The following is a 115,343-nucleotide window of genomic DNA, read 5'->3' as shown; positions in this document are numbered from 1 at the left end:
GCGGTGGGCAGGACTATATCGTGTACCATGCCATGCCGGTCAAGGGAGGCGGCTGGGATAGCCGAAAGGTGAGGATTCAGCCTTTTTCGTGGAAGGGAGGCCGACCCGATTTTGGTTCGCCAGAGTCAAATGATGTAGACGTTTTAGTGAAATACTGAGCCTGAGTTGGAGGACACCGGGGCATTTTTTTCCAATATCGAATACCGAGGGCGGGTGAAAAATATGCCCCACTCTGCACTAGACTAGTATTTGGTATTTATGTTGTTAGTTTTAATAGCTCCTCCTCAATAATGTCCAGCCCCTGATTCAGCTGCTCTTGGGAAATAACAAGTGGACTGAGTACACGCACTACATTTTTGTTGGTGCCGGCGGTTAACAGAATCAGGCCTCTTTTCAGGCATGCTTTGGTAAGGTCTGCTGCGGTGTCGGCATCGGGCTGGTTAGGGTCGCCGTTCTCCACAAACTCAATCGCCTGCATGGCACCAAGTCCTCTGACATCTCCAATAGCCGGGCACTTTTCCTTTAGCTTCAGGAAGCGATTATTTACGATCTCAGCCACCTGCAGGGCCTTCTCGTTCAAATTGATCTCTTCCATGTACTTGATCGTGGCGATAGCTGCGGCACAACAAACTGGATTGCCCAGATAGGTACCTCCGATTGTTCCTACGGCGGCAGCGTCCATCACTTCCTGTTTACCAATCACTGCTCCGATGGGCATGCCTGACCCCATTGACTTTGCCCAGGTGGAAATGTCAGGTGTAACGCCGTAGTGCTCATAAGCGCCCCATTTCCCGGTTCTTCCAAATCCACTCTGCACTTCGTCGAATATGAGCATGATGCCATATTCATCACAGAATGCACGTAAGCCCTCTACATAGGCTTTCGGAGCTATATTAAAGCCTCCTTCGCCCTGTACAAGCTCGATAATAATAGCGGCCACGCTGTTAGGGTCGACAAGTGTGTGCGTGGAATCGTAAAGCTTCTGAAGTTCCTGCTCCGCAAAATCATCTTCGTTGAGCCCCTGCCCATCGTGGTAGAAATTAGGGAAGGGCAAGCGGTACACTTCTGGAGCAAAGGGGCCGCAATCAGTTTTATAGTTAATTTTGGAAGTGAGCGTCATGGCCATCATCGTGCGGCCATGAAATGCTTCGCTGAAACACAACACTGCAGGTCGTTTGGTGGCCTGACGGGCAATTTTGATGGCATTTTCCACCGACTCAGCACCGGTGTTGGTCAGCATCACTTTCGTGCTGTCGCCGTGCGGGAAAAGCGAAGCCAATTTTTCGCTTAGTTCGAGGTAGGGCTCGTACGTGGAAATGTTAAAGCAAGCATGGATCAGCTTTTCTGCCTGCTGCTGAATCGCCTTCACTACTGGCGGCGGGCAATGGCCGGCGTTGGTTACGCCGATTCCACCTGCAAAATCAATCAACTCATTTCCGTTGGCATCAACAATGGTGGCCCCATGGGCTTCCATGGCGGAGGAAGGCACGAAAACGCTTACGCCGTTGGCTACCACTTTTTTTCTACGGGCAAGCAATTCTTCCGTCTTTGGAAAGCTTAGAGGGTGGTTACTGGTACCTGGTTGCATGGGCATGGTCTGCTTCGGTTTTGATATCAAACGACAAATTATTCAATCATCAGAAGCTTTCAAGATCATCGATTTGTATTTTTAAGTGCAAGAACGATAATGATGGATTAAACCAGCAAATGCCATCATTTGCAGAGAGCGGAAATGTTATTAGTGAATGCTAAAAATGCGTTGTTGTTGTATCGTAGAATCAATTACAGAGAGTCGGTAGTTACTGACTACATTAGTCATTAAATTGAGATGAATGGAATTCAAGAGCATTGACCCTTATAACGGACAGGTAATAGGAACTTATGAAGAGCAAACCACGCCACAAGTCGACTTGATGATTGAAAAGGCTCAGAGTGCTTTCGATAAATGGAGAAAAGTACCTGTGGCTGAACGTGCCCGTTTGATGGCAAAGGCGGGCGCTGTGCTGCGGGATAATGTGGAGGAGTATGCAAAAATGATCACACTGGAAATGGGTAAACCAATTTCTGAGTCAAGAGGAGAGGTGAACAAATGTGCATGGGTTTGCGATTACTACGCTGAGAATGCGGCTGACTTCCTCGCTAATGAAGTGATAAAGACGGAGGCGCAAAAAAGCTTCGTGCGACACGATCCCATGGGATGTATCCTTTCCATCATGCCGTGGAATTTCCCTTTCTGGCAGGTGTTTCGGTTCGCTGCACCTTCACTTTCGGCTGGCAATGTCGCCTTGCTCAAACATGCGCCTAATGTATTCGGCTGCGCTGAACAAATAGCTGGAGTATTTAAAAAGGCGGGTTTTCCTGAGGGAGTGTTCCAAAACCTAATTATTCATCACACGAAAATAGAAGCCGTTATCGCTCATGATACTGTAAAGGCAGTAACGCTCACTGGCAGCGAAGGAGCAGGTAAGTCGGTGGCTCAAACAGCTGGAAAGTATTTGAAGAAGGCAGTACTTGAGCTGGGAGGAAGCAACGCCTTTATTGTACTGGAGGATGCCGACATGGAAAAAACCATTCAGACGGCGCTCACGGCAAGAATGATGAATTGCGGTCAGAGCTGCATTGCCGCCAAGCGCTTTATCATCGTCGAAGGTGTTTTCGATGAGTTTGTGACAAAGTATGTTGAGGCAGTTGGGAAGCTGATAGCTGGCGATACCATGGACGACGCCACTCAGATAGGCACGTTGGCTCGAAAGGATTTGGCAGATCAGCTTCAGCGGCAGGTGCAGGAGTCGATCAAGGCCGGGGCGAAGCTCTTGCTCGGCGGAAAGCAAAACGAATGCTTTCACGAGCCTACCATTTTAACGAATGTTACCCCAGGCATGCCCGCCTTTGACGAAGAGACGTTTGGGCCGCTGGCACCAATGATCAAAGCCAAAGATGAAAAGCATGCCTTTGCTTTGGCGGAGCAGTCAAAATTCGGCTTGGGTACCACGGTTTGTACGACCGACATTGAAAAGGCCCTTAGTCATGCGGAGAACATCAGCGATGGCGCTTATTTTGTCAACGAGCTGGTGAAGTCGGATCCACGATTGCCCTTCGGCGGCACTAAAAGTTCGGGCTATGGCCGTGAACTGGCCAAAAATGGCATAATGGAGTTCGTGAATGTGAAAACGGTGTATGTAAAGTAGACACTGTAGAGACCAATGCACAAAGACAGAAAAACTAAAGATCAGAAGGAAGGTTTCGAAAAATGCCCACGTGAACTATAGAATAGCATGATACAATACCGCTTGCAAGACAGACGTAGCTGTTGATCAGAGAAAACTAACCCACACGGTAGAGTTCACGTAACTCTTGTGAAAACTGACCCGATATGATACGTAAACTGACCCATTTCCAAAAGATCAAGATTGTTGCGGCGTTGCTTGTGGTGTTTTTGCTTGTGCTGGCCACAAACATCATGGACAATAATCATTTTGCCATTGTGCAGCGTTCGCTGGAAACCGTTTACGACGACCGGCTTGTTGCCAAGGACTATATTTATAAAATTTCCCGCCAGTTGCAGTATAAGAATAAGTCGCTTTATACCGACGACTTGGAGGGAATAGCTAAGGCCAACCAAAGTGCCAACGACTCAATACAAAGCCTTATTGGGAAATACAACACTACCGAGCTTACCCCGAAAGAGGCGCAGTACTTTGAGTCGCTTCAGGCCAACCTGGAAAGGCTATTGAAGGCCGAAAAGCAATTGTTTGGCAAGTCTCCCTCCGAACAAAAGGGATATATTGAGAATATACAAGCTCAGTTTGATAGGGTAAGCAACGATTTGGACGTGCTATCGGAGATACAGCTAGCCGAGGGGATCAGGCAAATTCACTACTCAAACCGGGCAATAAAGAATAGCGATATGATCGCCAAGCTGGAAATTGCTGTGCTTATCGTGATCGGGGTGATCATTCAAATTTTCATTTTCTTTAAGCCTTCGGAGTAGCCCTAAAACCTTCGGAACATGGAAGTTGATTTTTTGAGATGATTTACCACTTAGATTTAACTGGCAAGGGTATAGCTTTAGGGTGCAATAAATTGGGAGCTTTCGATCAAGCCAACCAATTGTTGATTGGATAAATCTGTTATAAATTTATCTCAGGAATCAGAAACTGGGCATAGGTTAAAAACACCAAAACGAAGTACGTTAAATTTCTTCGTATAGACCATCGTTCCATAGCCCTTTAGAGACTCGATATTTGTAGAATTCGAAAGGAGATGGATGTTGTTCCGTACCCCCACGTATCACAAGCATCCCGTTTTTTATCGAATCTATCAACTTTGATCAGAGCGATTTCAATTTTTGCCGCTCAACGGATCAATTTTCGCTGTTTTGGCGGTGATGTCCCTGATGATTTCATCCAGCTCCCTGGCCGACAAATCGATGTACTGTAGCAATTTGGTTTTATCCTCGTTTGTGGAAGAATCCGAACTAACCAAATCAACCAAACCCATTATTCTTGCTACCGGGGCACGCACCACGTGTGATTGCATCCAGGCGATATCTCTTAGTCTTTGGTTTTGTTCTTCGATGGCGTTTAGATGGATCGTTCGTTCGGTAACATCTTTCACAAAGCATGCCACGCCCGTGCAAAGTCCATTTTCTATGAAAGGGTTGAAGGAAACCAGTGAGTAATAGGTTTGACCGCCCACGGCATCCTCTTCAGTCACTGTGAATTGCTCGCCTGTCAGCGCCCTGGCCAGATGCTTCTTCCATTTGTCCATTGCCTCTCTGCCGACTGAGGCAAGTGTAATCGGGTACCCCTCTTTTATTTCTGCGTTGAAGCCAGCTTTCAGGCGATCCCGGAATGCCCTGTTTGCAGATATCAGGCGCATGTTGGCATCGATGGAGAATATCAAGTCGTTGGTACTGTTGATGGTGGTGTCCAGGTTTTTCTTGATCTTAAGAATTTGCTGCTGCTGTTCAGTTTCTTTCGTAATGTCTTTGAAATATACTGATAGGCCGCCGAATTTGGGAAATAACGAAATTTCGAACCAGCGCTTTCGTGATTTAAATTCTTCTACAGCAACAAAAGGTTGCTGTTTTTCAAGCACATGATGCGCCTGTTGGTAAAATCTTGATTTCTTAAGAGCGGGCACCTCCGCCCATAATTCCTGGCCCACAATTTCTTCTGACTTTGCCACGCCAAGCATCTGGGAAGCTGCCGTATTCCAGAAGATCACCTTCCATGTTTTGTCAACTGCAAAAAGACCATCCGTGATACTTTCCAATATTTCCTTGCGTTCTTCTTCGGCTACTTTTCTGGCGTGGATGTCCTGAAAGCTTCCTACAAGTCTCACACACTTGTTGTTGATAAGTTCGGGTTTGCCTATTGCTCTGACCCACCTTTCATTGCCTTTGGCAGTGACAACCTGGAGTTCAACATCAAAAGCTATTCCGCTCTCTATGGCCATATTTACACACCTGGTAATAGTATCCCTGCTCTTTCCGGCCTTGTAAAAATCAATGGCCCTATCCAAATGGGGTGTGAAATCGTAGGCCACTTCATGAATTTCTTTTGTGATCGACGACCAAAATAGATTTTGCTCCACTAAATCAAGCTCCCAGGCACCCACTTTTGCCAGCTGCCCAATTTCCCGATAGAGAAGCTCCAATTTTTTCCTTTCGGTAATATCCTGCGCCACTCCATCCATTTTTTGTGGCTGCCCGTTTTCGTCGTTATAAACAGTGATAATTTCGGAAATCCATTTGGTTTCTCCCGAGGGAGTTTCAATCCGGTACTCTTTGCTATTTCTTCGAAGACCTTCCAGTTTGGTCAAATTAAGCCCAAGTAGCTTTTTTTGATCCTCATGATGTACAGTCTGTTTCAGGTTGTTGAACGTAGGTTTCCATTTAGCAGGATCCTGCTCCCAGATCATAAACATTTCCTCTGCCCACTTTGGCTCGTTGGTTTTGAAATCATGTGTCCAGTAGCCGAGTTTGGCAATTTGTTGCGCCGTTTTGAGTTGATAAAGAGATTCTCGCAAGGCCTTTTCGGTCTTCTTTTTTTCAGTAATGTCCTTGCCCACTGCGTACATAAGATTTTGCTCTGGAAGAGGAGTTGACGACCATGAAAGCCAAATTTCCTTATTGTCTTTGGTCGTATACCGGATTTCGAAATTGTGAGTTGGCATGCCCGATTCGAGAATCGTCAGTTCAGAAATGGTTTTTTTTCTGTCTTCCGGATGGATAAGATTCAGATAAGGTATCGTCAAAATTTCTTCCTGAGAGTAGCCAAGTATTCTTGAAAAGGCGGGATTTACTTTTTTGTAGAAACCGTCCGTACCTGCTATTGCCAAAATGTCTGTCGATAGTTCGAAAAAGCTATTGAGCTCTTCTTCCAACTTCTTTCTTTGAATATCGGGGCCCAGCTGGGTTCCGATAGTCGATAGCACGTTGGACAGATCGGTAAAACTATGGTGCTCACCCCGGTCAAAAAATATAAAAACACCAATTACTTTTTGACCATAAAGAATAGGTGTTCCGTAGGCAATAGTAAGCCCGGCTTCTGTGGCTTCTTTTCGTCGCTGAAAGTCATCGTTCGAGGTCAGGTTTCTCCAAACTGAAATGCTTCTGCTGGCCCATACTTTACCGGGAAGACCCTCATCCTGCCCAAAAGAGTAATTTTGATAGGCTGATGGGTACAGCGCTTCGGATTTCCTTGATCGCCCAAAATGAGCCACCAGATTTAGCCTTGTGTCATCGACTGCGGTCAACCATAATTCGCCCACCTCAAGGCCAGAGAAGTCGGTAACGAGCTTAAGGAGATTGATGGCAGCTTGCTTAAATGGGCCGGGGGTGCCAATTTCTCTTCTTAGAAAGGCGACAAGTTCCTTTTGCGCCAACTGGTTTTTTTGCTCGGTTACATCCCTGAGGGCACCAACCAGTCGGCTCGCCTTACCGGTTTTGTCCCTGACAATATAGCCTTTATCATACACCCATGCGAAGCTTCCATCGGCTTTTTGAAAACGATATTCATGCTCACAATAGCTTTCGGTGACTGTGTTGAGAGCCGCTTGAAGCTTTTCGTAGGCAACCTCTTTGTCTTCAGGGTGCACATGCTGTTCCCAGAATTTGGGGTCAGATTGCAGGTCGTCTTGTGCATAACCAAACAACCTGTTGATGCCATCACCCATTCTGGTTACTTGGTTATTATCCAGCTTCCAATCGTAAATAATATCCTTGGTGGCCAGCGATGCCAGGCGATACCTTTCATTGCTTAGCCTGAGCGCTTCTTCCCGTTCTATCTTATCTGTGATATCCCTGGAGTTCACGATGATGCCCTTGATCGCTGCCTCTTCTAAGGTGTTGGTAGCGATAGTTTCGATCCAACGCCAATCACCCTTATTATTTTTGAAACGAAAAGGTCCAATCAGTACCCGTTTATTTGCGGTTAGCGCACTGAATTTTTGGCGGACAAAGGCTTCGTCGTCGGGGTGGATAAAATCAAATGCATTTTTTCCAACAAAAACTTCTGGCTTTATCCCCAAAATTCTTTCGGACGACTTGCTGACAAACAGGTAGTTGGCTTCAATATCGAGTACACCGATGAGGTCGGATCCTTCCTGAACAAGTGCTGCAAAACGCTTTTCACTTGCTTCCAGGCGGCTCAACGCCTCCTGCTTGTCCATCTTGTGTTTTTTTTCACGCATCGCCCGGAGCACTGCGGCAGGCAAATGGCCAAGATTTTTTTTGAGGATAAAATCAGTTACCCCCTGACGTATGGCTTCCACAGCGTTTTCTTCAGTGAGGGTGCCTGTCACAAAGATAAATGGCGTCAAGTTGTCATGTTCCCGTAATTGAGAAAGTGCTGCCAATCCATTAAATCCGGGTAGATTGAAATCCGACAGGACAATGTCAGGTTTGAAAAGGTTAATTTGTGTTGAAAAACTATTTTTGGATGAGCATACCTCGAAGTGGCATAGGTAGTCGAAATCAGTCAGGCTTAGCTTGACTAATTCCGCATCGCTGCTGACGTCCTCGAGAATGAGTACTTTTAGTTCCTTTTTTGAGTTTTCCTTTGGCATATACTACCCAGCCTTCCTTATTCATTGTTAGCATTTTTCTTAAAAAATTCTATGCCGAAAACTGGTTGATGAGTGCCCAGTAATACCCAATTTCCTTTACGCATTGAGTGAACTGATCAAAATCGACAGGTTTCACGATAAAGCTATTGACCCCAAGCTCATAGCTTCTTATAATATCTTTGTCTTCTTTCGAAGAGGTAAGTACAACGACGGGAATCTTTCTGGTATTTTCATGTGCCCTGATTTCTTTCAATACCTCCAAACCGTCTACTTTGGGCATTTTCAGATCAAGAAGAATTACCTTTGGGTGATGATTGATATCTCTGCCTATGTACTGTCCCTTACCAAACAGGAAGTCTAAAGCTTCCTTTCCATCTTTCAGCCAAACTACGTTGTTGAACAGTTTGGCGTCTTTAAGGGCCAACATGGTCAGCTCAGCGTCGTGCTTGTTGTCTTCAACGAGCAGGATTTCAACAATATTATCCTTTGTCATTTTGCTTCTCATTTTTTTTCAGTGAAAAATAAAAAATGGCTCCTTTTCCTTCCTCAGATTGGGCCCACACCTTTCCTCCGTGCCGGTGAATGATGCGCTGCACGATGGCAAGCCCTACGCCGGTACCTTCAAATTCATCTTCGCTGTGAAGGCGCTGGAAGATACCAAACAGTTTTTTAGCATAGGTCATATCGAAACCTACGCCATTGTCCTTCACAAAGTATACAAGGTCTTCTTGATCAGACAGGTAACCGACCTCGATCAATGGTTCTTCCCGGGTTCCGCTGAATTTGATAGCGTTGCCCAATAGATTGGCGAACACATGCTTCATCATGTCCCTGTCTGCAAACATAGGAGGAAGGTGTTTGTCCAGTTTTAGCGCAGTTTTCCCCCCGGTTTCTATCTGCATAAGATCGTTGAAAACTTCGCTGACAAGCTGATTTGTGTCGAAAGTAACCTCTCTTTTTTCCCGCCGACTCATTCTTGAAAATGCCAGCAGGTCGTCGATCAGGTTTCCCATTTTCCCTACATTTTCAATGATGACTTCAAGGTAGTGAAGTTGATCGGGCTCAAGTTTTCCATCGAGTTTGGATACCAGCACTTTAGAAAAACCGTCTATGGCCCTAAGCGGTGCCCGGAGGTCGTGCGATACGGTATAGCTGAAACTCTCAAGTTCTTCGTTGGTTTGCTGAAGGTCAGTAGTCCTTTGTTTTACTTTTTGTTCCAGAGAGGCATTTAATTTTTTGACTTCCTCTTCCGCTTTTTTGGCATTGGTAATGTCAGCTATAGAGCCAGCCATGCGGTAGGCTTTTCCTTCTTCGTCCCGAAGCACTTTGCCTCTTGCAAGGAACCAGCGGTATCCACGTTTTTTTGTCTTAAGGCGATAAATTACGTCATAGGGGTCGTCATTCTCCAGCGTAGCATTTATTTTTTCAAAAACATATTTTTTGTCTCTCGGATGAAGGGCATTTGCAAAGGAGTCAAATTGATTGACAAACTCATGCTCTTCGTAGTCCAGCTGGGCTTTGAACCGGGGTGCGTAAAACACTTCATTGGTGCGGATGTCCCAATCCCAAATACCTGCACTGGAGCCTTCAATGGCAAGCCGGAACCGCTCTTGTATCGATTGCAGCTCTTCAAGTGCAGCCTGGGTTTTTGCTTTTTCTTCCAATACCCGATTGTTCTTGGCTCTCATGTAAGCCGCAGCAATCGACGACATGGTATAGTCCAAGAATTTGTCTAGCCCGTTCAAAATCAACAATAGCTGCTGTATATTTTTGCCGTAGTCATTGATCAGGTAAGGTTGCAGGCATTCTCTGAAGAGTTTTACAACGCTGTACCAATCGTTGAATTCAAGGCCCATTTGGCCATAAGCTGCTCCCTGCATCATGAGGTGGCGGGTATAGGGTTCCCACTCACCTTTCATGATGGCAGCTTTCTGCAGGTCGTTGGACAGTTGCTCTTCTTTTAGCTGGGTTTCAAGATCCTGCTGCTTAAGAATGGGTTCAAAGATGGGGTGCTGCAACAAAATCCTTCGGAGATTTTCGGATACCTGCTCCTGGTATTTTTGATAAAAAACATAATACCCCTGAACCGACTTCATGTCATCAGACGAAAAATCGGGTCTAAGGTTCGTAAGCAATTCTGTATAACTCATAATTTCTTACAGATGGATGCCAGGATTCAAAAAGTGCCAGTAACCAATTAAGTAACGAAATTGTTCTAACATTTCCACAAAGTATGTGAAAAATAAGGAAAAATACTTAAGGAAAAATTAGGTGTTTCGTAGGTTCTTTTTTTTCATTCTGCCGCTTTTAGAGCATATCGGCGCAGTTCCTTAGCGTCCTTCAGTCTTAGTTTGCTAATCAGATTCCGTTTGTGTGTTTCAACTGTTCTCGGGCTAATAAAAAGCTCATGAGCGATCTCCTTGTTGCTAAAGTCTCGTGAAACATACTTCAGGACTTTTTTTTCCTGGCGAGTGAGATTTTTCAGCAACTCATCGTTCGGGGAGAAGTGTAAATGTCCCCTGATAATTTCAACCAGGTCTTTTTGTGCTTCTTCGCAAAAGTAAACTTCACCCCGGTGCACTTTGCGAATAGCTTCTCCAATTTGATCTTTGTCGGCAGTTTTAAGGAGGTAGCCATTGGCCCCGGCACGAATCATACCCTGCAAGTATTCGAGTTTGTGATTGGAGATGAGCCCTACTACTTTTTCTGATCTCCCATGGCTCAAAATCTCCCTTGTTATTTCAATGCCGTCAAGTTGAGGCAGAGCGATGTCAATGAGAATAACGTCGACCTGGTGCGTCTCGCAAAAAATGAGTGCTTCTTTTCCACTGGACAAAGTAGCGAGACAGTTAAAATCCGGATGGGATTGGAGGATTTCCCTGAGCCCGTACCTGGCTAGTTCGAAGCTATCGACAACAAGCACTTTTATTTCGGCCATCTTACAGCTTTTTGAGAGTTTCATTTCCTTCAAATAATCAGAAACTTGATCAATACTGAAATATTAAACTCTAGGTCAGTAGTGACGCATAACATTCGCCGGCGTGTGACGTTAACAAATTTGTAGTCACTAAGTTTCTACATATCGTTTGTCAAAGGAACACTCCCAACGATCAAATATTCCCTTATTACCCTCAATCAACCAGCGCCTGGTAGGCCAGTACTTTAAATGTGTTGCCGGTAGTGTTGGTATGAGAACCCCACATTTGCTGATAGAAAAGGATCACCATTTTTTCTTTGGGGTCAACCCAATAGCTGGTAGAGAATGCACCACCCCAACTGTAGGTGCCTTCATTGGAGGGAAATTTGCCACTTCCTGTAGCTGAAACGACCTCGAATCCTAATCCGAATTTGTTCACCCCAAATGTCAGGTCACCAATTTGGTTCATGGTCATCATCCGTACGGTGTTACGTGACAGCAGGCGCACTCCATCATACTCTCCGCCATTCAGTAGCATCTGTAGAAAAATAGCGTAATCGTAAATGGTGGACGACAATCCACCGCCACCGGAGAAATAGCTTTTTTTCCGAAGGGGGAAGTTCATATCGCCACCCAGGGCTTGTTCACTTTTTTTCAAACCGGTGGAGTCCTCCAAAAAGAAATTCACCAAACGGTCAGCCTTCACTTCAGGGATATTGAAATAGGTGTCTTCCATCCCCAGTGGTTTGAAAATGCGGGCGTAGAAGAATTCCTCCAAAGTCATCCCGGACCAGATCTCCACTAGGCGGCCTGCCAAGTCAGTATTGAGCCCATATGTCCATCGTTCGCCGGGTTGATGTGTGAGAGGCAGGCTTCCCAACCTGACCATTGCATCGTCCAGGGTACCCTCATACACGTCCAATCCAGCTGTAATATTGTTCTTAGCATAAATTGCCTGCGCCTCCTGGCTGCCTATTTGTGCATAGTCTATGCCGGAGGTGTGAGTAAGGAGATCTCGTATGGTAATCGCCCTGTTCGCCGGAACGGTGGTGTAAGTGGTGTCTTCCGGGTTGAACGTGTCCAAAACCTGAGCGTTTTTGAAGGAGGATATATAATTGGCCACCGGGTCGTCCAGTAGAAATTTTCCTTCCTCGTACAGCATCATGGCAGCCACACTTGTGATAGCTTTCGTTTGCGAGGCAATTCTGAAAATTCCTTCTCTTTCTAGTGCCTCCTTAGTTTCGAGATCGTCGTAGCCAACGCCCTTATAGTAAACAATTTTGCCATTTCGTGCGATCAAGCCAACGGCACCATTTATCCAGCCTTTGTTTACCCAGTCCTGTAGAGAGGCGTCGATTCTGGCCAATCGGGTGGGAGAGAACCCGGCAGCCTTCGGGGTGCCAATAGTAAGCGCAGAGGAAGCCGGATCCTGGAGGGGCTGGCAGGTGAGGAGAGTTCCTGCCAGGAAAATGAGGAGTAATCGTTTCATAGGTATAGGTTTACTCTCTCAATTTAACTGAATATTTGGGAATACGCTATGGTGATGTCTGATGGTTTAGGGCGTCTATTTGAGGCACATCAGAATCAAAGAATTGGTAGCGACGTTTACTCATCGTTTTCGTCAAAAGGCCCAATTCCGGGAGGATTAAACAAGCCCCATTGGTCGACGATATAGTTATTTGTGTCAAATCCTGCCACCCAATCGATGAAGAGCAGCCGATACTCTTCTATCAGATCCCGTACCAGTTGGTAGTATCGCACTTCTTTAAACCCGTGCATGTCGAGACTGTGGTTTTGCACCATTAAGTCTCTGGCTGCTTTTCGGATAATGGCCGCAGCTTCCATTCTGATGTCGTAAAGGTCGCCGGCTTCTGCGCCAGCTACTTTTACTGTGAGCAATGCAGCATCCGACAGCATATGGCCCTCGATATCTTGTAACATCTCGTCATCCTCAGGAATCAGATTTCCAATAAGCCGGACGGTTTCGAGTATTTCTTGTCCTTTTTTGAAGATAGGTAGCGTTCGGGGATCAGTTTCGTCCATGTCTTTATTTGTCTTGTCCTGAATTTCTTTTTTTGGCTAAACATCGATGTCGCCAAATGAACGGCGGACACTAAATGTACATCTAATTGACTAGAAAGCCATTATGCCTCTGATGCACGATGGGACGCAAATGTATATGACAAGTAGGTTTCGATCATTCTGGAAATATGTAACCGAATTTGACTTGATACCCGCTCTGGTGCACGAACGGATGGCGCTCGGTTTATCTATGTGGTTTTTGGTCCAGCAATCAACGCATTCATAGATCAGAAATACCGACCCGAAAGGTCATGTCTTTTGCCAAGCTTGAGGTCGGCAGAGACAATCACTTCATGTGTTCCATATCCCACGGTAGCCAGTTCATTGAACGGAAATTGGAAGGAGTAGCCAAAGTGAAACATATTGTTTTCTGTGAATAGGATATTCACTCCGCCAGCACCAAAGTTTCTGATGGAGGCACCCAGCCATATCTTTTCGTCGATAAGCACCTGACCGTTCAAATCTACCAGGAGGTCGTTGTGAGAATAGCTAACGAGAAAGGAAGGTTTAATTTTTAAGGTTCGGACAGTGGTGATGATGAACCCGCCGGTTACGTTATAACTTTGATACAGGTTCCGTGTTTGGACGCCGTTGGTTTGCAGATTAGAGTTAGTTACCTGAGGAACAGCCACGCCCAGATAGAAGAAGTCTGACTTGTACATGGCACCAAAGCCAAAACTCGGCGTAAACTCCGACTGCTTGCCCGTGCCTACCGACGGGTCGTCAAAGACGTCGACATCCAACTTCGAGTAATTAATGGTGGAGGAAAGAAAGCCACCCTGAAGACCAAACGAGAGGTTATGGTCATCGTCGAAATTGATATGATAGGCATAGTTGGCAATCACTTCAGTGTCGGTGTTAATACCATAACTATCACTCATCAGCCGCAAGCCGGCGGCACTATGCATGGAAATGGTGCTCGATCCCATTAACGTGGTGGTAAGGGGAGACCCATCGATGCCCAGCCATTGTTTCCTCGATATCGCTGTGACATTGGCCAGGCTGTTCACGCCAATATAAGCAGGGTTCAGAGTTGACTGATTCATCAGGTACAGGCTGTACGGTACTACATTCTGTCCAAAACAACGCCCAGCTACAAGTAAAACTAACAATAAGTAGAGGTGTCTGTTCATATTTAGTCTCTTAGTAGCTGAATGAATCCGGATTCATTTTTCCCACGCTCTAGCTTGATCAGGTAATAATAAGTGCCGGCATCCAGAGCCTGATTGCTGCCAACATTCCCATTGCCTTCAAATTTGATATCTATGTTGTCATACCGGTCAGCTTGATACACCAGTTTGCCTGCCTTGGTGAAAATGGAAACCGAATTATTTGCGTATTCGGTAATGCGCTCAATCTTCAGAAAATCATGTTTTCCATCGCCATTGGGGGTAAGCACGTTAAAGACATGAATGGTCTTGTTTCTGGGCCCAACCTCACCCGACACGTCAAAAACAAAATCGGCGAAGTTACTTTTGATCGTCACGGTACCCGAGAAGCTCCCCTCGGCTGTTGCCCGAAGCACTACCTCAAGCAGGCCTGTTTCGCCAATTTCAACGGTTTCTGGTACCTGCGCCACCTCAAATTCGTCACCTGTGATTTCAACGGAATGAATTATCAAGATTTCATTTTCTGACGGGTTGGCGATAAAAAATACTTTGGAAATAGGGTCTCCAAACTGAGTGGTGCCCAGGTTGACTGTCGTGTTGGAAGTGATCAGCTTGTTGTTGCTTTCCTCTATTACTTGCATCTCTTCAAATTCAACTTTTCCACTGACCGAAAAGTCAAAATCTGCTTCATCGTCGTCATTGCTGGCAATGGAAATAGTTGCAGTGAAATCTCCCCCCGCCGAGGCGTCCATCACTACTGTAAACTGCCCGGTTGTTCCCGGCAGTAAGCTTGTTATTGACGACAGAATACTGAATACTTCGCTTGAAGAGGTGATGCCTGAGATTTCGAGCGCAGCATTTCCCGTGTTTTTGATTGTGAAGACCGCTTCCAGGTCGGCACCCTGTTCGGTGGTACCCATTTCAATGGCGGTGGATTGTCCATCAGTTATACTTGTGCCGGTGTCGCTGCTTCCCACAAATATTTCTATTTCAGGTACCAGAGGCACTCCAGATAATATTTCGCCGGTTATGGGGAATGTAAATGAGCTTTCATCCAGGTCGTCGCTAATGATAGCAACGGTGGCATTGAACATGCCTGCATTGGCACCAGATAGAGTTACTGTAAACATTTCGGTGTTTCCGGGTGAGATACTGGCGATAGTACTGCTGACACTGAAGGCTGTTCCGTCGACAGTAATGGCGCTGATGTTGAGGTTGCTGGTGCCGGTATTTTCAATGGCAAAACCCTGAGAAATCTCGCTTCCCTCTGCTGCGCTTCCAAAGTCTACAGGTGCCGGCTGACCGTTGAGAATAGCAGGAGCCGTGTTTTCTGTCCCGGCAAAAACACTGATTTCAGTAAAGGTGATAGTGCCAGATACAGGAAACGTGAACGGGCTTTCATCTGCATCATCGCTTGTAATCGTTACGATCTCATCAAAAGTGCCGGTATCAGTGCCCGAAAGGGTAAGGGTGAACGTTTGGGTAGCCCCAGCGGCAATAGCAGTAATAGCATTGGTCACGCTGTAACCAGTACCTGAAACGGTGACCTCGCTGATGGTTAGTGTGCTCGTACCTGTATTTTCAATAGCGAATGTTCTTACGATATTACTTCCCTGAACAGCACTTCCGAAGCTAATCGGAGTGGCTTGTTCATCAGATATTGCTTCTCCCGAATTGTCCTCTCCGGCAAACACTGCAATGTTGGGATAGGTGATGGAGCCAGTAATAGGGAAGGTAAATGAGTTGTCGCCACTGTTGTCGCTGCCGATGGTCACATCGGCGCTAAAGTTACCGGTGTTGTCCCCCGACAGTGTGACGGTGAATGTTTCCGTAGCGCCAGCGGCAATACTGGTAATGGCACTGGAAACGCTGAAATCAGTACCGGACAAGGTTATACCGCTAACGGTGAGTACACTGGTGCCAGCATTTTGTATGGCAAAAGTACGGGTAATCGGATTGCCCTGCACTGAACTACCAAACTCTACAGCAGAGGTTTGACCATCTGTGATCATGGTGGCCGTATTGTCCGTGCCGGCGAAGACATTGATCTCAGGATATGTGACCGTTCCGGTAATGGGGAAGGTGAATGGATTTTCATCCGCATCGTCAGACGCAATCGTGACTGTGGCATTGAAGGTGCCCGCATTTGCCCCTGAAAGGGTTATACTAAAGTTGGCTGATGCATTTGTTGCGACGGAAGTAATGGCGCTGGAAACACTGAAATCTGCCCCAGAAACAGTCACACTACTTATGTTAAGAGCACTGGTGCCGGTATTCTCAATAGTGAAATTTCTGGGAACGTCAGTCCCTTTAACAGTAGGTTCAAAACTAATAGTTTCTGTCTGGTCATCAGAAATAGCTGACGCCGTGTTGTCATTACCAGCAAACATGTTTATTTCCGGATAGGTGATTGTGCCAGTCACGGGGAACGTGAAATCGCTTTCATCAGCATCGTCGCTTGTGATGGTTACGGTAGCACTGAAGTTGCCTGTGTTGGTGCCTGAAAGGCTGATAGTGAAGGTTTCCGTTGCGTTCGCAGCAACCGTCGAGATGGCGCTGTTTACGTTGTAATCGGTGCCGGAAACGGTGACGCTGCTGACATTAAGTACGCTCGTCCCCGAATTCTTAATTGCAAAGGTTCTTATGATCTCGCTTCCGTGTACTGCGCTACCAAAGTTAATTGCGGTCACTTGCGCATCGGTAATTCCCGGCGAGGCATCAGTGGCACCATCGAAGACGTTGATCTCAGGGAAGGTGATTGTGCCAGTCACAGGGAAAGTGAAATCGCTCTCATCAGCATCGTCGCTTGTGATGGTTACGGTAGCGCTGAAGTTGCCTGTGTTGGTGCCTGAAAGGCTGATAGTGAAGGTTTCCGTTGCGTTCGCAGCAACCGTCGAGATGGCGCTGTTTACGTTGTAATCGGTGCCTGAAACGGTGATGCCGCTGACATTGAGTATGCTCGTCCCCGAATTCTTAATGGCAAAGGTTCTTATGATCTCGCTTCCTTGTACCGCACTACCAAAATTGATTGCGGTCACTTGTGCATCGGTAATTGATGGTGAGACGTCTGTGGCACCATCGAAGACGTTGATCTCAGGGAAGGTGATTGTGCCAGTTACAGGGAAAGTGAAATCGCTCTCATCAGCATCGTCGCTTGTGATGGTTACGGTAGCGCTGAAGTTGCCTGTGTTGGTTCCTGAAAGGCTGACAGTGAAGGTTTCCGTTGCATTCGCAGCAACCGTTGAGATGGCGCTGTTTACGCTGTAATCGGTGCCGGAAACGGTGATGTTGCTGATATTGAGTGTGCTCGTCCCCGAATTCTTAATTGCAAAGGTTCTTATGATCTCGCTTCCTTGTACCGCACTACCAAAGTTAATTGCGGGCACTTGCGCATCGGTAATCCCCGGTGAGGCATCAGTGGCACCGTCGTATACGTTGATCTCGGGCAAGGTGATGGCACCTGTTACAGGGAAGGTGAATGGGTTTTCATTGGTGTCGTTGCTGGTGATGGTCACTGTAGCATTAAAGGTGCCCATGGTTGCGCCAGAAAGGGTGATAGTAAATGTCTCTGTTATGCCGACTGCAACTGTCGAGATTGAACTGGTAACGATAAAGTCAGTGCCCGAAACACTAATGCTGCTTACCTCCAGAGGCAATGACCCGGTGTTTTCTATAGCAAATGTTTGTATGATATCATTTCCCTGCAAAACGGATCCTAAATCGATGGCTGACAACTGCCCGTCCATGATGGGAAAACCAGCATTGCTACTTCCATAGAAAACGTCTAGCTCTGGCTCAGATATGCCGCCTGTGATGGAGAACGTAAAGGGATTTTCGTCGGTATCGTCGCTCGAAATCGTGACCATCGCATCAAAGGTGCCTGTAATTGCCCCTGATAAGGTAATTGTAAAAGTTTGAGTAGTGCCGGCACTCAACGCTCCGATTGAACTGTTGACAGTATAGTCCGATCCTGTAACAATTATACTGCTGATAGTTAGCGTGCTAGTCCCGGAGTTTTTAACAGCAAACGTTTTTGTAATGTCGTTTCCTTGTAGTGCACCACCAAAACTGATCGGTGTGATTTGCGCATCGATGATCTCTGGCGAGGCCTCGTTGTCGCCATTATAAACATCGACCTCCGGTGCAGTGATGGTGCCGGTTACGGGGAAAGTGAAAGGATTTTCATCTACGTCGTTACTAGCAATGGTCACTGTTTCATTGAAACTGCCTGGGTTGGTGCCCGACAGGGTCACGGTAAAAGTTTGCGTGGCATTCACGGCAACAGATGCGATGACGCTGACCAAACTGTAGGCAGTGCCCGAAACAGTAATGCTACTGACATTGAGTACGCTCGTTCCGGTATTTTTGATAGCGAAAGTCCTGGTAATATTGTTTCCTTGTAGCGCACTGCCAAAGTTGATAGAAGTGACTTGTGCATCGGTGATTACGGGAGAGGCGTCAGTGGCACCGTCGTAAACGTTGATTTCGGGAAAGGTGATAGTGCCCCTTACAGGAAAGGTGAAAGGGTTTTCGTCTGCGTCATCACTGGCAATAGTCACTGTTTCATTGAATGTGCCTGTGTTGGAGCCGGAAAGAGTCACAGTGAAAGTCTGGGTAGCGCCCACAGCCACTGCGGTGATGGCACTGCTGACGCTGTAGGCCGTGCCGGAAACGGTAATGCTGCTGACATTGAGCATGCTTGTCCCTGTGTTTTTGACAGCAAAAGTTCGGGAGATGCTGTTGCCCTGCACCGCACTGCCAAAGTTGACGACAGCGACTTGTGCATCAGTGATTACAGGAGAGGCGTCCGTGTCGCCGTTGTAAACATTGATTTCAGGAAAGGTGATGACGCCTCTTACAGGGAAGGTAAAAGGGTTTTCGTCGGCGTCGTTACTGGCAATGGTCACCGTTTCATTGAATGTGCCTGTGTTGGAGCCGGAAAGAGTCACAGTGAAGGTCTGCGTAGCACTTACAGCCACTGTGGTGATCCCACTGCTGACAGCGTAGGCCGTGCCGGAGACAGTAATGCTGCTGACATTGAGTACGCTCGTTCCGGTATTTTTGATCGCAAAAGTCCTTGTGATGTTGTTGCCCTGTACTGCATTGCCAAAGTTGATGACAGCGACTTGTGCATCAGTGATTGCAGGAGAAGCGTCCGTAGCCCCGTTGTACACATTGATTTCTGGCGCCAGGATGGTACCTGTTACAGGAAATGTAAATGGATTTTCGTCAGCGTCATTGTTGTTGATAGTGACGGTGGCACTGAAAGTGCCGGCATTTGTGCCAGACAACCGAACAGTGAACGTTTGGGTGGCGCCCACTGCAATGGAGGTAATAGAACTGTTCACGCTGAAGGCTGAGCCGGAAACAGTAATGCTGCTGACATTGAGCGAACTCGTTCCTGTATTTTTGATAGCAAAAGTTCGGGTGATGTTGTTTCCCTGTACCGCATTACCAAAGTTGATGGCTGTCCCTTGTGCGTCGGTAATAACTGAAGATGCGTCAGTTGCACCGTTGTAGACATTAATTTCTGGCTCTGGGGCCTCAGTCTGATTAAGTCTTATGCTCAGCATTCCCTTCCCCTCGGCCTGGCGGTTGGTATAAATCAGGTCAGGTCTTTCGTCTCCGTCGATGTCATCCAGCTGATCAGCAAACGGTGCTGAGGAGGTACCAAAAACGACGACTTCGTGCATGGCAATGGTGCCCGGCTCACTCTTGTTGCCATAAACAAAAATCCGATCTTCGGTCACCGAGGGAACGGCGATATCGGGCAGCTTATCTCCATTGATATCACCTACATCAAAGAAGTCGCCATAGCTCGACGAGCCTTCTCCAGTATTGAATCCAAGAGGTTCATCCAATGTAATTTTTCCGTCGCTGGCGTAGGCATTTCTGAATATTTCTATGACAGTAGCAGTCTGGGATCCTACAATGATGTCCAAGAAACCATCCTGATCCATATCAGCCGCTCTCACGATTGCCGCAGCTGAATTAGGTTTAAAGCTAGTCAAAGGACCGAAGGAAGGTTTTCCCGGCGTGCTGGTATTGGTGATAACGTCTAAACTGGTTCCAAAGGCTCGAATGAGTTCAGGGATCCCGTCATCATTCAAATCGCCTGCCGTCAGGTCGCCACCGCCAATGGCAAGGGTAGAGGAACCTGTGAAGGTGATCTTGCCTATTGTGCTGGTATTGTAGTAAATATTGATTGAGCTTCCTGTGATAGCAGCAATGTCAACTTTGCCGTCTTGATCAAGATCCGAAAGCACAAGGCCAATATGAGGTGTGCCTTCAATGCCCAGGGTAGTTGCTGGGCTAAAAGAGATTTCACCGGGTGAACTTTCATTAGCCATCACCACAATTCCCGGGGAGGTACTTCCCCAGCAGACAATGTCGAGCCTTCCATCACCATCCAGGTCATGGATTTTTGCTCCCTGATTGTTTCCGAAAGTGACGGGATAGGGGGTGACGTCGAAAGAAGGAACACTTTTATCCGTGGTGTTTCTCAAAATACTCAGGCTGGGCTTCGATCCGGTTAGCGTCATCAAAAGATCTATGAGGCCGTCTCCATCGAAATCAGCACTTTCTAATCTTTCGGGATTGTCATCTGTCGAAATAGTGGTTTCAGGGCCGAAAGCGTTGGTGTCGATGATGGCAACACCGTCGCTGTATGTCGGGATGAAGTCGAGGTTAGAGGTGGCCACCATGCCAGTCGACGAAACGACGATAATTGGCCCCATTTTGGCCTCCAGTGGCACAGTGACTTCCAGCTCCGTGGTGCTGCCACTTGTAATTTTTGCCACTACTCCGCCGATAAATACCTGCATTCCTTCTGACTTGTCATCGAAGTTTTCGCCTTTGATAATTACCTTATCTCCAACTCTGGCAGAGGTTGGCGAAAAACTTTTGATGATGGGGGTTGCAGCCCGGGAAAAGGCATTGTTGCTAAATAAGATCAAAAAAAGAACCCAGCGAAATTTTGACATAGGTACAGAAAAAAAATGATCGAATATCTCCCAATCTACGGACGAAAAAGAGCATTTCAATAGAAGAGGGTCGGTTTTTTGATAGATATTGAAGTAGCGGCTGGCTTCTATTAGGTTGATTACCTGCCGATTACTTGCTGCACTATATAAATTATTAATTGTATTATTCTAATAAAAAACAATTACCCTAATAGTAATTCAGATCATGCTGTCGGAAGTGCATGAAAGCCAACGGAGCAGGCCAGGGATGTTGTTCCTACCTGCCTCAAACCGATTAGGGCCAGTGTAGCGTGCATACGAAGAACTGCACTTTGCCGAGGTTGCACTGAAGGGCATAGAAGCGACGATGAGTTAGCTTTTGTAGGTATTCCTCCGAACGAAAAAAATTATACCTGTCAAAAACTACATGGTGTGGGTAGGCGGATTCCAGTGTCGGGCATGTCTACATACCCACCAGCGCCAGCGATTTTTTCATGGCGGCCATGTTGGTGGTCAGCGCTTCGTCGTTTTCGAGGTCGTTAAGCGCCTGGTTAAACGGCTCGGTTCTCACCGGCCCGTCGTACCCGATGTCGATCAAACCCTGCAGAAAGTCTTTCATGTTGATCACGCCGGTGGCCAGTGGCAGCTCTCGTTTTCCGTCCTGCTGCTCCTCTCGTTTGAAGCCAGCTCTGGCATCGTTAATGTCGGCTGTAATGATATCGGAAGGGGTGAGGGTTTTGATGTCCTCCAGAGTGTCGTTGGCGCAATACCAGTGGAAGCTGTCCAGCACAAACCCAACATTTCCAGTTCCTATGGCAGCAATGAGTTCTTTCCCTTCCTTCATGGAACTGATAAATGTATAGCGATTCCCGGCCACAAGTGTTCGCATGCCCAGGTACTCAAGACCAAGCCTTATGCCATAGTCATTCATTATTTTGGCGCATTCCCCAAGCCGGGCGGCATGCTGGCGCATGTTTTCATTGTAGGTAAGTGTGCCGTGTGAAGAAATGATCCATGTGTTGATCCGGGTGGCCCCTTGCTTTTGCATGGCCTCGCAGAATTTTGGCAGTTCCTTCACGTCTTCTTTGAACTTGGCATCGTCCCGGCGAAACTCCACAGGTATATTGGTCGAATCGTAGCTGATCTTGTTGGCCTTCATCTTCGCCATGATTTCGTTCAGCTGAGCCGACGAGTAGTCTTTCATCACTTCCTGTGTAAACGGACTAATGGCCTCATAACCATACTGGATGGCGTAATCCAAGGTTTGCGCAAAGTTGGCCTTCACCCCGATAATACCCGGGTTGAGTGCTAGTTTGAACTTCCTTGTGGCTTTCGTGCTGGAAAACGTGGGAAATGAGGGTGTCGCCGCAACGGCGGCGGCCATGGCTGAGGCCTGGATGAATTTTCTTCTATGCATGATCTTCTGGATAATAATTGTCTAAGATAGGGCAGTAGTTATGATTTCGGAATAGGAGAGAGGATGGGCGGTGGGTGTGGGAAAACGGTGGCTTTGCTGGCCACTGCGCAAGCAGTATCTTGCGCAGATAAAGAAGTTTTTGCTCTCAAATTGAAGCCATTTGCACTTTAGTCTTTGTTGGGATATCGGCCTTCTCCATAGCCTTTTTGTTCTTGACCCGGATCTTATCGATCTCATAGGCAACCTGGTATTTCATCCAAAATCCTGCTTTGATGCCAAGGGCATCTTCCAGGCGAACAGCCAACTCTGGAGTGATGTTTCGCTTTCCTCCAATCAGCTCAGACATTATATTCTTGGCAATACCAAGTGCCTTTGCCAACTCAATCTGCTTCATTTCCCTGGCTTCCAGCTCGTCTTTTAAAAGCTCTCCAGGATGCATAGCCGATCCTGGTACTAGGTCGTTTGCCGGCAGTCTTTCTTTACTGGAGAATAATGTCAGCATCGATGTTCAGCTTTTTATGTATAGTCTTAGCCATGTCCAGGGTAATGTCACGCTTGCCTTTTAAGTATTCACTGATCCGGCTGGCGGATGTTCCAAGGAGTTCAGCAAGCTCCTTTTGGCTTAGGCCCATCTCAGACATGCGTAACCGGATCACATCGATCAGCCCAGGCGTAGCTACCGGCAGGTGAGCTTCCTCGTACTCAGCAACGAGGTCAGATATTTCATCAAGTTCGACAAATGTTGGGTCTTCCGGAGAGGTATCATTGCCCACAACCTTTAGAAGCTCTTCGATCCGTGCCAGGTACTTTTTATATTCCTTTTCTTTGATCATATCCGTATTCTTTAGATACTTGAATAGTCCTGAATGTCGTCATATTCAGAATGTGAACCGATAAACCGGATATACACTTTTTTTGAAGCAAAAATCACTATAGCAATCAGCCGGAATTTATTTCCTTTGATGTTGAAAACATACCGGTTGCTTCCGGCATGGTCCACACTATTAAAGGTCTGTCTCATCTCCCGGAAATTCTCCCAACTGGCTTTGCTGGTTTTGTGATACCACTCTTCCAGGGCTGTTTTGGCCTCCGGCACCTTTTCGGTGTATTCCCTGATCCTTCGGAACGTTACAATCCTCATTACTTCAATTGTAAATGTAAAGTTACATAAAATGTAATTTATATCGCAATCCGATTCACAGCCGCACACTTTTTCATTGCTGGTGATCGTTATTTACTTTCCGATACAAAAAGTAATTAGTGTTGATAGTCAGGTAGTTATAATAGTCAGGTACAAATAAGGTACAAATCAGTCAGGTTTAGTGAGTTTAGACATGAAACTATCTTTACAAAAAGGCCACCACCAGATCCCAGTTATCGGGAAAGTTTTTAGCCGTCCATGATTCTCTTATGTTATCCTCAGTTGCTGACGCACTGTCCTCAATGCATAACACCGCTACGAAGTTTTCATATCTATTATCTCCCTTATAGTTATTTGCGTCCGTCTTCACTTGATCTATATAATCCTCAATGATATTGCCCTTCCGAATAAACTTGTATTCGATTGCTACATTTAATTCTGGAATCAGGATGTCAGGGTCATAAGTCTTGAATTGTTGAATAAAGCTTGCCTTGTTCTTTAATATAACTGAGAAATCCACCTTCTTTGAAGGTGGTCATGTATAATTGGCTTAGCCTGAAGTTTTATATTTACATGATGAGCAATTTTAAAAAGCTAAGTCATGTATTGTATCGATGTGATTACCATATAGTATGGACTCCAAAATATCGATTCAAAGTACTCGAAGGTTTAGTAAAACAACAACTTGAAAAGGATTTGTTGATGCTTTTGGAATGGAAGGCGTGTGAAAAGAAGGAACTCAATATACAGATTGACCATGTGCATCTAATAGTTAGTGTTCCACCAAAAGTATCGATATCGCAACTGATGGGAGTCTTGAAGGGCAAGACGGCTATAAAGACATTCAAAAGTTATCCTCAGTTGAAGCAGAAGCCATACTGGGGGAATCACTTTTGGTCACGAGGTTATTGTGTAGACACAATAGGACTAGACGAAGAGAAAATCAGGCGATATGTGAAGTATCAAGAAAAGCAGGAAAAACTAGAAGAACAGCAAAAGCTGGACTTTGGCCCCTTATAGGGGCATAATCAAGTCCACCTTCTTAGAGGGTGGATTCTTTAATTTGCTTGTAAGTCAGCGCTTTTCGCTCATTGAACTCTTCTTCGGTGAACCCCGAAATGAGCATAATTTTTCTCTGGTGCTCCTTAATCTCCTCTTTGAGGAAGTTGACACTATAGAATTCGAATACATGAAGAGAATTAAAAAGAAGATGGCCGATTTTACCTTCGGAGTTTAAGAGAGCACTGAACAGGATGTTGGTGTCAACTACTAATTTCACTTAATGAACTTATCTCTGTTCTTTTCCCACCAGCCTTTTTTTGCGTCTTGCGCCAATTGGTTAATTTGAGCTTGGCTGGCTTTACTTTTTGCACCTAGTTCCAAATAGCGCAAGTAGTCCAGTGTTTGTTGGAGAAAGTCGACGTTCACAGCTCCATCAAGGGTGACGATTATTTCATTATTTTTTCTCTCTACCAGCATTGTCAAAATTTGTTTACAGCTATTAACGAATGACTTTGACCAAAGATACGAAAACTAAGTATGAGTTGAATACCATTCTTTTGAACGATTCTCTATCGAAGACGGAGATCGACGGCTTGACAAGGGTGAAAGAGGAGAAGACAGACTGCTAAATGCAAGTGAAGTTGATGCCCCTGTCAGTTCCGGGGGTGGCTCAATAGGTTATCCTATCCGGCAAGTTGTAAATCACGTCATTGTGGGAAGCCTCGGCCTTAAGTCGCCGTATATGTCCATTGATTTTACCCTCAAAGTCCATTCTGTAGTCTGCGTGGATTTTCCTGGTAACAATTGTGACTACTTTAGATATCGCTTGCGCTACCCTAAAATCAAAAACTGTCCAGCAAGTGCCGAATTCATTGCCGAAATCCGTAAAAATGATCTCCAGCATATACATGATCAGTTCGCCCTCTTTTTCCGGTCGCCGATCAATTGCCTTATAACGGTTGATTGCCTGTGTAGCCTTTTGGATGCCTTTGGCAAGGTTCTTTTGTATGACACCATAATTGATATAAACATTCATGGCGTCTTCTATTTCAGCTTTTACATCGGCAAATAGATCTTCCAGGTCGTTTTTTGAAGCCACCTTCTGAAAATAAATTGCCTCCAGCTCAGCCTGGTTTTTTGTCAGCAACCGGGCGATCAGCTTATCCTTTTCTTTCTCACTAAGGCTTTCCAGATATGGACTAATGTCTGCTATCTTAATTTTCATTTTCCGATACAAAACTTACTAAAGATATTTGCCAGCAAGTCATCATTAGTTACCTCACCGGTAATCTCACCGAGGTGGTGGAGGGCCTGCCGGATGTCAAGGGCCAGGAAGTCGCCAGTGACGTTGGAGCCGATGCCAGTGAGCACATCATCCAGGGCCTGGCTGGTTTTCAGCAGGCTTTCAAAGTGGCGGGCGTTGGTCACGATGGTGTCGCTGCTGCGGATGTTCTTCAGGTTGACCTGATCGAGGATCTTGTCTTTCAGCTCTTCCAGGTATTGCTGCTGTGAGGCAGAAATAAAGATAAACCTGTCATCTTCTTTTAGCTGAGCCACCAGAGCAGCGGGTGCTTTGTCTATCTTATTCCCGATAGGAATAAACGGTTTACCCAGGTTCTCCAGCTTGTTTATCTCTTTGTTGATGTCGGTGATGTTGTCGTTCACCAGGTCAAAAAGGTAAAGGATCAGCGAAGCTTCCTTCATTTTGCTGTGCGTTCTTTCCACACCCAGCGCTTCGATGACATCGGTTGTTTCTCGGATGCCAGCCGTGTCGATGAATCTGAAAGCCACGCCTTCAATATTGATTTCATCTTCGATGGAGTCACGGGTGGTGCCGGCGATGTCAGAAACGATCGCCTTTTCTTCCTTAAGCAAAGCATTGAGCAGGGTAGACTTGCCGGCGTTTGGCTTGCCTGCAATCACTGTGGGCACGCCATTTTTGATGACATTGCCCAAATCGAAGCTCTTGATCAGCTGGTTGATGATCGTTTTCAGGTCGTTGACCAGCTTCGCCAGGTCGTGACGATCGGCAAATTCCACATCTTCTTCGCCGAAGTCCAGCTCCAGCTCAATCATGCTGGCAAAGTGGATGAGCTGCTCCCGCAGTTGTTTGATGTCTTTCGAAAAGCCTCCCCGCATCTGCGACATGGCCGCCTGGTGGGCCGCTTCGGAATCGGAGCTGATCACATCGGCTACTGCCTCGGCCTGGGCCAGATCAAATTGCCCGTTGAGAAATGCCCTTTTGGTGAACTCGCCTGGCTTGGCCAACCTGGCTCCCTTGCTCACGAGGAGGTTAATGATGCGCTTGATGATATACGACGACCCGTGACAGGAAATCTCCACCACGTTTTCTTTGGTAAACGACCTGGGGGCAATGAAGACCGACATCAACACTTCGTCGATGACCTCTTTGCCTTCTCTGATAGTGCCAAAATGTATTGTGTGCGAGTCGACTGCATCAAGGTCTTTGCCATGGAAGACTGCATTGGCGATACTTATCGCCTGAGGCCCGGAAAGGCGAACAACGGCAATAGCGCCAATGCCCTGAGGGGTAGCAAGCGCCACAATGGTATCGTCGAACTGAGAGTAGGAGAGAGCACCCAAGGGTTATGAACTGTTTGTTAGAATGAAAGACTCGGTAGAAATAACAAAAGACAAGCAACAAAATTCAATATCGAAGCACTAAACCGTTTCGAATGTGAATTCTAGGTGATTTGGAGCTTGTTTATATTTTGTCATTTGAGTATTGGGTTTTTACAGAGCTTATTTTTTGGCCAGTTTGGTGATGATCCTTTTCAGCTGCGGCGAAGTCTTGTAACCTGAAACGATTTCAAGTCTGTCCTGGTCGTTGTCTACCAAAATGAAGGTAGGGTATCCTTGTATCCCCAACGCCTTCACCATCTCCCTGCCACTGGTTTCCTTACCCAAAAAGGTAAACTTATCTGTTGTTTCTCCATTTATTTTGACCACATAAACCGATTCGTTCAAAAGCGAGACAACCTCCGGGTCGGTAAAAGTGGTTTTGTCCATCTTCTTACACCAGCCACACCAGTTGGCGTACATCTCCACAATCACCGGCCTGGGTTCTTTTTTCAGCTTTTCAGCCAACTGGTCAATAGAAGTCCATTCCGTAGCCGTTGGTTCAGCTGGAGTAGCAGCCGTAACCACAATGGCGAGTATTGCCACTGACAGTAGTCCAATCAATTGCTTCATATTGGTTCTTCGTTTAAAGTCATGGAAAGTTTCGATCTTCTATTTCTGAACACTACTCCTTGCGTGGGAGAGAACAAAAATACAACCAAAAAGATTAAACCCGCCACCGTCGACATAGCACCGGCGATGGATCCGTCAATATAAGACGCAAGATAATAGCCCAGCACGGATACAATTATGCCGATGATACAAGTGAAAATAAGCATTTTCTTGAAATCCTCCGTGAGCAGGTAGGCCGTTGCTGGCGGGGCAATAAGCAAAGCCACCACCAAAATTGCCCCAACGGATTCGAAAGATGCCACCGTTGTAAGCGACACAGCTCCCATGAGCAAGTAGTGCCATAGGGTGGTGTTAATGCCAATGATGGCGGCGTAGGAGGGGTCGAACGTGGTGAGGAACAACTCTTTGTATCCGATGAAGATGAAAGCAATGACCACCAGCAGCACTGATCCGGAGATGTACAGTACTCTTGGCCCCATGATGGTGCCGGTGTCGGTGATCCAAAGATCAATGGGCACGTAGGCAATTTCACCGTAAAGCACGCAGTCCTGGTCGAGGTCAACCTTGCCAGCGAACGTGGAAATCAAAATAACGCCCAGGGCAAACAGCCAGGTGAAGGTGACACCGATGGAGGCGTCCGTTTGGAGGTTGCCCTTCTTGTGAAAGAACTCGATGAGAAAGGTGGTGATGATACCCAACGCACCTGCTCCCAAAAGCATGGGCAGGGAGTCCCGGCTGCCAGAAATGAAAAACGCTATCACAATACCCGGCAACACGGCATGAGAAATGGCATCAGCCACCATGGCCATTTTTCGAAGGATGAGGTAGCTCCCCACCAGGCCGCAGGACACCGCCACCAACGAACCTGCTAAAATGATATATATCGCTTCCATGGCTTATCTGTAAGGTATAGTTTCGTTGTGTGGATCAACCGACGGATAGTTGAGTTTTTTCTCCAGCCTGGCCTCTATTTCCGGCGTTATGATATGCTCAATTGTTTCAGCCTCATCGTGCACATGGTCGGGCGCAATGCGCAAATACTCGGTAAGGTAAAGCTCCCAAAGCCGGTGAAGCTTCACTATGCGTTGCCCTTTGTTTTTACCTTCCTCGGTAAGTACCCAGCCTTCCCGGTCCTGCTTCAGGAAACCGCTTCTCACTAGTTTTTGGAGGCCGCCTTTTAACCGGCCCATTACGAAACGTCGTTGGGAGATCAGGTCGCTTATCTTTCGGTGTCCATAGTATTGTTCATCGGCCTCACCCAGGTGGAAAAATGCCTTGAGGATATTTTCCTCCAGGATCTGTTTTTGATATTTTCTTTGCTGGAATTGCTTATACAGGATGCCCTTCCTTGGCGCAATAAAGAACGAGCTCATGGCGATGAAGGAAATCACCAGCACAATCCACGGCCCGGTAGGCATGGCCGGAGCCACAAAGGAAATGTAGGCACCCGAAACGCCGGAGATCGCCCCAAAGAGTGCTGCAAGGAACACCATTGTGGTCAGCTTGTCGGTCCAGAACCGGGCCGCTGCTGCAGGCGTAATAAGCATGGCTGCCATGAGCACCACCCCCACAGCCTGAATGCCTGTAACTACGGCCAGTACTGTGAGGGTTGTCAAAACGAGCTCCAGCCCCTTCACAGGCATGCCAATGGCTTTTCCAAACTGTTCGTCAAAGGCCAGCAGGGTGAGCTCTTTAAAGAGAAGGCCGACAACCAGCAGCAAAATAATACTGACCGATCCGAACACAATCAGGTCCTGGCCAACAAGAGAAGCTGCTTTGCCAAACAGGAACTGATCCAGCCCGCTTTGATTGGCGTTGCCGGAATGCTGGATAGCCGTAAGGATCAGAATGCCAAGGCCGAAAAAGACCGACAGGGTAAGACCAATCGCTGTGTCTTCTTTTAGTTTGGAGTACCTGACGATCATGTCGATAAACCGGAGGGAGAGCCAGCCGGTAATGAACGCTCCAATAATCAAGTAAATGGGGTTTTTGGTTCCTGACACTACAAATGCGAGGCAGACACCTGGTAGCACCGAATGTGCCACGGCATCCCCAATGAGGGCTCTTTTCTTAAGAAAGGTAAAACAACCCACAATGGCCGCACTGATAGCCAGCAGCACCGAGCCCACCACCACGTACCTGATGTTGGGATCCTGAAAAGAAAAGAAATAGAGAAAGTCTTCCATGATATGGCTGCCAAATTTGCTTACACTGTTTTCTCTCTGCTGGGGAAACGCCCTTTAGTAAGCAAGTCGCCCACTTCCGACAGAATGGTGAGCTTGCCACCGTATGCTTCCTGCAAAAGCTCTTCTTTAAACACATCGACTGTTGGCCCTGATGCTACCAGACGCATATTCAGCAAAATGAGCCAATCGAAATACTTGGCTACGGACTGTAAGTCGTGGTGCACCACCACTACCGTCTTCCCTTCTTTAGACATTCTCCTCAGCAACTCTACAATCGCTTTTTCAGTGGCCGCATCTACACCGGCAAATGGCTCATCCATAAAATAGACCTCTGCCTGCTGCGCCAGCGCCCGGGCCAGAAACACCCGTTGCTGCTGTCCACCTGAGAGCTGTGAAATCTGCCTGTTTTTGAAGGCTTCCATTCCCACCAAGCGCATGCTCTCCTGCACCACCTCCCTGTCGGCTTGCCGTGGCCTTTTGAAAAGCCCCAGCTTTCCGTAACGGCCCATCATTACCACGTCATATACTGAAGCCGGAAAATCCCAGTCGACGGACTCCCGCTGGGGCACGTAGCTGATCTTTTCCCTCACGTTGTCGAGTTGCGTGTCAAATAGCTTCACATAACCGCTGCTAAGCGGCACTAGATCCATAATGGCCTTGATGAGGGTCGACTTACCAGCGCCGTTGGGCCCCACAATCCCTACCAGGCTGCCCTTGGGAAGAGAGAGATCGATACCCCACAGCACCGGCTTTTGACTGTAGCTGACCGTGAGATCGTGCACTTCAATGATCGGATCTTCTGCATGTATGTTCATCTTACCAGATTATTTTAAAGAGGATACTATTGTGTTTACATTCGCCGTAACCATGCCGATATAGGTGCCGTCTTGTGTGCCAAATTCGCCCATTGCGTCAGAATAGAGTTTGCCACCAATCACTACCTGATGTCCACGCTGCCTGCAGCCGTCTACCACCGCATTGATGGCTCTTTCAGATACTGAAGTCTCAACAAAAACAGCTTTGACATTTCTGTCAACAATAAGATTCACCAGATCGGCCACGTCTTTGAGGCCAAACTCCGATTGCGTGGAGATACCTTGAAGACCGTTTACTTCGATGTTGTAAGCATCACCAAAGTAGCCGAATGCATCATGGGCTGTAACCAGAATCCTCTGAGTTTCAGGAATTGTGGCTATTTCTGACGTTACCCAGCTGTGAAGCGAATCAAGCTTTTTCAAATAGACCTCCAGGTTTTTTTGGTAGTAAGCGGCGTTCGCCGGGTCTTTTTCCTTCAGTGTTTTGCCAACCTCCAGCACGGCGTTTTTCCACAGGTCAACATTGAACCAAATATGGGGGTCATAGTTTCCTGCGAAAACAGGCGTGTCCCTGAGTTTTTCCTTCGGTATTTCTTCCGAAACTGCCACAACTGGCTTCAGCCGCCCCAACTTCTCCAGCACTTCGCCCATTTTTCCTTCAAGGTGAAGGCCGTTGTAAAAAACAACGTTGGCTGCTGATAGTCGCTGGAGGTCTCCCTGGGTGGCTTTGTAAAGGTGAGGATCAACACCTGGCCCCATTAATGCATCCGCTTCAACGGAGTCCTTTGCAATATTCAGTACGGCATCGTAAATCATTCCGGTAGTCGCCAGCACTTTGAGCTTGGTGTCTTTCTGCCTTTTTTGACTTGTTTGGGTGCAGCCAAAGAACAGCATGTTGATGATTGCAACTGACAGGGTTATTCTCAACATCAATTTTTTCATATTTAATCTGTGATCAAAATGTTTTGTGATACCTCTCTGGAAATAAATACCTTTTGCTTATTATCTATTAGTATCTCCATTGAACCATCAAAGTCGACTCGCTCAGTTACTTCCAGCTTGGCACCGAGGTAAATGCCGATTTTATCGAGGTATTGTAAAAAGGAAGAGCCTTCGTCGTTCACCGCAACAATTTTTCCTTTGACTCCCACCTCAACTTTGTCCAGAGGTGTTTTTTTTGCAACGGCCATGTCACCGTTTTCGTCAGGAATAGGGTCGCCATGAGGATCTACTTTAGGGTAGTCGAGGAATTCGTCCAGGCGCTGGATAAGGAGACCGGATCTGATGTGTTCCAGCTGTTCGGCCACTTCATGCACCTCATCCCAATTGAATTTTAATTTATCAACCAGAAACACTTCCCAAAGCCTGTGCTTGCGAATGACCTGCAAGGCCATCATTTTTCCTTTCTTGGAAATGTTGACTCCATAGTACTTTTTGTAAGTCACCATCCCTTTTTCGTCCAGCTTCCTGATCATGTCGCTGACCGACGCAGGCTTCGTGCTCATGTGGTCAGAAATAGCATTGGTAGACACCTCAGTAGCACCGCTGTCAGACAAATGAAATATGGCTTTCAGGTAGTTTTCTTCGGCAAAGCTTAGCATTACAAAATATTTTTCCCCAAAGGTAAAAATATTTTAGAGTTATCTAAAAATATTTTTCAATCGATGGTATAACACAAAAACAGCAGGAGATGTTCACACCTCGATCAAACAGACCTGAACAGGTGGCTACTGATCCGACACAAGGGTGTTAATCAACTGGATAAGTTTTTGTTCCTCACCTGTCCAGTAGATGTCGCCGTAGTCGATAGAAGCAGGGTAGAAGGTGCCATAAAGTATGGACAATGGTTCGCCAGTCGGAGCTTGCCCGGGTTTAAAAATAACTGCAGCTTTTTTTTCCAGGCAGTAGTTGGTCCACATCCTTTCTTCTTGAATGATCATCGGCAGCCGATAAGACATGTACTCCCAAATCTTGGTAGGAAAACATTCGCTGATGGCTGGGTTGTCGGGATAAAACACCAACCCAAAGTCGGCTCGAGCAATGGCAGATTGTATAGTTTCGTAAGGCACCCCATCAGCGCCTCCAATCAGCTTGATGGAGGGGTAATTGTCTATCGTTTCACTGATATATCGAATCGACTTTTTGTCGGGTACTTTGCCACAAAGGTGGAGTTGGCTTCCGGGAATCGTTTCGTGAATTTTCATAAAAGCATCGATGGCTTCCCGAACCCCATAGGTGAGAGACAGCGTGCCAGTCACGAGAAATACGGGAGCGTTGAGGTTTGCTTTTCGGGCGGTGCGGACTGCAAGGGGCAGTGCTTTGTTTTGAAGAACGGTCCACCGGGTGCCGATAAAAGGAAGGGCAGTGTAACTGTTTTCTGCCAGGATAAAATGAGAAATGAAAGGAGCGCTCATTGTTTCAGACAGTCTGACCCATGCGGCTGCAAGAGGTTTTAGAAAGGAGGGAAGAGGGGAAAGGTATTTGATGTTCAGTTGGTAATTTTCCTGAATATCATACACAATCCGGGTGCCAAATATTATTTGGTATAGACAACTAACAATCAGAAATTCAGATGAATTAACTATGATTAGTTCAGGCTTTAATTTAACTAACTTTAGGAAGAACCTGGCGGGAGCAAAAAGTCTCCCAAATGAGATTCTTTTGAAGTAAAAGAGAGGGGTAAATATAATATCGGGATGTGCTGAGTGATTTTTCGAATTGAATCCTATGATATTAAAACCATATTTATTTGTTTTCGTCATTGATAGGGCAAGCTTGTGATAGTGACGTATGTCATCCACAGGTTTCAATACCGAACCAATCACAATTTGTTTTTTTAACATGGCGCTAAGGAAATCCGATTCCTTTGGCCGAAGATAATTTAATAGAATTTCTACTGAATGGAATTAAGAGAATTAATAGAGAATGCGTGGGACGACCGGGCAACTTTGCAGGACAAGGAAACGGCAATTGCCATCAAAACAATTGTCGATGACCTTGACAAAGGGATTCGTCGTGTGGCCGAAAAAGTGGGGGACGATTGGGTTGTGAACGAGTGGATCAAGAAGGCGGTCATTCTCTATTTTCCTCTGATGAAAATGCAGGCCATTGAGGTGGGGCCATTCTCGTATCACGACAAGATTAAGCTAAAGACTGGCTACGATAAATTGGGAGTGAGGGTGGTGCCAAATGCCGTGGCTCGCTACGGCTCTTACTTGAGTGCAGGCGTGGTGATGATGCCAAGCTATGTGAATATCGGAGCCTATGTCGACGAGGGAACTATGGTCGATACCTGGGCAACAGTGGGAAGCTGTGCGCAGATTGGGAAGAACGTTCACCTGAGTGGAGGCGTTGGAATCGGTGGTGTACTTGAGCCCGTTCAGGCGGCCCCGGTTATCGTGGAAGACAATGCATTTATTGGTTCACGTTGCATCATTGTAGAGGGCATCAGGATTGGCAAAGAAGCTGTGCTTGGTGCCAATGTTGTGTTGACGGGCAGCTCTAAAATTATAGACGTTTCGGGTAGTGAGCCAGTGGAGTATAAGGGTTATGTGCCCGAGCGCTCGGTGGTGATACCGGGCACAATTCCCAAGAAGTTTCCGGCAGGTACGTTCCAGGTGCCCTGTGCGTTGATCATAGGAAAGAGAAAAGAAAGCACAGATAAAAAGACGTCGCTGAATAGCGCTTTACGTGAGAACGACGTTGCAGTGTAATATACAATCAATTCTGCCTACTTAATTATTTTCACTTTATTTGCACCTTCATTTTGGTTGGGTGCGACCAATTTTATTATCTCAAAGTTGTCAGATGAGTTTGAATAGAAATTTCCTCAAGGGATTTTTAATAGTGATGGTGTGTTTGGTTTCGTGCAAAGACGAGGCTGTGGTGAAGGGCGATCTGCTTTATGAAAAGGGGCAGTACAAGGAGGCCATTGAGGCCTACGACCAGTATCTGTCACTCAATCCGACGCATGTAAAGTCTGTATACAACAAGGGGCGATCTTATGAGGAACTGGGGCAGTACGATAAGGCTCTGGAGTCCTTCAGAAGAACCCTTGAACTTGACGGCAAGAATGTGCCGGCACTTTTGAGCATTGGTCAGTACTATTACAGAGACGGCCAGTATGACAATGCGGCTTTCAATTTTGGAAAAGCTGTTGAAATTGACGGCTCCAATTCACAGGCTTATTTCCTGCTGGGGCGAAGCTACCACCTGCAAGGCATGATGAAAGAGGCGATGGGGGCATACAACAATGCCATTAGCCTTAACAATGACCTTGGAGAGGCTTACTTGTACAGAGGTGCTTTGAAAGTCAATCTTAAGCAAGGGAACAATGCTTGCAATGATTTTAAAACGGCAAAATCACTGGGAGCGAAGGACGCAGATGAAGCTCTTTCCCAATACTGTAAATAACAGGCCTTAATTTTTTATTTGGGTCATTGAGGGGATAATGAAGTGCTCTTTGTGATTGCAGAGCACGTCCGATCCACTTCTTCCCAGCCCGTTACAACGGGGGCAGTCCTGCACCACATGCTTTTCACCCCGACATTGTGTGCAGGTTTCTTTGCCTTTTCCAGTGCAAACATCACATGTTTTATATACATTTTCTCCAAACTGGTTTTTGGAAATCTGAACGCCTTCGCCAAGGCATTTGTGGCACGTTATCTCTCCGAATCCATGACATAGCGGGCACTTGTCATCGATGTGCCCCGAGCCATCGCACTGGCTACATGTGATCAACCTGAAGCCATCGTTATCACAATATTCACAGGCCTCTATCTCCCTTGCCAGCACGTCAAGCCGGTTTTGCAGCATTTTGGCTTCGTTGAAATACTCGCCAGACTTGCCCGTAAGGTCTGTGTACTTATTAAGGAAATTGCGGCTGCTTTGAAGTTGGTGGTTTTTTTCCAGCGTGAAAGCGAAAAAGTACAACGCCTCGGTAGGTACTACTTCGTTGAGAGAGAGAATCTGGCGGAATTTTTTGTCAGCAGCCCGATAATCTTCTTTGGCCATATACCCTTTGGCCTCTTCGAGCAATGCTTTGGCACGGCCCTGACCAGTTTGAGCCCACCCACCATACGATGAGATGATCAATAGGCAGAATACCATGCTTTTCATTGTCCAACTTCTCATTTCCAGAGGTTTTTATTAATTGTGCTCTCCAATTTCTTTTCTAATTCATCGGGAATCATTGGAAAGAAATCCAGCCCTGTGATCTTTTCGATGGAGTCAATAGTCACGGTATATTCCATTATTCCAAGGGTTGAGGCCTTATTCTCCATCACAAAACCAATTGCCTTCAGCTCGGGTTCAGAAATGTCCAGCACAATTTTGTAAAACTTTTGAGGAACAGCCACTTTATTCTTTCCTATTTTCTTGGCACCACCTTCTACGATTGGGCCTACCACCACAAAAAGCTCTTTGTCTCTCTTTCCCCAATCCCTGACCTTTTCCTCCAACTGTTTCCAAATTCCCCGATTGAACGAGGGATCCTGAGGACTCATGTTGCTCAGAAAGAAAGTGCCATCCATAGCCGACTGCGACCAGCTAAAATCGGCGGCTGGTGCCAGATGTCCCCTGTCATACCCAGACCCTTTATAGTCGGCTAAAGTTGCAGACTCAGTCCGCACGTCTTTGTCTGGTCGAAAGTTATCCTTTCTTTGGGCCGCATTCTTACTGATGTTTTCGGCTGTTAGCCGGTAGGCCACCCACTTAGGCTGCTCAATGTCCTCGTCGTAGGCCAGGGTGTAGCCCTCATGCTCCACGATAAGGTCGTCCTGGCTGTAAGCTGGCCAGGCAAAGTCGAAGGAGGTGGTGTAGTAGTAATGGTCGTAGTCTGTGGGTATTTCTACCTCTTCAGCAGGCTTGTCAGATGATGACTTTCCAGTTTTAGGCTCCGTCTTAACAGGCTTTTGAGCTGACGACTTTTTGCCACTTTCTTTTTTTTCAACCTGATTCGAAGGTTTTTTAGAGGATTCTACAGTCTGTTCTTGCTTGCCCCCGGCCTGAAGAAAGTCTGGCAGGCCATCATTATTTTTCAGATACCATGCCAGTCCTATTACCAGGATCATCACAATTCCGAGTATGAGCCCCGAATTGCTTCCTGAGTCTTTAGACGATTTACGGGTACTTCTATTTTTTGCTGGTGCTTTTTTCTTAGCCATTGGTGCTTTTTGATCTCTAAAGACAAATCTAATTTATCTGTTTGAATGAATCCCGTATTTTCGTGCCTTCTTACAAGGAAATTTGCAAATGGCGGTCAGGTACGATCTGGTAGTAATAGGAGGAGGGGCGGCGGGAATTTTCGGTGCGGTGAACGCCTGTGTTCAAAACCCAGGCTTGAAGGTCGCAGTTGTGGAAAAGACCAGTAAGTGGCTCGGGAAGGTGAAAGTGTCGGGCGGCGGTCGCTGCAATGTGACACACGACTGCCAGTATGCCTCACAGCTTGTAAAGCACTATCCAAGAGGTGGTAACTTCCTTAAAAAGGTATTCGATCAGTTTGACGCCAGGGACACAGTGAAGTGGTTTGAAGAAAGGGGAGTACCATTGAAAGTGGAAGCAGACGGACGAATGTTTCCGGTGACCAATTCGTCGCAGACAGTTATTGATTGCCTGTTGAAGGAGGCTGAGAAGTACAATGTTGAGCTCATTCCTCATTTTGCTGCAAAAGAGCTGGAAAAGGCTCCTAACAGTTTTCTTGTGAAAAGTGAAACCATCGTTCTTGAGGCTGATAAAGTATTGGTCACCATAGGCGGGCAACCCAAAGAAGATGGGTTTAGCTGGGTCAAGGCACTGGGGCACACCATAGTTGCACCAGTACCATCGTTGTTCACCTTCAACGTGCCGGAAGGCGGACTTAAAGAATTGTCTGGCGTGTCAGTTCCATCTGCAGAAGTAAAAGTGGCTGGCCGTGGGCTGGCGGCAACAGGCCCGCTGCTGATCACGCACTGGGGCTTTAGTGGCCCGGCTGTATTGCGCCTTTCGGCATGGGGCGCCCGGGATTTGGCAGAAATTGGCTATAAGTCAGTGTTTCTGGTGAACTGGTTGGGCGATAAAAAGGAAGAAGCCTTGCGGGGTGAGATAGAATCACATGCAGCGCAAAGCCCCAAAAAGGTAGTTTTTGGAAATCCAATGTACGGCCTGCCTGGTCGCCTGTGGGAAAAAATAGTTGAAAGAGCAGGGGTTACGCCCGAAAGACGCTGGCTCGACCTATCCAAAAAAGACAAGAACAGACTATGCGAGATGCTGATTCGCTGCACATTCGATATGGATGGCAAAACAACCTTCAAGGAAGAATTTGTTACCTGTGGAGGCGTGAGTCTGGATGAAGTAAACCCCGCCACTATGGAGAGCAGAATTGTTCCGGGCCTCTATTTTGCAGGTGAAGTGCTTGATATTGACGGTATTACTGGCGGCTTTAATTTCCAGAATGCCTGGTCAGGGGCGTGGGTGGCTGCGAAGAGTGTCGCACGTGGTGTTGTCAATTCCTCTGGCGCATGATTATTTGACTTCTATGTCATACATCCATATGTCAGTCAGAGTGCTACCAAAAATGGGATTCAGCGGCGCAATAAAGCCAACATACCCTTTGTTGCCGATTTGGAAAGAGCTTTTGTTATAAGCTGGCCTGCCAGGAAAATTCTCGATTCTAGTCCACAGGTTGGAAGCAAAGCTATAGCGATACATCAACACTTCATTGTTGGCAGAATAGTCTCCCAGATAAAGATCTCCATTAACCACAAATGTAATTGGGTTGTTTGTTTGATAGGACTTCTGAAAAGGGACTGTTGTGATAGGGGTGGTGTCAAAGTCTGATGTATTGGGGTCGAATAGGTACATTTTTGGCATCGAACCGCCAAATGTGAACGGGATTGCATATCCTTTGTTGCTGGCCACGAAAAGGGCATCACGACTATCTAATGGGAAGGGAAGAGGGTTTATTTTAAGATACCACTCATTGACCGAAATATCGTAGACTTTAATATCATAACGATTGCTTTCCGTTCCACCTAAAATATAGGCGTGATCATCTACAACCAAGGTTCCTGAGCCGCCGGTTGAAAAATACTGATTGACGGCGACAGGAAACTGTTTCCATTCGTTAGCCTCTGGCGAATATATCCAATAATCACGATAATTCCCTGACCTTGCCGTCCGATAGATCAGGCCATTTATTACAAATGAGGTTGCATCCAATCTTGTATCGCCCGGGAAGTTGGCCATTTTTGTCCACTCGTCGTTAGTAGAGTTATATCTCCATACTTCTTCGAAATAGTTCGAGTTAGTTCCGGAGCCGTATCCACCAATATAAAACGCAGCATCTTCGGTAGTAACCAGGTTGCCGCCAGTCCTTGGTTCACCAGGAAAATCATTTAGCTTACCCCATCTGGAAACGGCCTCAATCGTTTCGTCTGTTGTAAAGGTCAAGCCATTGACTTCAAGGGATACTGGAGCGTTGCCTGGTGTCATTGCATAAGGCATAATGAAGGATATCGAATTACTATCAGCTTGTAAAATTGTGGCGCTTCCTGAATTACCTACATGGACGATATTTTCTTCTAGGGTCGCAGCAAAGCCATGCCCGGTTAGGCTGATTACTGTCTCACCAATTATTCCCCGTATCGGGGAGATCGAAGTGATATTATGGCCATTGACTGTGATTTTTTCAGGACTTGCTGCGGAAGAACCTCTGCTGAGTATTTTGAAAGTAGTTGGCCCTACATACTGACTTTTGGGGACGATGAACTTGATGGAAGTGAAGCTTAGTTGTATAATTTGACCATATACACCTTGGAAGAATATACTTGTTTTACCTGGTGAAAACCCTTTGCCGAAGATTGTAACCGTGTCACCCACATCAACCATTTTTGGCTGGAAATCAAAAATCTCTAATTTCGGGCTACCGGCGCTGGTAAATGATTTGTGTTCAGAAACGATTTCATATTGAGGGGTCTTGACATAGGCTGAAAAAGAATAACTTGTGTCGACAGATAAGCCGCCTTCTATTCTTAAGGTCATCATATCGTCTGATAATGGCGTGATCTGATAGTCAAATGTTTCATGAGCACTGAACCAGCGAAAGCCAAACGCAATGATTTCGCTTGAATTCCCAGGAATTAACCTGGCGGATATTGTTACCCCGGTACTATCTACGTTGATAGCCTCGTTTGTGATCAGTATCGGATAGTCTTTTGGAAGTGGGATATCCTGGTTTTCCGCACACGAACTGATAATCACTAACACAGCGACACCTAAGAACAAAATTTGGCCTAGGGATCTCATAGGTTTGTTTTTACGCTAAATGAGAAGTTGCTAATTTTCTTGTCTTGATCGCTGACATGAAGGGTGCCTAACTCAACAAAAATAAAACGTTTTTTGGCTAAGTATAATTGTGAGCCTATTCCCCACTTAAATCCGATCAATGGGTTATTGAAGTTTATTAAATCATTTTGACTTTTAAATGAAATAGTGTTGTTACCGATGTCGGCTTGAAATAGCTCAGACTTCGACTTAAAATTGTACCATAAAGAAGGGCCAGCGAAGACGTATGGGCTAACTCTTTTCGCCTTAAGGATGGCAAATTTTGGAGTTATGGATAAATCAAGTGCTGCAAGAGTAATTTTCACATCCTGATTTATCGAATTAGATTTTAGTTCCTTTACAAATGACTGATTAGAGGCGTTTAAATGGGTGACAACGCTCATTCGCCTGGTTTTCCAAAAAGGGATTTCACTAAATAGACCCACTGAAAATGAACTTGTTGAAAGAGAATATCTTCCGAAGGCATTTTCCTTGTAAGATTGATCCCCAAAGAAAAGCGTGGAGGAGGTTGCTGAAAATGAGATTCCATAATTGAAAAACTGAACCTCCTGGCAATCACTTCGATTATAATTTCTTGTAAAATTTGACAGAGAGTTTCGGTTGTATTTCACAAGATGGGCGAGGCTAACGTTTGACATTGAACAAAACGTTGACTTTTCCTCAATGAATGTTGAATAGTTAGAATGTCCAATGGGTACTAAGCCATTTTCATCGTGCCAAAAGAAAAACCGGCTAACTTCGTATAATGTTGCTCGCCCACTCACTAATGTTTGGAGAAAAACATTAGAATTGAGTCCATTTAATTCAACCCTTCTGCTGATAAACTGTGTGCTGTCACTAAATCCAAACTCGGTTACCATATCAGCACCATAAGCCTTGGGAGGATGCTTTTTTGATAAGAAAAAATATACTGAATCAGGAGTAGATTGATTGAACCGAATTCTCCCCGAGGAATAGAGAGAGTCCTGAATAACAATGTATCCCTTGTGTTGCGCTTTGACATTAATGCAGGCGCAAACAATAAAAAAGGTAACTAGCAGTACTTGCTTAAATATTGCTTGAATCAAGAGTATACTTTTCTATTAAACGATGGCTGCCTCTTGAAAGGGAAGATACGGTATTTTAGCTTCGATAAGAAAACTATTTTCTAAAGCGGTTAGATAAAATTACTTCCTTCGACCCGGCAGTATACTGATAAAAACCTTCGCCAGCTTTAGCTCCCAGCTTACCCGCTGTCACCATATTGACCAACAAAGGGCAGGGGGCATATTTCTGGTTGCCTAAGCCGTCATACATTACTTTAAGGATAGAAAGACACACATCCAATCCAATGAAGTCAGCCAGTTGCAAGGGGCCCATTGGATGTGCCATACCCAGCTTCATCACAGTGTCGATCTCTTCGACGCCAGCCACGCCTTCGTACAACGAATAAATGGCCTCGTTGATCATGGGCATCAGGATGCGGTTCGCCACAAAGCCAGGGTAGTCGTTTACCTCGGTTGGTATCTTGTCGAGGGTTCGGGAAAGCTCCAACACTTGCTTCGTCACTGCATCGCTGGTGGCATAGCCACGGATCACCTCTACCAGTTTCATTACAGGCACCGGGTTCATGAAATGCATACCTATCACTTTATCCGGTCTTGAAGTGACTGAAGCAATTTTAGTGATGGAAATAGAAGAGGTGTTGGAGGCAAGTATGCAGCCCGCTGGAGTCAGTTGATCCAGTTTACGGAAAATCTCCAGCTTGATGTCCATTTTCTCTGTCGCAGCTTCCACCACAAGGTCAGCCTGCGCAACACCCTTGGCAGTTTCTGTGAAGGTGGTGATGTTGGAGAGGGCTGTTTCCTTGTCTGATTCGCTGATCAGCTCCTTGCTTACCTGGCGGTCTAGATTCTTTGATATTGTAGCCTTTGCTTTCTCAAGCGCCGCCGCCGACACGTCGACAAGAGCCACTTTAAAACCTTTCAATGCAAAAACATGAGCGATGCCGTTGCCCATGGTGCCAGATCCAATCACTGCTATATTCTTCATGCTATGTAGGGTTAATGCTTTGACGGCAAAACTAAAAAGGATATTAAAAAGCTCACCTGTTGTTGTCGATTCTTTCGTCGTGCAGCAGGCGCAACACAACGCCATTGCTCCAGCCGAAGCCGTCCTGTGTAGGGTATTCTCCGCCTCCTGCATCGAGGCTCAGGTCAAGCACGTTGTATTTTTCCATCATCTTCCCTGTCTTATCAAATACACGGGAGTTCAATGTAAGCCACCTTTCGCTTATCTGGTCAGCCAGCAGGTCGTTGCCATACCTGCGGAACCCGTAGATGGTCATCCATTGCAAAGGAGCCCAGCCATTCGGAGCGTCCCACTGCTGACCCGAGATAATGTTCGTCGTGGTAATGCCGCCTGGCTTCAGTAGATTACGTCTCACGGCGCCCTCTACCTTTTGAGCCTGGCTTTCATCTGCCAGTCCGAAATAAAGAGGGTACATGCCGGCGGGAGTGATGAAGTTTCTTTGCGCCGCAGATGGCCAGTGGTAGTCAACAAAATAGTTTTTTTCGTCACTCCAGAAGTACTGGAGGATGAGCGACTTTCGATCGCTGGCCAGTTGATCAAACTGTTGTGCTCCATCATCGTCGCCACCAAAGGCCTTCAGTCTGGAAATGGTTGATTCCAGGTTGTACATGAGACTGTTGAGGTCAACCGGCAGGATTTCCGTGGTAACGATCGTTTTGAAATCACCGGCAATAGCAAACCAGCGGGTACTAAAATCCCAGCCTGACTCGCAGGCTGCCCGCAAGTTGGTGTAAAGCTCCACTTTCTGATTTTCGCTAAGCCCTTCCGCAAGCTCTACGTCTTCCCGGTACGATTCCGGCCTGGGCTCTGGCCTGTCATCGAAATAGCGGTTCATGATCAAGCCATTGTCTACCATCACCACTCTACGGTAGGCCGGGTTGCCCTGGTTCAGGGTCTCTCTGCCATCCATCCAAAAGGCATATTCTTTTTCAAGCGCCGGCAGGTATTTCACTACGGATGAGTCACCTTTTGAGTCAGCCAGCAGGTTGACCATAGCTGCAAAGAAGGGCGGCTGCGAGCGGCTGAGAAAGTAAGTGCGGTTGCCGTTGGGGATAAAACCGATGGAGTCGATCAGGTAGGCAAAGTTGTCCAGCATGTTCTCCATCAGGTCTTCACGACCAGACACCTGTAGGCCGAGCATTGTGAAGTAGCTGTCCCAATAGTAAATCTCACCGAAACGCCCGCCTGGCACCACATATTTGTAGGGCAGAGGAATTAATGAACTGTAACTCTTTTCATCCGGAGACCGGGTGAGATAGTCCCATTTCTCTGTGAGTATCTCTGTAAAGCTTTTCGTTGTGTCAGGCACATAATCAGCACCCTTGGCCATCGGCTTTCTGAAATTGGCACTTACAAACTCCCCAAGACTAAAGCCTGGTTGATCTTTTTTCTCCATGTACTCAGCCACGATCTCAGCAGCAGGTCTCAAAGGGTCGCTGTCGACAAAAGTTTTTGAGTCAGAAAAAATTTGAGCCATTTGCACGTCGTGAAAAAGCACTCCCAGGTCTTCGTTGGGGCTGTAGGAGGCATTAACGTCAACATTTGACGGCTGGTCGCTGGGCTGACAAGCAAAAAGAAGGGCTAAGAATACTAGCTGGGTGTACTTCCAAATGGAACGTTGCATAGGTTGGCTTTTGGTAAGAATCATGACAGTCATTTACTTCTCAAAGCGAAGTCTGTAACTCATTTAAAATTGTCATAAAATGTAAAATTATCCAAAGCAGACCAATCTCAGTCAGAATTGTCCTATTTTTACAAAAGCTTTCATTTCTTAGGAAGAGCTGGCTCAATGATTGGTCAAGAGATTTTTTTAACTATCACCAGGCCTCCTGACTTCTGAAACGTAACAATTAAGTGCTAATCCCTGTTAAACTGCAAGACCTTTATTAAATTATGAAGAAGAAAAATATCTATGCGCTTGCCTTCCTGGCAACATTACTCATCGTCACTGGCTTCAGCCGCAGGTTGAGTGACGACACCATCACGAATGTTGAAGCACCTTTTGCCTTTGAAACAGAAGTATTTGCCAAAGGCTTTGAAAGTGCCTGGTCGATGGCCTGGCTGCCCAACGGTGATATGCTGGTGGCCGATAAGCCGGGCAAGCTTTGGAAGATCGCCAAAGGCAGCAAAGAGAAAACCGAAATCAAAGGCATTCCTGCTGTGTCTACTAAAGGCCAGGGTGGTCTGTTTGATGTAGAACTTCACCCTAACTATGCAAATACGGGATGGATATACATCAGCTACGCCGGGCCAGGTGAAGGCGGAGCCAACACCGTCATCATTAGAGGGAAGCTTTCAGGCAACGAACTGACAAGTCAGGAGACAATATTTAAGGCTGGCCCTTTGACGGAGAAAGGACAGCATTTTGGCGCACGGATGGCGTTTGACAAAGATGGTTATCTTTTCTTTTCAGTAGGAGAGAGAGGAGAGATGGAAAATGCCCAAACCCTGACGAATGATTGTGGCAAGATCCACAGAATTTTTGATGATGGCAGAGTGCCGGAAGATAACCCCTATGTGCGGATACCTGATGCCAAAACTACCATTTGGAGCTATGGACACAGGAACCCTCAGGGACTGAAATTTCACCCGACCACAGGCGAACTGTTTGAGCACGAGCATGGCCCGAGAGGTGGTGACGAAGTAAACATCGTTCGCAAAGCAAAAAACTACGGCTGGCCAAGAATCACTTACGGCATCGACTATGATGGCAGCATCATCAGCAACGACAAGGTAAAGGAAGGCATGGAGCAGCCTATCCACTACTGGGTGCCATCTATTGCTCCTTGTGGAATGGACTTCGTAACCAGCGACAAATATCCTGAATGGAAAGGCAACCTGTTTGTTGGTGCCTTAGCCGGACAAACGCTTGCCAGGCTTGAAGTAAAAGACGGCAAGGTGTTGAAAGAAGAGCGTCTGTTGAATGGTGTGGGCCGTATCCGTGACGTAGCTCAGGGGCCTGATGGCTATCTTTACATTTCCACTGAAGGGCCGGGGCAGATTATCCGGTTGATGCCGAAATAAAACAAAGTGGAGAGCTAGTAGCAGGAGAGTGGGAGAGTAAATTCAGTTTACTCTCCCATTCTTTTTTTACCTGGCTTTCTTTAAAGGACAATATTCACAATCCTCTTCGGCACCACAATCACCTTCTTCGGTGCCTTTCCCTCGATCCATTTCTGCACATTTTCGTCGGCCAGCACGGCTTTTTCTACCTCAGCAGGCGATGCATCGGCAGAGAAGCTCATTTTGTGCCTCATCTTTCCGTTGATACTGATCGGGTATTCGAAGGCATCCTCTTTGACGAATTCAGGATTGAACTCAGGGAACTTCGAATAAGTGATACTCTCGGTATTACCCAACTTCTCCCAAAGTTCTTCGGCGATGTGAGGAGCATAAGGCGCAATAATCTGGGTCAATGGCCCTAGAATCTCCTTTTTGTTGCATTTCAGGTCAGTGAGCTCATTCACACAAATCATGAAGCTGCTCACGCTGGTGTTGAACGATAGCTTGTCCACATCATCCGCCATCTTTTTGATGGTTTTGTGAAGTACTTTCAGTTCGTCAGCTGTTGGTTTTTCAGAAGAAACGCTCAATTCACCTTTATCATCGTGGAACAGCCTCCAGGTCTTGCGAAGGAATTTGAAAACGCCGTCGATGCCGTGGGTGTTCCAGGGTTTGAATTGCTCCAGCGGCCCAAGGAACATCTCGTACAGGCGCAGGGTGTCAGCGCCGTATTTTTCAATCATATCGTCTGGATTGACCACATTGTACTTCGACTTAGACATCTTTTCGACTTCCCAGCCGCAAATATACTTTCCACCTTCGAGTACAAACTCCGCTGTGGCAGCATCCTTGTTAAATTTCTTGTAGGCTTCGATATCAAGCACGTCATTGGTGACGATGTTGACATCTACATGCAAGTCCACCGTGTCGTACTGGCCTTTCAACCCGTGCGATACAAACTTGTTTTCACCCTTCACCCGGTAAACGAAGTTCGATCGTCCCTGAATCATTCCCTGATTCACCAGCTTGGTCGCATATTCGTCTACCGTTACCAATCCAAGGTCGTAAAGGAACTTGGTCCAGAACCGGGAATACAGTAAGTGCCCGGTGGCATGCTCGGAGCCGCCAATGTACAAATCGACCGATTGCCAATACTCCTGAGCTTCTTTGCTGCAGAACTCCTTTTCGTTGCTTGGGTCCATGTAGCGGAAGAAATACCAGCTTGATCCAGCCCAGCCAGGCATGGTAGTCAGCTCGTAAGGATGGCCTTCCTGAGTTTTAAAGTCTTTCGCCCTGCCAAGAGGTGGTTCGCCATCTTCGGTAGGAAGGAATTTATCGACATCAGGAAGCTCCAACGGCAATTCGTTATCTTCCAGCAGGTAGGGGATTCCATCCTTGAAATATACCGGCAAAGGCTCACCCCAGTAGCGCTGACGACCAAAAATGGCATCACGCATCCTGAAATTCACTTTACGAACGCCAATGCCCTTTTCTTCCACGTATTGACCGGCCTTCTCAATCGCTTCCAGCGGAGTTAATCCGTTCAGCATCCCCGAATTGACCATTTTGCCCTGTTTGGTAGGGTCGGCTTCGGTATCTGTGATTTTTTGCTCGTCGATGATTTGTGTAATCGGCAAGCCGAAATGCTTCGCAAAGTTGAAGTCACGCTGGTCGCCACTCGGCACGGCCATTACGGCACCCGTACCATAGCCGGCCAGTACGTAGTCGGCGATATAGATAGGCACTCTTTCGCCCGAGAAAGGATTGATCACATAAGAACCCGTGAAAACGCCTGAAACAGTCTTCACATCGCTCATCCGGTCTCGTTCCGAACGGTTTTTCGCCACTTCCACGTATTGCTCCACTTCGGCTTTTTGCTCCGTAGTGGTCAGTTCTTTTACAATGTCTGCCTCTGGTGCCAGCACCATAAAGGTGACTCCGTAGATAGTATCTATTCGGGTGGTGAATACCCGTATGCTCTTTTCTGAGTTTTCGATTTTGAAGTCAACCTCAGCGCCAATGGACTTGCCAATCCAGTTGCGCTGCATTTCTTTGATAGGCTCTGGCCAGTCGATGCGGTCCAGGCCTTCCAGCAAACGGTCGGCATAGGCCGTGATGCGCATACTCCACTGCGGCATCTTCTTTTTGATCACCGGATGACCCCCTCTTTCGGAGAAGCCGTCTTTCACTTCGTCGTTGGAAAGTACAGTACCCAAAGCAGGGCACCAGTTTACGGTGGTTTCGTTGATGTACGTTAGCCTGTATTTCAGCAGTGTTCTTTGCTGGTCGGCTTCCGACATGGCTTTCCAGTCTGTAGCCGTAAATAGCGCTGTATCATCATCGCAAACAGCGTTTACCTTGCCATTGCCTTCAGTTTCAAATTTAGCAATCAGCCCAGCAATGGGTTCCGCTTTGTCGGTGTCTCTGTTGTACCAACTATTGAATAACTGTTTGAAGATCCATTGCGTCCACTTGTAGAACGATGGATCACTGGTGCGCACTTCTCTTTCCCAGTCATAGGAGAAACCGATATTTTCCAGTTGCTCCTTGTATCGTTTGATATTGGTGTCGGTAGTAATGGCTGGATGCTGCCCCGTTTGAATGGCGTATTGCTCAGCAGGCAAGCCGAAAGAGTCGAAACCCATCGGGTGAAGCACGTTGAATCCCTGCATTCTTTTGTAGCGGCTCACAATGTCGGAAGCGATGTAACCCAGCGGGTGACCGACGTGCAGCCCGGCGCCAGACGGATAGGGGAACATGTCGAGCGCATAGAACTTAGGTTTGGACGTGTCGGAGCCGGTTTTGAATACCTGTTTCTCTTTCCAGTTTTTCTGCCATTTCTGCTCAATCTCTCTGAAGTTGTACTCAGCCATTACCAGTGGTTTTTCAATTAGCTGGCAAAATTAATGATTACAGTCAGAAATGAGTGGATTTTGCGAAAGGAAAGGTGAGTTTAATTTAGAGGGTGGGATTCACGCAAAGTCGCAAAAACCGCAAAGGAGGGCACTATGCCTTTGCGACCTGATTTATCAGGCTGCGCCTTTGCATGATTTTCAACAAATAGCAATGGTTTCAAGAGTTGAAAAGAACTAGAATTGTAATCGGCGAAAAAAATCAAACAGATTTTTCAGCGAAGATGGAAACCTCTTTCACCAAGTCTCGTCCTTGCTTCAGAATTTAACTTGTAATAAATGAAACTGATCCTTTTTTTAAGCTTGCTTTCACTTTCGGCAGTCTTTGGTACGGTGACCCATGCACAAACCATTACTTACAAGGCGGATACGACAGTCAAAGCCGACACCATCCCTGCCACCCAACCTGAAGAGAAATCTGACAGCAACAGAACCATTAAGTATTACGAAACACTGCCGTCGGATCGTGACGACCGCAATGAGCCGGAAAGGCAATACTATGTTAAATCGAGGTCACGCCGGAAAAGTGATATCAAAACACTTTCTGGCAGCTTGAACCACAGCGGTGGCTTTGGTGCCCTTTCTTTCCGTGCGACCGAATTCCGTGGACAGCCCATGGTGCTCGGCGGCGTAAGGGGTGGCTGGATTGTCAACCGGTCGCTGGGCATCGGGTTTGAAGGTCATGGCATTGTGCCAACGGCAAAATTTGACGATATCGATCCCCAAAATACTGTAGTAGCTGTCGGCGGCTATGGTGGTTTTTTCCTTGAGCCGATTTTCTTTAGTAATCAGGTCGTGCACATTACTTTCCCAGTTTCGGCGGGTGCTGGCTGGCTGGGCTATGTGCTCGACTGGGAGGACTATGGTGGCACCAACAGAGGCCCTAACATCTCTCAGGACAATGATGTTTTCTGGTATGTAGAACCAGGTGTTGACCTGGAAGTAAACATCGCCAGGAATTTCAGGCTTGATCTTGGGGTTTCCAAGCGCTTCACTCAAGACCTTGATCTTGCCGAAACGACGGAGAAAGACTTCAATGGCATCAACTACTTCCTGACGCTGAAGGTCGGAGGGTTTTAAAGGGCAAAAACTCAAAATAACGAAGAAGGTGAGCGAAGTGCTTGCCTTTTTTATTTTAGCGAATATCCCAAGCTAATCATTGCATACTGGTTGGTGACACTTGTATGGACTATTTTTGATGTGCCGGGTTGAGTATATGAACTGTTGTAGATATTTCTTAGCCCGCTATAGCCTTCGAGCCCAATGTTCAAGCGTTTTATTAGTTTGTATGTAGCACCAAACAAGATTCCCAGCTCTTCACGCCCACTTAGCACATCCAGCGTAGGCTCATCATGGCTTCTGTGCCACCAAAACCTACCACTGACGCCTCCATACACGCTCAATGACCTATAAACATTGGCTGTCAATGCGAGAGGAATGCTTAAATAATAACCGTTTTTATCGCTGGTAGACTGATCAAGAGTCCTGTTTGCGCCAGGCTCTCGTGTGTACAACCCACCGTTGGGAGGGGTGAAGTACCGAAAATAAGGAGATCTTGTAAATTTTACTCCTAAAGAAAGCCCAGACATTATACCAAATACATTCCCTATTGGTTTGGTAGCCCTTGCGCCAGCAAACCCTTCAGCCGAGCTGTAGTTCGGGGAAGACGGGATTCCGTGTACGTTAAATATTGAAATACCGCCACCTACAATACCCTGAAAAGCGATTGGCGTTTTGACGGGCTCCTGCGCCTGAACATTTTGCAGATGCATAATCAACATCAGCACCATAGAAATGAGATATGGAAAACGATCCCGTAGACTACTGTTATTTGAAGGAGGAAACATCATGTTGTCTAAAATTAGGTGGTGATAGCTTTATCTCTGGAACGCTATTAGTTTCAAAGAAAAAGTAGTCAGACTGTTTTAATCAAACATACTGAGTTAAATAACGGAATTTTTGGCGAGATATTTTAGTAGGGCATTGTTCTTAATGAAAATTCATCCATTGTCCAGAACGACTGGTTAAACCGCTATTGGATAATGGACGAGGCTTTTTAGCACCAGCTTCTTACCACAGCGCTTTGCCAAGCTCCAAAAACATCCCTATTCCAACTGGAATCAGCTCGTCGGGAAAGTCGTAGGTGTCGTGATGGAGCTCGGGAGAGGCCAGGCCTGCTCCAAGTCCAAAGAAACCAGTAGAGGTCACCTCACTAAAGCGGCCGAAGTCCTCCGACCAGGGGAAGGGTGTTTCTGCCACTTCAAACGCCATGCCTTGCGACACGGCGGCCCATTGAATTGCTTCAAATAAATCAGGATCGTTGACCACTGCTTTGAAAGGATCGCTTTCTTCCAACGACAGAACCAACCCGGCGATTTTACACTTCTCCTTAGCAAAGCTGATCAGCTTGGATTTGACAGTATCCAACTCTTCGTTGCTATCGGAGCGCAGCGTAAAAGCCACTGAACCTTTGCCAGGGTTTACTCCAAAGGCCCTGCCACCTAAATTCATCATCACCGTTGTGATCTTTGTGCGGTTTTGATTTTGCCAGTGCTCATCGTGTAATTGCTGTGCTTTCAGCTGGATGGCTGCTATCACAGGAGCGGGGTTGTTTCCTTTTTCCGGCTGGCCAGCATGGGATGTTTTGCCTTCCAGGGAAAAAATCAACCCTTCCGATGCCGGACAAGCAACGTCTTTTTTACAGATAATTGCGCCCGTTTCAAAGCCAGGCACATTGTGCAGGGCAAAGAGTTGTTGGGGCAAAAAGTTTTCAAGTTTTGGGTCATTCAACATCGATTCTGCTCCATATCCGGTTTCTTCCGCTGGCTGGAAAATGAGAGTTAGCTTTCCTCGCTGCACTGGGTTCGTCTGACAATGCAGCCCCACACCAGCTACTATGGCCATGTGCCCATCGTGACCGCATTTATGGCTGACACCAGTATTTTGAGACTTGTGGTCAAATGAATTTCTTTCAACAATAGGCAAGGCATCCAATTCGCATCGAAACCCAATAGACGGGCCGGGGAGGCCGCTGTCGTACACGACTACCAGACCATTTCCACCTATGCCAGCATGAACAGCGGTCGGGTTAGTTGGCTTCAAAAAGGAGATGACCCGGCAGGCAGTTTCGACCTCTTCTCCTGACAGCTCCGGATGCCGATGCAATTCTTTTCGAAACGATGTAAGCAGTTCTATTTCCTGTTCTTTCATTTTAACGATTTCACTATTCGAAGGGCTTCATCCACGTGCTTAGTCGCCTGCGTTTGCGACCGAAAGACGTGGCGAATAATTCCCTTCTTGTCCACAACAAAAGTAACCCGACCAGTCATAAGTCCGAAAAGTGCCCTGGGCACTCCGAAAAGCCTTTCTACTTTCTTGCCTTTGTCGCTGAGTAAAATAAAGCCAAGCTGGTAGGACTTTGCAAAGGCGTTGTGTCGACTGGCGCCATCAGTGCTGATGCCTATTACCTCCGCATCGTGCCCCCTGAAAACTTCGTATTGGTCACGAAAGCTGCATGCTTCGGCTGTGCAGCCCGAAGTGTAGTCTTTCGGGTAAAAGTAGATGACGAGATTTTTGCTCCCAACAAGGCTGTCGATATCGATAAGTTTGCCGCTTTGGTCAGGTAATTCAAAAGACGGTATTTTATCTCCTACCTTCAGCATCTCCTTGCTTTGTGGCATATTTTTTTATTTGGTTGTAATAATTCAAAATGTTTAACTACTAATGCAAAGAAACGGTTTAGCCCGAATCTTAATGAAGGAAACGAGAAGGTTTTTAGTTCTTTTTTTGGCAATCGGCTTTGTGTTTGCTGGTTGCCAGGCTCCGGTAGAGAAGGTAGCAGCCATTGAACCGACCACTATTGTGTTGGTCAGGCATGCTGAAAAAGCTGACGATGGCACGAAAGATCCATCTTTAGATAGCCTGGGTATAAGGAGAGCCATTGCTTTGATGCAGACGCTGTCCGATGTTCAGTTAACAGGCGTTTACAGCACACCTTACAAAAGAACAAATGAAACAGTCGATGCCATTGCCAGGGAAAACAACCTGGCAGTGACCGAGTATGATCCGGGGAACAAAGAGTTTCTGGCTGTGGAGGTGAACAAAAACAGAGGAGGCAGCCTGCTGGTTTCGGGGCACTCAAACACCGTTCCAGCTATGGTAAATCAGTTGGTTGGAAGTGACAGATTTGAAAACCTGGAAGACTGGCAGTACGACTTTCTTTATATCGTTAATATAGGTCAGGATACAACCTTTCAGGTACTTCACTATGGAGCACCCTCTGTAAGTCCTAAATAGATAAAAAACGTTAGCTCAATTACCTGTGGCTTAGTAGCTTTGAAGGATCAAAGAGACAAGCAAAAAATATGAAGCAATACCATGATCTTATGCGGTTAATCCTTGAAAAGGGAACCAAAAAGACAGACAGAACCGGCACTGGCACGATCAGTATTTTCGGCCATCAGATGCGGTTCGACCTGTCGGAGGGGTTTCCTCTGGTAACAACCAAAAAGGTGCATCTGAGGTCTATCATATATGAGTTGTTGTGGTTTTTGCAGGGCGATACAAATATTGAATACCTGGTGAAGAATGGCGTGGGAATCTGGAACGAATGGCCATTCCAAAGTTATCTGAAGCAAACGGGGCAAGAGGAAGCTTATCCAAAATACAGCGAGGAGTGGAAAGAAAAGCTAAAGGAGTTTGTTGAAACGATAAAAACGGACGCTGCATTCGCTAGGAAATATGGGGAGCTGGGGCCGGTATATGGCAAGCAGTGGAGGGACTTTGAAGGTGTGGATCAGATCACGGATGTGATTAACGACATCAAGAGCAAGCCCGACTCCAGAAGACTGATGGTGTCGGCCTGGAACCCGAAAGAGATTCCGGTGATGGCTAAATCTGGTTTGCCGCCTTGCCATACTATTTTTCAGTTTTATGTGGCCGACGGCAAGTTAAGCTGCCAGCTCTACCAGCGCAGTGCCGATGTGTTTTTGGGTGTGCCGTTCAATATTGCGTCGTATGCGCTGCTTACCATGATGGTAGCGCAGGTGTGCGGGCTTGGGTATGGCGATTTTGTGCACACACTTGGAGATGCGCACTTGTATTCCAATCATCTGGAGCAGGCTGAGCTTCAGCTTTCCCGGGAGCCGTTGCCATTGCCGACAATGGAATTGAATAAAAACGTGAAATCGATTTTTGATTTCGAATACGAAGACTTTAAACTGTTGAACTACGAGCCATATCCAGGGATAAAGGCACCAGTTGCAGTATGATTTCGATCAGAAAATTGGGCGAGATATAAAATTTTACTGAATCGAACATAAACAAATGGTAGAAAGAAGCAGTGTGTTTGACATGATAGGCCCTGTGATGATAGGCCCCTCCAGTTCGCACACAGCTGGCGTGGTACGCATAGGCCGTACGGCCAGAAAAATTTTAGGCAAACAGCCAGAGGAAGCGACTATCACTTTCTTTAATTCGTTTGCCCGAACTTATGAAGGACATGGAAGCGACAGGGCTATCGTAGCGGGGTTGCTGGATTACAAAACAGACGACAAGAGAATTAAAGAAGCGTTTGAGCATGCCACCAGTGAAGGGTTGAAATATAGCTTCAAATCTGTTGGAAATGCACTTACACGACACCCAAATACAGTAAAACTCGACCTGAAAGCAGGAGAAAAAGCAGTTCAGGTGATCGGCGAAAGCAGGGGAGGTGGTTTGATCAAAATTACCGAGGTGAACGGATTTTCGTCAGGGTTTACGGCTAACCTTCACACGATCATTATCACAGCGTCGGATACAAAGGGAAGCATCGCTTATATAGCGAATATTCTTTCTCACGACGATTGCAACATTGCGACGATGACGGTTTCCCGAAAAGGAAAAAACGACCTGGCTTGCCTGATTATTGAGATGGACTCAGGTCTGAAAGCTATTTCTCTTGAATACCTGAGAAACCTTGACTGGGTGAAAGAAGTCATATACATACCAGATATTGATAAATAAATAAAAAGGTTAACAATGAGAAGATTACTTTTTTTAGGACTAATTATTACCTCTCATTTCCTTTATGGTCAATCAAATACCCCTGCCATCGATGGAGGAAAGATGGTGTTGGATTTGCGACAGACGGTGGACATAGCCCTGGAGCGAAACCTCAATATTAAGAGGAGCGAATTGACGTTGAGAGGAGCGGAGGTGAATCTGACGCAGTCGAAAATGAACAGGCTTCCCAATGCCAATGTGGGAGTGGGCGCCGGCAGAAACTGGGGTAGATCAGTCGATCCAACAACTAATCAGTTCATCACGCTGCCGCTCTATTTTGCTGGTGTACAGGGTAGTAGTAACATGACGCTATTTAATGGCATGCAGTTGCACAACACCGTGAGACGCAATGAGCTGACCAAAAACGCCAACGAATTTGACCTTGAAAAGTCAAAAAATGACGTAATCGTTACCGTGGTCACTTCCTACCTGAACGTCATTCTTAACCAGGAGCTGGTGGAGACTGCCAGGCTTCAGGCGGAGTCTACACGGAATCAATTGGAAAGAACGGTTAAGTTGGTTGATGCCGGGTCGCTACCAATCACGAACCAGCTTGATCTGGAATCGCAGCTGGCGAGCAATGAGTTGGATCTTATCAATGCTGAAAACGACCTTGCTTTGTCGCAGCTTAGCCTGAAGCAGGCCTTGTTGCTGCCCAGCACGACGGAAGTTGAGCTGATTGTTCCTGAGGTGGACGTCCCCAATGAATTGAATCTTGACGATGATGTGGAAGGCATTTATAGAACGGCGTTAGAAGCTATGCCTGAGATAAAAAGTGCGGACCTGAATGTTCAGTCTGCGGAGGTGGGTTTGAGAGTTGCACAAGGCGGCATCATGCCTACTTTAAGTTTGGGGGCAAGTTTCAACACCAATTATTCTGAAATTGCCGATAGAGAGCGGGAAATATATGATGGGACAACTTTCGCTGAGTTTCCGATAGGCTTTCTTGAAAATGACAGGTCACAGCTTGTATACACTCGTCAGCAAGTGCCCAATGTTGTCAGCACCGAGCCGGACTTTCCGGTTTTCGACCAATTCTCCGAATACCTGAGCAAGCAGATCAACCTGAATCTATCAGTTCCTATTTTCAATAGGTTTACAACTCGTTCCAATGTGCAGCGAGCTATTATCACTCAGAAAACTGCAGAGATATCAGCCCTTGAAACCAGAAACACACTGAGGCAAAATATTGAAACAGCTTATAACAATGCAAATGCGGCTTTGAAGTCATACAACGCCTCAGAAAGGCAGGTAAGCGCATTGGAACAGTCCTTCAAAAACACTGAAAATCGCTACTCATTAGGTGCTGTCAACTTTGTTGAGTACCAGGTGGCCAGCAACAACCTGTTCAGGGCACGCTCTGGTTTGGTGAGAGCTAAATACACCTATTTGTTTCGTTTAAAAATTTTAGAATTCTATCAGGGAAAAGAATTAACCTTCTAAATCATGGCTAAGAAAAAGAAATCAAATAAGTTAATATACATTCTTCTCGGGGTTGTTGCTGTACTGATCGTGGTAGTGCTGGTTGGCAAATCGCAGGGCTGGATTGGTAAAAAACAGTCGATGGAGGTGGAATTTAGTAATGCCGCCAGGAAAACAATCGTCGAAAAAGTCAGTGCTTCTGGGGCGATTCAGCCTGAGGTAGAGGTGAAGATGACACCAGACGTTGCCGGTGAGATCATTGAACTGAACGTTGAGGAAGGTGACTCAGTGATGATCGGAGACCGCCTGATAAAGATACGTCCCGACAACTGGCAGTCAGCTGTAGACAGAACATTGGCCAACCTTAACCAGCAAAAGGCCAATGAGGCAGACGCAAGAGCCAGACTGGAAAGGGCCAGGGCTAACTTTGACAGAGCCAAGCTTGAGTACAACCGCCAGAAGAAATTGTACGAGGAGAAGGTAATTTCCGATGCAGATTGGGAGTTGGCCGACTCTAACTACAAGGTGGCGCAAACGGATCTTTCTTCCGCAGAAGAGAATGTAAATGCCGCCGAATACATCGTAAAAAGCTCTCAGGCCTCAGTAAATGAAGCAAAAGAGAACCTTCGCCTGACAACAGTGCTGTCGCCTATGAACGGAACGGTATCTAAGCTTAGCGTAGAAAAGGGCGAACGTGTGGTTGGCACCCAGCAGATGGCCGGTACAGAGATGCTTCGCATCGCCGACCTGAACAAAATGGAAGTAAGGGTGAATGTGAATGAAAATGATATCATCAGAATCGCTGTAGGCGACACAGCCCTTATTCAGGTAGACAGCTACACCTACCTTGAAAAGGAGTTTAAAGGCATTGTAACGCAGATTGCGAATACAGCTAACGATAAAGCATCTGCCGATGCTGTGACTGAATTTGAAGTGCGCATCAGAGTACTTAACAGCTCTTACAACGACTTAGTAAATGAGAAGGGCATTAAGAATCCGCTGAGACCGGGTATGACAGCCAGTGTTGATATTATCACAGAAAGAAAAGACAATGTGTTGTCTGTTCCGCTGGCAGCAGTTACCACCAGAAGTAGCAAAGATGAGAAAGCTGGCGAAGGCAAAGAGGGAGAGAGCGCTGAAGCGAGCACTCCTGCGCCGGGTGAAAAAGACGAAGTGCTACAGGTGGTATTCCTCAACGACAATGGCGTAGCCAAAATGGTGGAGGTTAAAACCGGCATTAGCGACTTTGAGAATATTGAAGTGCTGAGTGGTGTGAAAGAGGGAGACGAAATTATTTCCGGTCCCTTCCTTGCTGTTTCTAAAAGGCTGAAAGATGGAGAGGCAGTGCAAAAAATGGGAGGCGAGGACAAAGCAGTTGCCAGCAAAGAAGAAGAAGAAAAATAGTAAATAGCAATTAGGCTAAAAATAGAAAAACCGTGGCTCTCACCACGGTTTTTCTATTCAAAAAGGGGGAAATAAACGCTATGCAGAAAATTTGGCACTTACCGTTCCTTATGAGCCAACTTTGATCAAATAGTAATTCTTCTTTCCCTTCTGGCAAAGCAAATATTTACCCTGTAGCAGCTTGTAAGCTGGCTTTTCGTTGGCGTCGGTTGCCTTTAGTTTGTTGATGCTCACACCACCCTGCTGGATCATTTTGCGTGCCTCGCCTTTCGATGTAAAGATTTCGCTATTCGTTTCCGTCGAAAGCAAATCCGTTATGGTAGCGGCACTGTCGAGGGTTGTCCGGGTGATCTCTACCATCGGCACACCTTCAAACACTTGCAGCAAGGTTTTCTCATCTATTTCCTCCAACTCGGCCGTTACATCTTTGCCAAAAAGAATGCTTGAAGCCTTCACTGCCATATTGTAATCGGCTTCTGAGTGTACCCTTGTCGTTACATCTTTGGCAATGGCTTGCTGCATAATTCTCAAATGAGGCGCTTCAGCATGCTCTTTTTCCAGCTTTTCTATCTCTTCCTTGCCAAGCAGCGTAAACACCCTGATCAGCCGGTGGCTGTCGTCATCAGAGCAATTGAGCCAGAACTGGTAAAATTTGTACGGGCTGGTCATTTCCGGATCGAGCCAAACGTTGCCACCCTCACTCTTGCCGAACTTGGTACCGTCGGCCTTGGTCACCAGGGGAGTCGTGAGCGCATAGGCTTCGCCGCTGGCCTTTCTGCGGATAAACTCTGTGCCGGTGGTGATATTACCCCACTGATCGCTGCCACCCATTTGCAGCTTTACCTGGTGCTCGGTGTACAAATGATAAAAATCGTAGCCTTGCAGCAGCTGGTAGGAAAACTCTGTAAAGGAAAGACCTGTTTCCAAACGGTTCCTTACCGAATCTTTGGCCATCATGTAATTCACCGTGATGTGTTTGCCGGCGTCTCTCAAAAACTCCAGAAAACCGAATTTTTTGAACCAGTCATAGTTATTCACCATCACGGCGGCGTTTTTACCGCTGTCAAAGGCAAGAAACTTCTCCAGTTGCACCTTAATGCCTTCCTGGTTTTTTCTCAGTGTGTCTTCATCCAGCAGATTTCGCTCTTCCGACTTACCCGACGGGTCCCCGATCATACCAGTGGCACCGCCTACGAGGGCATAAGGTTTGTGCCCGGCCCGTTGGAGGTGGACAAGCAGCATAATAGTAGCCAGATTGCCTATGTGGAGTGATGCTGCAGTTGGATCAAAGCCAATATAAGCCGAGGTCATTTCCTTTTTCAGCTGGTCTTCTGTTCCGGGCATCATGTCGTTCAACATGCCTCTCCACTTAAGCTCTTCTATAAAGTCGATCATACTGCTTTTTGATTTCAGGGCTCAAAAATAAAGGACTCAGCTTAACCATTCTAACCCAAAGTAACTTTTTCTTCATATGTAAAATATTTAGCAGTAGATGGCGCTATAACTTAAAATACTAATTATATTGGGCTAATAAAATTAGTAAATGAAAGGGAGAGGAACAGGTTTGCAGCCTAACAACAGGTTTGCCAGTCAGGAGAGAGGTAATTACCACGAAGAGGGGATTGATGAGCAATTGCTTCAGGAAAGAGTGCCTACCGAATATATAATCGAGCACCCTAAGAAGGTGATGAGTAAGAACGAAAGCCCCGATATCCCTTTCACTTATTCCATTAATCCTTACCAGGGGTGCGAGCATGGTTGCATTTACTGCTATGCCCGCAATTCACACGAATACTGGGGGTATAATATGGGGCTGGACTTCGAGCGGAAAATTGTAGTGAAGCCCGACGCTCCCAGGCTGCTGGAGAAGTCTTTCCTGAGCCCTTCATGGAAGCCCCAGGTAGTAATGCTTTCAGGCAACACCGATTGCTATCAACCGGCGGAGAAAAAGTACGGTATTACGAGAGAATTGCTGAAGATCTTTCAAAAATATGGCAATCCGTTGGGCATTATCACCAAGAATGCATTGATCGAAAGGGATTTGGACGTGCTGTCGGACCTTGCTTCGGAGAATCTCGTTCATGTAATTTTCACGATTACATCGCTAGATGAGGAATTAAGAAGGGTGTTGGAGCCGAGAACTTCGCATCCGCTGAAGAAACTGAAGGTGATGGAGAAATTGACTCAGAAGGGAATTCCCTGCGGGGTGATGATGGGCCCAATTATCCCAGGTCTCAACAATACGGAAATTCCAAGGATATTGAAGATCTCATCAGAGTATGGCGCTATTACATCTACTTTCACTCTTGTCAGGCTCAATGGCCAGTTGGGAACCTTATTTAAAGAGTGGCTGGAAACACATTTTCCTGACAGGGCCACCAAGGTATGGAACCAAATTTCGGAGCTTCATGATGGTCATGTGAATGACAGCGAGTTTGGTCGCAGGATGAGGGGAGAAGGGCCGCTGGCGGAAAGTATCCATGCGATGTTCTCAAAAATGCAGGACAAGTATTTCAAAGACAAAAAAATGCCGGACTACGATTTCACTCGCTTCCGGCGCAAAGGGGTACTTAATCTTTTTTAGTTACAAATAGACACTTAGGTCTTCCTTATCGCCTTCAGAAAAAGGTTAGCGGCCGCTGGGTTGGTAGCGAGGGGGATGTTGTGAACGTCACAAATCCTCATCAACATTTGAACATCGGGTTCGTGGGGATGCTTGTCGAGCGGGTCTCTGAAAAAGATGACCATGTCCAGGTTTTTTTCCGCTGCCATGGCTGCAATTTGTGCATCCCCTCCAAGCGGGCCCGATAACATTTTGTGAACTTGCAGGCCAGCATTTTCGATATGCCCGCCTGTGGTACCCGTGGCAATCAGCTCAATACCTCCAAGTAACTCCTTGTTACCAAGCAGAAAAGCGACCATCTCTGGTTTTTTACCGTCGTGTGCTATCAGTGCTAATTTCATAAGTTCTTTGTGTTGGGGGCAAAGTTACCCTTTCAATAAAATAATTAGCGTTTGTTCACATTAAAATCTGACTTGTTTAAGTAATCTTTGATGTGTGAACCCAGGAACGTATGCACTCAAAAATCTCCTACTTCAAAATACTAAATCAGCCCGATGACGAAACCTGCGGCCCAACCAGTCTGCATGCGGTTTACAACTATTACCATGACTTTATTAATCTGCAGCAGGTAATTGACGAGGTTACATTTTTGGAAGAGGGTGGTACCTTGGGGAACCTATTAGGTATTCATGCGCTGAAAAGGGGATACAAGGCGAAAATGCATTCTTATAACCTCAATGTTTTTGACCCTGTCTGGTCCACGCTGACGCACGATGAACTGATTGAGAAACTAAAAGCCCAGCTCAAGTATAAAAGAGGTAAGAAATTTGAAAATGCCACCCACTCTTATATTGAGTTTCTGACCAGAGGCGGAGAAATCGCTTTTGAGGATTTGACGGTGGACCTTATTAGAAAGTACCTCGACCGGCGACGCCCCATCCTCACCGGCCTAAGTGCAACGTACCTGTACGACTGCAAAAGGGAGTATGCTGACAATGACGGTCGCTCGGTTTATGACGACCTGAAAGGATATCCAATGGGGCACTTCGTAGTTCTTACGGCCATAGACGAACACGGAATTGTTTCAGTGTCCGATCCATATCAGGAAAACCCACTTTCGGGAGAGAACGAATATAAAGTCGACGTGCACAGGCTTATCAACTCCATTTTGTTGGGTATTGTGACCTATGATGCTAACTTGTTGATTTTAGAACCGACAGATAAAGAATGAGAAAAATTGTTGTTATCAACAACCCTAAAGACTGGCAGCTCAACATTGAAGGAGTGGAGGTGGTGGCAGTTAGATCTTACCTTACCAACCCTCAATACGCTGACATAAAGAACGTTAGAATTTTTAATCTGGCCAGGAACTACTGGTACCAGTCGGCGGGATACTACGTGTCGTTGCTGGCTGAAGCCAGAGGGCAGAAAGTAATCCCCAGTGTGACAACGATTCAGGATTTGAAATCAAGCACCATCGTGAGGGTGATTACCGACGAAATTGATGAACTGATCCAAAAGAGCCTTTCTAAGATCAAATCCAATCAGTTTGCCCTAAGTATTTACTTTGGAAAAAACCTCAGCCCTCAATACGACACACTGAGTAAGGCACTGTACAACCTGTTCCAGGCACCGATTCTCAGGGCGCAATTCCAATTTCAGAAAAAATGGGTGCTACAGGGCATAAGCCCCATTTCGGTAAAAGAAATACCAGAAAGTCATAAGCCATTTCTTGAGGAGTCTGCCAACGAGTACTTTAAGAAAAAGCGCTACGACGGCAAGCGCATTTCCAAAACGATTTACGACCTCGCTATTTTGGTCAACCCCAATGAAAAGGCACCACCTTCTGACAAAAAGGCTATCCAAAAATTTATCGACATAGGGGAGGAGTTGGGTTTTTATGCTGACCTAATTACCAAAGAGGATTATAGCAGAGTGTCTGAATACGATGCGTTGTTTATCAGGGAGACTACCGCCGTCAATCACCACACTTATCGCTTTGCCAGGCGAGCATTTGCAGATGGAATTCCGGTGATAGACGACCCCATTTCGATTATGCGATGCACCAACAAGGTGTTTTTAGCAGAAACATTGGGCAAGGCTAAAATTTCTACACCTAAGACGGTCATCGTTCACAAAGACAACCGGAATGATCTCGAGGCTATGCTGGGCTTTCCTATTGTACTCAAGCAGCCAGACAGCGCCTTTTCCGTGGGAGTCATGAAGGCAGTTGACCGAAAAAGCCTGGACCAGATTCTGGACAAAATGCTCAGTGATTCGGACCTGGTTATCGCACAAGAGTTTCTGCCCACCGACTATGACTGGCGTATCGGCATTTTGGATAACAAGCCGCTTTATGCTTGCAAGTACTACATGGCCAAAGATCATTGGCAGATTTATAATTGGACGAAATCGAAGACTGATGACCAGTTTGGCAATGCTGAGACAATGCCTGTAGAAAAGGTGCCGGAAATCGTGTTGGAAACCTCGCTGAAGGCCGCTAACCTGATTGGTAGTGGGTTGTATGGAGTAGATATCAAGCAGAAAGGCAACAGCGTCTACATTATCGAAGTAAATGACAACCCCAGCCTCGATCATGGCATAGAAGACTATTGCCTGAAGGATGAGCTTTACAGGAAGGTGCTTGGCTCCCTGTTACGCAGAATAGAGCAAAAGAAAACCCTCTAAGTCTATGGCAGAGCAGAAGCAAAACTTGCACTTGTTCGAAGGGTTTGGTGTGGAAATGGAGTATATGATCGTTTCCAGAAAGGAGTTGGATGTCCGGCCAATAGCTGACAAGCTTTTCAAGGAAGTGACCGGGGAGTTTGTTGCAGACGTATATCGGGGGCCCATTGCCTGGTCCAACGAATTGGTGTCTCACGTAATAGAGATAAAGACTAACGGGCCGGCAGCCACACTCAACGGCCTCGACAAGCCATTTCACGAAAACATTCAGGAAATCAACAGGCTTTTGGCACCTTTCGATGCCATGCTGCTTCCGGGAGGAGCTCATCCCTGGATGGATCCGTTCAAAGAAACGGTTATCTGGCCGCACGAGAACAACGATATCTATGAGCTGTACAATCGCATCTTCGACTGCCGTGGCCACGGATGGAGTAACTTGCAAAGTACCCATATCAACCTGCCTTTTCAGGGTGATGATGAGTTTGCCAGGCTACATGCAGCCATAAGGATTTTGCTGCCCATTATTCCGGCATTGACAGCGTCTTCTCCCATATTGGACGGACGACTGACTGGTTTCACCGATGCGAGACTAGAGACCTACCGGCACAATCAGGAGAAAGTACCATCTATTGCTGGCAAAGTGGTGCCGGAGCAATTGTTTACTCAGGCAGAATACGATAAGCAAATCTTTCAGCGAATCAGAGGAGATATCAACAGCTACGATACTGATGGCATTTTGGATCAACATTTTCTGAATTCAAGAGGGGCAATCGCCAGGTTCGACCGTGGCGCCATTGAAATCCGAATTATAGACATTCAGGAATGCCCGACAGCAGACATAGCCGTGTTGCAAATCATTGTGGCCCTGCTAAAAGAACTCGTAAACGAAACGCTATGTAGCTTCGAAGAACAAAAGAGTTGGCATGAAGACGATTTGGCGGCTATTTTTCTGGGTGTTGTGAAAGACGGTAGTAACTATTTCATTACCAACCGAGAATACCTGAAGCTTTTCGGGATGGGACAAAAAGCCGTCACTGCTGCGAAATGTTGGGAGCATTTGATCGATATCGCAGACAAGGCTCAATCGAATACTATAGTAAGAACCATCCTGGGAGAAGGAAACCTGTCGGAGCGAATTGCCAAGCACCTTGGAGGCGGCTTTGACCATGAAGCCTTGCTAGGTCTTTACAAAAAGCTGGCAAGCTGCCTTGAAAACAACACAATGTTTTTGCCGTCGGCCAAAGGATGAGTAAGGTAAAATTCATATTGACTTGTGAGCATGGGGGCAATGAAGTCCCTGAAGAGTATGAATACCTGTTCAACAAAGAGCCGGAGGTATTAAAAACCCACAGGGGCCTCGACATAGGCGCTTTGGCGTTGTTTGAGCGGTTGAAAACGATAAAAGCTGACAGTAGTTATTTTTCAACCACCTCCAGATTGCTCGTGGAACTCAACAGGTCGCCCAATCACAAATCGCTGTTTTCTGAGTATACAAAGCCTCTGCAGAAAATAGTTCGCAGGCATATCGTAGCAAAATACTATACTCCTTACCGCAACACCGTTTATGCCAAAATACACAAATGGGTAAGCAAAGGACACAAGGTAGTTCATGTCTCGGTGCATACTTTTACACCAATATTTGAAGGGAAGGAAAGAAAGGTTGACGTCGGGCTACTTTTCGATCCAAAAAAGAAGCCTGAGAAAGGATTTTGCACTGGTTGGAAGAGCGAAATGAAGGCACTCAATAGCAATTTTACGGTGAAGTTTAATGAGCCCTATCTGGGCAAGTCCGACGGGTTTACTACATTCTTGAGAAAGGAATTTGATGACTCGTCGTATGCTGGTATAGAATTGGAGGTCAACCAGAAATTCTACATTGGCAATGGCCATCAGTGGCCTCAAGATATTCTCGACCTGATCCTAACAAGCTATGGGGCGCAGATAAAGGTGTTTGATAAAACGCACTAAGGCAACGTTTTCAGGTAGGCTACCAATTCATCATAGTTTTTCTCCAGCGCATAATCGGTTGGTGTTTTCCCACCCTCATCTGCGATTGTAGGGTCAGCTCCCGCAGCTACAAGTATTCTGACAATCTCTAAACTTCCGTTGTGGCAGGCTGAATGGATGGGGCAAATACCTTTTTGCTGAGGCAGGTTTACGTTTGCGCCCGCCGCTATCAGCAGATTTACAATGGGCACACTCGAAATGGCGCAGGCCGAGTGAATGGGCGCCACCCGAAAGTCGTTGTTGGCAGCAATGTTCACATCAGCGCCAGTTTCTATCAAGTAAGCGGCCAGGTTTACGTGCCCAAAGAAACAGGCAAGCCCAAGCGGCGTAAATCCATCAGCGGAAAAGGAGTTTAGTGCTACTGGTGTTTTATCAAGATGTTCTTTTACGGTCTCTAATTCTCCAATGCAGCAGGCTTCATGAATTGTGACATTGCCGAGATACGACCTTATTGTTCTTACGGCTTCCAGGTTTCTGTAGTAGGCTGCAAACGTGATCAACGATACGCCCATGGAAGTGACGAGGTGGGCTTTTTCCGGGCTTTCCTTTAGCGCAACAGCTAACTGTTCATTAGCTCCGGAAGAAACAAGGTTTTGAATTTGATCGAGCGGCATGGCCTGAAGTTTGAGAGGTAATTGAACAGCGTTGGGTATCTAATTTTTTGCTTACACTTTATTTTTCGCATTGCGCACAACCGATTGATTCAATGCGTAGCTTTACGTCCCTATAGCTATTATTTGTCAATATATAAGAAAGTTGCCGCTGTTGAAAGGGTTTTCGACGGCCTGCAAAAAGAGATTAGCACCTTCCAGGCACAATCATCATTAAAATGCCTTACTGGCTGCGGAAAGTGCTGTACCAAGTCAGACCTTTCAGCCACAATTCTTGAATTTCTCCCGTTGGCCTATCACCTCTACAAAACCGACAAAGCAGAGGAGATGCTCGCCAAAATGGATGAAGAAAGCGAATCGACAATTTGTCATTTGTTTAACCCATTGGTAGTTGGTGCTGGGTCAGGCTTTTGCGGTAACTATAAGTACAGAGGCCTCATTTGCCGACTGTTTGGCTATGCCGCTTCCCGGGATAAAAATGGGCAAAAGACCCTGGTCACCTGCCAATTGATCAAAGCAGATCAGCCAGTGCAATACCAAACAACGGTGGGAGCGATTAGCGCCGGAACCATGGCCGTGCCAATGATGTCGGACTATCAGTCACAGCTGATGGGGATAGACTGGGAATTGGGGAGCAAGTTTTACCCTGTCAACACAGCGATCAGAAAGGCTGTTGAAATGGTTTTATTCTACTATCAGTTTAGGGGAAGGAGAGCAAGCTAGTAAGGCTGATAATATATAAGTAAAAAGGCCCGTAAAGGGCCTTTCTTATTACTGGATAGAGTCAGTCTGAACAATTTCGGTTGAATCCGATGCCAGCGTGCTATCGGCCGGTGAAATTTCCTCTATCATTACTGTAGAGGTTTCAAGGGTTGTAGAGTCTGCTGCAACTTCAGCGGTTTCCGTTTTGGTTGATTGACAAGAACTAATTGCAATGAAACTGGTCATAGCCAGCAACATAAGCGTCTTTTTCATATTAGGTTTTGATTTAGGACGCAAATGTATCGGTAAGTTATTTCACTTATCGCAATGTGGGAGATAATTATTTTTTAATCGATGTCGTCGTCGAATCCCTGATTGTAAGAAGGGTCGCTGGAAGAGTCTTCTGCATCGTCCGCATCGTCGGCCCCTGCAACTTCATCCACGTCATCATCTCCTCCTGCATCGAACCCATCATCGTCGTCGTCGTCATTGGCAGCAGCCTTACTTTTCATCGATTCCAGGGGCACCTTAATTAGGTAGTTGGCTTCCTCAGTTTCTAGAGGTACAGCAAAATAAGTTTCATTTTGTGCGTTTGTGAGCCTGATCACATTGCCGGTAAACCCAGAAGGGTAGGCTTCTTGAAGCAGGTCCTTCATTGCCTGATCCAGCTTCTCATAACTTTTGATTACTCTCTTTTTGTCCATTTGAAATAAACAGTACGGGCTTTTGAATTTTGATGTAATTATAAATCGTTTACACCACTATTTGTCAAGCATTTTCGATAATTTTTTCGACAAGTAGCTTAAAATTTAAATTTAGGCATATTTTGCAGCCATGAACGAACAACAAGAGGCGGGTGGAAAGGCCTGGCAAATGGTCAAAGCCGGAAGCATGGACAGGCTGCTAAAGGTGGAAACGACGATAGCTGAGCCGGATGATAGCAGTGTGTTGGTTGCCGTTAAAGCGATAGGCCTGAACTTTGCCGACATTTTCGCCATGTTGGGTATTTATAGTGCCACCCCTAAAGGTACTTTCATACCCGGACTTGAGTTTTCAGGCGAAATACTTCGAGTGGGTAAAAACGTGACCAAATTCAAAACAGGCGACAGGGTAATGGGAGTGACACGCTTCGGTGCATATACTACTCATATTGTACAATCTCCTGACTACCTCAGCCCAATTCCAAAAGGCTGGTCGTTCGAAGAAGGGGCAGCATACCTGGTGCAGGCTTTAACGGCCTACTATTCCTTGTTTTCTTTGGGGAGTATACAAAAAGGCTATAAGATTTTGATTCACAGTGCAGCCGGGGGCGTCGGTATACTGGCTAACCGCATCGCAAAAAAAATGGATGCCCACACTGTCGGAACGATTGGGTCGGCCGCCAAGAGGGATCTTCTTATGAAGGAAGGTTATGATGAGGTGCTGGTGAGAGACGAATCATTTGAAACTAAACTGGAAGCGACAGCGAAAGAACGTCCGTTCAATATGGTGCTGGAATGCATAGGAGGGAAGGTGCTCCAGATGAGCTACAATGCCATGGCCGCTCAGGGCAGAATGATTATCTATGGGTCAGCGCATTTCGCTGAAACGGGGAGCAAGCTAAATCCAGTAAAGCTTGCATTGAAGTTTTTGCGCAGGCCAAAAATAGACCCACTTAAGCTCATCAGCGACAACAAGTCAGTGATGGGCTTCAATTTGATCTGGCTGTATGAGAAAAAGGAGATCTTGCAGTATTCACTGGCTGAGCTGGAGAAGCTGGAGATTGGTCCTCCAATGGTTGGTCATACCTTTGGTTTCGATGAAATGAAGGAAGCGATAGTCCTTTTTCAAAGTGGAAAAACAACAGGCAAGGTGGTGATAACGGTAGCATAATGGAACTGGTTGTAGACATAGGTAATTCAGATGTTGTTTTTGGCTTGTTTACGGAGGAAGAACCCCGGCTTGTTTTCAGAACCCCATCACAACGTGATCTTCCAGCCTCTGAATATGAAAAGAGAATAAGGGCCTGGTTTCTCGAAAACGGACTTAGCTATTCCGACATCAGCGGAATAATAATTAGCAGTGTTGTTCCCAACCTCACACCGGTGATGGAGGAAGTGGTGGAAAGGTTGTTTTCTGTGCAGCCGCTGCTTGCCGGTCCGGCCATTTACAAGGGCCTTAGCCTGAAAATAAAGAACCCCTATGAGATAGGTTCTGACCTGGTAGCCAATGCTACCGCCGCCTTTACCTATCACCAGTCAGCGGCTATTGTCGTCGACTTTGGTACCGCCTTGTCATTCACTGTCGTTTCAGCAAAAGGAGAAATACTTGGGGTGAACATTGCTCCAGGGATCAAGACCGCTATGAAGTCTCTTTTTCAGGAAACGGCACAGCTCCCGATTATTCCACTTGAGTACCCAACCACGTTTATTGGCAGGGACACCGTTCAGGCTATTCAGGCAGGCATCCTTGTGGGCTATGTGGGGCTGGTGAAAGAGGTAATCAATAAAATCAAGGAGCAGGAGCCTGCTGAATCATTTAAGGTGATTGCCACTGGTGGGTTATCATTGGTGCTGGAGCCGCTGAAGGAGGTGTTTGACCACACTGATCCTCACCTTACGCTAAAGGGACTGCACCTGATGTATCAAAATCAAAAGGCCAGTTAGTTGCCACAGATGGATTCTATCGGCTTTATAGCTTCTTTCACGCCCAACCGACCAGCTTTCAATAAGTCCTTGCAAGCCTCGTCCGTCTCGCCAGTTTTGCTCAGAGCAATTCCACGGTTGAAATAGGCGGTTCCGTAGTTGATGTCGATGGCGAGGTAGAGGTTATAGAACGAAATAGCGTCCTCATACTTTTCTTCCAGAAAAAGTATGTTGGCCAGATGCAAATAGGCCTTTTCGGAGAACCCGGACAGGGATACTACCCGCAACAACTCATCTTCAGCTTTCTCCAGCAGTCCCACTTTTCCATGGCAAATAGCCCTGTTCATCAGCCAGTCAGGATCTGAAGGAACAAGCTCCAAAGCCCTTGAATAGTAATTTATCGCTTCGTCATATTGCTCTCTGTTGTGGGCATCAAACGCCATTTGCGCCAGCAGCTCCGGCACCATAATTCCCGTGATGATGTTCTCGTTTTCTTTCAGGTATTTCCTGGCCCTGGCAGCGTCAAGTGTAAATAAGTTAATGAGCGCCGTTTGGTTGTCAGGGTTCTTTACCAAAGCAGCTTCGTAGTCTGCAGTGGCCTGCGATTCCCTGCCCAGCTTCTGAAGCGTCAACCCACGGTTGACCAGGTAGTCGGACGCCCCGCCGGAAATACTCACAGCGCTGTCAAGGTCTTCTATTGCTTCTTGCTCCCGCTTGAGAGCTGCCAAAGCAAGACCTCGATAAAGGTAGTACTCAGCATTGAGTTGATTGTCAGTAGTGATGTTTACGTCGCCGGACGGGGAGTAGCGATAGAAGATTGCTTTTGTTTCTTCCGACGAACCATTGCTTGCAATCAAGCCGTTGAGTTGTTCAATGCAGTCTTCGTTAAGGTTGAGTTTGTAGAGACAGACAGCCCTGCGGAACAGGGCACCTTCAAAACCAGGTTGAAGATTGATGGCTTTTTCGTAAGCATAAAGTGCCCTGGCAAAATCATCTGTCGCTTCGTAGCTGCTCCCCTGGGAAAAATACACATCGGCTACTTGCGGATTATAGTGGAGAGAGGAATCAAAAGCAGACGTTGATTCAATAAAATAACCAGTTCGTTGAAGTTGCAGACCACTTTGATAGAATTTATTAGCAATTTCTAACGACTGTTTTCTATTTTGCACAGGATTGGTTTGAGCAGACGCTGATGTTAGCCGCAGAAAGGCGAGAATACATAGGGCGATATAATTGGTGCTACTCATAAACGACTCCTAAAATAATTTTTAAATTTAATAAATAGAGGCGTTTGCCGGGGTGTTTGTTATACCTCTAAAGTAGATAACGAAATCGTGAAGAAATTAAATTCAACTATATGAAAAGAAGACTACTATTAATGGGACTCGCTGGCCTGGTGTTGCTGGCGTCTTGCGGAAAGGACGACGAGCCAAGGGTTCCTGATCCGATTGAGGGCAAATGGTTGCTGTCAGAGTTTCAATTGACGAATGCACCAGTAGAGTTCACTTCCTGGGAGGGGGCAGTTCTTCCGTTGGGACAATTGGTTAGCTGGGAGAATTATCAGATTGAGTTTTTGGCTGATGCCACCTTTAAAAGACGAATATTTCTACCCGGTGCAGATTCAACAGACGACGGTGTATGGGTGAAGGATGGCGAAACTTTGACAATTACATCAAATGACTCTGGTGCCATTGAGGAAGAGTATAACATAGAAAGCGTTGATGAAGTAGAATTGATTTGGAGCGAAGCGGTTTCACTAAGACTGATCAAAGATGCTGTGGCTGACACGTTGACTCAGGCTTATGTTGACACGTTGACTGACGAAGAATTTGATGCGCTGTTTGTTCCAGTGAATATTACGCTTAACTACGTTTTTGCTAAATAAGAAATAGCTTTCTGGCGGATCGGATTAGGCTTGATGATGCCAAATTTTCGCCAGCTAAATGCATTTAGGATGGGATATAATGAGGGCGTGTTTCCAGCATGCCCTCATTTGTTTATCTCACGATCAGCTTCTTCCTGTGGAGCTCGGTTCCCGCCCTAACCTCCATAATAACCCCACCTCTTACTCCCAGCAGTTCTAGCTTTTCCTGAAATGCTGTGCCTGACTTCATCCATTGGCGAGACACAAGCCTTTGTCCCAGCACATTGTATACAGTAGCGCTCACTTGTCCAACATATGCGTTGGAGAATGCGAGTGTTACAGCTCCATCCACCGCAGGATTAGGGTAAATCGTCAATTCAGTAGTCTCTGATTGAGGAACGGAAGTAACGTCACGCACATAAATTGTAATTTCAGCTTCTGAAACACACAGATCTCCACCGCTGGCCAATACTTTGAAAGTTGCGGTCTTCTTTGGATTGCCTGTCACCGTTGGGCCGAGCGTTGTGGTCAGGCTTCCATCCACAGACTCCCACTGGAAAATGGATGCTCCGGTGGCACTCAAAGTGACAGGCTCTCCGGGGTTTACAATGAGCTTATTTGTTTTTAGCTGCACGGAGGCATCCATCCCCACTTTTGGAACCATTTGGTGACTGAGTGTTAGTCCCCAGGAGGTGCTGAACGGGCTCCATTTGCCGTCGCTGTCTTTTTCCCAGGCAGTGGGTATCGCCACTTCCCCATCATTTGAGCTCTTCAGGGCCAGTGTGTCTCCTTGGCCGTAGTCGAGTTCTATCCCAACATGAAAGCCAACGCCGAAGAGTGGTACCCTTCGCCCAAACACAATATCGGTAGGTTTGTTCTGAGCGATGTTGTCGGCGATTTCTCTGATCAGAATCTCCCGCTGTTCCAGAATGGCCCCAGGGCTACTTTGCGGCCCTCTGGCATTCCAAACCACAACACGAGCTGTGGCTTCGGCATCTGCAAAGACAGCTTTCCCAAAATGGATGGATACTCCGCTAAGGTTTTCATAGCCAGCTTTGTTCTCAAAAAACTCCGAAATCGCCGAGGTCTTGATGCTATTGTGCCCGGAAAGATAGCCCTTTGGATTGGAAAGCGGATTGTCCTTATAAATGGTTGGAAGTGGCTGCACGGTCGGTGTTGATATGCCAAAGTTATCGAGCGTGTTGCACACTCCTTCGCTGGAAACGATGATGTAGTTTTCCCTTGTTAGCGTATCGGCAATGCCGTATTCATTGGAAACAACCAGTTTCACAGAATAACTACCCTCGGCGGTGTATTTAATAAAGGGATTTTTCTCGCTGGACAAGGTAGGAGTGCCTCCTTCAAAAATCCAAGACCATTTTGTTGGGAAATTGGACGAGAGGTCCGTAAAACGGATGCTGCCATCACGGAGTGAAAGCTGCTTGTCTGATGTGAAGTCAGGAACGGGCGCTTCTGCCACCAGCTCGCCGCAAACCTGGGAGTTGATCAACGACTTTCGCCTTGGGCTCAGTTCCATCACAGCCAAAATCCTGGTCTTCTGCCCTTTGGTGAAGATGTTCATACAGGCATCGTCCGAGTAGTCCATATAGTTCTGCACCATGTCGACTGAACCGCATGAAGTTTTGCCTGCCGGGCACCCTCTGGTAGGTTCGGCAGCTTCGGGGGTGTCCGTCACAAAATCGTCGGAACCGCATGGCCCGTCGCCCCAAATATGCCTTAACCCCAGCCAATGTCCTACTTCATGTGTTAATGTCCGACCTTTGTTGTATGGAGGCGACATCACCGAAAATGTGCCTTTTTCTGAAGACCCAAAGCTGGAGTACCTCACCACCACCCCGTCAGTGGAAGCTGATCCGCCGCTTGTTGGAAGGCCTGTCAGTTCTGAGTCGCTGGGAAACTGCGCATAGCCGAGCAACAGCTCACTTTCACCTTCAAAGTCAACCGTCCAGATATTAAGATAGTCGTTGGGGTTCCAGATGGTATTTGGCTTGAGAAAACCCTCGATGTCGGTGCGAGTCCATGCGGCTTTGTTGCCATTGTATCTATGAATCCCCGCCTCAGCCAGTTCAGCGCCGTTGGGGCCAAGCGATGCGAGGCAGAATTCAATTTCAATATCGGCACCTACCGGATTGTCATTGAAACCATTGGTGCCCGTCGCTCTTCTGAAATCTTCGTTCAGCACTTCAAGCTGGGAGGCTACTTGCGCTGCACTAATGTTCCGACCCTGCCCAACTTGCTCTCCATTGTGCACGACATGCACCACCACGGGAAGTGTGATAATACCTGCAAAGCCCCTGCCACTGGCTTGTTGCAATTCTATTTCCCTGGTTTTCTGCTGAATCCTGGTCTCAAAGTCAAGCCTGTTGCGCATATCAGCATATTTCAGCTGATTCAGGCTGTCCTGCTCCATCGTTTCGCAGGTTCGCATAGGAGGGTTGGGCTCAGTTTGCTGCTGAACCTGATACACATTGTCGGAAAACCCGGTAAGCAACAAGGCAATGCAAGCAACGATAGATATTGAAAACCTCATTTTGTTCTAGTCTTGGGTATTTACTGCCTGTAGTACGAAACGATAGCTGCCGCCATCAAAGAAAATTTCCATGGAAAGCCGGTCGTCTTTGAGGCTTTTTACAATGAAAGGAAGCCTGGCGTCTATCGACAGAATAGGTAATATCATCTCCAGGGTGGCATTGGCATTGGAAAAAGCCCAAATATCTGTTACTACAATATCGCCTTCAGTGTCATCACACTTCGTGGCACCATTCAGTACTTCAAATTTCTTTTCATCATTGGCGTAAAAGACATACCTGTCGTCAAAAACGCAGTCATTGTCCTGCACAGGAATATTTTGTGTGGGTGCACCATCCTCAAGAATGGAAATACCCGTTAACCTCCATGTTTTGGACACCTTGCCTGTAAGGAGTTGCGAGTAGGTGAATGGTTCGGGCTCAAATTGTTCCCGGCACGAAGAGAAAGCAAGCAGAAGCAAGCAGGAGATATATGCAGATAGTCGAATTTTTTTCATCGCCTATTGTCGTTTAAATGTTACCGTTTGAGGCTCAATGTCCTCTACATCCACAAACTCTATGGTAAGGGTGATCTCGCCAGTCAACGGATTGACAATACCTGACCCACGTATTGTTGCCTGGTCGTCTACCAGCGTTTGTTCCTCCTGTTCCGGTATGGTGAGCGTATTGTCGAAGTTGTCGTTAAAAATGAGGTTTCTTTCTGTGCTGGAATTGAAAATAGGCAAATTGATGTCCCAGTTGGAAAGAAAATACTCATTGCAATCGGCACTGGTGATGCGAATGTCTTCAATAGGCACGGTATTCGAAGGGCCGTACCCTGTATAGTAGCCGCCGAGAATACAGTCATCAAAAATCGTAAATGTAGATGTTCTGCCTATTTCGCTGTCGCCTTGTCCGATGGCTAAATCTACAGGAGAAACTCCCTCCAGGGTGAACACGATGTCCTGCGACTCCAGGATATTGTTGGCATTGTTAATCAAGCGAATGGTGATATAACCAAAGCTTTCGTTGGCCGGAATTTCCACAATGCCCTGTTCGCTCAACACTTCGTAGTCTATTCCCTCCCTGGCATCACCGGCAATGGAGTAGCTCATTTGTATTTTTTCACTTCTTTGTGGGCCTACCAGGTGCACCGAGAGTTCTATTTCCTCGCTATAGCTTTCCAGCTCTGAGGCAGCTTCCTCTGTGAAGCGAACATGATACGGGCCCTTGAAAATTAACCTCTCAGGCTCACAACCAGCCAAACAGCACAAAAAAGCGGCAGCGATCACCCATCTATATGTTTTCAATTTGCTCATAGGTATCAGTAGCCTGGGTTTTGTGCGCCCTGAAGCGCTGGGTTATACTGAATTTCTCTTAGTGGAATGGGCCACAATTCAAATTTGTCCTGCCAATTGGTGTTGAATGTTGTCATTACCACTTTTGCTCTGCCGGTTCTTACAAGGTCATACCAACGATGACCTTCGTAGGCCAACTCATACAATCTTTCTCTCTCAATTACCTGAAGCACCTGTTCTTTAGAATTAGCCACCGCCGGTGCTCCATTGGCCCGGCTTCTCAACACATTAACATCTTCCAGCGCACTGCCACTACCGAAAAGCTTGTTTTGCTGCGCCCTGGCCTCGGCCCTTATCAGGTACATTTCGCCCAGGCGAAAAACAATGATATTGTTGTTGTCTTCATCAGCCGTGCCGTATTTAGCTACGGACCAGCCGTTGTCGACGCCGCCCAATTCGGAAAGATCAAATGAAATATTGCGGAACCGGTCGCCTGCCTCATCATTGTTCAGGGCCACCACCGTTTGATTACTTGGTATGATTTCCCTTCTTCCCCGGAAGAGGTCGTTGAGTCCATAGTTGGCATCGGTGCCCGGATCGTCGTTCACCGTGTAGCCAACTTCAAGTATTGACTCATCGGTAAAGTCGCTCAGAACAATGTCGCTATAGTCGTCGACAAGCGCATAGTTCTCGCTGTCGATGATCTGCGAAGTCAGCGCCTCAGCCTCGGCCCAGTTTTGCCGATACAAAGCAAGCCTGGCCCTTGCTGCTAGCACAGCGCTCTGGCTGACAAAGCCTGCATTCACCGGATCTTCAGGAAGGGCGTTGCCGGAGGCAGCTGTATAGTCTGCATCAATAAATGCCAGTAAATCCTCAACGCTTGACCGGGGCACGTTTCTGTTGGATTCCAGGTCTGAGGTTGTTGTGATAGGCATTGCCCCAAAAGTATACACCCCAACGAAGTAGGCGTAGCCCCTCAGAAAACGTGCGGTGGCTGTGACCTCGTTTCGCTCGGCTTCAGTAACTCCAGGCACTCCCGGCAGCTTTTCGAGGATGAAATTAGCCACGTATATGGTGCGGTAAATGCTTCCCCACAGCGCAGCGGCTGAAGCATTGGTTGACGTAATCTGCTTGTTGGAGAACTCCCGGTACTGATTGAATGTGCCAATATGAATCAGCATGTCTGCTGTCATGTCTCCTGCAATGACCTTTGGCGCTGCAATGCCTCTGAAGGCACCATACAGGCCAATCTCAACTGATGGCACATCTTTGGCCTCATTGAGCGCCAGGTCGTCTATCAAAAGAGCAACGGGCTCAGGATCAAGAAAATTGGTGCATCCAAAACCTGTAACTAAGAACAATATGATCAATGCTGCTTTCTTCATTTTCTTAGCTCCTAAAATTTCACGTTAATACCCAGCATCATTGTTTTTACCTGCGGCAAGGTAAAGAAGTCAATTCCTTGCGCTGTGGTAGAGCCGTCAAGTGTACTCACCTCCGGATCGTTGCCCGTGTAATTTGTCCATGTAAACACGTTGGTGGCCGAGCCGTAGATTCTTATGCTTTGCGCCTTGATTTTCTCTACATACCTCACTGGAAGGTTATAACCGAGCGAAATATTTTTTACCCTGAGAAAGGAACCGTCTTCAAGAAACCTGTTGCTGTGCCAGTTATTCTGCGTGTTTCCCAGTTCGTATCGGGGAACGTCGGTGATGTCGCCGGGCTTTTGCCACCTGTCAAGTGCCTTTCGAACCTGATTGTTATTGATGTCTTCACCAGAGTTCAGCAGGGCAGTGTTGCTGAAGTTAAGCAGCTTGTTTCCGTAACTAAATTGTATGAAGACACTCAAATCGAATCCCCGGTAGGAGAGGTTGTTGGTTATTCCACCAACGAAGTCGGGCTGCGCTGTGCCAATCACTTTGCCATCGTCGGGGCTGATTTGTCCGTCTCCGTTAATGTCCTCATAAATGGCATCGCCGGTGGCAGGGTCAACGCCAAGAAAGTTGAGTCCCCAAAATGTACCGAGGGGATACCCTGGCTTTACAATATTTGTATTGCCAGCGCCATTGGCAGTGTAGCCACGAAACAGGGGTAAGGTGTCGGCCAGCGATTTTACCAGGTTGTCGTTTTTGGCAATATTGAGGTTAGTCGACCAACGAAAGTCGCCATCGAAATTGATGCTGTTAACTGATAGCTCTACACCGAGGTTCGACACTTCTCCAATGTTTCCCTGAATGCTTCCAAAGCCTGTAGTAAGTGGTATTGGCTGGCTGAACAGGAGTTTGCTGGTCAGGTTGCTGTAGCCATCCACGCTTGTTTGCAGGCGGCCGCTGAAAAGGGAGAGGTCAATGCCAACATTGGCTTCACGGGTCACTTCCCACTGAAGGTCGGGGTTTTCCAGGTTGGCTGGAGCTGTGCCGGTCACTCCGTTGTACGTGGTGGAGGCGAAAGTACCCAGAAAGGCAAAGTCGCCTATTCTTTCGTTGCCGGTAAAGCCATAGCTACCCCGGACTTTCAGGTCATCAACAATGGTGTTTTTAGGAAAAAAGGCTTCGTTGGTGATCCGGTACCCAGCCGAAACCGAAGGGAAGAGACCAAATCGGTTGTTGGTGCCGAACCTTGAGGAACCATCGTATCGAGTGGTGACGCTGGCAAAATATTTTTCTTTGTAGTCGTAGCGGGCTTCTGCAAAATAGGAGTTAAGCCCGCTGTTCACTTTGTCTGAACTTCCGGCATCCACAATACCAGCAGAGGTGATATAGGTAAAGTCATCGCTGGGAAAAAGCCTTCCCTGAACAAAGTTGGAGGTTTCCGTCCGCTGTAGGAATTCTGTGCCGGCAGTTGCATTGATGACGTGGTCCCCAAAAGTCTGATTGTACGTAACAGTGTTGGTGTTAATATAGGTAATGTAAGTGCCGGTAGAGTTAACACCGTAGCCAAGGCCACCTACTGAAGCCAGAAAGCCACCAATGGCAGTGCTCGATGGCTCAAATTGATCTTCGGCCACGTCGTTATAGTCTACACTGAATTTAGCTCTAGCTCTGAAATGTTCGTTGAACTGATACTCGCTGAATACACCAACAAGCACCTTCAGGGTATTCGTTTGGAATCGGGGCAACACTGCCTGTCCCACAGGGTTGAAATTAGGGAAACCGGCGTAGTTAGAGTTACCCGGCCCGATAATATTGCCTTTTTCGTCAAACGGAAAGTAATATGGGAGACTCTTAACGGCACCTGAATAAACACCGTCAAGGAAATTGTCACCTTTGATTCGATCATTTCGGGTCTTGGAAATGGTGAGGTTGTTGCCAAACTTGAGTTTATCGGTCACTTTGTGGTCGATGTTAAGCGTGCCGGCAAACCTTAGGAACTGGTTGTTTAGAATGACGCCTTCTTCGCCCCGGTAGTTGAAACTTGAGTAGAAGCTAGTCTGCTCATCGCCACCACTGATACTCATTTGGTATTGCTCCATGATCGCCTGGCGGGTCACCTGGTCAATCCAGTCTGTATTCACGGCATCCGTCACACCTTTAATAATCCCAGACTCGTCTGGATCTTGCCCCGCATTGGTGATTGCCTCCCGCTGAAGGGTCACCAGCTCTTCTGATGAAAGTAAGTCCAGCTTGTTGGTGAGGTCGATAACACCTCTTTGCACGTCAAAGGTCACCGAGGTTTTGGCACCTTTGCTTCCCCTTTTTGTGGTAATTAATACGACGCCGTTAGCTGCTCTGCTTCCATAAATGGCTTTGGCTGATGCATCTTTTAAGACTTGAAATGACTCTATGTCGTTAGGGTTGAGAGTAGAAAGTGCATTGTCGTTTTGCCCTCCAAAGCTTCTCAGGGCCAGTGCTCCGTCTTCTACAGGCACGCCATCTATTATAAACAACGGCCTGTTGGAGGCGGAAATGGAGGTGTTGCCTCTCACCCTCACAGTGATGCCGCCACCGGGCGTTCCCGATGATTGTGTCACCTGCACCCCGGCTGCCTTTCCCTGAAGGGCCTGATCTAAACTCACTACAGGAAGGTTTTTGATGTCATCGGCCGAAACAGACGCTATGGCGCCAATAATATCTCTTTTCTTTACATAGGAATAGCCTGTAACAATGACCTCGTTGAGCTGACGGGCGTCTTCTTCCAGCTTTACGTCAATTGTGGCTGCCACATTCACGGGCATTTCCTTCGTCAGGTAGCCTATGTACGAAAACACAAGTACATCATTGGTGCCACCCACTTCAAGCCTATAATTTCCTTCAATGTCGGTGATGGTTCCCGTGGTGGTTCCTTTGATATAGATATTCACCCCAGGAAGTGAGAAATTATCAATGTCGGTTACCTGGCCGGTAATGACTCTTGATTGGGCTTGTGAGCTGGTTGGGGCAACTAAAAGCAGTGTCAGACCAGAGAAAACCAAAAGTAGTAGATGCTTCATTCAATGCTTAACAGGTGTAAAACCAGGACCAAAGTACAAACCCCTCGAAATTAAATAAGTTTTAGAGTTTCCTCTATAATGGCATAAAACATTCTTGGATATTCAAACCCTCATTCAATAAACTCAATTTTACCTTTGATAATCAAGCAAAGCACTTGAAATAATGTGTATTTGATTTGATAGTAAACCCCATTACATTGCTTGCATCATGATCGGCGCTCTTGCCGAATGGGGTTTCGCACACTGTAAATTGAAAAGGTTACTGTCCATATTTCTCCTTGTTTGTATTTCAGCTCCCTTCTGGCTGAACTACTCAATTTTTTATTGGAGCAGAATGAGTGTTCAGGCCGATGTGATAGGGAGAATTTTTGAGGGACTGGGCGAGTCAGAAAAAACGGTGCTTAGGTTATCAAAACAAGAGGCCGAAAAGGAGCTTGTTTGGGAGCATAGCAAAGAGTTTCGCTACAAAGGGCAATTCTATGATATTATATCCGTGCAGGAGTTGCCGGATTCGGTTTACTACACCTGCTATTGGGACAAAGAAGAGACTTTTATTACCGACGTCTTTGAAGGGATACTGATTGAAGAATTGACGCACGATTTTCAGGATGACAATGCAGCCAGTCACCTTGTTCAAGTGATTAAAACGCCCTACAGACTGGATCAATTTAGCTGGTCAGCACTCGATAGGCTGCCTCAACCCGGAAAACACCAGCACACCCATCTAATTTACGGCTCAAAATACGCAAGCCCTCCGAGCCCACCACCCAAATCAGTTTGATTTCTGCATTTTAGTCACGGCCTGGCCTCTTCTGAAGAATTGGTGCCAGCGCTTATTTGTATTTCGATTAAACTGACTATCATAAGATGAGAAGACTGATACTGTCATGCCTGCTCACAAGCCTGGTGCTGGTGAGCTATGCGCAGATTTTAACAATAAAAGACAAAGAAAACAATGAACCTTTGGAGCTGGTCACGCTCTACAGCGAAGTGCCAAGGGCCACTGCCATGACCAACTCGTCAGGAATGGTCGACATTTCTGAATTTGAAGGAGCTGATAAAATAGAAGTCAGGCTGGTGGGCTATAATCGCATTCTTAGCTCCTATGCAACGCTGGCTACAGGTGATCCGGTTTTGCTGATGCAGCAGTCCAATATTTCGCTGGATCAGGTCGTGGTTTCTGCCAGCAAATGGAGCCAGTCGACAAGAGACGTACCAGTGCACATTGCTACCATCACGCCCAAGGATGCTGCCCTTCTCAACCCTCAAACCGCAGCTGATTTGCTTGGGTCTTCCGGTCAGGTTTTTATTCAAAAAAGCCAGCAGGGTGGAGGAAGCCCTATGATCAGGGGTTTTGCCACCAACCGCCTTTTGCTCACAGTGGACGGCGTACGCATGAATACCGCCATTTTCAGAGGAGGAAACTTGCAAAACGTTATTTCGCTGGATCCCTTTGCTACTGAAAACACAGAAGTATTCTTTGGCCCTGGGTCGGTGATATATGGAAGTGACGCCATTGGTGGTGTGATGAGTTTCACAACGCTCACTCCACATCTTAGCCTTACCGACGAAACGCTGACAAAAGGAAGTGCTGCCACCCGGTTTTCATCTGCCAATAGTGAAAAAACGGCCCATTTGGACTTCAATGTCGGATGGAAGAAGTGGTCGTCGGTGACTAGTTTTTCTTACAACGACTACGGCGACCTGCGAATGGGCACCAAGGGGCCCGACGACTACCTCAGGCCTTTTTACGTGCAGCGAATCGATAGCGTTGACCGGGTAGTAACCAACGACAATCCCCTCGTGCAACGGCCTAGTGGCTACCAGCAAACCAATATGATGCAGAAGGTGCGTTTTGTGCCAAACAAGCGATGGGATATCGTTTATGCATTTCACTATTCGGAAACTTCTGACTACGCCCGTTACGACAGGCATATCCGTTATAGAAATGGCTTGCCGAGATACGGAGAGTGGTCGTACGGCCCGCAGAAATGGTTGATGAACAACCTGACTACTTCCTACAGCAGCAAAACGGGGGTGTTCGACCAGGTCACGCTGAGGCTGGCACATCAGTTGTTCGAAGAAAGCCGGGTTGACAGACCCATTAATGGCTCAACCCGAGCCATCCGTATCGAAAATGTAAACGCCTATTCTGCCAATCTCGATTTTTCCAAATCGCTCTTAGCCGGACAAAAACTCTTTTATGGCCTGGAGATGATTTACGACAAAGTGGACTCTGAAGGAATGGACGAGAATATTTCGACTGGAGAGAAAGCCGTTGGTCCTGCAAGGTACCCACAGTCCGATTGGTCGTCGTATGCGGCTTATGCCACTTACCAGAATCGATTGAGTGACCTGCTCCTTGTGCAAGCTGGTGCCCGCTTCAATAGCTTTGGACTGAATGCTACGTTCGATAGTTCATTTTACCCATTTCCGTTTTCAACGGCTGACTTGAAGAATGGTGCCTTGACGGGAAGTGCAGGGGTAGTGCTGACGCCAGGTGAGAAGCTGTCAATCAGTGCCAACCTTTCCACTGGCTTCCGTTCGCCCAATGTGGATGACGTGGGCAAGGTGTTCGACTCAGAGCCCGGGGCGGTGGTCGTGCCTAACCCTGATCTTGAAGCAGAGTATGCTTACAATGCTGAGGTGGGTATGGCAAAGGTATTTGGTGACTTCCTCAAGCTGGATGCTACCGCCTTCTACACAGTGCTTTCGAATGCCCTCGTGCGCAGGGACTTTACGCTAAACGGTCTTGATAGTATCGTATACGACGGCGAGCTGAGCCAGGTACAGGCCATTCAAAACGCTGCCAGGGCCACCGTTTATGGTTTTCAGGCGGGTCTTGAAGTTAAATTGCCTGAGGGTTTCACACTGTCGTCTCGCTACAATGTTCAAGTGGGGGAAGAGGAGCTAGATGACGGATCGAAAAGCCCTTCCAGGCATGCTGCACCAGCTTTTGGCGTCAGCCATTTTATGTATGGTGTGAAAAACCTGAAGCTGGATTTTTACGCTCAATACAGTGGGGGTGTAGGCTTTGCCGACATGCCTGAGGAGGAAAAAGGAAAGACGGAGATTTATGCGGCGGATAAGGAAGGAAACCCTTATTCACCATCGTGGTATACACTTAACTTTAAAGTGAGCCAGAAAATATCCGATGATATTATCATTTCCGGTGGTGTCGAAAACCTGACCGACCAACGCTATAAGCCCTATTCTTCAGGAATGGCTGGTGCTGGGAGAAATTTCATTATTTCGCTCAGGACAAGCTTTTAAGCTCCGATTTGGTTAGCCTGAAGCTGTCTGGTGTAGGCAATCACAAGACAGCTTTCAGGCTTTTCTTTTTCTACAGCATCTTAGTCAGCGCAAATTACCTTGGTTGCGGAATATTGCTTTAATTTGCACCTTTTAAAACACAGGTTGGGCTCATGGCTGAAAACACGGAAGAAAAGAAAGAATCGATCAATTTCATTCATCAAATCATTGAGGAAGATAACAAAACGGGAAAGTTTGCCGGTAAGGTGCATACCCGTTTTCCTCCGGAGCCCAATGGTTACCTGCATATTGGCCACGCCAAGTCTATTTGCCTTAATTTTGGCACTGCCAAAAAATACAATGGACTTTGTAACCTGAGGTTTGACGATACGAATCCTACCAAGGAAAGCGACGAGTATGTGAACTCCATCATGGAGGATGTAAAATGGCTTGGGTTCGACTGGGAAGACAGGCGTTATCATGCTTCCGACTACTTTGATCAACTTTACGAATACGCACAGCAGCTGATAAAGAAAGGCAAAGCCTATGTGGATAGCCTTTCCTCCGAGGATTTTGCTAAAAACTACAAAGGCACGCCGACAAAAGCCGGCAAGAACAGCCCGTTCAGAGACAGATCGGTGGAAGAAAACCTGGACTTGTTCGACAGAATGCGCAAGGGGGAGTTTCCTGATGGTGCGCATGTGGTGAGGGCAAAAATAGACATGGCGCATCCAAACATGCACATGCGTGACCCGTCGATGTATCGCATCAAACATGCCCACCACCACCGCACGGGCGACAAATGGCATATCTACCCCATGTACGACTTTGCTCATGGCCTTTCGGATAGCATTGAGGGCATCACACATTCCCTGTGTACGCTTGAGTTTGAGGTGCACAGACCGTTGTACGACTGGTTCATTGACGAGCTGGGTGTTTACCATCCACAGCAAATAGAATTTGCCAGGCTTAACCTCAATTATACAGTGATGAGCAAGCGCAAGCTACTTGAACTGGTGGAGGAGGGGTATGTAGACGGGTGGAATGATCCCCGGCTTCCAACGATATCGGGCTTGAGAAGAAGAGGGTATACACCTTCATCTATTCGCACCTTTGCTGATAGGATTGGTGTGGCTAAAAGGGATAATATCATTGACGTAGGCCTGCTCGAATGGAGTGTACGGGAAGATCTGAATAAAATTGCACCAAGAAAAATGGGTGTTTTACGGCCTCTGAAATTGATTATCACTAATTATCCTGAGGACAAAGAAGAATTAATGGATGCCACGAACAATCCCGAGGATCCTGATGGTGGAACAAGGAAAGTGCCGTTTTCAAGAGAGATATACATTGAACAGTCGGACTTTATGGAAGACCCACCGAAGAAGTTTTTCCGGATGGGCCCCGGTCGGGAAGTGAGGCTGAAATATGCGTATATCATCGAGTGTGTTGATTTTAAGAAAGACCCTGCTACCGGGGAAATTCTGGAGGTTTACTGTACCTATGACCCGCTGACCAAAAGTGGAGAAGACCAAACCGGCAAGAAGGTGAAGAGTACGCTTAGCTGGGTATCTGCGAAGCATGCCTACAGAACAGAAGTTCGCTTGTACGACCGTTTGTTCAATGTAGAAGACCCTTCAGACGTAGAAGAAGGGGAGGACTGGAAAAAGAACATCAACCCGGGCTCGCTTGAGATCATTGAGGCTGCTGCGCTGGAGCCGTCGTTGGCTCAGGCTAAAGCAGGTGTCGGTTACCAATTCGAGAGACAAGGATACTTTACCGTTGACACCAAATACTCGACACCTGATAAATTGGTGTTTAACAGAACGGTAACACTTAAAGACGACTGGGCTAAAATTCAGCAAGCAGGCAATTAGGCTATTTACAGCTCGTCATAGTGACACCAGAAAATCGCCATCGGAAGCTCGTTCCACGTCGGCGTCGAAACGTTTGGCTAAGTCCGGCTTGAAGCTGGGTGATGGTGTGAAATAAGACATAATGTCATTAATATTTTGTAAAACGCCTATTAATCGGACAGTATGTCTGTATTTTTTGGGCTTTTCTCGCCTTTTTCTGCGCTGGCATTTCTCTTGTATAGTTGGAATCAAAGATGTTCAACTAAAAACTTAAAAGAGATATGAAACTGATTAGAAGAAACAACAACCTGTTCCCAGAATTTCCAAGCGTATTTGACAGCTTCCTTGGAAGAGATTTGTTTGACTTTGAAAATGGACTGGTGAACTCACCTGGTGCAAGCGTGCCTGCGGTGAATGTGAAGGAGACTGAAGAAGGTTTTGATGTGGAAGTAGCAGCTCCCGGCTTCGACAAGAAAGATTTTCACGTTGAAGTCAACAACAATCTGTTGACGATTTCATCTAAAAAAGAGATGAAAAATGAGGAAAAGGACGAAAAAGGCCGCTACACAAGAAGGGAGTTCGGCTACAGTTCATTCAAAAGAAGCTTCACGCTCCCTGAAAATGTGGTAAACACAGAAAAAATTGAGGCCACTTACGAAAATGGCATACTTCATGTTAGTATACCTAAGCGTGAGGAGGCCAAACCAAGGCCCGTAAGGCAAATTGCGATTGCTTAAATATTATTGACATAATTGAATGGAAAGCAGGCTGTCATTGATGGCCTGCTTTTTTTATTGGCGAGGCCTGGAGATGTCTCGCTTCGGTACTATTCAATTTGTAACGGCCATTTTTCCACCATGCCTTTTCCGTTGGGTGTCACAACTTCCAACATAAGCCAATAGTCGCCAGGCACACTGGTTAACCGAATAGGCAGCTGGATCACTCCCTTGTCGTCGGGGTTTATATTGGTAACCCAAAAACCTACAGGCGAAAGATAAGGACTATTGGCTTCTCCTTTTGGCCCGATAGCGATCGGGTTCGAAGCATTAACTCCCATGTACTTGAACTTGTGAAGCCCTTTGATTTCCTTTTGGTTCAGGTAGTCGACATTGGTTACTATGTGCACAAGCCCCAGATACACTTCGTGACCAAGTGTGAAGAGACCGTGATACAATTCATACTTAGTAACAAGGGCTGGATTAATACTTAATACTTCAGCTTGATTGAAAATAGGCACGCCATCGACAATGACCAGCGCAGGAACGTCCATTAATCCGGTAACAACTGCATTTGAAGGCAGCTGAATGGTGTTGTGCACCATCCGTATCAGTGGCTTTCCTTTCTTGAACCGTAAATAGGCACTGGGCAAAATCTCTTTGAAAACATCCTTCATTTCGTTGAAGGGCACATATACGAGAGGGTCGATTACTTCCGTTGGTTCGAGGAAGAAGCCGGCGATTTTGCTAATGAAGTTGTTTTCCTGGAAAACTTTAACGACATCGGATGTGCCGGTGTACACGCTGTCGATAATGCTTCTCTCCAGGGCTTCGTTTAGCAAAGCCGTTTTGTTACGTGAAGCGATCTTGGGAGGACTTGCAGCTGACATTTTGAATTGAGGAAACACGGGCCGGTCAATCACAATATCCACATCATGGTCGTAGTATCTCTGGAGAGCCAGAAACAGCTCATTTTCACCTTCGAATGTGAGGTTTTCAAACTTGAAGAACCCGTCTTTTGTGGTTTTGGCAAACCGGAATAATGAAAAGTCACTCGTGTTGGCCAGGGCCAGGGGACAGTATTGTAAAGGCTCTCCGGTTTCTTTAAACGTTATTCTGCCCGTTATTCTAAAACCTTTCTGGAATGGATCAGGCGCTAGCTGTATAGAGTCTGACACCAGAACCGGAGGTTTGATGGTGACCTTGCTGCGGTTGGTCTGAACCCACGCCTCTTTTTGGCTGGCAGCCAAGTCATCAAACGCCAGCGGAACGTCGTCCGAAAATATCCCAGCTCTTTTTAACTGATAGGTGGCATAGGTTTGTCCGGAAGTTCTCAGGTTGTTTCCGTTTAGTGTAGGAAGCCTTTCATCGACCAGTTTGACAGAGAGGTAGGTATCCGAAAAATCGATACTATCCACGTTGACCATAAACAGTAGGTTAGGGGTGCTTCCAGATGGAAGTTTGCCCCGCTGATTGATCCATTTTAGTCTCTCCTCAATTGGATTCTCAACAAAAACAAACCTCTCGATCAGCAATTTCTTTGCCTCGTCCCGAACAATGATTGAATAAGCCGCCGTTCTCTCCGAAGCACTGGCAGGCACAAGCATTGTCATTATGGGCTGGTTAATACTCACTATTCTTTTGAAAGCGAGCAAGTCGCCCTGCCTGATTTCCAATTCAACTTTCTTGGATAGGTCGAAGGTACTGTAGATTTTTAACTCCAGGTTTTTGGCACTGTCGGTTGCCACCTCGAGGGTGATGCCAGGGGTTTCTTCTGGTTGTATAGTTGTGGAAGCAATCACCGTTGCATTGTCCCACAATTGCAACGCAATGGGCCTGGTAGTAATTGGATTGACAACGAAATCTCCCATCAATTCACCACGGGTAGAGACGGTGTCTTTGGAGCCGTTCTCCCTTTCAACAGTAAGCTTGTAGGCTATCCCTGGCTCTGGATTTGTCACTCTGAAAAAGACCTGGTTGGGGAGATGAGAGTATATTCTTCCGTTGTCAGGAGAAATAACCAAACCGGGCTCCTCTTTTGTAGCCAATTGGGCTATTGAGTTTTCTTCAATGGCCGACGAGGGTATTTGATAAGTGCTGATGGGGATAGAGGCTTCCACCCATTCGGTATTGTTAAGAAGGGAAGGAGTAAACACATGGAGGTAGTGTATCGCTTGTTCATCGAATAGGAGAGGCAGCCGAAATTCTCCGCTGGCAACGCCATTTACCCACAAGAACCTGGCCGATCCTATCGTTTCTCCCCTGGCGTTCAATAGTTCCGAATAAATGACGTCATTTCTTTTTACCACCTTGAACGTTTTGTTGCTCAATGCAACAGCCTGAAAAATCAGTCGTTCTTCTTCGAAATAGAAAGGCTTGTCCGTAGTCAGGTGAATGAATTCGGGAACAAGCTTTTCCGGTGAATCGTCTTGTGCACTGGCTTTAGCCAGACCAAGAACGCATAACGGAAGTAGCAGTAGGTATTTCATAGTTATTCAAAGTAATAGGGCCTTGGACTCGCTCCCTCTTCGGCATAGCAGCTAAAGCAAAAGGATTCTACATTGTTGATCCTCGCTCCTGCATAGCAAATGTCGAGGTAGGTAAGGAACTCGTTTTTGATGTTGCTCTTATAAATAGTAATTGGAATCTCTGATAGCCGTCCTACCTCAAACAACCCGTACACATTTATGTCTTTCTTCTCTTCCACGTACAGGTTGCCCTTGATAATTGCCGGTGGTGGATCGAAGATGCTGCCGTTCAGGTTTCTTTGCTGATCAATAGACTGATAGAAAAGAAAAGCATTCCGTGTAATGGCAATCTGACGAACCAGCATGGTAAGCCGGAAACTGAATCTCTTATCAAGAGGTAGAAATGTAATGAGGTGATCTTTAATCGATTTACCTTCCGATTCCGTGGCACTGGTGATGTTCAGGAACTCGTCCGAGCCAGAGATAATATAGCAGTTGAGGCAATCACACCTTGGGTCTCTAAAGGGTGCTTCATTGATATGGGCGGTTTCGAAGTCGTATCTCAGAAAGGTGTTTGGAGACTGAAAAGTACCCGTATTGGCTCTGAAATTAATTCCATTTCTTTTTATTGTGACGCCATTGTCGTTCACAAACTCAAAGGTGTGTGACTCCCAGTAGCCTCCTTCAAGTGCTACATCTTCTGGCACCTCTTCCCAGTCTGACACAATTCTTGTCTCCTCATCAGTATCGATCACCAAACGATATTTGTCTCCCCTGGCAATCTGCACAAACACTAATGGGGTGTATAGCCCTTCGCCTCTCGACTCAAATACTATTTCAATATCGTCGTTGTCTGATTGCAGCACGACCCTTGCATCGTCGAATGGCTCCGACTTCCCGTCGAGGTTGATTTTTGAAAGCACCACCTTCTGAAACCTTGTGTCGTCAAGCAAGATGGCTTCTACTACAAAATTTTGCGTTGACCTTGGTATGTCGAGCTCAAACTGCTCTACGCATGCTGGCAAGAAGGCTGGCAGCAAAACGGCCAAATAAGGGGCGAGCCAATATCGTTTAACTGATCTCATTTAGAACCAGACTGGCCTGTTAAAAGTTGATCCCGCCTTTCTTTTGCAGTCAAAACATTCTGGTTTTGACCGATCGGGATTGCCAAAGCCATTTCTCTCCGTGCACACTTCTGTAAAAGTGTCTATTCTGAAGTCAGCATCGCCTTTCCTGACGGTCACCGAAGTTTCGGTCACTGCGTTCAAATCGAATACCCCATAAATCCTTCGGGCAGGGTTTTTCAAGTCTTTAAAGCTAGTTTCGAAGAGGGCCGGAGGAGGATCAAAAACTGTTCCTTCAAGCTTTTTTTGTTGTTCTATTAGGCGATAGTATTCGTAGCTTTTTTCTGTTAAGGCGAATTGGATAATCCTAACTGTTTTCACCAGCGAATACTCTACATTGGATGGAATAAACAACACCTTAAAATCTTTCAACTGGCCGTCGCTGCCGCCCAGGATATCACCAGTCTTTATAAAGTCTTTACTCTTACCAAGAATAAAGCAACTATTGCAATCAGGGCAAAGAGTGCTTCTGAAAGGTGCTTCCATCTGGTAGCCATATTGGTAGTCATACCTCATATAGGTATTTTCGTTTACCGATGGCGCTGTTGTAATGAAATAATTAAAACCGTTAGTTTGGATGTCAAACCCCAAATCATTGACCGCTATCTGAGGTATAGCGTCAAAATAGCCATTTTCAATTCCGAGGGGCAAAGGAGCTGTTTGCCAATTCGATTCGATGGAAACAGAATCACCCATATCAATAAGTAGCCTGTACCTACTTCCTTCAACAATTGTTAGGGTGCCGCTGGGGTGATATTTACCTGCTCCCAATTCTGAAAACTCTGATTTTCTGCCGGCCTCGTGTTCCAGTAGAACCCTGGCCCCACTAATCATGCGAGCGCTGTCGTTAGGGTAATGTAGCTTAAGTACTATTTCCTGAAATTCTGGTGAATTCGAAATCATTCCCTCCACAACAATTGTCTGATTTGCAGCGCTAGCCAGGCCGATTGAAAAAGGCTCAATGCAACTGGTCAGACTGATAGCTGCAATGACGAAACAGTATGTGGCTATTTTTTTGATCATTTTATTAGAACCAGGCTGGCCTTTCATGTGTAGCACCTTCTTTCACACGGCAGTCGGCGCACTGCGGATTGGTGTATAAGTTATAGGGGGTGCATATTTCATCAAATGTGCGCACTGTAAAGGGTGCGCTATTGCCATTGGTACTTACCGAAGCTTCATCAACGCTGTTAACTTCAAAGAAGCCGTAGATGACTCTTTCAGGGTTCCTTACATCTTTTAGGTTGGTTTTCGCTATAGCCGGAGGTGGATCGAATATGGTGCCTTTCAGGTTTTTTTGTTGCTCAATGGTAGCGTAGTATTCGTATGTGTCTTCGTTAATGGAGTGTTGAAATATCCGGAGGGTTTTTTTGATGGAATACTCGTAGGAGGAGTTGATGAATGCAATCTGATAGTTTGAAAGTCTCTTTCTGCTGCCATTCTCCACAAATGCGGTTTTAATGAAGTCCTTGGCATGGCTGACAATGTAACAGCCAGTGCAATCCCAACAAAGAGAGCTGCGAAGTGGCGACTCCATGATGTAGGCGGACTGGTAAGAATAGCGGATAAAGGTGCTTGTAGCATTGGTGAACTCAGAGGTGACGTAGTAGGAAAAGCCGTAATAAGGTGTTAAGTATCCATTGTCGTTAAGAGATTGCTCAATGGTGGGCGACACATATGCCGTCTCTATTTTGAGCGGTGGCGGAACACTTTGCCAGTTTGATACTATTTGCATGGAATCTCCCAGGTCAACGAGCAGCCGGTAGTTCTCTCCATCAGTGACTTCAATGGGAGTGGTGGGGTAATAGGTGCCTGCTGAGACTTCTGAAAAAGAAAATTTTATGCCGTTCGAATTTTCAACCTTTACTATCGCTCCTTCTAATTCAATAAAACCAAGAGGGTCGTTTGGTGTTTGACGAAGCTTTACCGATTGTAGCTCGGGATGGTTGGAGAGAATTGCTTCCACAATTATCTGGTTGGAAACACGCTTAATGTCAAGAGAAAACGGTTCAATACACCCGGCAAGCAACAAGAGCGTGAATAAAGGGCCATATGATAGTTTTCTGTTAATCATAAGATCAAAAGTAGTCGGGCCTGATTTTGGTGGCGCCTTCCCTTGTCCGGCAGTCGAAACAGTCAGTCCCAGGGTTTGGAACCAAACAATTTTCATAAAACGAGGGTATCAGAAAGTCGATGTCAGATTTCGTTATTCTGGCTGAAGCCTCGCTGTATTTTCCCACCTCAAAAAAGCCGTAAACTGTTTCGGTGGGCCTGAGGTTGTTGCTGACATTTCCCCTTAGGACTGCCGGTGGCGGGTCAAAAATGCTGCCCCGTGCTTCATTGAGTTGATTGATGGATTTGTAGTACTCGTAGGCTGCTTTTGTAATGGTAAGTTGCTTGACCAACACGGCGAACCTAATCCCAAACCGTTCGTCGAACTCAACAAACTCAATCGACTTGCCGGAAAGAACTTTCCCCTTGCTGTTCAACACTTCTGCCAGTTCGATAAAGTTTTCCACTTCCTCCTGTATGTAGCAGTATTGACACTCGCTGCAAAGGTCTGATGCCATGGGTGCATCATAGGCGTAGGTGTCTTCGTAAGTCCAGCGCAAGTAGGTGTTTTCTGAAGCAACTGGCTTTGTCGACACAAAAATTTCGATTCCTTTCGAAGTTGTCTCAATCCCTCTGTTGTTAACGACGGATCGGTATTTCGCCTCAATGAAAGCGGTATCAATTTCCGATGGCTCAGGAACTTTTTCCCAGGTTGAAACGGCTCTGATCGAATCTCCGATAGCAATCTCAAGTTGGAATTCGTCCCCGGCCGCCACCACAATGCTGCCAGAAAGGGGGACGTATGATCCGTCGTAGGTGACGACCAGCGGCCAGGAGTCTCCGGCTTTATTTGAAATGCTGACTATAGCATTGTAGATGAGCTCCCGAGGCCCATCCTGGTGTTGGAAATACAACCTGGTTCGTTGATAGTCGGGATGATCCAGCAACATACTTTCTACAATAAGGATATTGTCTTGTTTGGGTACCTCAACTTCATATGGTTCAATACAGCTAACACATGTCAATAGCAGCGCAAATGCGCAGAACAGATTCGAGGTAATTCTTTTGCGAACTCCTCCTGGTGCTATTTGTAATCGCTGTATTGGGTTGGTGAACCGCATATGCTCTACAAAAATTTAAGATTGAAGGTGACTGAAGGGAATGGTATCCCGAGCACGGCAAGTTTGTAGGGAGTTACAGGCGGGTCGGAGTTTCGCTGGCTAAAAAAGACCGAATAGGCATTTTTGCGACCGTAAACATTGTACAGCGAAAACGTCCACGAGGTTTCCACCTTGGCTTTTCGTTTGTTAGTGCCGTCAACTGAAAATGCAATATCGAGTCGGTGATAGTCTGGCACCCTGAACTGGTTTCTCTCTGAAAATTGAGCCACCACAATCCCATTGAATACATATTTATCAATTGGGTAGGAGGTAGGGCGCCCTGTGCTGTAAGTGAAATTGCCCGAAAACCTCCAGAGTCGTGATAGCTTATAAGTGGAGACAATATTCAGCGTATGAGGTTTGTCAAAGTCGGCAGCATATTCTTTGCCCCTGTTGATCTTTTGTTCCTCCAGCTCTCCGTTTATCGTTCTCAGACTTCGGGAGTAGGTATAGCTAACCCATCCGGTAAGTAATCCAGCATCCTTTTGAACGAGAAATTCGGCGCCATAAGACCGGCCAAAACCCTGAAGCAATTCTGTTTCAATATTGTCTTTTAGGAAAAGGTCAGCATTGTTCTTGTACTCGGTCACATTCTGCACTTCCTTATAAAACAGCTCAACCGATGTTTGCAGCTTATTCTTTGTGAAGTTCCTGAAATAGCCAATGCCGTACTGGTCGCCGATAACAGGCTTGAAATGGGTGCCGCTGGTGGTCCAGATATCGAAAGGCGTGACGGCGGCAGTGTTTGAAACAATATTAATGTACTGCCTCATCCGGTTGTACCCAATCTTGATCGACTGCTCTTCGGCTATTTTGATGCTGGCAGAGCCCCGTGGCTCAAAACCTGAGTAAGTATTGATTACATCACCTTTGGCATAGCTGGTGGAGTCTATAATGGCGTCGTCATCCCTGGCCAGTGCCGGATCATAGGAATAGATTTTCAATGGGCCTTTTTGATCAAAGGTTGTATACCGGCTGCCTGCCGATAAGGTAAGCCATGAAGCAGGCTTCCACTCGAGAGATCCGTATACTGCCTTTTCTATTCCGTTCATGTCCTGAAGACTGCGGGCTGCTTCCAGTGAAGAGATGGTAGTTGGCTCCAATTCACCTCGCTCAATATTGTACTTACCGGCCAACACCCCCACTTCTGCCTGAAAGCCGTTTCCGGGGTCGTAAGTGAGGTCTGCTTTTACATCTTTATAATGAATACCGCTTTGCATGATGTATTCACGCAATGTTTCGGTGTTCTCCACTTCAAAATCATAGTCGCTGGAGGCACCATTTACTTTGAGATAAATGTTTTGAGGAAAGGAGTGTGTCCATGAAACTGAGTAGATGTTGTTCTGATAGCTGTAAATAGCGTCCTGAGCAAATGAGAATCTATCGCCGCTCATATAGCCTGAGAGCCTTACCTTGTCTTTGTCGGTGACAAATGCGTCAATGGTGCCCTGAAAATCGATGTACCTGGCTCCGCTTTCCCGAAGTTCAATACTTCTTGTTCGCTTCAAAATCCAGTCGGCGCTGGCCACCCGAACGCCGAGGGCAAGCGACGCTTTGTTTTTTATCAGTGGCCCTTCTGCAAAGGCTTTGCTGGTGATAGGCCCTAGTCCCACATTGCCATTCCACCGTTTCTTGTCGCCTTCTTTGAGCCGGATGTCCAGCACCGAGCTTATCCGGCCACCGTATTTGGCAGGAACCCCGCCCCGGTAGAGTGTAAGGTTATCCACCATTTCTGAGTTGATGAGAGAGAAGAAACCCAGCATGTGCGATGGGTAAAACACAGGGGCTCCATCCATGAGGATGAGGTTTTGGTCAAAATTTCCTCCTCTCACATTAAAACCGGAAGAACCCTCTCCCACGGAACTTACCCCGGGTAGAAATGTCAGGCTTTTTATCACATCGGCCTCCCCGAGGAATGAAGGTAATCGCCTGATGGAGGCCACATCTATCGAATTAATGCCCATTTTCGCATCTGTCACATTGTTCTCAAACGCTCGCTCCCGGATAGTAATCTCCTCAAGCTCGTAAGTGGTGTCAAATAGTTCGGTGCTTAGCTGCCCATCGCCAACAATTGCCACGGGCTTTCTTTCCTCGATGTATCCTACCGTTGTAATGAGCAGGTCGTACAAGCCAACAGGCACCTGAAAGGAGTACTCGCCTTTTTCGTTGGTGCTGGTCGATCTATTAGTGCCTACAAGCATCACATTCGCCCCGACCAGCGGGTCACCACTATTTGCGTCAAGGATACGCCCCCGAATAGTGGCGTTCCTTTGGGTTCCGAAAGATTTTAGGTCGCCTATGATGGTGACTCCCTCCGGAATTTTTAATTGAGACCCATAGTCTTCCGAGCTGGAAGCGAACCTTCTGGCAGTTGAGTCGGGCAGTAATACAACCAGCTTTTTTCGATAGGTGATGTAGGAAAGGTTAAGGGGGGAAAGGAACGCACCTAACGCCTGATCCCTTGGAAGAGAAGTATCAGGGATAGTTACCTTGGAAGCGTCAACCCATTCATCCCGATAGTATATGTCGATGCCAAATGCCTTTTCCAGTTGTCCTATTTTTGTTTTCCATTCAGAAACATCCTGAGCGTTTCCATCATAGTTAAACAACACCAACAGGAGGAGGTAGCAGTAGTTTTTTTTCATAGGCATTGGTAGGTATCGTAAGCTACAACAGGTTTTCTAATAGAAACCACTATAGCCTTTCAGGTTGGAATTGGTTTATTTTACCTGAATTACATATTCTTCTTCCGGCGACAGATAACCAAATGGCTGTAACTGTATTCCCTCAATTTTCAAAAAAGCTTCGAAATTTGAAACCTCATTTTCATCAACGGCAATAAGTAATCCGCCGCTCGTTTGTGGGTCAGCAAGAATTGATCGTTGGTAGTCTGAAATTTCGCTGATTTTGTGGCCGTAGCTTTCCCAGTTTCTAACGGTGCCTCCGGGAATACTTTTCTGATTGAGATAATCGTCAAGGAAATCAAATTTTGGCACCTTGTCGAAGTCGATGGTGGCAGATACGCCGCTGCTTTCGCACACCTCAGCCAAATGCCCCAGCAGCCCGAAGCCGGTTACGTCCGTCACTGCCGACACGTAGGGGAGGGTTCCAAGCTTCGCTCCCAGCTTATTCAATGTGAGCATGCTCTTTTTAGCCACAGCCAGGTGCTCCTCAGTCACAATGCCCCTTTTTTGGGCTGTGGTGATGATGCCAATGCCCAGGGGCTTGGTCAGGTACAGGTACGATCCTGCCGTGGCCGTTGAGTTTTTCTTAATATTGGTTACCGGTATGGTACCTGTTACAGCCAGTCCAAAAATGGGTTCTGGTGCGTCAATACTGTGGCCGCCAGCCAAAGGAATGCCTGCCTCTTCGCAAGCCTTGCGACTTCCGTTCAGCACCTGATTGGCCACCTCAGGTGTCAGTTTGTCGATGGGCCAGCCCAGTATGGCAATGGCCATGATGGGAGTGCCTCCCATAGCGTAGACATCGCTAATGGCGTTTACAGAAGCAATGCCTCCAAAGTCGAATGGGTCGTCTACGATGGGCATAAAGAAGTCAGTGGTACTGATGATGGCGGTGCCATTTCCTAAATCATACACAGCGGCATCGTCGTTGGTATGGTTGCCCACCAGCAGGGAAGGAAAGAATGTTTTGTCAGTTGATTTGCTCAGGATGGTTTCCAGCACCTTGGGTGATATTTTGCAACCACACCCTGCGCCGTGGCTGTATTGGGTCAGCTTTATTGGTTCAGACATATTGAGTTTTCGTTTTTTCTATAACTAGTTCAGCCCATTTGGCAAAGTCTTCATGATCGGCTTCTATTTCCAGCAACAAGTCATTTTTGTGTCGAATCAAGGCGTTTTTGTAAGCTCTGTCGTAGTAGACGAGCAGCACGTCAGCTACACCTGCAAAGTCGCCCGATCTAAGCAGTTCCAGCGCACTTTTGGCGTGCTGTCCTCCCAGTTTCTTTTCGAGTACGGTGATTTTTTCGTCCAGAACCGTCTGCGGGAAGCTGGCATATTCGGATACCAGGCGTTTGATCCTGATATTTCTATCCATGTTGAAATGAACACGGGGACTTTTGCCCATTTGTCGCCAAAAGCCCTCAGGGATCATCACTTTGCCAATGCCTATTGATTCGTCTTCAAGCCAGACGGCTTGCGAAAAATCAAAGTCCTTGATGGCCCAGAAAAGCTCGTTTTGGAAATGCTCCGAGGAAGGCTGCGCCTCCTGGCCCAACTCCCCGAAAACCGATCCCTTGTGATGAGCCAGGCCTTCCAAATCAACCACCTGCTGACCAGTGGTCGCCAGGGCTTTGATTAAATCCGTTTTGCCGGAGCCAGTAGGGCCTGTGATGACCATGAGCTCCATCTTATCAGCGAATTTGTCCAACACGTGATTCCTGAACCGTTTGTAGCCGCCTTTGAGTGTAAACACCGGCAAGCCATACGTTTGCAGCAGCCAGGCTACGCTGCCCGACCTCATGCCTCCCCGCCAGCAATGCACCAAAATATGGTCTTTGAAGGTGAGCTGCTCTGCAAATTCAACCATTGGCCGCATTTTGGGGCCCACTATTTCCAGCCCACGTTTCACGGCGATGTCCTTACCTTGCTGCTTGTAGAGGGTGCCAATTTCAGCCCGTTCGTCATCCTCAAAGAGTGGCAGGTTCACCGCCCCTGGGATTCTACCGTAAGCGTACTCCGATGGTGACCTCACGTCTACCACCGGGTTTTGCCTGCTAAGCTCCAGAAACTCTTCAATATCAACGCTTTTGATCATTTTTCCTTGGGCTCTCCTGTCGGCTGTTCCTATTCAATCCAAAAATTAGCGATTATTAACCTACTTTCATGAAACTTATCCGTTAAATAACAGTAGGTAAACAAAGGGGCATTCCATACGACGGTATTTGTCGGTTGGGGTGGCTGTTGATGCAACTTTTTTTTGGCTATATTGTCTATTGATTATTGATAACGAAAATTCTAAGTAATGAGTATTACTAATCTTCTCTGGTTCCTTGTCCCCGTTCTTGTGTTACAAATCGTGATGTTCTTTGTGATTCGGCAGAGGAAAAAGAAGATGAAGAAAAACGATGTCCTCGCCAAATATGGCATATCGAATCGCAGCGACCTGTTCCGCATGCTGCAAAACCCCCACTTAACGGATGAGGACAGAAACAAGCTGCAAAACATTTACGAGAGCAGGGTATTGGGCTAATGTCGGCTGTCTAACCAATCTCCGGGAATAACTGGCGCTATGGAAACTATTGGGCTTGGTTTATGTTATTTGGAAGCGCAGTTGTACAAGTAGCAAACCATATCAAAAAAGGAGATCACATTGGAAAAGGCAACGTTCGGTTCTGGGTGCTTTTGGTGCACCGAAGCAATCTTTCAAAATATTAAAGGCGTTATAAAAGTAGAGTCGGGCTACTCCGGCGGCAAGGAGAAGAATCCAAGCTACAGAGAGGTGTGTGGCGGAAGAACAGGCCATGCCGAGGTGGTGCAAGTCACCTTTGACCCAAAATTAGTTTCATTCGACGATCTGTTGGAAATCTTTTGGAATACGCATGATCCCACCACTCTCAACCGGCAGGGTAACGACGTAGGGCCGCAATACAGGTCAGTTGTGTATTACCACAATCAGGAGCAAATGGAGCTCGCCGTCAGGTACAAAGAGCAACTAGACAAGAGCGGTGTTTTTGCCTCGCCAATAGTTACTGAAATAAGTCCGTACAGTGAATTTTACGTAGCGGAGGACTATCATCAGCACTATTTTGAGCTCAACGGGTCTCAACCGTATTGTTCATTTGTTATCCGCCCCAAGGTGGAGAAACTCAAAAAGAAATTCGGGGATAAACTTAAGCTGAGCCAGGTCTGAGCCATGGGCAGGGCCACTTGATTTTAGGGCTTAAAATTCATTAAACAAGTTGATTTTATTGCACGAGGTAATACCTTGCGGCTTCGTAGCTTTTGCTTAGGTGTTGGTGTGTGAAAAAGAGACTATCTATGAATTTTAAGCCCTTTCTTTTAATTGCAATGGTGTTTGGTATTTCTTGTAGCCCGGGAAAGGCGGGTGAGGATTATCAGAAAGCTTTTGAGGCCTATGAGGAATTGCTGGCCACCGAAGCCGAAACAAGATCTATTTTTGAATCGATGGAGCAAATTCTGGCCAGAGACACGACGCTGGTTATTTTTTCGGAGGAATTGAAAACGTTGAGTACAAAACTCGAAGCCTGGGAGGAGAAGGTGGTGGCCGTTGGAAAAGAAACAGACCACAGAGACCATCATCACCCGCACAGTCACCAAACTTCTCAGTCTCTCACCGACACAGAGCTGTCGCTGTTGCAGGACAAGCTGAAAACCGAATTGGATGAAATTACCAGCGAAGTGTCGGCACTGGTTGAGAAGATGATGGATCGATAAGCGGGCGGCCCAAATGCAGGGGACTAGTCAGGTAAATTGCTGATCTCTATCCAGTCGGAACCCCAGTAAACTGTACTGTCGGTGCCGATCCCCTTCAATCGTACATTGAACCGACCATTTCTGGGGTACTTAAGTGTCGGTGCTGGCGTGTTAGTGGTAGCCTCAATGCCGTTTTCGTTATTGTAACCAAGATACCAGGTAAATTCATGCATACCGCTTGAGTAGTTGTTGAAACGCACACTGCCCGGGCTGATGCCACTGACCCTTAATCTGAAGGCCAGATTCGGCATGCCGTCGGCAAACGTCTGAGGTTGCCAGTCGGGTGCTGGTGCCTCAAGCGGATCGAGGCAGGAGGAGACGAGAAGCATGAGTACGGCTAACGTGAATCGGGTCATCGTAGCTGAGGTATTTGTTACTCAATATACACACTCCTCAGATGAAAGGGAATAGAGCGCTCTCGATAATCGACGTTTTTGTCGGCCAGCTAGCCAACGGCAAGAAGGCTTTTACAAAGAATTGAGAAAGCTTATCAGGTTGTCCCGGTCTTGTTTGGAGAGCGCTTTCACATAGTTTTTTGACGCTTCTTCCTCCAAAGGAGTATGGCGAGCATTGAAATTGATTGCCATGGAAAAACGCAAGAGAAGGCAGGATACGTTTTCGTCACCTGACAAAGTCTTTTCGTCAAAATGATTTGAAGTATGTAACCACAACCAATTTTTTTACAGAAAAAACTCATGGAAAGACGACACGACATTGACTGGCTAAGGATCATAGCCATACTCCTGGTGCTCTATTTTCACACAGCCATGCTTTTTGCTGCCGAATCCGGCTGGCATATCAAAAATGCAGAGCAAAGTAACCTCTGGCTGGAGTTCAATTTTTGGCTTTCGAGGTTTCGCATGCCACTGCTGTTTTTTGTTTCCGGCTACGGTACATTCTTGGCTTTGAGGAAAAGGAGTCCGTGGCAGTATGTGAAAGAGAGAAACAACCGATTGATGGTTCCGCTGCTGTTTGCCATGTTTGTGGTAGTGCCACCTCAGATCTATTTCGAGAGGCAGTTCAACGGGGCTAACTATTCGTCATTCTTCTCTTTCTACCCAAAAGTTTTGGAGCTGATTCCATATCCGGAAGGTAATTTCTCCTGGCACCACATGTGGTTTGTGCTGTACTTGTTTGTTTACTCGGTGGTGTGCCTGCCACTGTTTCTTTATATCAGGTCAGAGAAAGGGAAAGCACTGGCCACCAGATTGGTTGGTGCTATGGGCAATTTCAAAATTGCTGTTATCATGTTTCCAACGGTGATCATTGGTGGCTTTTGGGCCTTCTGGAACCCCGATACGCACGACCTTATCAATGACCTTCCATGGCATTTCTACTGGGCTTCTTTTTTCATCGCCGGTTACCTCGTAGGCGCAGTCCCCAGTTTGTGGGATACGGTGGAACTTCACCGCAGAAAACTGCTCGGTTTGGCCATTTTGTGCATTGTCGTTATTAACTTCTTCAGGTGGAACAAGCTGGAGCCCTGGGACATAGAGGGCATCAACCCTGCATGGGAATACCTGGCAACTTGTATCCTTGCCGTAGATGCCTGGTTGTGGTTGCTGGCAGCATCAGGCTACGCCAAGCGCTACCTCAACAAGCATCATCCCATCATTGACTACGCCAACCGGGCTATTTACCCTTTTTATATACTCCACCAAACAGTGATCATTGCCATTGGCTACTATGTGATCCAGGTGCAGGAGTCCATCCTGGCGAAATACCTGTTTGTAAGCACGCTGTCTCTTATTGGCTCTCTGGTCATTTACGAATACCTGATAAGGCCCTTTCGTATTGCCAGGTTTTTGTTTGGGGTAAAGGAATTGAAAGTGGAGAAAACAAAGCCTCAAACCTGACTTGAAAAGGGTAGTTGCTTATATTGATGCTTCGATGGAGAAAGAACCTTTGAACGACAAAAAGAGCAAGATGACACGCATACAGCCGCTCATTTTCGGGCTGGTTGTATATGTGTCCATCCGCCTGATCGATAACCCAAATCAGGGTGGTTTCCCCAGCAGCAGGCCGCTGAGCATTTACCTTCTGGAGTTGCTTATGGCTATTTCTGTGGGGTATATTTTCGAATGGTGCTTTGTTCTTTTGGAGAGAAGGTTTAACAAAAACTTTCAGCCGTCGTCGAAGGCAATTGTCAGAGAAATGGTGATCTCCTACCTGGTTTTTGCGGCTGCCGTTAACGTGACCATCACCATATTCGTCGCCTTTACTGACGACGGGCTCTCTCTGCGTGATTTTGTTCAAATCAATATCATCCCTATCCTTTATCTGCTGCTGATATTTACGATCAGGCGAGGCCGATACTACCTCAGAAGCATGATGCAGCAGGCGCAAAGGCTGGAGCAAATAGAAAAAGACAGTGTGGAAACGGAGCTTGCCCTACTTAAGAGTCAGTACCATCCGCACTTTCTTTTCAATAGCCTGAACACTATCTACTTTCAAATGGATGAAAGCGTGGACGATGCGAAGAAAACAGTGGAAAAACTGGCGGAGCTCCTCCGTTACCAGCTTTATGAAGAAAAGGATAAAAAGGCCACCCTGGCAAAGGAACTTGATCACATCAATGCTTTTATTGACCTCCAGAAGGTGAGGCATGGGTCTAACCTGCAGGTAGATCTCAACCTCGATGCGGGCATTGTGAACAAAAAAGTGTATCCGTTGCTGTTCATCCCTTTGGTGGAGAATGCCTTTAAGTACTTAGGCGGTAAGAAGTTGATCAGTCTGAAGATGTCGGATGTCGGCAACGATGGGATAGAATTTTACATTACCAACACCACGGAGCCCATAGCGTTGCATAGTGCACTGATAGAAGAGCCAGGAAGGGGCGGACTAGGGCTTGCCAATCTGAAAAGACGGCTTGAATTGCTTTATCCTGGCAAACATGTACTGACGACAGAGCAAGGTGAAGAGGTTTTTACCGCAAAGCTTAAATTGACACTGGATGAAGATTAAGTGCATCATAACCGATGATGAGCCTTTCGCAGTGAAAGGGATAAAAAGCTATGTGGAAAAAGTGGACTACCTGGAGCTGATTGGCACCTGTGAAAATGCTTTGCAGCTCGATGCCATGCTGAAATCGGAAACGCCAGACTTGCTGTTTCTTGACATTGAAATGCCACATATCACAGGCCTCGATTACCTGGCCTCCCTCAAAAACCCACCGCTGGTGATTATTACTTCGGCCTATGAAAAATATGCTTTGAAGGGCTATGAGCTCAGCGTGATCGACTACCTGCTGAAGCCGATCTCATTGGATCGGTTTCTAAAAGCGGTGCAGAAGGCCTTTGATTACCTGCAAGCTAGTACACAAAACGACGCAAAAGCCGATTATTTCTACATAAAGACTGGCCAGAAAATTGAACGAATCAGGCTTGCGGAATTGGTGTATGTAGAAAGCATGCAGAACTATGTGAAGGTGCACACACTGACAGAAAACCATATTGCGCATTTGACGCTGAAAAAGGTAATGGAGCTACTGCCATCGAATCAGTTTGTTCAAACGCACAAATCGTATGTATTGAATATTGATAAGGTGAAGTCTATCGAAGGAAATGAGATCGCCACTGAAAAGGGAATCGTGCCTATCAGTAAACTTTGGAGAGAGGCCGTGCTGGAGAAGATCTTGCAGCACAAGCTTTGGAGCAGGGAGTAGCGTCGACTATTGCTGAAGTTTTTTTAGAATTTTGCTTCCCCGGCTCTTAAAGCCAGCTGAGCCATAAGGCATTTGGTCTTCGATGATGATCCTCAGCTCATTCTTAAGCTCAGGCAGCTTTTGGCACAGGTTGGCTAGCACGGTCATGCCAAACACTTTCACGGCAATCGGCTCTTTTTTGGACAGAAGCAGCTCGAAGCAGTACTGCACAGTTTTGTCCCAATGCTCTTCCGGAACGTCGATAAACTGCATAGTACGGAGGATATTCCTTTTCAGTGAATCATGCACGTTTTTATCCAGTAGGTTTATCATTTTGCTCAAATAGGGGAGGATCAGGTGAGGATGGAGATCGCAGCATTTGCCCAGCAGGTGAGCTGAGAAATGGGTGATTCGATATGGCCCGCTGAAGAAGATATCCATCACTTCAGCAAATTTTTCCTCGTCGGCACCTATTTCCTGTGCCAGCCTTTCTATGTTCTGCTTTGACCGGTCTGCCATCAGCCGGCTTTTCAAGTCACTTTCCATCGAGCTATTTGTTGCTGATGATAAAACTAATGGGTGGAGAGCCAATTATCAACAATGTTGGTGACAGAGGAAGGCGCTGCTGACAACGTCTTGCGCAACAGGCAGGCATGCTAACCAGCAAGTGTTTTTGCCTTTGTCTTCACAGCTTCCCGTTTCCGGTTGTGTCTCCACACCGGAAAATTGTATTTCCACACCAGAATTACTTGAAAACAAAAAAGCCTTAGATTTCTCTAAGGCAGTCCATTGCGACGGGCCTCGAATCGCACCGACGAACCGCCGCAACCTTCTGCGTGACAAGCAGGCATGTTAACCAGCCGGTGTTTTTGCCCGTGTCTTCACAAGCTTCCTGTTTCCGGGTGTGTCTTCACACCGGAAAATTGTGTCTCCGCACCAGAACTCCCCGAAAACAAAAAAGCCTTAGATTTCTCTAAGGCAGTCTGTTGTGACGTGACTCGAATCGCACCGGCGAACCGCCGCAACCTTCTGCGTGACAGGCATGCATGCTAACCAGCCGGTGTTTCCGGTTGTGTCTTCACACCGGAAAATTGTGTCTCCACACCAGAACTCCCCGAAAACAAAAAAGCCTTAGATTTCTCTAAGGCTCCTTGCGGAATGGACGGGACTCGAACCCGCGACCTCCTGCGTGACAGGCAGGCATTCTAACCAGCTGAACTACCACTCCTTTCGTTGTGTCTCGACTACCGTTTGTAAATCGAGATGCAAAAGTATGCGTTTGTTCCGCTTTTGCAAAAGGGAAAACCAAAATTTTGATAATATTTTTTCAGGCGAACAGGGGACATTCCTGGTAGGTGTGGCAATTACTTGTTATTCAAAATGTTACACTGAGTCAATTTTTTTACCGACGAGTGCAAACAAATAGCCAATAATCAAGTTAATATTTAATGTAGCTACATTTAATGTAGCTATTTCATTAGCTTTGTATCTCAAACCAATTACAACTATGAACTTGACAAGCACAAAAACATTATTTGCGTCATTGATCGCAGCGGGCTTCCTTACGGCCTGTGGTGGTGGAAACGCAACAACTGAATCATCGGCAGAAACTGCCGCTACAGAAGAGGTAGCCGCTATGACTTACACTGTAGACCCCACCAGCTCTGTAGTAGCCTGGAAGGGCGAAGTGGCTGGCGTGTATGGCCACAACGGCGTGATTGAGGTAGCCAACGGATCAGTAATAGCAGAGGGCACTCATCTCACTGGTGGTGATATCACCATCGATATGACTTCTATCGTTCCTTTGGATTCTGCTTCTTTCAAAGACGAAGAGGGTAGAAGAGCAAGCGACCTTGTTGGTCACTTATCAACAGGCGATTTCTTCCTCGTTGAAGAATTCCCTACAGCTACTTTCACCATCAAATCTCAGGAGGGCAGCAAAGTGACTGGTGACCTTACGATCAGAGGCAAGACAAAAGAGGAGACAATGGAGCTTTCTTCAATGGAAGTAACCGACGGCGGACTATCTGCTGAAGGCGTATTGGTATTTAACAGACAAGATTATGATGTGAAGTGGGTTCACTTCATGAAAGACATGGTATTGGCTGACAACATCGAAATCAAAGTAAGCATCAAAGCTGCGAAGTCTTAAGTAACGCATTGCTTCAAAAGCAGAAAGGTCAATCTGGAAGGGTTGGCCTTTTTTGTTTAAAAAGGTTAGGGTGACCTGGGTCAAATACAATTAAACTGACAAAAGTAAACTTTATTAAAAGCTTGTTGTATATTACAGACAAATGTCAATTATATACGACTCATGCAAAGAATATATCTTGGTGAATTTGAAGAGCTGGTATTGCTGACAGTAGGGGTGCTGTACGACGATGCCTACGCTGTGGCCATCACCAAAGAGGTGGAAAGGCAGTCGGATCGCTCAGTGAATGTGAGCGCCGTACACAAGTCGCTGTACCGCCTCGAAAAGAAAGGCATGCTGGACTCCCGGCTGGGCGACCCTGAATCAAAAAGAGGGGGGAAGCGGAAACGCCTGTTCAACATCACACCCTATGGAAAGAAAGCCCTTGATGAATCGATGGACCTTCGGATGTCTCTGAGAAAGCAGATTCCCGAACTGGCTTTTAAATGGCAAACCAACTGATATGGGAAAGAAACCTACCATTCCCCGCCTGCCACACGCTTTTTTCAAATGGTACTGCCAGCCCGGCATGTATGAAGAAATGCATGGCGACCTCGAAGAGTTTTTCTATGAAAGGGCAGCGGAAAAGGGCCTTTTCAAAGCCAGATTACTTTACCTGTGGGACGTGCTGCGCTGCTTCCAGCCCTATGCCTGGAGGAGACCAGCGTCTTCCACCAATGCAGGTGCCGTCATGTTTCGCAACTATTTCAAAATCTCTTTGCGCAGCCTGATGAAAAACCCACTGAACTCCTTCATCAACGTGTTTGGGTTGGCGGTTGCCATTGGCATCGCTGTGTTCGTTTATGCCTTTGCCAGCTGGACCTTCAGCACCGATCAGTTTCATGAGCATAAAAACGAAGTTTTCCTCGTCACCTTTTTGGCCGACAGAGACGGCACGCCGCAGGAATACGGCACTACGCCACGACCACTGGGCGCCATGCTGCGGGAAGACTTCACCCACATAGACAAGGTTTGCCGGGTAGAAGACAGGCCGGTAGTTGTCAAATATGGCGATGAGGTGTACCACGAAAGGGTGCGCTACGCTGACCCTGAGTTTCTCGACATGTTCACTTTTCCTCTGCAGTCGGGTAATAAGGCATCGCTGGCCGACCCGAATAGCATTGTGCTGAGCAAAAACATGGCAGAGAAGTACTTCGGCACGGAAGACCCTCTGGGCAAAGAGGTGCTGGTAAAGTTTGATCAGGGCAACGGCAAGCTGTTCAAGGTGGCGGGCGTGGCGGCAAAGTTCCCGGCCTCCCGTACCATCAGTTTTGACTTCCTGCTCAACTTCGATAACCTCCAAACGCAGCCCAACTACAATATCCACGACTGGGGTGCTACACTGGCCGCCACTTTTATTCAGGTAGATGACCCTTTCAATGTTTCTTCTGTTGAGGCAGCCATGGACAAATACATAGCCATTCAAAACAGTGCCGTACAGCCCGATTGGGCAATTTCTTCATTTGCCTTCCGGCCCCTGGCCACGCTGCACGAAACGTCGGAGTACATCAAAGATGGTATTTCACAGAGTTCCAGAGACAACTACATGTCGATTATGTTTATGTCCATAGTGGCTGTACTGATGCTGGCGCTTGCCTGTCTGAACTACATCAACATAGCAATTGTGTCGGCCACGAAGCGGCTGAAAGAAATTGGGATCAGAAAAACGATCGGTGCCACCCGGGGCACGGTGGTCGTCCAGTTTCTGGCAGAAAACGTGCTGATTACCTTTTTTGCTATGCTGCTCGGCATCGCACTGGCCCTTGGCTTTTTCATTCGGGCTTTTGAAGGGATGTGGGGTTTCGATATGGGCTTTCGCTTTGCCGACACTTCTCTCTGGATTTTCCTGCCGGCCATCCTGCTACTCACCAGCCTGGCCTCTGGTATTTATCCCGCTCTTTACATCTCCCGTTTCCAGGTGGTGAACATCATCAAAGGCACGGTGAGGTTTGGTAAAAATAATACCCTCACCAGGGTTTTTCTGGCCTTGCAGCTTGTTTTTGCTTGCGTGTTCATCACCAGTGCTGTTACTTTCACCCAAAACAGTGCCTGGCTGGGTGCCAGAAGCTGGGGCTACAGCCAGCATGAGGTGCTTTACACCGGTTTGCCTGATGCGCAGGCGTTTGCCCAGCTGAGGGATGCCCTTAGCAGCCACCCCGACGTTGTTTCACTCTCAGGATCGGTTCATCACCTGGGTCGCAGTGAGCAAACGGCGGTTCTGCACTTCCCCGACAGGCAATATGAGGCCATGGAGCTAAAGGTAAATGCCCGTTACTTTGAAACCATGGGCCTGCAGCTGGTAGAAGGGAGAACCTTCCGGGAAAATGCTGCGAACGATTGGCATGGAGTGGTACTTAATGCTACCCTGGCGGCCAGCATAGCGCCGGGCGTGCCTGCCAGCGAGGTGCTCGGGCAAGCGTTCGATATCGACAGCACACGGTATGAGGTGGTGGGCGTAGTGGCCGATTTCCACGCCTACGACCTTTCCAACAAGATCAGGCCCGCTTTTTTCAGCCTGGCCGACAAAAACGACTACCGTTACCTCACCATGAAGGCGAAGCCCGGAACAGAAAAGGCGGTGTACGAGGCACTGCAGGGGCAGTGGGCGCCCCTGTTTCCCGAAACGCCGTTTATGGGCGGCTACCAGGAGGATGTGTGGGGCTTTTACTATGAAGTAATTGACATCCATGCCATCGTGTGGCAGGTGGTGGCCACCATGGCCATTTTGCTGGCTGGGTTGGGGCTTTATGGGCTCATTAGCCTCAATGTGGTGGGCAGGATCAGGGAGTTCAGCATCAGAAAGGTGCTGGGAGCCCGGCTAACGAGCATAGCCACTAATATTACCCGAAGGTATGCCGTTCTTTTTGCAGTAGCGTTACTGCTCGGAGCGCCGCTAAGCTACAAGCTGATGAACATCTTATTCGATGCGGCCTATACCTTCCACATGCCCATTGGTTTTTCTGGCGTGGCAGTGGCTGTATTTGTGCTCATTGGCGTACTCTTGTTCACAGTCGGTATTCAAGTGATCCGCCTGCGCAAGTTCAACCCTGTGAACGGATTGAGGGTAGAGTAAAGGAAGCTAATAAACTTGTCGAAGACGACAAAGTTTGTGGCCCCACCTTCCTGCGAGTTTGATAGGTGGCTGCCGACCCATCGGGGTAGCCACTATCGACCAAAACTTTTGTATTCTCTGTGACAGAACGAACTTGTCGCCCCTCCGCATGTATCCCGATCCAGGCCAAGGCATTCACAAAATTTTTTACTGTCTTCACGAAGGATAACCTGTCACCGACAAAAGCAACTCGCTCACTGTCGGCTTTTTTTCTTTCTTAGTGGTTTTTAGACTAATGCGTACCACCATGAAAGCCTTGAAAACCCTTGTTTTAAGTTTCCTTTTTTTAGCTGTTGCCTGCCAGCAGCAAAGTGAAACGCCAGAGCCCCTCGACTATGGCTACCTGTCGCTGAACCTCTCCCTCACTATCACCTCCGAACCAGCCAATGGCAGAACCCTGGCGGTGAGCACCGACGATTTCCGGGTGACGATCTTCGCAGCCAATGGCACTGAAGTCATGGTGTTTGATCCATTTTCTACAGCGCCGGCGGAAGTATCGCTCCCCACGGGCGAGTACTACGTGGAAGCCCACAGCAACAACCTGGTAGACGCCGCCTTTGAAAACGCCTACTACTTCGGGCGGTCTGATAACTTCACCATCGACAAGGAAGAACTCAAGTCCATCGACATCGAAGCTGAACTGGCCAATACTAAAGTCGCCATCAACTATTCGGCGAATGTAGTGAACACCTTCCACAGCTACACAGGCACAGTAACAGTGGCAAGCAGTGGAGCCAGCCTTTTCTACGCCCAGGGCGAAACCAGAGAAGGCTATTTTTTAACCTCTCCGCTTAATGTGGAAGTGAACCTGAGCTACACCAAGCTGGACGGCACCACCATCGACCGCACGTTCACAGCGTCAATTGCTGATCCGCAGCCCAAGACCCTGTACAATATCAATGTAGACGCAACGCTGGAAGATGGTAAAGTGGTGTTTAATATTACGGTGGATGAGGGGTTTGATACCGTAGAAGTTGAGTTAGGGGAAAGTGCTGCTAGTGGTTCCGAACCATCATTTTTTATTTCTTTTTCGAACATGGGGGCTACTAAAGTGATCGAAACAATCGATGGAGGCTATTTGATGCTGTTCGCTGATAACTCTGCGCAGTCGTACGGAAGCTGGGATGCCCGCCTGGTAAAGACCGATGTCAATGGAAACATTTTGTGGCAACAGCATTATGGCGGTACAGGGCATGACGTCGGGTCAGACCTCATCGAGGATTCCAATGGGAATATTTACATCGTTGGAAATGCCAATTCTACAGACCTCGATTTGGCAGGAGATAATATAGGTCTAAGTGATGGTTGGGTTATTAAAACTGATAATATGGGGAACCTGATTTGGGACTTAACGGTGGGTACCACATCGAACGATCGTTTAGCTGAACTAGACCTGTTGTCAAATGGAAACATAGTTACAACCGGCTCAGTTGCCAGCTTCGGTGATATCTTTGTTGCTGAAATCACTCCGTCTGGAACCTTGGTCTCATCAAGGACTATTGCTATGTTGTCCGTGGACGAAGGTTATTCAATCTCTGCCACTGATGATGGCGGCTATATTCTGCTTGCTTTATCTCGATCAAATCCGGCAAGGTTGGGAAACTATGATGGCTACCTCGAGAAAGTATCTTCAAATGGAGTTGTTGCATGGAACACCTTTCTTGGTGGTTCTGGCGTGGAGATACCATCAAAAGTGCTGGCTGCAAGCGACGGCTATTATGTAGCTGGAATTTCTGATTCCTCAGATGGCGATTTGACAGGGAATGTGCATGCTGGCAACAATGGCTGGATTTGTAAGGTAAACCTTAGCGGGGGTGTCGTCTTTTCTAACACCTACGGAGGAGATGGAATCGACGGTTTTAGTGACGCTGTTTTTGACATTAACGGCGACCTATTGATCATTGGAACAACCTATTCCACAAATGGTGACCTGACTGCCGACCCCTCCGATGGAAACGCCGATCTTTGGGTTTTGAGAGTAGGCCCGTCTTCATTGGGGAACATCATCCATTCCAACACTATCTGGGGGTTAAACGGAGACTTCTTCTCTCCGAGTTCGATAGCCGAAACATCAAGTAAGAATGTGCTTGCACTTGGGCAGAGAGGCGGCTATGCTTTCGTAGACCTTCTGAAGCTTCAACCAGACTTGCAGGAATAACAGGAGTCAGGGTAAACAAACCTCAGTCTTAAAAATCGATAATATGTTGTCACGGATAAACGTTTTTTCTTTTATAGCGGTGTTTTTCATGCTTGCTTCCTGTGAGAAGTTTGAAGGAAGCTTACCTGACCCAGTCGACTACGGCTACCTTTCGCTGAACCTATCCCTCACCATCACCTCCGAACCAGCCAACGGCCGGATCCTGGCGGTGAGCACCGACGACTTTAGGGTCACGATCTTTGCTGCTGATGGCACCGAAGTGATGGTGTTCGATCCGTTTTCTACAGCGCCTGCGGAAGTATCGCTGCCTACCAGCGAATACTACGTGGAAGCCCACAGCAACAACCTGGTAGACGCCGCCTTTGAGAATCCTTATTATTTCGGGCGATCCGACAACTTCACCATCGACAAAGAAGAGCTGAAATCTATAGACATTGAAACCGAGCTGGCCAATACTAAAGTCGCTATCAACTATTCGGCGAATGTGGTGAACACCTTTCATAGTTACACCGGCACGGTAACAGTGGTAAGCAGCGGAGCCAGCCTTTTCTACGCCCAGGGCGAAACAAGAGAAGGCTATTTTTTAACCTCTCCGCTTGATGTTGAAGTAAACCTGAGCTATACCAAACTGGACGGCACCACCATCGACCGCACGTTCACAGCGTCCATTGCCGATCCACAGCCCAGGACTTTGTACAATATCAATGTAGACGCCACACTGGAGGACGGAAAGATTGTCTTCCATATCATCGTAGATGAAGGTTTTGATACAGTTGACATCGATTTAGGAGACGCAACAGGCAACCCAAATGCAAATTGGTCACCGGGAGAGGAATGGATTGATGAAAGAGACAACCAAGTATACGGAACTGTGCAAATAGGTGATCAGGTTTGGATGAGTGAAAACTTGAGATATCTGCCTGAGATTCATAATAATCAAGAATTTGTATCACAGGGGGCTGGTGAAGTTTCTGGATACGGAATTTACGACTACGACGGCAATGATAAATCAGAAGCAATCCAATTGCCTAATTACGAGACTTATGGAGTCTTGTATAATTGGTATGCAGCTATGGATGGTGAAGAAAGTAGCGATGATGTTCCAAGTGGAGTGAATGGTGCATGTCCGGCAGACTGGCATGTACCCAGTTTTGCTGAATGGAATAACCTTGCTACAACGCTGGGTGGAACTTCAAATGCAGGTGATAAACTAAAAGAGGCAGGAGAATTAACTTGGATGGCACCAAATGAGACTTCTACAAATGAATCAGGGTTTAGTGGGAGAGGCGCTGGATTGAGAAATAGCGGAGGTTATTTTAATAGTTTAAAAATTATAGGACGATTTTGGAGCAGCGCAGCTTCTGCTTCAAATGCAAATGTTGCTCAATTATCTACTGCTTAATAACAACGAAAAAGAATTGGGACTTTCCATTAGGTGCATCAAAGACTAATTGGGCTCAATTTGGAGATTGGTGATAACATGTATATCAATTAAAAAAGTATGAAAAACGTAATTACTGCTTTTGTTATTGGCATATTTTTAATTTCCTGCGACCGAAATGAGAAAGAGACGCCGGAGCCTCTCGACTACGGCTACCTGTCGCTGAACCTATCCCTCACCATCACCTCCGAACCAACCAATGGCCGGGTCCTGGCCGTCAACACCGACGATTTCCGGGTGACCATTTTTGCTGCTGACGGCACGGAAGTAATGGTCTTTGATCCATTTTCTACAGCACCAGCGGAAGTGCAGCTACCCACCGGCGAGTACTACGTAGAAGCCCACAGCAATAAAATGGTGGACGCCGCCTTCGAAAATCCCTACTACTTCGGGCGGTCTGATAACTTCACCATCGACAAGGAAGAACTCAAGTCCATCGACATCGAAGCTGAACTGGCCAATACCAAAGTGGCTATTAATTACTCTACCAATGTGGTGAACACCTTCCACAGCTACACAGGCACGGTAACAGTGGTAAGCAGCGGAGCCAGCCTTTTCTACGCCCAGGGCGAAACCAGAGAAGGCTATTTTTTAACCTCTCCGCTTGATGTTGAAGTAAACCTGAGCTATACCAAACTGGACGGCACCACCATCGACCGCACGTTCACAGCGTCCATTGCCGATCCACAGCCCAGGACTTTGTACAATATCAATGTAGACGCCACACTGGAGGACGGAAAGATTGTCTTCCATATCATCGTAGATGAAGGTTTTGATACAGTTGACATCGATTTAGGAGACGCAACAGGCAACCCAAATGCAAATTGGTCACCGGGAGAGGAATGGATTGATGAAAGNACCAAACTGGACGGCACCACCATCGACCGCACGTTCACAGCGTCCATTGCCGATCCACAGCCCAGGACTTTGTACAATATCAATGTAGACGCCACACTGGAGGACGGAAAGATTGTCTTCCATATCATCGTAGATGAAGGTTTTGATACAGTTGACATCGATTTAGGAGACGCAACAGGCAACCCAAATGCAAATTGGTCACCGGGAGAGGAATGGATTGATGAAAGGGACGGCGAAGCCTACGGCACAGTGGAGATTGGCACCCAGGTATGGATGAGCGAAAACCTGCGGGCAGTCGCTTATCCTGACGGTGAGCCCATACCAGAAGTGCAGGATGATGTTACCTGGTGGTCCAATAATACGCCGGCATATAGCTGGCTATATAATGATCAGGCGACTTACGAAAGGCCGTATGGTGCTTACTATAACTACTATGTGATTGAACACAAGGAGCTTTGCCCGGCCGGATGGCACATGCCTACCATGCAGGATTGGGAAGATTTGGAGAGTTTTGTCGTCAACGATGGTTACCCGGGCTCGGTCGGAGAAGCCCTGAAAGCAACCTATAGCTGGGCCAACGATAATAATGGAACAAATGCGTACGGGTTCTCGGCTGTTGCCGCAGGTGCAAGATGGACTGTTTTTGACTACGTAGGAGAGCTCACGTATTGGTGGGTAGCGCCGGACACTTACTATACCGGACCTTATTCATCCGGCATTACCGCTAATTTCTTCCCCTGGGGCGACTATACATACAGGGTTGGTCTTAACGTTCGCTGTATCAAAGAGTAGGTGCTGCAAGGAACGCTGAGTCTTCAGCAGACGTGGCTTCAAAGCGATTATTTGTGGTTGGACGGACGATCTCAGACTACAAAAGTTTGCAGCCCCACCTTCCTGCGGGTATCATACCAGGCTGCTGACCCGTCGTCGGCGGCGTACCAGCCGAAACTTTTGTAGTCTCTATTTACCCTCAGCGTCTCCTGCAAGGCACGCTGAGTTTTACACTTATGCCATATTGAGTACCCTTTCAACCACCAAACTGGCCTTATTTTCGTATAATCATACATACAGGAGCGACTGCACCTTATTTTACGCTCCGTTTCCACTCTGCCCTTAGCGAACCTGTTTGCTGCGCACCACTCACTACCTATGCTGCCTACCACCGACTACATATGGTGCGCACCGCAGCCTCCTGTTAAGCCGTTTACTCACCTCCGATAAGGCGTTACCTCAGGTGTTTTAACGGCTTTACTATACATGTCATAAGGGCTTAACTGGTACCGGCATAAGGGCTTATCACCTACCCGCACGAAGGCCTGACAGGTAGTGACACAAAGGCAAGGCTTACTACAGACAAAACTTTTGTAGTCTTTGAGTCTCTGTCTTCATCATGACTCAAGTATATTATAATTTTAAAGTTAATTTTTGTTGTTTAATCTAAAAAATAGAACTTTAAAGTTGATATATGTGTTTATGAAGATTACCTTTGTTTCATGACTGTAGTAAATGGCCACAAAAACAGAGGTTGAAAATTTTCTTCGAGCGTTTAAACAAAAGATGCAACTGACTACCGTCTTTTTTAGAGACGACAGAGGAAAAAATGCCCAAACGCTGGCAGACTTGGAAATAAGGCCTATTGATCGTGAAAAAACCCTCCTTGATTTAAAAATAGAGGATTATTCGGAGGGGCCTTTGGAAGACACACTATACAACAAAAGTGAGTTGTGGGTCTTCGGAAAGGAGGTAAAAAAGAATGAGGTCTACATCAAAATATCCATTGGATACGGACAAAGTGGTGTCCTGTGTATTTCATTCCATATTTCAGAGCGTGCTATGCAGTACCCATTTAAAAACTAACCCATGAACAGCCCCATTACAGGACGCCCAATGCCTGTGAAGATCGAATCAAGAGTCCTCGACTTTAGAAAGGAATCTTTTGAGGTGTCTTACCACTTCTTTTTGTGCGAAGAAAGTGGAGAACAATTTACTACCACATCGCTCGACGAGCTGAATATGCTCCAGCTCTATAATCAGTACAGAGCCAAACACAACCTCCCTTTCCCAAATGAAATAAAGGTGGTAAGGGAGCAATATGGGCTTCCTGCCACCAAAATGTCGGAAATCCTGGGCTTCGGAGTCAATAGCTACCGAAACTATGAAGCAGGGGAGGTGCCCAGCCTTGCCAATGCCAGGTTGATCCAGCTGGCGGCCGACCCGGCTAAATTCCTGAATTTGGTGGAATTGAGCGAAAGCCTGGATACGGCCTTCAAGAAAAAGCTGATAAGAAGACTGGCGGCGCTTATTGACGAGCAGCAAGCCAATTTGTTCTCGTTCGAGCTACAGGACTATTTGCTGGGAAGCCTTGTTTCTGATGAGTTCTCAGGCTACCGAAGGCCCAACCTATCTAAGCTCACCGAAATGGTGGTGTTCTTTAGCGAGAAGCTTGAACCATGGAAGACTCAACTCAATAAGCTGCTGTTTTACGCCGATTTCCTGACTTTCAAGCGATCCTGCTTTTCTATCAGTGGAGCAAAGTACCGGGCCATCAACATGGGGCCGGTACCCAATAATTTTAACAGCATTTTTGAATACATGGCCAATAATGATGATATCGATATTTGGGTGACGCCATTTCCCGATGGGAACGAAGGGGAGCAGTTCAAGGGCCGGCCCAGTCGCAAATGTCGTCTGGAGGTTTTTAGCGAACTCGAATTAGAGGTGTTGGATGCAGTAGTGCTAAAATTCAAAAATGTCTCAACGAAAAACATGATAGCCCTCAGCCACCTGGAAAAGGCCTGGATTGAAAACGAAAAGGGGAGAAAGGTGATCAGCTACAAGGACTATGCATTTGATCTATCGATATAGATGGCCGATGTGTTGCTCGGTTACGGCAGGTGGGGCGGAGTATTTTTTATCCAGATACAAGCAGGCATTTGCGCTGGGCGGGAAATAGGTTATCTGATCAGAGATCGGCCAATATTACCGGTTCGACATACGAAAGCGAGCATGTAGAATAACGGGGCTTGAACTACAATTCATCCCACTTTCTGTTCGATCCCTTGGCCTTATCCACAGGGTATTTAGCAGCATTCTTTTCCAATTTGTCGAAGATGATCTGTTTTACGTCTAGTTGGTAAGTGTCGGCCAGTAAAAAGGCCGAATAAAACACGTCTGCCAACTCTTCCTTTACATTTTCGAGGTTGGCTTCGGAAGCATCTCTCCAGAGAAAAGTTTGGAGCAGTTCGGCTGATTCCACGCTTAGTGAAACAGCGAGGTTTTTGGGGTCGTGGAACTGCTGCCAGTCTCTTTCGTCCCTGAACTTCCTGATTCTGTCAATAATTTCTACTATTTCTGATCCCATTTTTCAAACTCGTTGGTATTGTGCCAGTCCAGATACTGAAGGTGAGGCCGATCGATTTCATGCTGTGGCAATATCATCAGTTCTTTGCCATGGTACTGGTAGTATTCCTTGCCGTTTTCAAATTCTTCCCGTATCCGGCGGCTGACTTCAACTTTGTAGTCTTTTGTTACGGTAATATAGCCGTCGTCAAAAAGCTTGTGGATGTCGGATCGCAGCAACAACCCATTTGACGTATGATTAGGGCCTGCTTCATAATAAGGTTTGATGTGAGCCGCTTGCAGAACCGGGAGCGTTTTCTCACCAGTGACAGAGCACTTCCGGGTATAGGCGTCCGTCACATTTACCCGGAATGCACCTTGGCCGATTCTAACCTTTCTTAAGATCGCCTTGCCATATGTCGGAAACTCCGGTTCGTGAACCATAAAGGGAGTCTGTTCCTCCTGAGTTGAACTCAGATACATGTATTTTTCAAGAAGCTCGCTTACCTTCAACCATATTGCCCTGCCTATCGTGTCCTCAATACCATATGATTTTCCCTGCACAATGCTATTGCTCCAGTTTGCGGGTACTTCTATCCAATCCTTCTGTTCAAAGAAAATGGGGTTAGTAAGCACGATGCAGCCTATCTTCGGGTTTGGATTGTCTTTGTCGTTCCGGTAGTTCAGGATCATCTTTCGAAATTCGGCTAAGGAGGCGCAACCGTTTCTGTCTTTGAAGATGTCCCACGCCAGCGAAATGGGTAGAAAGGTATGACTTGAGAAAAAACCTAAACCACCTATGGCATTTAAGGGGCTTTTTAGCTTGAAAAGAAAGGGCTCGCCAGGGCTTAGCGCTTTGAAGTTTATTGTTCCACCTGGCTGCCAAAAATTAATGTCCTCAGGATTGATACTGCTTAGGTATCGGTACCAATTGTTATCTGTTACACCAAGGAAGAACTTCATTCATATCACATTAGGTAAGGAATCAATAGCGTCCTAAACGATATGAAGTTAGGATAAATAAGTTGTCATAGAGAGTTCTATGGTGAATTTGGGTTCCAATTGGGGAACAAGCCCCCCTGGTCAACTATTTTGGGTTTGTATAGGGGTAGA

The 115,343-nt window shown here is 46.8% G+C and carries 101 protein-coding genes, 1 tRNA gene and 1 pseudogene (1 of these 103 running past the window's edge); 43 read left to right on the top strand and 60 right to left on the bottom strand.

Annotated elements, in window-relative coordinates; all coding sequences use genetic code 11:
- A protein-coding gene (locus tag GC130_RS03380) for a family 43 glycosylhydrolase (protein ID WP_151996854.1) crosses the window boundary here: on the top strand, positions 1-158 show its final stretch. 856 nt of this gene lie to the left of the window's left edge; only the last 158 of its 1,014 coding nucleotides appear in the window; its start codon lies beyond the left edge, outside the window; its stop codon occupies positions 156-158.
- Between the two features lie 98 nt (positions 159-256).
- On the opposite strand, the gene GC130_RS03375 is transcribed toward GC130_RS03380, so the two are convergent.
- Entirely contained in the window at positions 257-1,594 is a 1,338-nt protein-coding gene (locus tag GC130_RS03375; protein ID WP_226940371.1) for an aspartate aminotransferase family protein, read from the bottom strand.
- Between the two features lie 238 nt (positions 1,595-1,832).
- Between GC130_RS03375 and GC130_RS03370 the strand changes: the two genes are divergently transcribed.
- Together GC130_RS03370 and GC130_RS03365 are read left to right on the top strand one after the other, a co-directional pair.
- Positions 1,833-3,188: an NAD-dependent succinate-semialdehyde dehydrogenase gene (locus GC130_RS03370; RefSeq protein WP_151996853.1), complete on the top strand. Its 1,356-nt coding sequence runs from the start codon at positions 1,833-1,835 to the stop codon at positions 3,186-3,188.
- A 185-nt stretch (positions 3,189-3,373) separates the two neighbouring features.
- The gene (locus GC130_RS03365; RefSeq protein ID WP_151996852.1) at positions 3,374-3,991 is read left to right on the top strand and encodes an MCP four helix bundle domain-containing protein; all 618 of its coding nucleotides are present in this window, start codon (positions 3,374-3,376) and stop codon (positions 3,989-3,991) included.
- Between the two features lie 350 nt (positions 3,992-4,341).
- On the opposite strand, the gene GC130_RS03360 is transcribed toward GC130_RS03365, so the two are convergent.
- The 13 genes from GC130_RS03360 to GC130_RS03300 form a co-directional block, all read right to left on the bottom strand.
- Positions 4,342-8,073, bottom strand: a complete 3,732-nt coding sequence (locus GC130_RS03360) for a PAS domain S-box protein (protein WP_151996851.1) — start codon at positions 8,071-8,073, stop codon at positions 4,342-4,344.
- A 49-nt stretch (positions 8,074-8,122) separates the two neighbouring features.
- A complete protein-coding gene (locus GC130_RS03355) occupies positions 8,123-8,566 on the bottom strand; it encodes a response regulator (RefSeq protein ID WP_151996850.1) in 444 nt (147 codons plus the stop codon).
- A complete protein-coding gene (locus GC130_RS03350; protein ID WP_151996849.1) occupies positions 8,553-10,223 on the bottom strand; it encodes an ATP-binding protein in 1,671 nt (556 codons plus the stop codon). The genes GC130_RS03355 and GC130_RS03350 overlap by 14 nt, the downstream gene beginning before the upstream one ends.
- Before the next feature lie 143 nt (positions 10,224-10,366).
- Positions 10,367-11,011, bottom strand: coding sequence for a response regulator transcription factor (locus tag GC130_RS03345; RefSeq protein WP_193217754.1), 645 nt, complete (start codon positions 11,009-11,011; stop codon positions 10,367-10,369).
- Positions 11,012-11,204: 193 nt separating this feature from the next.
- The gene (locus GC130_RS03340) at positions 11,205-12,479 is read right to left on the bottom strand and encodes a serine hydrolase (protein ID WP_151996847.1); all 1,275 of its coding nucleotides are present in this window, start codon (positions 12,477-12,479) and stop codon (positions 11,205-11,207) included.
- Positions 12,480-12,595: 116 nt separating this feature from the next.
- Positions 12,596-13,033, bottom strand: coding sequence for a hypothetical protein (locus GC130_RS03335; RefSeq protein WP_151996846.1), 438 nt, complete (start codon positions 13,031-13,033; stop codon positions 12,596-12,598).
- 266 nt (positions 13,034-13,299) lie between these two features.
- Positions 13,300-14,205 carry a type IX secretion system membrane protein PorP/SprF gene (locus GC130_RS03330; protein ID WP_151996845.1) on the bottom strand — a complete coding sequence of 302 codons (906 nt, stop codon included), beginning with the start codon at positions 14,203-14,205 and terminating at the stop codon, positions 13,300-13,302.
- A 2-nt stretch (positions 14,206-14,207) separates the two neighbouring features.
- The gene (locus GC130_RS03325; RefSeq protein ID WP_151996844.1) at positions 14,208-21,164 is read right to left on the bottom strand and encodes a choice-of-anchor D domain-containing protein; all 6,957 of its coding nucleotides are present in this window, start codon (positions 21,162-21,164) and stop codon (positions 14,208-14,210) included.
- Between the two features lie 442 nt (positions 21,165-21,606).
- Positions 21,607-22,560, bottom strand: coding sequence for a sugar phosphate isomerase/epimerase (locus tag GC130_RS03320; protein ID WP_151996843.1), 954 nt, complete (start codon positions 22,558-22,560; stop codon positions 21,607-21,609).
- Positions 22,561-22,705: 145 nt separating this feature from the next.
- Positions 22,706-23,062: a HigA family addiction module antitoxin gene (locus GC130_RS03315; protein WP_151996842.1), complete on the bottom strand. Its 357-nt coding sequence runs from the start codon at positions 23,060-23,062 to the stop codon at positions 22,706-22,708.
- Positions 23,040-23,393, bottom strand: a complete 354-nt coding sequence (locus tag GC130_RS03310; RefSeq protein ID WP_151996841.1) for a type II toxin-antitoxin system HigA family antitoxin — start codon at positions 23,391-23,393, stop codon at positions 23,040-23,042. Before GC130_RS03310 ends, GC130_RS03315 begins: the two co-directional genes overlap by 23 nt.
- An 11-nt stretch (positions 23,394-23,404) precedes the next feature.
- Complete coding sequence (locus tag GC130_RS03305) at positions 23,405-23,701, bottom strand: type II toxin-antitoxin system HigB family toxin (RefSeq protein WP_151996840.1); 297 nt, start codon at positions 23,699-23,701, stop codon at positions 23,405-23,407.
- Positions 23,702-23,906: 205 nt separating this feature from the next.
- A complete protein-coding gene (locus GC130_RS03300) occupies positions 23,907-24,221 on the bottom strand; it encodes a hypothetical protein (RefSeq protein ID WP_151996839.1) in 315 nt (104 codons plus the stop codon).
- 56 nt (positions 24,222-24,277) lie between these two features.
- On the opposite strand from GC130_RS03300, the gene tnpA reads away from it, so the two are divergent.
- A complete protein-coding gene (tnpA, locus tag GC130_RS03295) occupies positions 24,278-24,721 on the top strand; it encodes an IS200/IS605 family transposase (protein ID WP_151997020.1) in 444 nt (147 codons plus the stop codon).
- A gap of 22 nt (positions 24,722-24,743) precedes the next feature.
- Here tnpA and GC130_RS03290 read toward each other — a convergent pair whose 3' ends face one another.
- Positions 24,744-24,980: a PIN domain-containing protein gene (locus GC130_RS03290; RefSeq protein ID WP_151996838.1), complete on the bottom strand. Its 237-nt coding sequence runs from the start codon at positions 24,978-24,980 to the stop codon at positions 24,744-24,746.
- Positions 24,977-25,180 carry a hypothetical protein gene (locus GC130_RS03285; RefSeq protein ID WP_151996837.1) on the bottom strand — a complete coding sequence of 68 codons (204 nt, stop codon included), beginning with the start codon at positions 25,178-25,180 and terminating at the stop codon, positions 24,977-24,979. Before GC130_RS03285 ends, GC130_RS03290 begins: the two co-directional genes overlap by 4 nt.
- A gap of 29 nt (positions 25,181-25,209) precedes the next feature.
- Between GC130_RS03285 and GC130_RS29050 the strand changes: the two genes are divergently transcribed.
- Positions 25,210-25,332: a hypothetical protein gene (locus GC130_RS29050; protein ID WP_255471490.1), complete on the top strand. Its 123-nt coding sequence runs from the start codon at positions 25,210-25,212 to the stop codon at positions 25,330-25,332.
- 41 nt (positions 25,333-25,373) lie between these two features.
- Here GC130_RS29050 and GC130_RS03280 read toward each other — a convergent pair whose 3' ends face one another.
- The 9 genes from GC130_RS03280 to GC130_RS28525 all read right to left on the bottom strand — a co-directional run bounded on the left by GC130_RS03280 (position 25,374) and on the right by GC130_RS28525 (position 33,331).
- Positions 25,374-25,928, bottom strand: coding sequence for a hypothetical protein (locus tag GC130_RS03280; protein ID WP_151996836.1), 555 nt, complete (start codon positions 25,926-25,928; stop codon positions 25,374-25,376).
- Positions 25,925-27,307: a tRNA uridine-5-carboxymethylaminomethyl(34) synthesis GTPase MnmE gene (gene mnmE, locus GC130_RS03275; protein ID WP_151996835.1), complete on the bottom strand. Its 1,383-nt coding sequence runs from the start codon at positions 27,305-27,307 to the stop codon at positions 25,925-25,927. The genes GC130_RS03280 and mnmE overlap by 4 nt, the downstream gene beginning before the upstream one ends.
- A 159-nt stretch (positions 27,308-27,466) precedes the next feature.
- Complete coding sequence (locus GC130_RS03270; protein WP_151996834.1) at positions 27,467-27,916, bottom strand: thioredoxin fold domain-containing protein; 450 nt, start codon at positions 27,914-27,916, stop codon at positions 27,467-27,469.
- Positions 27,913-28,809, bottom strand: coding sequence for a metal ABC transporter permease (locus GC130_RS03265; protein WP_151996833.1), 897 nt, complete (start codon positions 28,807-28,809; stop codon positions 27,913-27,915). Before GC130_RS03265 ends, GC130_RS03270 begins: the two co-directional genes overlap by 4 nt.
- A gap of 3 nt (positions 28,810-28,812) precedes the next feature.
- The gene (locus tag GC130_RS03260) at positions 28,813-30,102 is read right to left on the bottom strand and encodes an iron chelate uptake ABC transporter family permease subunit (protein ID WP_151996832.1); all 1,290 of its coding nucleotides are present in this window, start codon (positions 30,100-30,102) and stop codon (positions 28,813-28,815) included.
- Between the two features lie 20 nt (positions 30,103-30,122).
- Positions 30,123-30,917 (bottom strand): metal ABC transporter ATP-binding protein, encoded by a 795-nt coding sequence (locus GC130_RS03255; protein WP_151996831.1) that lies wholly within the window; start codon positions 30,915-30,917, stop codon positions 30,123-30,125.
- A 9-nt stretch (positions 30,918-30,926) separates the two neighbouring features.
- Complete coding sequence (locus tag GC130_RS03250; RefSeq protein WP_226940370.1) at positions 30,927-31,847, bottom strand: metal ABC transporter solute-binding protein, Zn/Mn family; 921 nt, start codon at positions 31,845-31,847, stop codon at positions 30,927-30,929.
- Between the two features lie 14 nt (positions 31,848-31,861).
- Positions 31,862-32,518 carry a metal-dependent transcriptional regulator gene (locus GC130_RS03245; protein ID WP_151996829.1) on the bottom strand — a complete coding sequence of 219 codons (657 nt, stop codon included), beginning with the start codon at positions 32,516-32,518 and terminating at the stop codon, positions 31,862-31,864.
- A gap of 126 nt (positions 32,519-32,644) precedes the next feature.
- Positions 32,645-33,331: a glycosyltransferase gene (locus tag GC130_RS28525; RefSeq protein ID WP_193217753.1), complete on the bottom strand. Its 687-nt coding sequence runs from the start codon at positions 33,329-33,331 to the stop codon at positions 32,645-32,647.
- Between the two features lie 486 nt (positions 33,332-33,817).
- Between GC130_RS28525 and GC130_RS03235 the strand changes: the two genes are divergently transcribed.
- Positions 33,818-34,630: a 2,3,4,5-tetrahydropyridine-2,6-dicarboxylate N-succinyltransferase gene (locus GC130_RS03235; RefSeq protein ID WP_151996827.1), complete on the top strand. Its 813-nt coding sequence runs from the start codon at positions 33,818-33,820 to the stop codon at positions 34,628-34,630.
- A 94-nt stretch (positions 34,631-34,724) separates the two neighbouring features.
- Entirely contained in the window at positions 34,725-35,330 is a 606-nt protein-coding gene (locus tag GC130_RS03230) for a tetratricopeptide repeat protein (RefSeq protein ID WP_151996826.1), read from the top strand.
- A 6-nt stretch (positions 35,331-35,336) separates the two neighbouring features.
- On the opposite strand, the gene GC130_RS03225 is transcribed toward GC130_RS03230, so the two are convergent.
- The gene (locus GC130_RS03225; RefSeq protein WP_151996825.1) at positions 35,337-36,050 is read right to left on the bottom strand and encodes a tol-pal system YbgF family protein; all 714 of its coding nucleotides are present in this window, start codon (positions 36,048-36,050) and stop codon (positions 35,337-35,339) included.
- The gene (locus tag GC130_RS03220; RefSeq protein ID WP_151996824.1) at positions 36,047-37,081 is read right to left on the bottom strand and encodes a DNA/RNA non-specific endonuclease; all 1,035 of its coding nucleotides are present in this window, start codon (positions 37,079-37,081) and stop codon (positions 36,047-36,049) included. The genes GC130_RS03225 and GC130_RS03220 overlap by 4 nt, the downstream gene beginning before the upstream one ends.
- Before the next feature lie 88 nt (positions 37,082-37,169).
- Between GC130_RS03220 and GC130_RS03215 the strand changes: the two genes are divergently transcribed.
- Entirely contained in the window at positions 37,170-38,417 is a 1,248-nt protein-coding gene (locus tag GC130_RS03215; RefSeq protein WP_151996823.1) for an NAD(P)/FAD-dependent oxidoreductase, read from the top strand.
- On the opposite strand, the gene GC130_RS03210 is transcribed toward GC130_RS03215, so the two are convergent.
- The 4 genes from GC130_RS03210 to treF all read right to left on the bottom strand — a co-directional run bounded on the left by GC130_RS03210 (position 38,418) and on the right by treF (position 43,932).
- A complete protein-coding gene (locus GC130_RS03210; RefSeq protein WP_193217752.1) occupies positions 38,418-40,178 on the bottom strand; it encodes an IPT/TIG domain-containing protein in 1,761 nt (586 codons plus the stop codon).
- A gap of 17 nt (positions 40,179-40,195) precedes the next feature.
- Complete coding sequence (locus GC130_RS03205; protein ID WP_151996821.1) at positions 40,196-41,305, bottom strand: outer membrane beta-barrel protein; 1,110 nt, start codon at positions 41,303-41,305, stop codon at positions 40,196-40,198.
- Positions 41,306-41,378: 73 nt separating this feature from the next.
- Positions 41,379-42,269 (bottom strand): 3-hydroxyacyl-CoA dehydrogenase family protein, encoded by an 891-nt coding sequence (locus tag GC130_RS03200; RefSeq protein WP_151996820.1) that lies wholly within the window; start codon positions 42,267-42,269, stop codon positions 41,379-41,381.
- 52 nt (positions 42,270-42,321) lie between these two features.
- Positions 42,322-43,932 carry an alpha,alpha-trehalase TreF gene (gene treF, locus GC130_RS03195; protein WP_151996819.1) on the bottom strand — a complete coding sequence of 537 codons (1,611 nt, stop codon included), beginning with the start codon at positions 43,930-43,932 and terminating at the stop codon, positions 42,322-42,324.
- Positions 43,933-44,201: 269 nt separating this feature from the next.
- On the opposite strand from treF, the gene GC130_RS03190 reads away from it, so the two are divergent.
- A complete protein-coding gene (locus GC130_RS03190) occupies positions 44,202-45,332 on the top strand; it encodes a PQQ-dependent sugar dehydrogenase (RefSeq protein WP_151996818.1) in 1,131 nt (376 codons plus the stop codon).
- An 80-nt stretch (positions 45,333-45,412) separates the two neighbouring features.
- On the opposite strand, the gene leuS is transcribed toward GC130_RS03190, so the two are convergent.
- Positions 45,413-48,184 carry a leucine--tRNA ligase gene (leuS, locus tag GC130_RS03185; protein WP_151996817.1) on the bottom strand — a complete coding sequence of 924 codons (2,772 nt, stop codon included), beginning with the start codon at positions 48,182-48,184 and terminating at the stop codon, positions 45,413-45,415.
- Between the two features lie 318 nt (positions 48,185-48,502).
- Between leuS and GC130_RS03180 the strand changes: the two genes are divergently transcribed.
- Positions 48,503-49,303 (top strand): hypothetical protein, encoded by an 801-nt coding sequence (locus GC130_RS03180; protein ID WP_151996816.1) that lies wholly within the window; start codon positions 48,503-48,505, stop codon positions 49,301-49,303.
- A 50-nt stretch (positions 49,304-49,353) separates the two neighbouring features.
- Here the strand turns inward: GC130_RS03180 and GC130_RS03175 are convergent, their stop codons facing one another.
- From GC130_RS03175 to GC130_RS03165, 3 genes are all read right to left on the bottom strand, one after another.
- Positions 49,354-50,073 carry a hypothetical protein gene (locus GC130_RS03175; protein WP_151996815.1) on the bottom strand — a complete coding sequence of 240 codons (720 nt, stop codon included), beginning with the start codon at positions 50,071-50,073 and terminating at the stop codon, positions 49,354-49,356.
- A 220-nt stretch (positions 50,074-50,293) separates the two neighbouring features.
- Positions 50,294-51,433: an amidohydrolase gene (locus GC130_RS03170; RefSeq protein ID WP_151996814.1), complete on the bottom strand. Its 1,140-nt coding sequence runs from the start codon at positions 51,431-51,433 to the stop codon at positions 50,294-50,296.
- Positions 51,430-51,903 (bottom strand): peroxiredoxin, encoded by a 474-nt coding sequence (locus tag GC130_RS03165; protein ID WP_201568322.1) that lies wholly within the window; start codon positions 51,901-51,903, stop codon positions 51,430-51,432. The genes GC130_RS03170 and GC130_RS03165 overlap by 4 nt, the downstream gene beginning before the upstream one ends.
- Before the next feature lie 73 nt (positions 51,904-51,976).
- Here GC130_RS03165 and GC130_RS03160 point away from each other — a divergent pair, with 73 nt between their 5' ends.
- The 5 genes from GC130_RS03160 to GC130_RS03140 all read left to right on the top strand — a co-directional run bounded on the left by GC130_RS03160 (position 51,977) and on the right by GC130_RS03140 (position 57,091).
- A complete protein-coding gene (locus GC130_RS03160; RefSeq protein ID WP_193217751.1) occupies positions 51,977-52,519 on the top strand; it encodes a phosphoglycerate mutase family protein in 543 nt (180 codons plus the stop codon).
- Positions 52,520-52,587: 68 nt separating this feature from the next.
- Positions 52,588-53,493, top strand: coding sequence for a thymidylate synthase (gene thyA / locus GC130_RS03155; RefSeq protein WP_151996812.1), 906 nt, complete (start codon positions 52,588-52,590; stop codon positions 53,491-53,493).
- Positions 53,494-53,548: 55 nt separating this feature from the next.
- A complete protein-coding gene (gene sdaAB / locus GC130_RS03150) occupies positions 53,549-54,226 on the top strand; it encodes an L-serine ammonia-lyase, iron-sulfur-dependent subunit beta (protein ID WP_151996811.1) in 678 nt (225 codons plus the stop codon).
- Positions 54,227-54,241: 15 nt separating this feature from the next.
- Complete coding sequence (locus GC130_RS03145; RefSeq protein ID WP_151996810.1) at positions 54,242-55,708, top strand: TolC family protein; 1,467 nt, start codon at positions 54,242-54,244, stop codon at positions 55,706-55,708.
- A 3-nt stretch (positions 55,709-55,711) separates the two neighbouring features.
- Positions 55,712-57,091, top strand: coding sequence for an efflux RND transporter periplasmic adaptor subunit (locus GC130_RS03140; RefSeq protein WP_151996809.1), 1,380 nt, complete (start codon positions 55,712-55,714; stop codon positions 57,089-57,091).
- Positions 57,092-57,199: 108 nt separating this feature from the next.
- On the opposite strand, the gene tyrS is transcribed toward GC130_RS03140, so the two are convergent.
- Complete coding sequence (tyrS, locus tag GC130_RS03135) at positions 57,200-58,486, bottom strand: tyrosine--tRNA ligase (RefSeq protein ID WP_193217750.1); 1,287 nt, start codon at positions 58,484-58,486, stop codon at positions 57,200-57,202.
- Positions 58,487-58,634: 148 nt separating this feature from the next.
- On the opposite strand from tyrS, the gene GC130_RS03130 reads away from it, so the two are divergent.
- Positions 58,635-59,675: a PA0069 family radical SAM protein gene (locus tag GC130_RS03130; RefSeq protein ID WP_151996808.1), complete on the top strand. Its 1,041-nt coding sequence runs from the start codon at positions 58,635-58,637 to the stop codon at positions 59,673-59,675.
- Positions 59,676-59,689: 14 nt separating this feature from the next.
- Here GC130_RS03130 and GC130_RS03125 read toward each other — a convergent pair whose 3' ends face one another.
- The gene (locus tag GC130_RS03125; RefSeq protein ID WP_151996807.1) at positions 59,690-60,055 is read right to left on the bottom strand and encodes a methylglyoxal synthase; all 366 of its coding nucleotides are present in this window, start codon (positions 60,053-60,055) and stop codon (positions 59,690-59,692) included.
- 110 nt (positions 60,056-60,165) lie between these two features.
- Here GC130_RS03125 and GC130_RS03120 point away from each other — a divergent pair, with 110 nt between their 5' ends.
- From GC130_RS03120 to GC130_RS03105, 4 genes are read left to right on the top strand one after another with little or no spacing between them, the layout of a single operon-like run.
- Positions 60,166-60,885: a C39 family peptidase gene (locus GC130_RS03120; protein ID WP_151996806.1), complete on the top strand. Its 720-nt coding sequence runs from the start codon at positions 60,166-60,168 to the stop codon at positions 60,883-60,885.
- Positions 60,882-62,342, top strand: coding sequence for a RimK family protein (locus tag GC130_RS03115; protein ID WP_151996805.1), 1,461 nt, complete (start codon positions 60,882-60,884; stop codon positions 62,340-62,342). Before GC130_RS03120 ends, GC130_RS03115 begins: the two co-directional genes overlap by 4 nt.
- 4 nt (positions 62,343-62,346) lie before the next feature.
- Entirely contained in the window at positions 62,347-63,588 is a 1,242-nt protein-coding gene (locus GC130_RS03110) for a glutamate-cysteine ligase family protein (RefSeq protein WP_151996804.1), read from the top strand.
- Positions 63,585-64,307, top strand: coding sequence for an N-formylglutamate amidohydrolase (locus tag GC130_RS03105; RefSeq protein WP_151996803.1), 723 nt, complete (start codon positions 63,585-63,587; stop codon positions 64,305-64,307). Before GC130_RS03110 ends, GC130_RS03105 begins: the two co-directional genes overlap by 4 nt.
- On the opposite strand, the gene GC130_RS03100 is transcribed toward GC130_RS03105, so the two are convergent.
- Positions 64,304-64,960: an ankyrin repeat domain-containing protein gene (locus GC130_RS03100; RefSeq protein ID WP_151996802.1), complete on the bottom strand. Its 657-nt coding sequence runs from the start codon at positions 64,958-64,960 to the stop codon at positions 64,304-64,306. The two genes, GC130_RS03105 and GC130_RS03100, sit on opposite strands and share 4 nt — an antisense overlap.
- A gap of 123 nt (positions 64,961-65,083) precedes the next feature.
- On the opposite strand from GC130_RS03100, the gene GC130_RS03095 reads away from it, so the two are divergent.
- A complete protein-coding gene (locus GC130_RS03095) occupies positions 65,084-65,680 on the top strand; it encodes a YkgJ family cysteine cluster protein (RefSeq protein ID WP_193217749.1) in 597 nt (198 codons plus the stop codon).
- A gap of 48 nt (positions 65,681-65,728) precedes the next feature.
- On the opposite strand, the gene GC130_RS03090 is transcribed toward GC130_RS03095, so the two are convergent.
- Together GC130_RS03090 and GC130_RS03085 are read right to left on the bottom strand one after the other, a co-directional pair.
- Positions 65,729-65,932 carry a hypothetical protein gene (locus GC130_RS03090; RefSeq protein WP_151996800.1) on the bottom strand — a complete coding sequence of 68 codons (204 nt, stop codon included), beginning with the start codon at positions 65,930-65,932 and terminating at the stop codon, positions 65,729-65,731.
- Between the two features lie 74 nt (positions 65,933-66,006).
- A complete protein-coding gene (locus tag GC130_RS03085; RefSeq protein WP_151996799.1) occupies positions 66,007-66,363 on the bottom strand; it encodes a hypothetical protein in 357 nt (118 codons plus the stop codon).
- Positions 66,364-66,493: 130 nt separating this feature from the next.
- Here GC130_RS03085 and GC130_RS03080 point away from each other — a divergent pair, with 130 nt between their 5' ends.
- On the top strand, positions 66,494-67,531 hold the full coding sequence (locus tag GC130_RS03080) for a zinc-binding dehydrogenase (protein WP_193217748.1): 1,038 nt from the start codon (positions 66,494-66,496) through the stop codon (positions 67,529-67,531).
- The gene (locus tag GC130_RS03075) at positions 67,531-68,304 is read left to right on the top strand and encodes a type III pantothenate kinase (protein WP_151996798.1); all 774 of its coding nucleotides are present in this window, start codon (positions 67,531-67,533) and stop codon (positions 68,302-68,304) included. Before GC130_RS03080 ends, GC130_RS03075 begins: the two co-directional genes overlap by 1 nt.
- Here the strand turns inward: GC130_RS03075 and GC130_RS03070 are convergent.
- Positions 68,301-69,452, bottom strand: coding sequence for a tetratricopeptide repeat protein (locus GC130_RS03070; RefSeq protein WP_193217747.1), 1,152 nt, complete (start codon positions 69,450-69,452; stop codon positions 68,301-68,303). The two genes, GC130_RS03075 and GC130_RS03070, sit on opposite strands and share 4 nt — an antisense overlap.
- Positions 69,453-69,640: 188 nt before the next feature.
- Here GC130_RS03070 and GC130_RS03065 point away from each other — a divergent pair, with 188 nt between their 5' ends.
- Positions 69,641-70,168, top strand: a complete 528-nt coding sequence (locus tag GC130_RS03065; protein WP_151996796.1) for a hypothetical protein — start codon at positions 69,641-69,643, stop codon at positions 70,166-70,168.
- Positions 70,169-70,280: 112 nt separating this feature from the next.
- Here the strand turns inward: GC130_RS03065 and GC130_RS03060 are convergent, their stop codons facing one another.
- The 5 genes from GC130_RS03060 to GC130_RS03040 are packed head-to-tail and all read right to left on the bottom strand — an operon-like array spanning position 70,281 to position 78,402.
- Positions 70,281-72,698 (bottom strand): M43 family zinc metalloprotease, encoded by a 2,418-nt coding sequence (locus tag GC130_RS03060; RefSeq protein WP_151996795.1) that lies wholly within the window; start codon positions 72,696-72,698, stop codon positions 70,281-70,283.
- Between the two features lie 6 nt (positions 72,699-72,704).
- Positions 72,705-73,193, bottom strand: a complete 489-nt coding sequence (locus GC130_RS03055) for a hypothetical protein (protein ID WP_151996794.1) — start codon at positions 73,191-73,193, stop codon at positions 72,705-72,707.
- Between the two features lie 3 nt (positions 73,194-73,196).
- Positions 73,197-73,985 carry a hypothetical protein gene (locus GC130_RS03050; RefSeq protein ID WP_151996793.1) on the bottom strand — a complete coding sequence of 263 codons (789 nt, stop codon included), beginning with the start codon at positions 73,983-73,985 and terminating at the stop codon, positions 73,197-73,199.
- A gap of 14 nt (positions 73,986-73,999) precedes the next feature.
- Positions 74,000-75,358, bottom strand: a complete 1,359-nt coding sequence (locus GC130_RS03045; RefSeq protein ID WP_151996792.1) for a RagB/SusD family nutrient uptake outer membrane protein — start codon at positions 75,356-75,358, stop codon at positions 74,000-74,002.
- Positions 75,359-75,369: 11 nt separating this feature from the next.
- Positions 75,370-78,402, bottom strand: coding sequence for a TonB-dependent receptor (locus GC130_RS03040; protein WP_151996791.1), 3,033 nt, complete (start codon positions 78,400-78,402; stop codon positions 75,370-75,372).
- A 334-nt stretch (positions 78,403-78,736) separates the two neighbouring features.
- Here GC130_RS03040 and GC130_RS03035 point away from each other — a divergent pair, with 334 nt between their 5' ends.
- From GC130_RS03035 to GC130_RS03020, 4 genes are all read left to right on the top strand, one after another.
- Positions 78,737-79,183: a hypothetical protein gene (locus GC130_RS03035; RefSeq protein WP_151996790.1), complete on the top strand. Its 447-nt coding sequence runs from the start codon at positions 78,737-78,739 to the stop codon at positions 79,181-79,183.
- Positions 79,184-79,269: 86 nt separating this feature from the next.
- Complete coding sequence (locus tag GC130_RS03030) at positions 79,270-81,675, top strand: TonB-dependent receptor domain-containing protein (RefSeq protein ID WP_151996789.1); 2,406 nt, start codon at positions 79,270-79,272, stop codon at positions 81,673-81,675.
- Positions 81,676-81,827: 152 nt separating this feature from the next.
- Positions 81,828-83,531 (top strand): glutamine--tRNA ligase/YqeY domain fusion protein, encoded by a 1,704-nt coding sequence (locus GC130_RS03025; protein ID WP_151996788.1) that lies wholly within the window; start codon positions 81,828-81,830, stop codon positions 83,529-83,531.
- A 260-nt stretch (positions 83,532-83,791) separates the two neighbouring features.
- A complete protein-coding gene (locus GC130_RS03020) occupies positions 83,792-84,247 on the top strand; it encodes an Hsp20/alpha crystallin family protein (protein ID WP_151996787.1) in 456 nt (151 codons plus the stop codon).
- Between the two features lie 89 nt (positions 84,248-84,336).
- Here GC130_RS03020 and GC130_RS03015 read toward each other — a convergent pair whose 3' ends face one another.
- From GC130_RS03015 to mnmH, 8 genes are all read right to left on the bottom strand, one after another.
- Positions 84,337-86,715 (bottom strand): hypothetical protein, encoded by a 2,379-nt coding sequence (locus GC130_RS03015; protein ID WP_151996786.1) that lies wholly within the window; start codon positions 86,713-86,715, stop codon positions 84,337-84,339.
- Between the two features lie 2 nt (positions 86,716-86,717).
- Complete coding sequence (locus GC130_RS03010) at positions 86,718-87,779, bottom strand: DUF4249 domain-containing protein (RefSeq protein ID WP_151996785.1); 1,062 nt, start codon at positions 87,777-87,779, stop codon at positions 86,718-86,720.
- A complete protein-coding gene (locus tag GC130_RS03005; RefSeq protein ID WP_193217746.1) occupies positions 87,780-88,841 on the bottom strand; it encodes a DUF4249 family protein in 1,062 nt (353 codons plus the stop codon).
- 4 nt (positions 88,842-88,845) lie between these two features.
- Entirely contained in the window at positions 88,846-89,892 is a 1,047-nt protein-coding gene (locus tag GC130_RS03000; RefSeq protein WP_201568324.1) for a DUF4249 domain-containing protein, read from the bottom strand.
- 4 nt (positions 89,893-89,896) lie between these two features.
- The gene (locus GC130_RS02995) at positions 89,897-90,991 is read right to left on the bottom strand and encodes a DUF4249 domain-containing protein (protein WP_151996782.1); all 1,095 of its coding nucleotides are present in this window, start codon (positions 90,989-90,991) and stop codon (positions 89,897-89,899) included.
- Between the two features lie 5 nt (positions 90,992-90,996).
- Positions 90,997-93,675: a TonB-dependent receptor gene (locus tag GC130_RS02990; protein ID WP_193217745.1), complete on the bottom strand. Its 2,679-nt coding sequence runs from the start codon at positions 93,673-93,675 to the stop codon at positions 90,997-90,999.
- A gap of 75 nt (positions 93,676-93,750) precedes the next feature.
- The gene (selD, locus tag GC130_RS02985; RefSeq protein WP_151996780.1) at positions 93,751-94,785 is read right to left on the bottom strand and encodes a selenide, water dikinase SelD; all 1,035 of its coding nucleotides are present in this window, start codon (positions 94,783-94,785) and stop codon (positions 93,751-93,753) included.
- Positions 94,778-95,809: a tRNA 2-selenouridine(34) synthase MnmH gene (mnmH, locus tag GC130_RS02980; protein WP_151996779.1), complete on the bottom strand. Its 1,032-nt coding sequence runs from the start codon at positions 95,807-95,809 to the stop codon at positions 94,778-94,780. The genes selD and mnmH overlap by 8 nt, the downstream gene beginning before the upstream one ends.
- Before the next feature lie 207 nt (positions 95,810-96,016).
- Here mnmH and GC130_RS02975 point away from each other — a divergent pair, with 207 nt between their 5' ends.
- The 3 genes from GC130_RS02975 (at position 96,017) to GC130_RS02965 (ending at position 97,449) form a co-directional block, all read left to right on the top strand.
- Positions 96,017-96,244, top strand: a complete 228-nt coding sequence (locus GC130_RS02975; protein ID WP_151996778.1) for a hypothetical protein — start codon at positions 96,017-96,019, stop codon at positions 96,242-96,244.
- Positions 96,245-96,364: 120 nt separating this feature from the next.
- Complete coding sequence (msrA, locus tag GC130_RS02970; protein WP_151996777.1) at positions 96,365-96,904, top strand: peptide-methionine (S)-S-oxide reductase MsrA; 540 nt, start codon at positions 96,365-96,367, stop codon at positions 96,902-96,904.
- A gap of 128 nt (positions 96,905-97,032) precedes the next feature.
- Positions 97,033-97,449 (top strand): hypothetical protein, encoded by a 417-nt coding sequence (locus GC130_RS02965; RefSeq protein WP_151996776.1) that lies wholly within the window; start codon positions 97,033-97,035, stop codon positions 97,447-97,449.
- Between the two features lie 23 nt (positions 97,450-97,472).
- Here the strand turns inward: GC130_RS02965 and GC130_RS02960 are convergent, their stop codons facing one another.
- Positions 97,473-97,844 (bottom strand): PKD domain-containing protein, encoded by a 372-nt coding sequence (locus GC130_RS02960; protein ID WP_151996775.1) that lies wholly within the window; start codon positions 97,842-97,844, stop codon positions 97,473-97,475.
- A gap of 339 nt (positions 97,845-98,183) precedes the next feature.
- Here GC130_RS02960 and GC130_RS02955 point away from each other — a divergent pair, with 339 nt between their 5' ends.
- Genes GC130_RS02955 through GC130_RS02945 form a run of 3 tightly spaced genes read left to right on the top strand, consistent with a single transcriptional unit; the run spans position 98,184 to position 101,152 of the window.
- Entirely contained in the window at positions 98,184-99,344 is a 1,161-nt protein-coding gene (locus GC130_RS02955) for an acyltransferase family protein (RefSeq protein ID WP_151996774.1), read from the top strand.
- A gap of 1 nt (position 99,345) precedes the next feature.
- The gene (locus GC130_RS02950) at positions 99,346-100,452 is read left to right on the top strand and encodes a sensor histidine kinase (RefSeq protein ID WP_151996773.1); all 1,107 of its coding nucleotides are present in this window, start codon (positions 99,346-99,348) and stop codon (positions 100,450-100,452) included.
- Entirely contained in the window at positions 100,442-101,152 is a 711-nt protein-coding gene (locus GC130_RS02945; protein WP_151996772.1) for a LytTR family DNA-binding domain-containing protein, read from the top strand. The genes GC130_RS02950 and GC130_RS02945 overlap by 11 nt, the downstream gene beginning before the upstream one ends.
- 6 nt (positions 101,153-101,158) lie before the next feature.
- On the opposite strand, the gene GC130_RS02940 is transcribed toward GC130_RS02945, so the two are convergent.
- Positions 101,159-101,677: a hypothetical protein gene (locus tag GC130_RS02940; RefSeq protein WP_151996771.1), complete on the bottom strand. Its 519-nt coding sequence runs from the start codon at positions 101,675-101,677 to the stop codon at positions 101,159-101,161.
- Between the two features lie 608 nt (positions 101,678-102,285).
- Positions 102,286-102,359, bottom strand: a tRNA-Asp gene (locus GC130_RS02935).
- 279 nt (positions 102,360-102,638) lie between these two features.
- On the opposite strand from GC130_RS02935, the gene GC130_RS02930 reads away from it, so the two are divergent.
- The 7 genes and pseudogenes from GC130_RS02930 to GC130_RS28805 all read left to right on the top strand — a co-directional run.
- A complete protein-coding gene (locus tag GC130_RS02930) occupies positions 102,639-103,283 on the top strand; it encodes a YceI family protein (protein WP_151996770.1) in 645 nt (214 codons plus the stop codon).
- A 162-nt stretch (positions 103,284-103,445) separates the two neighbouring features.
- Complete coding sequence (locus GC130_RS02925) at positions 103,446-103,784, top strand: PadR family transcriptional regulator (RefSeq protein WP_151996769.1); 339 nt, start codon at positions 103,446-103,448, stop codon at positions 103,782-103,784.
- 1 nt (position 103,785) lies between these two features.
- A complete protein-coding gene (locus GC130_RS02920) occupies positions 103,786-106,395 on the top strand; it encodes an ABC transporter permease (RefSeq protein WP_151996768.1) in 2,610 nt (869 codons plus the stop codon).
- 286 nt (positions 106,396-106,681) lie between these two features.
- Positions 106,682-108,592 (top strand): DUF4493 domain-containing protein, encoded by a 1,911-nt coding sequence (locus tag GC130_RS02915; protein WP_193217744.1) that lies wholly within the window; start codon positions 106,682-106,684, stop codon positions 108,590-108,592.
- A gap of 43 nt (positions 108,593-108,635) precedes the next feature.
- Positions 108,636-109,994, top strand: coding sequence for a DUF4493 domain-containing protein (locus tag GC130_RS02910; protein ID WP_151996766.1), 1,359 nt, complete (start codon positions 108,636-108,638; stop codon positions 109,992-109,994).
- 99 nt (positions 109,995-110,093) lie between these two features.
- Positions 110,094-110,890 (top strand): annotated as a pseudogene (locus tag GC130_RS29195) (DUF4493 domain-containing protein); the annotation flags it as partial.
- Position 110,891: 1 nt separating this feature from the next.
- Positions 110,892-111,683: fibrobacter succinogenes major paralogous domain-containing protein (locus GC130_RS28805; protein WP_226940369.1), on the top strand; the 792-nt coding region annotated here is incomplete at its 5' end.
- 71 nt (positions 111,684-111,754) lie between these two features.
- Here GC130_RS28805 and GC130_RS29045 read toward each other — a convergent pair.
- Positions 111,755-111,877 (bottom strand): hypothetical protein, encoded by a 123-nt coding sequence (locus tag GC130_RS29045; protein WP_255471489.1) that lies wholly within the window; start codon positions 111,875-111,877, stop codon positions 111,755-111,757.
- A 571-nt stretch (positions 111,878-112,448) separates the two neighbouring features.
- Between GC130_RS29045 and GC130_RS02900 the strand changes: the two genes are divergently transcribed.
- Both GC130_RS02900 and GC130_RS02895 read left to right on the top strand, forming a co-directional pair.
- Complete coding sequence (locus GC130_RS02900) at positions 112,449-112,748, top strand: hypothetical protein (protein WP_201568328.1); 300 nt, start codon at positions 112,449-112,451, stop codon at positions 112,746-112,748.
- 3 nt (positions 112,749-112,751) lie between these two features.
- Positions 112,752-113,756, top strand: a complete 1,005-nt coding sequence (locus GC130_RS02895) for a type II TA system antitoxin MqsA family protein (RefSeq protein ID WP_151996763.1) — start codon at positions 112,752-112,754, stop codon at positions 113,754-113,756.
- A gap of 163 nt (positions 113,757-113,919) precedes the next feature.
- Here GC130_RS02895 and GC130_RS02890 read toward each other — a convergent pair whose 3' ends face one another.
- Both GC130_RS02890 and GC130_RS02885 read right to left on the bottom strand, forming a co-directional pair.
- Positions 113,920-114,252 carry a nucleotide pyrophosphohydrolase gene (locus tag GC130_RS02890; RefSeq protein ID WP_151996762.1) on the bottom strand — a complete coding sequence of 111 codons (333 nt, stop codon included), beginning with the start codon at positions 114,250-114,252 and terminating at the stop codon, positions 113,920-113,922.
- Positions 114,237-115,193: an HNH endonuclease gene (locus GC130_RS02885; RefSeq protein WP_151996761.1), complete on the bottom strand. Its 957-nt coding sequence runs from the start codon at positions 115,191-115,193 to the stop codon at positions 114,237-114,239. Before GC130_RS02885 ends, GC130_RS02890 begins: the two co-directional genes overlap by 16 nt.
- Positions 115,194-115,343: the final 150 nt, after the last annotated feature.

Source organism: Imperialibacter sp. EC-SDR9, assembly GCF_902498805.1.
Lineage (GTDB): Bacteria > Bacteroidota > Bacteroidia > Cytophagales > Cyclobacteriaceae > Imperialibacter.
The sequence above is the reverse complement of the archived record's forward strand: the minus strand, read 5'-3'. Positions and strand labels throughout refer to the sequence as shown.

Coding starts and splice junctions, on each gene's coding strand:
- GC130_RS02900 (WP_201568328.1), top strand. CDS start 112,449: ATGCAACTGACTACCGTCTTTTTTAGAGACGACAGAGGAAAAAATGCC.
- GC130_RS03260 (WP_151996832.1), bottom strand. CDS start 30,102: ATGGAAGACTTTCTCTATTTCTTTTCTTTTCAGGATCCCAACATCAGG.
- mnmH (WP_151996779.1), bottom strand. CDS start 95,809: ATGATCAAAAGCGTTGATATTGAAGAGTTTCTGGAGCTTAGCAGGCAA.
- GC130_RS03255 (WP_151996831.1), bottom strand. CDS start 30,917: ATGAACATACATGCAGAAGATCCGATCATTGAAGTGCACGATCTCACG.
- GC130_RS03170 (WP_151996814.1), bottom strand. CDS start 51,433: ATGAAAGAACAGGAAATAGAACTGCTTACATCGTTTCGAAAAGAATTG.
- GC130_RS03325 (WP_151996844.1), bottom strand. CDS start 21,164: ATGTCAAAATTTCGCTGGGTTCTTTTTTTGATCTTATTTAGCAACAAT.
- GC130_RS02965 (WP_151996776.1), top strand. CDS start 97,033: ATGAATTTTAAGCCCTTTCTTTTAATTGCAATGGTGTTTGGTATTTCT.
- GC130_RS03120 (WP_151996806.1), top strand. CDS start 60,166: ATGCACTCAAAAATCTCCTACTTCAAAATACTAAATCAGCCCGATGAC.
- GC130_RS03115 (WP_151996805.1), top strand. CDS start 60,882: ATGAGAAAAATTGTTGTTATCAACAACCCTAAAGACTGGCAGCTCAAC.
- GC130_RS28525 (WP_193217753.1), bottom strand. CDS start 33,331: ATGAGCGCTCCTTTCATTTCTCATTTTATCCTGGCAGAAAACAGTTAC.
- GC130_RS03320 (WP_151996843.1), bottom strand. CDS start 22,560: ATGCATAGAAGAAAATTCATCCAGGCCTCAGCCATGGCCGCCGCCGTT.
- GC130_RS03370 (WP_151996853.1), top strand. CDS start 1,833: ATGGAATTCAAGAGCATTGACCCTTATAACGGACAGGTAATAGGAACT.
- GC130_RS03080 (WP_193217748.1), top strand. CDS start 66,494: ATGAACGAACAACAAGAGGCGGGTGGAAAGGCCTGGCAAATGGTCAAA.
- GC130_RS03305 (WP_151996840.1), bottom strand. CDS start 23,701: ATGAGGATTGTAACGTTCCGAAGGATCAGGGAATACACCGAAAAGGTG.
- GC130_RS03280 (WP_151996836.1), bottom strand. CDS start 25,928: ATGAAAATTAAGATAGCAGACATTAGTCCATATCTGGAAAGCCTTAGT.
- GC130_RS03060 (WP_151996795.1), bottom strand. CDS start 72,698: ATGAGGTTTTCAATATCTATCGTTGCTTGCATTGCCTTGTTGCTTACC.
- GC130_RS03110 (WP_151996804.1), top strand. CDS start 62,347: ATGGCAGAGCAGAAGCAAAACTTGCACTTGTTCGAAGGGTTTGGTGTG.
- GC130_RS02930 (WP_151996770.1), top strand. CDS start 102,639: ATGAACTTGACAAGCACAAAAACATTATTTGCGTCATTGATCGCAGCG.
- GC130_RS02990 (WP_193217745.1), bottom strand. CDS start 93,675: ATGAAAAAAAACTACTGCTACCTCCTCCTGTTGGTGTTGTTTAACTAT.
- GC130_RS03190 (WP_151996818.1), top strand. CDS start 44,202: ATGAAGAAGAAAAATATCTATGCGCTTGCCTTCCTGGCAACATTACTC.
- sdaAB (WP_151996811.1), top strand. CDS start 53,549: ATGGTAGAAAGAAGCAGTGTGTTTGACATGATAGGCCCTGTGATGATA.
- GC130_RS03270 (WP_151996834.1), bottom strand. CDS start 27,916: ATGAAGCAATTGATTGGACTACTGTCAGTGGCAATACTCGCCATTGTG.
- GC130_RS03180 (WP_151996816.1), top strand. CDS start 48,503: ATGAAACTGATCCTTTTTTTAAGCTTGCTTTCACTTTCGGCAGTCTTT.
- GC130_RS03005 (WP_193217746.1), bottom strand. CDS start 88,841: ATGATCAAAAAAATAGCCACATACTGTTTCGTCATTGCAGCTATCAGT.
- GC130_RS03230 (WP_151996826.1), top strand. CDS start 34,725: ATGAGTTTGAATAGAAATTTCCTCAAGGGATTTTTAATAGTGATGGTG.
- GC130_RS03375 (WP_226940371.1), bottom strand. CDS start 1,594: ATGCCCATGCAACCAGGTACCAGTAACCACCCTCTAAGCTTTCCAAAG.
- GC130_RS03235 (WP_151996827.1), top strand. CDS start 33,818: ATGGAATTAAGAGAATTAATAGAGAATGCGTGGGACGACCGGGCAACT.
- GC130_RS03130 (WP_151996808.1), top strand. CDS start 58,635: ATGAAAGGGAGAGGAACAGGTTTGCAGCCTAACAACAGGTTTGCCAGT.
- GC130_RS03030 (WP_151996789.1), top strand. CDS start 79,270: ATGAGAAGACTGATACTGTCATGCCTGCTCACAAGCCTGGTGCTGGTG.
- GC130_RS02890 (WP_151996762.1), bottom strand. CDS start 114,252: ATGGGATCAGAAATAGTAGAAATTATTGACAGAATCAGGAAGTTCAGG.
- GC130_RS03250 (WP_226940370.1), bottom strand. CDS start 31,847: ATGTTGAGAATAACCCTGTCAGTTGCAATCATCAACATGCTGTTCTTT.
- GC130_RS03335 (WP_151996846.1), bottom strand. CDS start 13,033: ATGGACGAAACTGATCCCCGAACGCTACCTATCTTCAAAAAAGGACAA.
- GC130_RS02925 (WP_151996769.1), top strand. CDS start 103,446: ATGCAAAGAATATATCTTGGTGAATTTGAAGAGCTGGTATTGCTGACA.
- GC130_RS03200 (WP_151996820.1), bottom strand. CDS start 42,269: ATGAAGAATATAGCAGTGATTGGATCTGGCACCATGGGCAACGGCATC.
- GC130_RS03330 (WP_151996845.1), bottom strand. CDS start 14,205: ATGAACAGACACCTCTACTTATTGTTAGTTTTACTTGTAGCTGGGCGT.
- GC130_RS03075 (WP_151996798.1), top strand. CDS start 67,531: ATGGAACTGGTTGTAGACATAGGTAATTCAGATGTTGTTTTTGGCTTG.
- GC130_RS03265 (WP_151996833.1), bottom strand. CDS start 28,809: ATGGAAGCGATATATATCATTTTAGCAGGTTCGTTGGTGGCGGTGTCC.
- GC130_RS03055 (WP_151996794.1), bottom strand. CDS start 73,193: ATGAAAAAAATTCGACTATCTGCATATATCTCCTGCTTGCTTCTGCTT.
- leuS (WP_151996817.1), bottom strand. CDS start 48,184: ATGGCTGAGTACAACTTCAGAGAGATTGAGCAGAAATGGCAGAAAAAC.
- GC130_RS03105 (WP_151996803.1), top strand. CDS start 63,585: ATGAGTAAGGTAAAATTCATATTGACTTGTGAGCATGGGGGCAATGAA.
- GC130_RS02915 (WP_193217744.1), top strand. CDS start 106,682: ATGAAAGCCTTGAAAACCCTTGTTTTAAGTTTCCTTTTTTTAGCTGTT.
- GC130_RS03140 (WP_151996809.1), top strand. CDS start 55,712: ATGGCTAAGAAAAAGAAATCAAATAAGTTAATATACATTCTTCTCGGG.
- GC130_RS03165 (WP_201568322.1), bottom strand. CDS start 51,903: ATGCCACAAAGCAAGGAGATGCTGAAGGTAGGAGATAAAATACCGTCT.
- GC130_RS29050 (WP_255471490.1), top strand. CDS start 25,210: ATGACTTTGACCAAAGATACGAAAACTAAGTATGAGTTGAATACCATT.
- GC130_RS03065 (WP_151996796.1), top strand. CDS start 69,641: ATGAAAAGAAGACTACTATTAATGGGACTCGCTGGCCTGGTGTTGCTG.
- GC130_RS03090 (WP_151996800.1), bottom strand. CDS start 65,932: ATGAAAAAGACGCTTATGTTGCTGGCTATGACCAGTTTCATTGCAATT.
- GC130_RS03145 (WP_151996810.1), top strand. CDS start 54,242: ATGAGAAGATTACTTTTTTTAGGACTAATTATTACCTCTCATTTCCTT.
- selD (WP_151996780.1), bottom strand. CDS start 94,785: ATGTCTGAACCAATAAAGCTGACCCAATACAGCCACGGCGCAGGGTGT.
- GC130_RS03035 (WP_151996790.1), top strand. CDS start 78,737: ATGAGTGTTCAGGCCGATGTGATAGGGAGAATTTTTGAGGGACTGGGC.
- GC130_RS03365 (WP_151996852.1), top strand. CDS start 3,374: ATGATACGTAAACTGACCCATTTCCAAAAGATCAAGATTGTTGCGGCG.
- GC130_RS03215 (WP_151996823.1), top strand. CDS start 37,170: ATGGCGGTCAGGTACGATCTGGTAGTAATAGGAGGAGGGGCGGCGGGA.
- GC130_RS03175 (WP_151996815.1), bottom strand. CDS start 50,073: ATGATGTTTCCTCCTTCAAATAACAGTAGTCTACGGGATCGTTTTCCA.
- GC130_RS03310 (WP_151996841.1), bottom strand. CDS start 23,393: ATGATCAAAGAAAAGGAATATAAAAAGTACCTGGCACGGATCGAAGAG.
- tyrS (WP_193217750.1), bottom strand. CDS start 58,486: ATGATCGACTTTATAGAAGAGCTTAAGTGGAGAGGCATGTTGAACGAC.
- GC130_RS03015 (WP_151996786.1), bottom strand. CDS start 86,715: ATGAAATACCTACTGCTACTTCCGTTATGCGTTCTTGGTCTGGCTAAA.
- GC130_RS03225 (WP_151996825.1), bottom strand. CDS start 36,050: ATGAGAAGTTGGACAATGAAAAGCATGGTATTCTGCCTATTGATCATC.
- GC130_RS02910 (WP_151996766.1), top strand. CDS start 108,636: ATGTTGTCACGGATAAACGTTTTTTCTTTTATAGCGGTGTTTTTCATG.
- GC130_RS03085 (WP_151996799.1), bottom strand. CDS start 66,363: ATGGACAAAAAGAGAGTAATCAAAAGTTATGAGAAGCTGGATCAGGCA.
- GC130_RS02975 (WP_151996778.1), top strand. CDS start 96,017: ATGAGTATTACTAATCTTCTCTGGTTCCTTGTCCCCGTTCTTGTGTTA.
- treF (WP_151996819.1), bottom strand. CDS start 43,932: ATGCAACGTTCCATTTGGAAGTACACCCAGCTAGTATTCTTAGCCCTT.
- GC130_RS02920 (WP_151996768.1), top strand. CDS start 103,786: ATGGGAAAGAAACCTACCATTCCCCGCCTGCCACACGCTTTTTTCAAA.
- GC130_RS03000 (WP_201568324.1), bottom strand. CDS start 89,892: ATGATTAACAGAAAACTATCATATGGCCCTTTATTCACGCTCTTGTTG.
- GC130_RS03360 (WP_151996851.1), bottom strand. CDS start 8,073: ATGCCAAAGGAAAACTCAAAAAAGGAACTAAAAGTACTCATTCTCGAG.
- GC130_RS03220 (WP_151996824.1), bottom strand. CDS start 37,081: ATGGCTAAGAAAAAAGCACCAGCAAAAAATAGAAGTACCCGTAAATCG.
- GC130_RS03285 (WP_151996837.1), bottom strand. CDS start 25,180: ATGCTGGTAGAGAGAAAAAATAATGAAATAATCGTCACCCTTGATGGA.
- GC130_RS03020 (WP_151996787.1), top strand. CDS start 83,792: ATGAAACTGATTAGAAGAAACAACAACCTGTTCCCAGAATTTCCAAGC.
- GC130_RS03040 (WP_151996791.1), bottom strand. CDS start 78,402: ATGAAGCATCTACTACTTTTGGTTTTCTCTGGTCTGACACTGCTTTTA.
- GC130_RS03245 (WP_151996829.1), bottom strand. CDS start 32,518: ATGCTAAGCTTTGCCGAAGAAAACTACCTGAAAGCCATATTTCATTTG.
- GC130_RS02895 (WP_151996763.1), top strand. CDS start 112,752: ATGAACAGCCCCATTACAGGACGCCCAATGCCTGTGAAGATCGAATCA.
- GC130_RS02960 (WP_151996775.1), bottom strand. CDS start 97,844: ATGACCCGATTCACGTTAGCCGTACTCATGCTTCTCGTCTCCTCCTGC.
- GC130_RS02940 (WP_151996771.1), bottom strand. CDS start 101,677: ATGGAAAGTGACTTGAAAAGCCGGCTGATGGCAGACCGGTCAAAGCAG.
- GC130_RS03315 (WP_151996842.1), bottom strand. CDS start 23,062: ATGCTGACATTATTCTCCAGTAAAGAAAGACTGCCGGCAAACGACCTA.
- GC130_RS03100 (WP_151996802.1), bottom strand. CDS start 64,960: ATGCCGCTCGATCAAATTCAAAACCTTGTTTCTTCCGGAGCTAATGAA.
- tnpA (WP_151997020.1), top strand. CDS start 24,278: ATGAGCAATTTTAAAAAGCTAAGTCATGTATTGTATCGATGTGATTAC.
- thyA (WP_151996812.1), top strand. CDS start 52,588: ATGAAGCAATACCATGATCTTATGCGGTTAATCCTTGAAAAGGGAACC.
- GC130_RS03350 (WP_151996849.1), bottom strand. CDS start 10,223: ATGAGTTATACAGAATTGCTTACGAACCTTAGACCCGATTTTTCGTCT.
- GC130_RS03025 (WP_151996788.1), top strand. CDS start 81,828: ATGGCTGAAAACACGGAAGAAAAGAAAGAATCGATCAATTTCATTCAT.
- GC130_RS03160 (WP_193217751.1), top strand. CDS start 51,977: ATGAAGGAAACGAGAAGGTTTTTAGTTCTTTTTTTGGCAATCGGCTTT.
- GC130_RS02955 (WP_151996774.1), top strand. CDS start 98,184: ATGGAAAGACGACACGACATTGACTGGCTAAGGATCATAGCCATACTC.
- GC130_RS02995 (WP_151996782.1), bottom strand. CDS start 90,991: ATGCGGTTCACCAACCCAATACAGCGATTACAAATAGCACCAGGAGGA.
- GC130_RS02945 (WP_151996772.1), top strand. CDS start 100,442: ATGAAGATTAAGTGCATCATAACCGATGATGAGCCTTTCGCAGTGAAA.
- GC130_RS02885 (WP_151996761.1), bottom strand. CDS start 115,193: ATGAAGTTCTTCCTTGGTGTAACAGATAACAATTGGTACCGATACCTA.
- GC130_RS03340 (WP_151996847.1), bottom strand. CDS start 12,479: ATGAAACGATTACTCCTCATTTTCCTGGCAGGAACTCTCCTCACCTGC.
- GC130_RS03125 (WP_151996807.1), bottom strand. CDS start 60,055: ATGAAATTAGCACTGATAGCACACGACGGTAAAAAACCAGAGATGGTC.
- GC130_RS03010 (WP_151996785.1), bottom strand. CDS start 87,779: ATGAGATCAGTTAAACGATATTGGCTCGCCCCTTATTTGGCCGTTTTG.
- GC130_RS03345 (WP_193217754.1), bottom strand. CDS start 11,011: ATGGCCGAAATAAAAGTGCTTGTTGTCGATAGCTTCGAACTAGCCAGG.
- GC130_RS03355 (WP_151996850.1), bottom strand. CDS start 8,566: ATGACAAAGGATAATATTGTTGAAATCCTGCTCGTTGAAGACAACAAG.
- GC130_RS03045 (WP_151996792.1), bottom strand. CDS start 75,358: ATGAAGAAAGCAGCATTGATCATATTGTTCTTAGTTACAGGTTTTGGA.